This window comes from Devosia crocina (genome assembly GCF_900116545.1).
GTDB lineage: Bacteria > Pseudomonadota > Alphaproteobacteria > Rhizobiales > Devosiaceae > Devosia > Devosia crocina.
The window spans coordinates 227,377-341,273 of sequence record NZ_FPCK01000001.1 but is presented as its reverse complement, the minus strand read 5'-3'; the positions used below and the strand labels follow the sequence as shown (position 1 = coordinate 341,273).

At 61.2% G+C, this 113,897-nt stretch carries 106 protein-coding genes, 1 tRNA gene, 1 pseudogene and 1 riboswitch (2 of these 109 only partly in view); of the genes and pseudogenes, 50 read left to right on the top strand and 58 right to left on the bottom strand.

Annotated elements, in window-relative coordinates; genetic code table 11:
* Positions 1-534, top strand: the 3' portion of a protein-coding gene (locus BM364_RS01580; RefSeq protein WP_092420002.1) for a hypothetical protein. The gene continues 153 nt to the left of window position 1, outside the view; the window shows 534 of its 687 coding nt (coding positions 154-687); its start codon lies beyond the left edge, outside the window; it ends in the stop codon at positions 532-534.
* A 189-nt stretch (positions 535-723) separates the two neighbouring features.
* Complete coding sequence (locus BM364_RS01575; protein ID WP_092419999.1) at positions 724-1,146, top strand: response regulator; 423 nt, start codon at positions 724-726, stop codon at positions 1,144-1,146.
* Here the strand turns inward: BM364_RS01575 and BM364_RS01570 are convergent.
* From BM364_RS01570 to BM364_RS01540, 7 genes are all read right to left on the bottom strand, one after another.
* Positions 1,138-2,601, bottom strand: coding sequence for a PAS domain-containing protein (locus BM364_RS01570; RefSeq protein ID WP_092419996.1), 1,464 nt, complete (start codon positions 2,599-2,601; stop codon positions 1,138-1,140). The genes BM364_RS01575 and BM364_RS01570 overlap by 9 nt on opposite strands.
* A gap of 236 nt (positions 2,602-2,837) precedes the next feature.
* On the bottom strand, positions 2,838-3,713 hold the full coding sequence (locus tag BM364_RS01565; protein ID WP_280140640.1) for a VOC family protein: 876 nt from the start codon (positions 3,711-3,713) through the stop codon (positions 2,838-2,840).
* 378 nt (positions 3,714-4,091) lie between these two features.
* The gene (locus BM364_RS01560) at positions 4,092-5,318 is read right to left on the bottom strand and encodes a multidrug effflux MFS transporter (protein ID WP_092419990.1); all 1,227 of its coding nucleotides are present in this window, start codon (positions 5,316-5,318) and stop codon (positions 4,092-4,094) included.
* 69 nt (positions 5,319-5,387) lie between these two features.
* Positions 5,388-5,678 (bottom strand): DUF2218 domain-containing protein, encoded by a 291-nt coding sequence (locus BM364_RS01555; protein ID WP_092419988.1) that lies wholly within the window; start codon positions 5,676-5,678, stop codon positions 5,388-5,390.
* A 39-nt stretch (positions 5,679-5,717) separates the two neighbouring features.
* Positions 5,718-6,266: a TetR/AcrR family transcriptional regulator gene (locus BM364_RS01550; RefSeq protein ID WP_092419984.1), complete on the bottom strand. Its 549-nt coding sequence runs from the start codon at positions 6,264-6,266 to the stop codon at positions 5,718-5,720.
* Between the two features lie 21 nt (positions 6,267-6,287).
* Positions 6,288-7,730 carry an NAD(P)/FAD-dependent oxidoreductase gene (locus tag BM364_RS01545; RefSeq protein WP_092419981.1) on the bottom strand — a complete coding sequence of 481 codons (1,443 nt, stop codon included), beginning with the start codon at positions 7,728-7,730 and terminating at the stop codon, positions 6,288-6,290.
* 137 nt (positions 7,731-7,867) lie between these two features.
* Positions 7,868-8,224, bottom strand: coding sequence for a winged helix-turn-helix transcriptional regulator (locus BM364_RS01540; protein ID WP_092419978.1), 357 nt, complete (start codon positions 8,222-8,224; stop codon positions 7,868-7,870).
* Between the two features lie 136 nt (positions 8,225-8,360).
* Between BM364_RS01540 and BM364_RS01535 the strand changes: the two genes are divergently transcribed.
* Together BM364_RS01535 and BM364_RS01530 are read left to right on the top strand one after the other, a co-directional pair.
* Complete coding sequence (locus BM364_RS01535) at positions 8,361-8,972, top strand: NAD(P)-dependent oxidoreductase (RefSeq protein WP_092419975.1); 612 nt, start codon at positions 8,361-8,363, stop codon at positions 8,970-8,972.
* Between the two features lie 27 nt (positions 8,973-8,999).
* Complete coding sequence (locus BM364_RS01530; RefSeq protein ID WP_092419970.1) at positions 9,000-9,470, top strand: nuclear transport factor 2 family protein; 471 nt, start codon at positions 9,000-9,002, stop codon at positions 9,468-9,470.
* A 147-nt stretch (positions 9,471-9,617) separates the two neighbouring features.
* Here BM364_RS01530 and BM364_RS01525 read toward each other — a convergent pair whose 3' ends face one another.
* The 5 genes from BM364_RS01525 to BM364_RS01505 form a co-directional block, all read right to left on the bottom strand.
* Positions 9,618-10,415, bottom strand: a complete 798-nt coding sequence (locus BM364_RS01525) for an ABC transporter permease (RefSeq protein ID WP_092419967.1) — start codon at positions 10,413-10,415, stop codon at positions 9,618-9,620.
* A gap of 2 nt (positions 10,416-10,417) precedes the next feature.
* Positions 10,418-11,590, bottom strand: coding sequence for an ABC transporter permease (locus BM364_RS01520; protein ID WP_092419964.1), 1,173 nt, complete (start codon positions 11,588-11,590; stop codon positions 10,418-10,420).
* Between the two features lie 61 nt (positions 11,591-11,651).
* Positions 11,652-12,689 (bottom strand): ABC transporter substrate-binding protein, encoded by a 1,038-nt coding sequence (locus BM364_RS01515; RefSeq protein ID WP_425284863.1) that lies wholly within the window; start codon positions 12,687-12,689, stop codon positions 11,652-11,654.
* Between the two features lie 49 nt (positions 12,690-12,738).
* Entirely contained in the window at positions 12,739-13,827 is a 1,089-nt protein-coding gene (locus BM364_RS01510; RefSeq protein ID WP_425284862.1) for an ABC transporter ATP-binding protein, read from the bottom strand.
* A gap of 33 nt (positions 13,828-13,860) precedes the next feature.
* The gene (locus tag BM364_RS01505) at positions 13,861-14,409 is read right to left on the bottom strand and encodes a VOC family protein (RefSeq protein ID WP_092419961.1); all 549 of its coding nucleotides are present in this window, start codon (positions 14,407-14,409) and stop codon (positions 13,861-13,863) included.
* A 268-nt stretch (positions 14,410-14,677) separates the two neighbouring features.
* On the opposite strand from BM364_RS01505, the gene BM364_RS01500 reads away from it, so the two are divergent.
* From BM364_RS01500 to BM364_RS01475, 6 genes are read left to right on the top strand one after another with little or no spacing between them, the layout of a single operon-like run.
* On the top strand, positions 14,678-15,598 hold the full coding sequence (locus tag BM364_RS01500; protein WP_092419958.1) for a fumarylacetoacetate hydrolase family protein: 921 nt from the start codon (positions 14,678-14,680) through the stop codon (positions 15,596-15,598).
* On the top strand, positions 15,595-16,005 hold the full coding sequence (locus tag BM364_RS01495) for a carboxymuconolactone decarboxylase family protein (protein ID WP_092419955.1): 411 nt from the start codon (positions 15,595-15,597) through the stop codon (positions 16,003-16,005). The genes BM364_RS01500 and BM364_RS01495 overlap by 4 nt, the downstream gene beginning before the upstream one ends.
* 5 nt (positions 16,006-16,010) lie before the next feature.
* On the top strand, positions 16,011-16,811 hold the full coding sequence (locus tag BM364_RS01490; protein WP_175528416.1) for a MoaF C-terminal domain-containing protein: 801 nt from the start codon (positions 16,011-16,013) through the stop codon (positions 16,809-16,811).
* A 15-nt stretch (positions 16,812-16,826) separates the two neighbouring features.
* The gene (locus tag BM364_RS01485) at positions 16,827-18,299 is read left to right on the top strand and encodes an aldehyde dehydrogenase family protein (RefSeq protein ID WP_092419949.1); all 1,473 of its coding nucleotides are present in this window, start codon (positions 16,827-16,829) and stop codon (positions 18,297-18,299) included.
* An 18-nt stretch (positions 18,300-18,317) separates the two neighbouring features.
* Positions 18,318-19,835 (top strand): NAD-dependent succinate-semialdehyde dehydrogenase, encoded by a 1,518-nt coding sequence (locus tag BM364_RS01480; protein WP_092419946.1) that lies wholly within the window; start codon positions 18,318-18,320, stop codon positions 19,833-19,835.
* On the top strand, positions 19,828-20,538 hold the full coding sequence (locus BM364_RS01475; RefSeq protein WP_244542732.1) for an IclR family transcriptional regulator: 711 nt from the start codon (positions 19,828-19,830) through the stop codon (positions 20,536-20,538). Before BM364_RS01480 ends, BM364_RS01475 begins: the two co-directional genes overlap by 8 nt.
* A 316-nt stretch (positions 20,539-20,854) precedes the next feature.
* Here the strand turns inward: BM364_RS01475 and BM364_RS01470 are convergent, their stop codons facing one another.
* Positions 20,855-21,175, bottom strand: a complete 321-nt coding sequence (locus BM364_RS01470; RefSeq protein WP_139232451.1) for a hypothetical protein — start codon at positions 21,173-21,175, stop codon at positions 20,855-20,857.
* Between the two features lie 81 nt (positions 21,176-21,256).
* Between BM364_RS01470 and BM364_RS01465 the strand changes: the two genes are divergently transcribed.
* The 6 genes from BM364_RS01465 to BM364_RS01440 all read left to right on the top strand — a co-directional run bounded on the left by BM364_RS01465 (position 21,257) and on the right by BM364_RS01440 (position 27,167).
* The gene (locus BM364_RS01465; RefSeq protein ID WP_092419940.1) at positions 21,257-22,165 is read left to right on the top strand and encodes a helix-turn-helix domain-containing protein; all 909 of its coding nucleotides are present in this window, start codon (positions 21,257-21,259) and stop codon (positions 22,163-22,165) included.
* A 63-nt stretch (positions 22,166-22,228) separates the two neighbouring features.
* Positions 22,229-23,077: a dihydroorotate dehydrogenase electron transfer subunit gene (locus BM364_RS01460; RefSeq protein WP_092419937.1), complete on the top strand. Its 849-nt coding sequence runs from the start codon at positions 22,229-22,231 to the stop codon at positions 23,075-23,077.
* Positions 23,071-24,012, top strand: coding sequence for a dihydroorotate dehydrogenase (locus BM364_RS01455; protein WP_092419934.1), 942 nt, complete (start codon positions 23,071-23,073; stop codon positions 24,010-24,012). Before BM364_RS01460 ends, BM364_RS01455 begins: the two co-directional genes overlap by 7 nt.
* The gene (locus tag BM364_RS01450; protein ID WP_092419930.1) at positions 24,009-25,298 is read left to right on the top strand and encodes a hydantoinase/carbamoylase family amidase; all 1,290 of its coding nucleotides are present in this window, start codon (positions 24,009-24,011) and stop codon (positions 25,296-25,298) included. The genes BM364_RS01455 and BM364_RS01450 overlap by 4 nt, the downstream gene beginning before the upstream one ends.
* Before the next feature lie 17 nt (positions 25,299-25,315).
* Entirely contained in the window at positions 25,316-26,356 is a 1,041-nt protein-coding gene (gene pyrC, locus BM364_RS01445) for a dihydroorotase (protein WP_092419927.1), read from the top strand.
* Between the two features lie 103 nt (positions 26,357-26,459).
* Positions 26,460-27,167 (top strand): orotate phosphoribosyltransferase, encoded by a 708-nt coding sequence (locus BM364_RS01440; protein ID WP_092419924.1) that lies wholly within the window; start codon positions 26,460-26,462, stop codon positions 27,165-27,167.
* 165 nt (positions 27,168-27,332) lie between these two features.
* Here the strand turns inward: BM364_RS01440 and BM364_RS01435 are convergent, their stop codons facing one another.
* The 10 genes from BM364_RS01435 to BM364_RS01390 all read right to left on the bottom strand — a co-directional run bounded on the left by BM364_RS01435 (position 27,333) and on the right by BM364_RS01390 (position 36,124).
* Entirely contained in the window at positions 27,333-28,616 is a 1,284-nt protein-coding gene (locus tag BM364_RS01435) for a TRAP transporter large permease (RefSeq protein ID WP_092419921.1), read from the bottom strand.
* Positions 28,617-29,141 (bottom strand): TRAP transporter small permease, encoded by a 525-nt coding sequence (locus BM364_RS01430; RefSeq protein WP_092419919.1) that lies wholly within the window; start codon positions 29,139-29,141, stop codon positions 28,617-28,619.
* A gap of 96 nt (positions 29,142-29,237) precedes the next feature.
* Positions 29,238-30,254, bottom strand: coding sequence for a TRAP transporter substrate-binding protein (locus tag BM364_RS01425; protein WP_092419916.1), 1,017 nt, complete (start codon positions 30,252-30,254; stop codon positions 29,238-29,240).
* Positions 30,255-30,414: 160 nt separating this feature from the next.
* The gene (locus BM364_RS01420) at positions 30,415-31,137 is read right to left on the bottom strand and encodes a hypothetical protein (protein WP_139232450.1); all 723 of its coding nucleotides are present in this window, start codon (positions 31,135-31,137) and stop codon (positions 30,415-30,417) included.
* A gap of 362 nt (positions 31,138-31,499) precedes the next feature.
* Positions 31,500-31,679 (bottom strand): hypothetical protein, encoded by a 180-nt coding sequence (locus BM364_RS01415; RefSeq protein WP_092419910.1) that lies wholly within the window; start codon positions 31,677-31,679, stop codon positions 31,500-31,502.
* 183 nt (positions 31,680-31,862) lie between these two features.
* Positions 31,863-31,939: transfer RNA gene (locus tag BM364_RS01410), tRNA-Met, on the bottom strand.
* Positions 31,940-32,019: 80 nt separating this feature from the next.
* Complete coding sequence (locus BM364_RS01405) at positions 32,020-33,465, bottom strand: UdgX family uracil-DNA binding protein (RefSeq protein ID WP_092419907.1); 1,446 nt, start codon at positions 33,463-33,465, stop codon at positions 32,020-32,022.
* Complete coding sequence (locus tag BM364_RS01400) at positions 33,465-34,703, bottom strand: putative DNA modification/repair radical SAM protein (protein ID WP_092419904.1); 1,239 nt, start codon at positions 34,701-34,703, stop codon at positions 33,465-33,467. Before BM364_RS01400 ends, BM364_RS01405 begins: the two co-directional genes overlap by 1 nt.
* Before the next feature lie 336 nt (positions 34,704-35,039).
* The gene (locus BM364_RS01395; RefSeq protein ID WP_092419901.1) at positions 35,040-35,399 is read right to left on the bottom strand and encodes a DUF2200 domain-containing protein; all 360 of its coding nucleotides are present in this window, start codon (positions 35,397-35,399) and stop codon (positions 35,040-35,042) included.
* A gap of 65 nt (positions 35,400-35,464) precedes the next feature.
* The gene (locus tag BM364_RS01390) at positions 35,465-36,124 is read right to left on the bottom strand and encodes an invasion associated locus B family protein (RefSeq protein ID WP_092419898.1); all 660 of its coding nucleotides are present in this window, start codon (positions 36,122-36,124) and stop codon (positions 35,465-35,467) included.
* Between the two features lie 134 nt (positions 36,125-36,258).
* Between BM364_RS01390 and BM364_RS01385 the strand changes: the two genes are divergently transcribed.
* Together BM364_RS01385 and BM364_RS01380 are read left to right on the top strand one after the other, a co-directional pair.
* The gene (locus BM364_RS01385) at positions 36,259-38,484 is read left to right on the top strand and encodes a TonB-dependent receptor (protein ID WP_092419895.1); all 2,226 of its coding nucleotides are present in this window, start codon (positions 36,259-36,261) and stop codon (positions 38,482-38,484) included.
* A gap of 172 nt (positions 38,485-38,656) precedes the next feature.
* Positions 38,657-39,607 (top strand): ring-cleaving dioxygenase, encoded by a 951-nt coding sequence (locus BM364_RS01380; protein WP_092419892.1) that lies wholly within the window; start codon positions 38,657-38,659, stop codon positions 39,605-39,607.
* Positions 39,608-39,734: 127 nt separating this feature from the next.
* On the opposite strand, the gene BM364_RS01375 is transcribed toward BM364_RS01380, so the two are convergent.
* Both BM364_RS01375 and BM364_RS01370 read right to left on the bottom strand, forming a co-directional pair.
* Positions 39,735-41,696 carry a vWA domain-containing protein gene (locus BM364_RS01375; RefSeq protein WP_092419889.1) on the bottom strand — a complete coding sequence of 654 codons (1,962 nt, stop codon included), beginning with the start codon at positions 41,694-41,696 and terminating at the stop codon, positions 39,735-39,737.
* Positions 41,693-42,211, bottom strand: a complete 519-nt coding sequence (locus tag BM364_RS01370; protein WP_092423732.1) for an RNA polymerase sigma factor — start codon at positions 42,209-42,211, stop codon at positions 41,693-41,695. Before BM364_RS01370 ends, BM364_RS01375 begins: the two co-directional genes overlap by 4 nt.
* Positions 42,212-42,363: 152 nt before the next feature.
* Here BM364_RS01370 and BM364_RS01365 point away from each other — a divergent pair, with 152 nt between their 5' ends.
* A complete protein-coding gene (locus tag BM364_RS01365) occupies positions 42,364-42,549 on the top strand; it encodes a hypothetical protein (RefSeq protein ID WP_092419886.1) in 186 nt (61 codons plus the stop codon).
* 146 nt (positions 42,550-42,695) lie between these two features.
* Here BM364_RS01365 and mnmA read toward each other — a convergent pair whose 3' ends face one another.
* Entirely contained in the window at positions 42,696-43,847 is a 1,152-nt protein-coding gene (gene mnmA / locus BM364_RS01360) for a tRNA 2-thiouridine(34) synthase MnmA (RefSeq protein WP_092419883.1), read from the bottom strand.
* Between the two features lie 243 nt (positions 43,848-44,090).
* Here mnmA and BM364_RS01355 point away from each other — a divergent pair, with 243 nt between their 5' ends.
* Positions 44,091-45,512 (top strand): flagellar hook-length control protein FliK, encoded by a 1,422-nt coding sequence (locus tag BM364_RS01355; protein ID WP_092419880.1) that lies wholly within the window; start codon positions 44,091-44,093, stop codon positions 45,510-45,512.
* Positions 45,513-45,522: 10 nt separating this feature from the next.
* Positions 45,523-46,188, top strand: a complete 666-nt coding sequence (locus BM364_RS01350) for a flagellar hook assembly protein FlgD (protein WP_092419878.1) — start codon at positions 45,523-45,525, stop codon at positions 46,186-46,188.
* Between the two features lie 128 nt (positions 46,189-46,316).
* Here the strand turns inward: BM364_RS01350 and BM364_RS01345 are convergent, their stop codons facing one another.
* Positions 46,317-47,456: an MFS transporter gene (locus tag BM364_RS01345; protein WP_092419875.1), complete on the bottom strand. Its 1,140-nt coding sequence runs from the start codon at positions 47,454-47,456 to the stop codon at positions 46,317-46,319.
* Positions 47,457-47,661: 205 nt separating this feature from the next.
* Between BM364_RS01345 and sciP the strand changes: the two genes are divergently transcribed.
* Positions 47,662-47,940 (top strand): CtrA inhibitor SciP, encoded by a 279-nt coding sequence (gene sciP / locus BM364_RS01340; protein ID WP_035085775.1) that lies wholly within the window; start codon positions 47,662-47,664, stop codon positions 47,938-47,940.
* A gap of 188 nt (positions 47,941-48,128) precedes the next feature.
* Here sciP and BM364_RS01335 read toward each other — a convergent pair whose 3' ends face one another.
* Complete coding sequence (locus tag BM364_RS01335; protein WP_092419872.1) at positions 48,129-48,752, bottom strand: glutathione S-transferase family protein; 624 nt, start codon at positions 48,750-48,752, stop codon at positions 48,129-48,131.
* Between the two features lie 160 nt (positions 48,753-48,912).
* On the opposite strand from BM364_RS01335, the gene fliF reads away from it, so the two are divergent.
* The 6 genes from fliF (at position 48,913) to flhA (ending at position 56,316) form a co-directional block, all read left to right on the top strand.
* Positions 48,913-50,577, top strand: coding sequence for a flagellar basal-body MS-ring/collar protein FliF (fliF, locus tag BM364_RS01330; protein ID WP_342028832.1), 1,665 nt, complete (start codon positions 48,913-48,915; stop codon positions 50,575-50,577).
* Positions 50,578-50,583: 6 nt separating this feature from the next.
* Entirely contained in the window at positions 50,584-51,675 is a 1,092-nt protein-coding gene (gene fliG, locus BM364_RS01325; protein ID WP_092419867.1) for a flagellar motor switch protein FliG, read from the top strand.
* A 4-nt stretch (positions 51,676-51,679) separates the two neighbouring features.
* Positions 51,680-52,363, top strand: coding sequence for a FliH/SctL family protein (locus tag BM364_RS01320; protein WP_092419864.1), 684 nt, complete (start codon positions 51,680-51,682; stop codon positions 52,361-52,363).
* Between the two features lie 56 nt (positions 52,364-52,419).
* The gene (gene fliN, locus BM364_RS01315) at positions 52,420-52,710 is read left to right on the top strand and encodes a flagellar motor switch protein FliN (RefSeq protein WP_244542815.1); all 291 of its coding nucleotides are present in this window, start codon (positions 52,420-52,422) and stop codon (positions 52,708-52,710) included.
* 25 nt (positions 52,711-52,735) lie between these two features.
* A complete protein-coding gene (gene flbD, locus BM364_RS01310) occupies positions 52,736-54,103 on the top strand; it encodes a sigma-54-dependent transcriptional regulator FlbD (RefSeq protein WP_092423730.1) in 1,368 nt (455 codons plus the stop codon).
* A gap of 68 nt (positions 54,104-54,171) precedes the next feature.
* On the top strand, positions 54,172-56,316 hold the full coding sequence (flhA, locus tag BM364_RS01305) for a flagellar biosynthesis protein FlhA (protein WP_092419859.1): 2,145 nt from the start codon (positions 54,172-54,174) through the stop codon (positions 56,314-56,316).
* A 60-nt stretch (positions 56,317-56,376) separates the two neighbouring features.
* Here the strand turns inward: flhA and BM364_RS01300 are convergent, their stop codons facing one another.
* Positions 56,377-56,568, bottom strand: a complete 192-nt coding sequence (locus BM364_RS01300; RefSeq protein ID WP_092419856.1) for a DUF2934 domain-containing protein — start codon at positions 56,566-56,568, stop codon at positions 56,377-56,379.
* A gap of 186 nt (positions 56,569-56,754) precedes the next feature.
* Here BM364_RS01300 and BM364_RS01295 point away from each other — a divergent pair, with 186 nt between their 5' ends.
* The 3 genes from BM364_RS01295 to BM364_RS01285 all read left to right on the top strand — a co-directional run bounded on the left by BM364_RS01295 (position 56,755) and on the right by BM364_RS01285 (position 59,795).
* Entirely contained in the window at positions 56,755-57,840 is a 1,086-nt protein-coding gene (locus BM364_RS01295; RefSeq protein WP_092419853.1) for a zinc-binding metallopeptidase family protein, read from the top strand.
* Positions 57,841-57,947: 107 nt separating this feature from the next.
* The gene (locus tag BM364_RS01290; protein WP_092419850.1) at positions 57,948-58,406 is read left to right on the top strand and encodes a GNAT family N-acetyltransferase; all 459 of its coding nucleotides are present in this window, start codon (positions 57,948-57,950) and stop codon (positions 58,404-58,406) included.
* A 360-nt stretch (positions 58,407-58,766) separates the two neighbouring features.
* Complete coding sequence (locus tag BM364_RS01285; protein ID WP_092419847.1) at positions 58,767-59,795, top strand: PRC-barrel domain-containing protein; 1,029 nt, start codon at positions 58,767-58,769, stop codon at positions 59,793-59,795.
* 80 nt (positions 59,796-59,875) lie between these two features.
* Here BM364_RS01285 and fliJ read toward each other — a convergent pair whose 3' ends face one another.
* Together fliJ and fliI are read right to left on the bottom strand one after the other, a co-directional pair.
* A complete protein-coding gene (fliJ, locus tag BM364_RS01280) occupies positions 59,876-60,289 on the bottom strand; it encodes a flagellar export protein FliJ (protein ID WP_092419844.1) in 414 nt (137 codons plus the stop codon).
* Positions 60,290-60,341: 52 nt separating this feature from the next.
* Entirely contained in the window at positions 60,342-61,670 is a 1,329-nt protein-coding gene (gene fliI, locus BM364_RS01275) for a flagellar protein export ATPase FliI (RefSeq protein WP_092419841.1), read from the bottom strand.
* A gap of 429 nt (positions 61,671-62,099) precedes the next feature.
* Between fliI and ctrA the strand changes: the two genes are divergently transcribed.
* From ctrA to BM364_RS01260, 3 genes are all read left to right on the top strand, one after another.
* Positions 62,100-62,807, top strand: coding sequence for a response regulator transcription factor CtrA (gene ctrA / locus BM364_RS01270; protein WP_092419838.1), 708 nt, complete (start codon positions 62,100-62,102; stop codon positions 62,805-62,807).
* A gap of 140 nt (positions 62,808-62,947) precedes the next feature.
* Positions 62,948-64,066, top strand: a complete 1,119-nt coding sequence (locus BM364_RS01265) for a coiled-coil domain-containing protein (protein ID WP_092419835.1) — start codon at positions 62,948-62,950, stop codon at positions 64,064-64,066.
* 202 nt (positions 64,067-64,268) lie between these two features.
* Positions 64,269-65,534: an RNA polymerase sigma factor gene (locus BM364_RS01260; RefSeq protein ID WP_092419832.1), complete on the top strand. Its 1,266-nt coding sequence runs from the start codon at positions 64,269-64,271 to the stop codon at positions 65,532-65,534.
* Between the two features lie 239 nt (positions 65,535-65,773).
* Here BM364_RS01260 and BM364_RS01255 read toward each other — a convergent pair whose 3' ends face one another.
* The 3 genes from BM364_RS01255 to BM364_RS01245 all read right to left on the bottom strand — a co-directional run bounded on the left by BM364_RS01255 (position 65,774) and on the right by BM364_RS01245 (position 67,499).
* Positions 65,774-66,148 (bottom strand): response regulator, encoded by a 375-nt coding sequence (locus tag BM364_RS01255; RefSeq protein WP_092419829.1) that lies wholly within the window; start codon positions 66,146-66,148, stop codon positions 65,774-65,776.
* A gap of 77 nt (positions 66,149-66,225) precedes the next feature.
* The gene (chpT, locus tag BM364_RS01250) at positions 66,226-66,945 is read right to left on the bottom strand and encodes a histidine phosphotransferase ChpT (RefSeq protein ID WP_092419826.1); all 720 of its coding nucleotides are present in this window, start codon (positions 66,943-66,945) and stop codon (positions 66,226-66,228) included.
* Positions 66,946-67,013: 68 nt separating this feature from the next.
* A complete protein-coding gene (locus BM364_RS01245; protein WP_175528415.1) occupies positions 67,014-67,499 on the bottom strand; it encodes a YHS domain-containing (seleno)protein in 486 nt (161 codons plus the stop codon).
* Between the two features lie 97 nt (positions 67,500-67,596).
* On the opposite strand from BM364_RS01245, the gene BM364_RS01240 reads away from it, so the two are divergent.
* Together BM364_RS01240 and BM364_RS01235 are read left to right on the top strand one after the other, a co-directional pair.
* Positions 67,597-68,169: a DUF1134 domain-containing protein gene (locus tag BM364_RS01240; protein WP_092419820.1), complete on the top strand. Its 573-nt coding sequence runs from the start codon at positions 67,597-67,599 to the stop codon at positions 68,167-68,169.
* Positions 68,170-68,349: 180 nt separating this feature from the next.
* Positions 68,350-69,513, top strand: a complete 1,164-nt coding sequence (locus tag BM364_RS01235; RefSeq protein WP_139232448.1) for a coiled-coil domain-containing protein — start codon at positions 68,350-68,352, stop codon at positions 69,511-69,513.
* 54 nt (positions 69,514-69,567) lie between these two features.
* On the opposite strand, the gene BM364_RS01230 is transcribed toward BM364_RS01235, so the two are convergent.
* Positions 69,568-69,921: a DUF6476 family protein gene (locus BM364_RS01230; protein WP_092419814.1), complete on the bottom strand. Its 354-nt coding sequence runs from the start codon at positions 69,919-69,921 to the stop codon at positions 69,568-69,570.
* On the opposite strand from BM364_RS01230, the gene BM364_RS01225 reads away from it, so the two are divergent.
* Positions 69,920-70,948: an RluA family pseudouridine synthase gene (locus BM364_RS01225; protein WP_092419811.1), complete on the top strand. Its 1,029-nt coding sequence runs from the start codon at positions 69,920-69,922 to the stop codon at positions 70,946-70,948. The genes BM364_RS01230 and BM364_RS01225 overlap by 2 nt on opposite strands.
* A 233-nt stretch (positions 70,949-71,181) precedes the next feature.
* Positions 71,182-72,051: an RNA polymerase sigma factor RpoH gene (gene rpoH, locus BM364_RS01220; protein WP_092419808.1), complete on the top strand. Its 870-nt coding sequence runs from the start codon at positions 71,182-71,184 to the stop codon at positions 72,049-72,051.
* A gap of 68 nt (positions 72,052-72,119) precedes the next feature.
* Here the strand turns inward: rpoH and BM364_RS01215 are convergent, their stop codons facing one another.
* Positions 72,120-73,289 (bottom strand): M20 aminoacylase family protein, encoded by a 1,170-nt coding sequence (locus BM364_RS01215; protein ID WP_092419805.1) that lies wholly within the window; start codon positions 73,287-73,289, stop codon positions 72,120-72,122.
* Positions 73,290-73,370: 81 nt separating this feature from the next.
* The gene (locus BM364_RS01210) at positions 73,371-74,063 is read right to left on the bottom strand and encodes a thiamine diphosphokinase (protein WP_175528414.1); all 693 of its coding nucleotides are present in this window, start codon (positions 74,061-74,063) and stop codon (positions 73,371-73,373) included.
* A 21-nt stretch (positions 74,064-74,084) separates the two neighbouring features.
* Positions 74,085-74,183, top strand: a riboswitch (TPP riboswitch).
* 67 nt (positions 74,184-74,250) lie between these two features.
* Here BM364_RS01210 and thiB point away from each other — a divergent pair.
* The 3 genes from thiB to BM364_RS01195 all read left to right on the top strand — a co-directional run bounded on the left by thiB (position 74,251) and on the right by BM364_RS01195 (position 77,603).
* The gene (thiB, locus tag BM364_RS01205; protein ID WP_092423726.1) at positions 74,251-75,255 is read left to right on the top strand and encodes a thiamine ABC transporter substrate binding subunit; all 1,005 of its coding nucleotides are present in this window, start codon (positions 74,251-74,253) and stop codon (positions 75,253-75,255) included.
* A 130-nt stretch (positions 75,256-75,385) separates the two neighbouring features.
* Complete coding sequence (locus BM364_RS01200; RefSeq protein WP_092419802.1) at positions 75,386-76,975, top strand: ABC transporter permease family protein; 1,590 nt, start codon at positions 75,386-75,388, stop codon at positions 76,973-76,975.
* Positions 76,962-77,603 (top strand): ATP-binding cassette domain-containing protein, encoded by a 642-nt coding sequence (locus tag BM364_RS01195; protein ID WP_092419799.1) that lies wholly within the window; start codon positions 76,962-76,964, stop codon positions 77,601-77,603. Before BM364_RS01200 ends, BM364_RS01195 begins: the two co-directional genes overlap by 14 nt.
* A gap of 6 nt (positions 77,604-77,609) precedes the next feature.
* On the opposite strand, the gene BM364_RS01190 is transcribed toward BM364_RS01195, so the two are convergent.
* Together BM364_RS01190 and BM364_RS01185 are read right to left on the bottom strand one after the other, a co-directional pair.
* Positions 77,610-79,565 carry a hypothetical protein gene (locus tag BM364_RS01190; protein ID WP_092419796.1) on the bottom strand — a complete coding sequence of 652 codons (1,956 nt, stop codon included), beginning with the start codon at positions 79,563-79,565 and terminating at the stop codon, positions 77,610-77,612.
* A gap of 48 nt (positions 79,566-79,613) precedes the next feature.
* A complete protein-coding gene (locus BM364_RS01185; RefSeq protein ID WP_092419793.1) occupies positions 79,614-80,903 on the bottom strand; it encodes an adenylosuccinate synthase in 1,290 nt (429 codons plus the stop codon).
* A 172-nt stretch (positions 80,904-81,075) separates the two neighbouring features.
* Between BM364_RS01185 and BM364_RS01180 the strand changes: the two genes are divergently transcribed.
* Entirely contained in the window at positions 81,076-82,023 is a 948-nt protein-coding gene (locus tag BM364_RS01180) for a DMT family transporter (RefSeq protein ID WP_092419790.1), read from the top strand.
* Positions 82,024-82,075: 52 nt separating this feature from the next.
* Here BM364_RS01180 and serA read toward each other — a convergent pair whose 3' ends face one another.
* From serA to argE, 9 genes and pseudogenes are all read right to left on the bottom strand, one after another.
* Entirely contained in the window at positions 82,076-83,659 is a 1,584-nt protein-coding gene (gene serA / locus BM364_RS01175; RefSeq protein WP_092419788.1) for a phosphoglycerate dehydrogenase, read from the bottom strand.
* Between the two features lie 161 nt (positions 83,660-83,820).
* Positions 83,821-85,002: a phosphoserine transaminase gene (locus tag BM364_RS01170; RefSeq protein ID WP_092419785.1), complete on the bottom strand. Its 1,182-nt coding sequence runs from the start codon at positions 85,000-85,002 to the stop codon at positions 83,821-83,823.
* Between the two features lie 381 nt (positions 85,003-85,383).
* A pseudogene (locus tag BM364_RS01160) lies at positions 85,384-85,943 on the bottom strand (integrase core domain-containing protein); the annotation flags it as partial.
* A gap of 290 nt (positions 85,944-86,233) precedes the next feature.
* Positions 86,234-87,163, bottom strand: coding sequence for a LysR family transcriptional regulator (locus BM364_RS01155; RefSeq protein WP_092419775.1), 930 nt, complete (start codon positions 87,161-87,163; stop codon positions 86,234-86,236).
* A gap of 119 nt (positions 87,164-87,282) precedes the next feature.
* Complete coding sequence (locus BM364_RS01150) at positions 87,283-88,335, bottom strand: ABC transporter ATP-binding protein (protein ID WP_092419772.1); 1,053 nt, start codon at positions 88,333-88,335, stop codon at positions 87,283-87,285.
* A 19-nt stretch (positions 88,336-88,354) separates the two neighbouring features.
* A complete protein-coding gene (locus tag BM364_RS01145; protein ID WP_092419770.1) occupies positions 88,355-90,124 on the bottom strand; it encodes an ABC transporter permease subunit in 1,770 nt (589 codons plus the stop codon).
* 62 nt (positions 90,125-90,186) lie between these two features.
* On the bottom strand, positions 90,187-91,254 hold the full coding sequence (locus tag BM364_RS01140) for an ABC transporter substrate-binding protein (RefSeq protein ID WP_092419767.1): 1,068 nt from the start codon (positions 91,252-91,254) through the stop codon (positions 90,187-90,189).
* Between the two features lie 120 nt (positions 91,255-91,374).
* Positions 91,375-93,750 carry a glycoside hydrolase family 3 C-terminal domain-containing protein gene (locus BM364_RS01135; protein ID WP_244542731.1) on the bottom strand — a complete coding sequence of 792 codons (2,376 nt, stop codon included), beginning with the start codon at positions 93,748-93,750 and terminating at the stop codon, positions 91,375-91,377.
* 276 nt (positions 93,751-94,026) lie between these two features.
* Positions 94,027-95,184, bottom strand: a complete 1,158-nt coding sequence (gene argE / locus BM364_RS01130; RefSeq protein WP_092419764.1) for an acetylornithine deacetylase — start codon at positions 95,182-95,184, stop codon at positions 94,027-94,029.
* A gap of 204 nt (positions 95,185-95,388) precedes the next feature.
* Here argE and BM364_RS01125 point away from each other — a divergent pair, with 204 nt between their 5' ends.
* The 3 genes from BM364_RS01125 (at position 95,389) to BM364_RS01115 (ending at position 97,966) form a co-directional block, all read left to right on the top strand.
* Positions 95,389-95,802, top strand: coding sequence for a RidA family protein (locus BM364_RS01125; RefSeq protein ID WP_092423722.1), 414 nt, complete (start codon positions 95,389-95,391; stop codon positions 95,800-95,802).
* Position 95,803: 1 nt separating this feature from the next.
* Positions 95,804-96,475, top strand: a complete 672-nt coding sequence (locus BM364_RS01120) for a DUF1028 domain-containing protein (protein WP_092419761.1) — start codon at positions 95,804-95,806, stop codon at positions 96,473-96,475.
* 267 nt (positions 96,476-96,742) lie between these two features.
* Positions 96,743-97,966: a flavin-containing monooxygenase gene (locus BM364_RS01115; RefSeq protein ID WP_092419758.1), complete on the top strand. Its 1,224-nt coding sequence runs from the start codon at positions 96,743-96,745 to the stop codon at positions 97,964-97,966.
* A 73-nt stretch (positions 97,967-98,039) separates the two neighbouring features.
* On the opposite strand, the gene BM364_RS01110 is transcribed toward BM364_RS01115, so the two are convergent.
* From BM364_RS01110 to BM364_RS01070, 9 genes are all read right to left on the bottom strand, one after another.
* Positions 98,040-98,252, bottom strand: a complete 213-nt coding sequence (locus tag BM364_RS01110; protein ID WP_092419755.1) for a DUF4287 domain-containing protein — start codon at positions 98,250-98,252, stop codon at positions 98,040-98,042.
* Positions 98,253-99,824: 1,572 nt separating this feature from the next.
* Positions 99,825-100,463 carry a hypothetical protein gene (locus BM364_RS01105; protein WP_092419752.1) on the bottom strand — a complete coding sequence of 213 codons (639 nt, stop codon included), beginning with the start codon at positions 100,461-100,463 and terminating at the stop codon, positions 99,825-99,827.
* A gap of 128 nt (positions 100,464-100,591) precedes the next feature.
* Positions 100,592-101,374 carry a sulfite exporter TauE/SafE family protein gene (locus BM364_RS01100; RefSeq protein ID WP_092419749.1) on the bottom strand — a complete coding sequence of 261 codons (783 nt, stop codon included), beginning with the start codon at positions 101,372-101,374 and terminating at the stop codon, positions 100,592-100,594.
* Positions 101,375-101,379: 5 nt separating this feature from the next.
* Positions 101,380-102,282 (bottom strand): MBL fold metallo-hydrolase, encoded by a 903-nt coding sequence (locus BM364_RS01095; protein ID WP_425284861.1) that lies wholly within the window; start codon positions 102,280-102,282, stop codon positions 101,380-101,382.
* Position 102,283: 1 nt separating this feature from the next.
* Positions 102,284-103,411, bottom strand: coding sequence for a MalY/PatB family protein (locus tag BM364_RS01090; protein WP_092419746.1), 1,128 nt, complete (start codon positions 103,409-103,411; stop codon positions 102,284-102,286).
* Between the two features lie 4 nt (positions 103,412-103,415).
* Complete coding sequence (locus BM364_RS01085) at positions 103,416-104,144, bottom strand: SDR family oxidoreductase (RefSeq protein WP_092419743.1); 729 nt, start codon at positions 104,142-104,144, stop codon at positions 103,416-103,418.
* Positions 104,144-105,070: a dihydrodipicolinate synthase family protein gene (locus tag BM364_RS01080; protein WP_092419740.1), complete on the bottom strand. Its 927-nt coding sequence runs from the start codon at positions 105,068-105,070 to the stop codon at positions 104,144-104,146. Before BM364_RS01080 ends, BM364_RS01085 begins: the two co-directional genes overlap by 1 nt.
* An 11-nt stretch (positions 105,071-105,081) precedes the next feature.
* Complete coding sequence (locus BM364_RS01075) at positions 105,082-106,437, bottom strand: dihydroorotase (protein ID WP_092419737.1); 1,356 nt, start codon at positions 106,435-106,437, stop codon at positions 105,082-105,084.
* Positions 106,438-106,440: 3 nt separating this feature from the next.
* Positions 106,441-107,103: an aspartate/glutamate racemase family protein gene (locus BM364_RS01070; RefSeq protein WP_092419733.1), complete on the bottom strand. Its 663-nt coding sequence runs from the start codon at positions 107,101-107,103 to the stop codon at positions 106,441-106,443.
* Positions 107,104-107,248: 145 nt separating this feature from the next.
* Here BM364_RS01070 and BM364_RS01065 point away from each other — a divergent pair, with 145 nt between their 5' ends.
* Positions 107,249-107,929: a GntR family transcriptional regulator gene (locus BM364_RS01065; RefSeq protein WP_092423718.1), complete on the top strand. Its 681-nt coding sequence runs from the start codon at positions 107,249-107,251 to the stop codon at positions 107,927-107,929.
* Between the two features lies 1 nt (position 107,930).
* Here the strand turns inward: BM364_RS01065 and BM364_RS01060 are convergent, their stop codons facing one another.
* Positions 107,931-109,775 carry an ABC transporter ATP-binding protein gene (locus tag BM364_RS01060; RefSeq protein WP_092419730.1) on the bottom strand — a complete coding sequence of 615 codons (1,845 nt, stop codon included), beginning with the start codon at positions 109,773-109,775 and terminating at the stop codon, positions 107,931-107,933.
* A 71-nt stretch (positions 109,776-109,846) separates the two neighbouring features.
* Between BM364_RS01060 and BM364_RS01055 the strand changes: the two genes are divergently transcribed.
* The 4 genes from BM364_RS01055 to BM364_RS01040 all read left to right on the top strand — a co-directional run.
* Positions 109,847-110,704 (top strand): sulfurtransferase, encoded by an 858-nt coding sequence (locus BM364_RS01055; protein WP_092419728.1) that lies wholly within the window; start codon positions 109,847-109,849, stop codon positions 110,702-110,704.
* 239 nt (positions 110,705-110,943) lie between these two features.
* Positions 110,944-112,509: an ABC transporter substrate-binding protein gene (locus tag BM364_RS01050; RefSeq protein ID WP_092419725.1), complete on the top strand. Its 1,566-nt coding sequence runs from the start codon at positions 110,944-110,946 to the stop codon at positions 112,507-112,509.
* Between the two features lie 73 nt (positions 112,510-112,582).
* Positions 112,583-113,593, top strand: a complete 1,011-nt coding sequence (locus BM364_RS01045) for an ABC transporter permease (protein ID WP_092419723.1) — start codon at positions 112,583-112,585, stop codon at positions 113,591-113,593.
* Positions 113,590-113,897, top strand: partial view of an ABC transporter permease gene (locus BM364_RS01040; protein ID WP_092419721.1) — the 5' portion only. The gene runs 532 nt beyond the window's last position; only the first 308 of its 840 coding nucleotides appear in the window; its start codon is at positions 113,590-113,592; its stop codon lies beyond the right edge, outside the window. Before BM364_RS01045 ends, BM364_RS01040 begins: the two co-directional genes overlap by 4 nt.

Here is a 113,897-nt window from a genome sequence, read left to right as displayed (position 1 = left end):
ACCGGCACGATCTTCGGCTCCTTTGCCGAAGAACGCCCATTCTTCGAGGAATTGGCCAAACTCGGGTGCCCGCTCCTCGTCATGGCTGGCCAGGAAACTGTGCCGACTGCAGAGGAGATGGTTGCCCTTCATGAACTGGGCTTTGAAGGGTTCAACGTCTACGTCGACCACCTGCAGCCGCATCTCTTGCAGTCAAAGCTCCGACCCATGCCTGCCTTGGCCGCGACCAGTACGCCCGAAGATGTGGTGAAAATCGCTGCCATCCCAGGCTGCATCATCGAAGCTTCCATCATGCCTTTCGAGCGGTATCGGACGGCTATGGGAGAGGAGGATCTGCGTCGATATGCCGAAATCGTTTCTGCGGTTGATGTGCCTGTCATCGTGCCAAGCCAGTTGCAATTAACGCCGCGAGACGCCTTGGCTTTGCGCAAGGCCGGCATTGCTGCGCCGCTTCTTGGTGCTATCGTGACCGGCGATACGAGCTACAGCATGGCAAAGAGCGTGGGAGAATTCAGCCAGGCCATTGACGCGTAGAGTCTGTCCGGAAGCCGCAACAGTACGCCCTATTCCAGCTGTTGGTTATGGCCGTGTCGCTCGTCGAGCATTTGCAATGGTCGGCAGCCCTCACCACTATGACGAATTCGGTAGGTAAAGTTTGGACAGAAAGCATCGAAGTGGCCGCCTGACGCGTTCGGGAAGACCGCCAATTGGAGCAACCCCTCTATGTCCGACGACTTCACGCCCTTCGCCCTTGTCGCGGACGATGATGCGATCATACGCATGGACGCAGCAGATATCCTCACAGATGCGGGCTTCAGGGTGTACGAGGCCGCCGGCTACGACCAAGCTGTAGCGATCCTCAAGGAAGCTGGGGAGAGCATCCAGCTCCTGTTCACCGACGTCCAGATGCCCCCCGGCGAGTTGAACGGTTTCGACTTGGCGCAGGAGTGTTCCAGGCTTTGGCCGGATATTCGCATCCTGATAGCGTCAGGCGTCGTCATGTCGCCTGAGGACGGGGAACTTCCGCCAAACGCCGTGTTCGTCCGGAAGCCATTCAGCGCAGACGTGGTCTATGACAGGCTTCAGGAACTGCTGCCTGACGGGCAGAAGCCGGAGCCCCTCAAGAAGCGCGCGGCTTCACGCTGACACCTCGGTGCGCGCGTCCCCTAGCGGCGCGATCGCCGTGAACACCACACCGGCTGGTCGGTAATCCATCGTCGCCTTGCCGCCGAGCTCGGTGGAAAGGACGCGTTGGATCAGCTGTGTCCCGAAACTGGTCTTCTCCGGCGGCACGACGGATGGGCCGCCGCTTTCCTCCCAGACAAGCTTGAGCAAGCTACCTTCCTCGACTGTCCAATCCATGGTCACCTGCCCATTCGCATTGGACAGCGCGCCATACTTACTCGCATTGGTAGCGAGTTCATGCAGCGCGAGTGCATAGGCGACAACGACCTGGGGCGGCAGCCGCACGTCCGGACCGGCGAGGCGGAAGCGCTGGCCGTCATCGACACCGAATGGCGCCAGCGTCCGAAGGATCAGGTCCCGCATACCCGCGCTGCCGAAGTTTTCGGTGATCAGCAGATCGTTGGCTGCAGCCATCGCATATATGCGGGCCGAGATGGTCTTACCGGCTTCCTCGAGTGACGACGAACGCCGAAGCGTTTGAGCAATGACGGAATGGAGCGAGGCCAAGGTGTTCTTGACCCGGTGGCTCATCTCCCGCGCGAGCAAAGCGCGATGTCCCTGGGCGACCCGGCGACCGGTCACGTCTTGGGTGGTGCCGGTGATGGTGAGCGGCTTTCCATCGGCATCATAGTGCGCCTGGCCACGGATCTGCACCCAGCGCTCTTCGCCCGCGGGGGTCGTCAGCCGATACTCGGCATCGAGAAGCGATCTGTTGGCTATGGCTTCGTCGATCGCCTCCACCTGGAGCGACCGGTCGTCCGGATGGATCGACGCCCGCAGCTCCTCAAGCGTCAGGGAGTCGGTCGGAGCCCGGCCACAGATGGACTTGCAGATATCCGAGGCGGTGAGTTCACCGGTAGTCAGATCGATCGTCCAGACGCCGAGGCGGCCTGCCTCGAGCGCGAATCGGAGACGCTCCTCGCTGGCGCGCAAGGCGGCAGAGTTTTTTGCCACCTCGGCCTCTAGTTCGTCGCGGTCGCGCTGCAATTGCACCAAGCGCTCGCGTTCCATCGTGGCGTCGTACTGCGACGCGAAGAAGTAGGTTAGTTCGCCTTCGTGGAACACGGGCTTGATGAAGAGGCGGTTCCAGAAGTGGGTGCCGTCCTTCTTGTAGTTGAGCAGATCGATCTCGATCGGGGTCGCTGTCGCGATGGCTTCGCGGACCTTTGCCACATCATGACTGTTCGTCCCCTTGCCTTGAAGAAACCGGCAGTTCCGCCCGAGTATCTCTGAACGCTCGTACCCTGTGAGCTTGAGGAAGGCGTCGTTGACAAACACGATCGGCGCGTCGGGCAAGCGTGCGTCGGCTATGACCATGGGCATGCGCGTTGACCGCACGGCGGCGGCGAACGGATCCGGTCCGCTGATCGAACTGCGGATTTCCTCCGCGATCCGATCGTCCTCTTGTTGGTTCATCGACCCTGACGCTTTCGCTGGTTTTGTAGGTAAGTAGCAAGGCTCAACTGCACATTCTGATTTCGTTCCGCTTATGTCCAGTGAGGAAGTGTCGCAACCAGGCGAGGGAAGAGTGGGCACATTCTCGTACAATCGTGCCACCACAAAGATACGAGCAATCAAAACCGCGAGTTATGGAGCGGAGGTTGCGCTGCTCGAACATCCGAGATGGTGTCACTTGCCGACAGGCTGGTAGCTCATGCTGATCGGAGGATCACGGTAGTGCCCCAAGGATCTTCCACCTCAACCCGATCTTCATGTGAGTGGGTAGCGAAGGTGTTCAGCCTGGCAAACACGTCATTGTAAAGCGTGGGGTTGTTCGCGATCAGCTCGAAAGACGCTAGGCCGGTCGTTCCTTCGGTCCGAGTGCTAGCACCAATGCTATTCCAGACATTAGTCGCAATATGGTGGTGATAACCCCCGCTTGAGTAGAAACTTGCCCCACTAACGCGGTGAACGATGTCCATGCCAAGCAGCTCTGAGTAGAAAGCCTGTGCTGCCAGAATGTCTCCGACCTGCAGGTGAACATGGCCAATAGAGGAACCGCTCGGCAGCCCGTTCCAGATGTTCATCCGCGCGACCTCGGCAAGGCTTTGCACATCCAAGCCCAGCGTTGACATCTCGACCATGCCATCGCGCCAGGTCCAATCTTGGCTCGGACGATCCCAATAGATCTCAATCCCATTTCCTTCAGGATCGGCCAGATAGATGGCCTCACTAACCATATGGTCTGACGCCCCCTGTATCGGCACACCCAGCCTGACCGCATTCAGCAGCCAGCTTCCGAGGTCTGCGCGTGTAGGGAGAAGGAAGGCTGTATGGAATAGGCCAGCGTCTAAAGGACTTGCAAAACGCAGATCGGCGTTCCCCCGCAGTTCGAGCAGCACTGCGCCATCCACCCCAAGGAGAACGGTTTGCCCGGCGCTTTCAATCTGAATGAGCCCGACAACCTGCTGATAAAAGGCGCTCATCGTGTCGAGGTCGCGCACGTTCAAAGCGACTTTTCCGATTCTAAGCGGTGCCCCAGCCGAGGTGACGCCAGCGCTTGGGCCACCTTTGGCGTGGCCAGTCACAGCCAGTCCGGCAGCGAATGTTGCGGCTGATCCTGCAAGAAGTGAGCGGCGGGTTAGCATGATAGTCTCCTTGGGAGAGCTCTTGATCGGAAATATTGCGGGGTGGGGAGACTGCTACCAGGTAGAATGGAGCTCCTCGATAGTAGCTCTTGGTCTTGAGATGTGCCTTGCCCGAGGGCTAGTTCTAAAGATCTGCCGCGCATGAACCATCCCTTCATTGACGGATTGCCCGTTCATGAAAGAAAGACAGTAGAAATCCTACGTTGGATGTAGATCAGCTATACCTTTCCGAGAACGGCAGCACAGAGCTCGTGCTGCTCTGCCAAAAAGATGGATGCCGGGAGATGCGGAAGGTGCCGCTTTGCTTCCGCATTCACCCTAATGCCCAACCGCAACGACGACACCAGCCTGGCGGATCATGCGGGCGCTGGCCAGCGTCAGGAGAACGGTGACGAGGGCTATGCCAAATAAAAGAGCCGTCCAGAAGATGGCACCTTGCTCGACCAGAAATGCTGAGATTGGAGTGGCGGCTGCCCCCAAGATCATTGGACCAGCGCCCAGCACTGCAGCACTGGCGCCAAGGGCTGTGTTGCGGGTGGAGAGCGCAATGGACATGAGCGTCGTTTCAGCGATCCCCAAGCCACCGAGCGCGATGAACATGCCGGGCACGATGCCGTAGAGTCCGACCGGGGCGGATGCGGATACCAGTGCGATCAACGCACCAAACAGTATCGCCGATGCACCCGCCGCGGCCAGCTTTTCTACCGAGACTCGTGCGGCGAGCTTGGCGCTCGCCATGGCGCCGAAGAGCACGGCGAGGCCCGTTCCGCCGAACACCAGACCGAAACTGGTGGACGAGATGCCATAGAGCTCCTGGTAAGCGAACGACGAACCGCCAATGTAGGCAAAGAGGAAGATAAAGGCACCGGCCAGAGACATGGCAGGCAAGAGGAACCGCTTGTCTGTGACAATCTCCCCATATGTTTTGCCAATTTCTTTGAACCGCAACGGCGCACGTTTGGCGATAGGCAAGGATTCGGGTAGCAGGACTATGCTGCTGAGAAGAACCACAATGCCCAACCCGCCCAATACGAGGAAAACGGTACGCCAGCCAAACGCAGACCCGATAAGCCCTCCGGCAGCAGGCGCAAGAACCGGGCCGAGTCCCTGTATGGTCATCAGAAGCGCAAATAGCTGCGTTGCGCGCACACCTTCAGCAACGTCGCGTACGCTGCTCATGGCCGTCACGACTGCGAGTGACGCGGCTAGGCCCTGAACGAGCCGGGCCACGATAAGGATCTCAACCGACTGAGCCAGAGCCGACCACAGCGAAGCGCAGACAAAGGTGACGACGGCAAAAAGCAGCGGCCGGCGCCGTCCCAAAGCGTCGATGAGCGGCCCAAAGATCAGTTGCCCTCCGCCCAGGGCCAGAAGGAACACGGTTAAGGTAATCTGTACGGTAGAGTAGTCAGTCTGCAGTTCTCCAGCCATTGCGGGCATGGAAGGCAGATACATGTCGATGGATGCCGGGCCGAGCAGGGTAATGAGACCCAAGGCAACGGCCACGCCGGAAAAGACTGACGGGTTCCGGATTGGAGTAGTCATGAAGTTTACCTCACAGGCTGTTTCGGCCCATGTTTGAGAAGCGGTATTGAGTGTGAAGTGCTGACAGGATCAGCCCGGCTGCCAATCGAAGATTAGCTCCTCGCGAAAGCCAAAGCGGGCCAGATGCTCGGCGACAACTCGCTCCAATCCTGGCAGATCGCCGCTATCTTCGATCGAAACCTGAACGCGCAGTTGTGTCCGGCTGGCGGCAAGTTCGACCGTGCCCTCGCCATCGCCAAAATCAATGCTGCCCTCTTCAGGCGTGAAATCAACGGTGAACCGGTGGCTCCAGTGCTTGCACAATTGCTGAAGATAGCGACTGGCGTTTGCCGTTTGGACATAGGCGGTCGAGCTTTTCATGATACGCGATCCTGTGAGTGTCAGGCGTTGGAGAAGTGGTTAAGCGGGCCGCTGCAGGGTTGCCAAAGCATGTTCAACCACCGAATGCCACTCGTCGTGATCCGCAGGCACAAGGCCAAGTCCTTGCAGCAGGAACAGCCCCTCGATCGCCAGGATAGCTTGCCTGATGTCGCGGCCGCGTGCCGTCGTGTCATCGAAGTGCCTGAAGATCGCGCGGTAAAAATCACGGCCAGGCGCTGATACATCGGGGGCATAGGAAAGAGCGGTCATCAGCAGGGATGCGGTGCGCAGATGATCTGCATCCTGGGTCAGGATTTCGGTCACATAGGCGCCAAGAACCGCCTCCGGTGAGCCATCGGTCAGGTCCGCCAACGCCCCCCAGTCCTTCAAAAAGCGTTGCAGTTCTCGCTCGAGAGCCGCAGCAATCAGCATCTCTTTCGAAGCGTAGCTGTAAACCAAGCCACCCTTGCTTATACCTGCGCGCTCGGCCACTGCATCGAGCGTGAAACCGCGCCCTCCACTTTCCACCATCACAGCTTCAGCAGCATCAAGAATGCGGTTGCGATCAATCTCTCTGGGGCGTGGCATGACATTTCCTCGAGCTGAGAATTAGTGCCGGAACACGTATTCCGATCCGTCGCTAAAGCGGTTCAGCCTGTAGATGGCCGGGTCCACGATAGTGGTTTCACCCGCGATCATCTGAGCGACAAGCTCACCGGAGGCGGGTGCGGTGGTGAGGCCATTGCCCGAAAATCCAGTGATCACGAAGAGCCCCGGAACATCGGGCACTTCGCCGATGTACTGGGTCGAATCCGGAGTGGCATCGATCATCCCCGCCCAGGTTTCAAGCACGGTGGCTTGATCATACTGCGGGTAAGCGCGACGCAGATTGGCGAGCGCAAGACCGGTCTCGGCGGTGTCCACATTGGCTGACAACATCCGCACGTGTTCGAAAGGCGAGACTTCATCCGCAGACCAGTGCGACGGAATATGAAGGGACGCAAAGAAGTCGCTTGATGGTCGGACCTTGATCAGACCACCTGAGTGCTCGAGCGCTGGCATGAAGTCGAAAAGGTAACGGAAGCTATCCCGCGTGATGGGCGACACATTGCTCGAAACGCCTACCGCCGTTTCGCCATTGGCCATCATGCGCCAGGCAAAGTCGGGACCATAGCCGGCACCGGGCAGAGCGCCCGCAACCCGACTGATGCGCTGCATCGACGAGTTGATGGCCAACTGCGCAAGCTTGACCCCAGCATTGCCTGCAAAGAGCGATGACCAGGCTCCCCCTGCGATGACCACAGCCTTGGCGCGAATATACCCCGCCTCGGTATGGACGCCTGCTACTCGACCCGCTTCGCGTTCGATGGTCCGGGCGGCAACGGGGGCCACGATGCGAACGCCTTCTCGAATGGCACCCCGGGCAATGCGCGAAACGGACCATGTGGGTTCCGCGGTGCCGTCGCTGGCCTGGTAAAGGGCTGCGGTATAGCTCTCTGAAGCGCCGGGGATGAGCGCGTCGAGTTCAGAGCCGGTTACGATGCGGGCGTCCATCTGCGGCTGAACCTCAAGAGCGTTCCGGAGCCACTCGGCACTGCCTTGAACGTCATCGTCCGTTGCCAGTAGCGAGAAATTGCCGGATTGGCGAAAACCGATGTCTTCGCCAAAGCGCTCTGCAAAGCCTTGCCAGATAGTTTTGGATCGATTGGTCAGCTCCAGCTTGCCCAGATCCCAGCCATTGGAATAAATCCATCCAAAAGCCCGGCTGGACTGCTCGCCCGCCACCACGCCCTTCTCAAGAACGACGGTGCTGAGGCCACGTTCGTTGAGGAAGAGAGCCGTTGAGATACCGGCAATGCCGCCCCCGATCACGACCACGTCGGCCTGTGAAGGAAGCTCACGCACGGTTTGCACCGGCTCAGCCATTGGGACATGCGAGGGCATCCGCCATCCCGGTGTTGATCCGAAATAGGCTCCGGCCGCGCCGCCGACCAAGGCACCACCAATAGCGCTGGCACCACCGATAAGAACATTGCGTCTGGAAATAGCCATCTCAGCTTCCTCGAACAGTGCGCGGCCGATTTGCGGATCGGCTTTGCTTCAACGAGGGCTCATATGCGACTGCCCAGTCGGAAACTCAACCAGCTTTTGCTGAACGGTGGTTTCCTGAAGAATGAACAGTGCCGCCGCTATCGCGTGGAGTAGCGCTTCCGAGCCTCGACGACAGCGCGGTGATTGGTATCCGCCCAGCTGATCAGGGTTTTCAACGGCAACAGAAAAGACGATCCAAGCGGTGTGAGTGAATATTCAACCCGCGGGGGCACCTCTGGATAGAGCACCCTTGCGATAAAGCCGTCCTGCTCAAGGCGCCGGACCGTCGTAGACAGCATCTGTTTAGAGATATCGCCAACCGCTCGCATGAGCTCGTTGAAGCGCAAGGTGCGGCCATCAAGTGCTTCCAGAACGAGCAGGCTCCACTGGTCGCCTATCCTGTCGAGCACGTCGCGGATGGGACAAGGCTGTTCGAATTCGATATCGGCAACCACGAGTTCCGCCTCCTAGATGCAAGGTCAGTCCGGCCTGACCAGGTCTGCAAAATGTGACTTCTTGTGAACTTCAGGAAAGCGGTTCACGGTATGAATTCCAGACCAAGTCTAGAAATCATACCAAGGAATTTGTGTTATGTCGAAGATTGTTCTCATTGGCGCTTCAGGGAATGCCGGTTCGCGCATCCTCAAGGAGCTTTCGGATCGAGGCCACATCGTTACCGCGATTGCGCGGAACGCAGACAAGATCGAAGCATTGCCCAACGTCACTTCCGTGTCGGGCGATCTTTACGACACCGAAAAATTTGCAGAACTGCTGGCAGGACACGACGCGGTCATCAGTTCGGTCATGTTTGTGTCGAGCGACGCTCAGAGCCTGATCGATGCCGTTCGCAAGTCGGGTGTGAAACGCTACCTCGTTGTTGGTGGCGCAGGCAGCCTGGAAGTTGCTCCCGGTCAGCGCGTCGTCGATCAGCCTGGGTTCCCTGAAGAGTATAAGGGTGAAGCTCTTGGCGGTGCCAAGTTCCTCGACGCTCTCAAGTCGACCGATGATCTGGACTGGACCTTCCTCTCCCCATCGGCTGAATTCGTCCCAGGCGAGCGCACCGGCCAGTTCCGTTTAGGCAAGGATACACTCTTGTCCAACGAGAATGGCTCGAGCATCTCGTTCGAAGACTACGCGATTGCGCTGGTCGATGAGTTGGAGAACCCTAAGCACACGCGTGAACGCTTCACCGTGGGTTACTGAGCGCTAGCGCGGAAAGGGAACATGCAAATGTCGTTCATCAGATCCATGCTGGTCTTCAGCGCAATCGCGACGGCCATTTCGGTAGGCTCTGCTTTCGGCCAAGACATTCAGCGCGACCTTGGCGCTGAAGAGGTAAATCGTACCATTGTGGTCGATTTCTACGACAGCTTCTTCAACGACCACGATACGACCGGCGCAAGCGAAGTGATCGCGGAAGATTACATCCAGCACAATCCCGAGGTGCCGGATGGAAAGGAGCCATTCGTGTCGTATTTCACGGGCTTCTTCGCCGAAAACCCCGAGTCCCGTGCCCAGATCGTGCGCAGCGCCGTCGAAGGTGACCTTGTTTGGCTCCACGTTCACTCGACCAATGGTCCTGAGGATCAAGGGCAAGCCGTGATCGATATTTTCCGGCTCGAAGATGGCGTCATCGTTGAGCATTGGGACGTCATCCAGGATGTTCCCGCTCAAGCGGCAAATGCGAACACCATGTTCTAGTCAGACGTCCTGCAAGCTACGGGCAAGGATTGAGATCCTTGCCCGATCTGCGGCGCAACTCGCCTTGTCTTTCCCTGTCGTATTCGGCGGCGACCCTTTGAGAAGTGAAGGATTTGCTGCCATGATTTCCGATCGCAACTACGGGCACTAGCCAGCGACCTTTCTCTTTGCACCGACGAGATTAAGGGCAACAAGCAGGCCGGCTGAAATTGCGATTATGATGGTGGCGACAGCCAGAACGCTCGGATCCAGATTTTCGCGGGTGCCGCTAAGCAACTCCCGTGGCAGCGTCTTCTGATCCGGACCAGTGATCATCATGGCGATAACGACCTCATCGAATGATGCGGCAAAGGCGAAGATGGCGCCTGATACGATGCCCGGAAGAATGAGCGGCATGGTGATGGTCCGGAAGACGACAAAGGGAGTTGCCCCCAAGCTGCTCCCTGCCCGCTCGAGCCTACGATCGCGCTGGCTTGCTACAGCGTTCACCGAGACAAGGACATAGGGAACTGCAATGGCGCTATGTGCGAGGATCAGCCCAAGAAGAGAGTTTGCCAAGCCCATGGGAGCGAAGAAGAAATAGACCCCCACTGCCGTGATGATGACCGGAACAATCATCGGTGAGATCAGGATCGCCATGACCACCGATTTACCAGCAAAGTGCAGACGGTCGAGACCTAAGGCAGCGGCTGTGCCAAGTGGAACCGAGAGTGCGACCGTTGCGGCAGCGACAATCATCGAATTGCCGATAGAATTGAGCCAGCGAGGCGTCGAAACCACCGCCTCAAACCATCGCGTGGACAAACCGGTCATCGGATAGGACACGATCGACCCCGCATTGAACGCCAGGGGTATGATGGCGAATAGAGGCAGCAGCAGAAACAGCAGCACCAGAATTCCAGCGAGGCGGGTAAGAACCGTCCAGAACTTCATGCTGTCGAACATGGCTAGACTCTCACCCGTTCGACGCCGACGAGGCGCACATAGAGCAGATAAAGGATGACGGTAACGATCAGCAGTCCACCTGCCAGCGACGCGGCGAGACCCCAGTTCAAGGCCTGGAGCGTATTGTAGGCGATGTAGAAAGGCAGCATCTGATCGCCCTGCCCCCCGAGCAGTAGTGGAGTGATGTAGTAGCCAAGCGCCAGGATGAAGACCATCAGCCCACCGGCCGAGAGCCCGGGCAGGACTTGCGGCAGATAAACCCGGAAAAAGCCACTGAGCGGCCCGCCTCCCAAGGACCGTGACGCCTGCATTTGCGACTTCGGCAGCGACTTCATCGCCGCATAAAGCGGCAAGACGGCATAGGGCAGCAGCACATGGGTCAGCGCGATAAGCACCCCGGTGCGATTGTAGATCAGGTCCAGTGGCGCGTTGGTGATGCGCAGGGCCATCAAGATCTGATTGAGAATGCCGTTTTTCTGCAGAATGACCAGCCACGAGGTCGAGCGCACCAGCACCGAGGTCCAGAGCGGCAGCAGGAGGGTCAGCATCAGAAGTCCGGCCAAAGGACCGCTCACTGAGGAGAGCAAATAGGCTGCAGGCATCGCGAGAAGCAGGCAGATGGCCGTTGCTGAGATGGCGATGACAAAGGTGCGCACGAGCACATTGACGTAGAGGCCGCTATCTGGCCCGCCGTCCATACCAAGTGCGGTCAGCACATGGATGTCGGTGAAGGGGCCACGCGCTTCGGCAAGGGCATGCCAAATCTTCGCCTGCCCCCAGGCCGGCTCGATCGACACAAGAGTGTCCTGCCAATTGGTTATGGAGCTTGCATCATCGGGGAGGCTGCGGGCCGTCGAGGACAGTACCGTACGCCATTCGGCCGAGGCGTAGCCCAGTCGTCGCGCCGCGGTCCCTGCCGTACGATCCTCGCGGGCTGCGGCAAGATCGGCGGCAACCGCCGCAAACGCCTCTTCGTCCGGCAAGGTTTCGCCGTCCCAGGAAGCCAGCGCAATGACACTCCGGGGCATGATCGCCGCCAATTCCGTGTCACTGACCGACAGAACCAGCATGCGGCCGAGCGGCACGAGAAAGGTGAAAGCCAAAAAGATGACCAGCGGCGCGATCAGGGCTAGTCCGACAATGTTAGAGCGCATCGCGGCACTGTCGATGGTCATGGCGAAACCTCATCGCAAATTAGGCAAGGCGGCGGCCTTTCTCCGGCCACCGCCATGCAGGCTACTGGCTCGACCAGGAGGCGAAGCGCTCGTTCAACGCGTCGATATTGCGGATCCAGAAGTTGGCGTCGATCTTGATGCCTGCTTCAAGGTGTTCCGGTGATGTTGGCAGGGTTTCGGCAAGCTCGGCAGGCAACTGCGCTTGAGCCTCGACATTGCCGACGCCATAGCCAAGCTTGCTCGGCCATTCGACCTGACGATCAGCCCGTCCGAGAAAGTCGAGCAGCTTGATGGCATTGTCCTTGTTGGGCGAGCCGCGCAGGATCACCCAGCTATCGACATTGAGAGCACCGCCCTCCCACATGATCCGGAAATCGCGGCTGTTCTCGAGATTGGCGGCAGCGACGCGTCCATTATAAGTGGTGGTGAAAGCAACTTCGCCAGAACCGAGGAGCTGCATCGGCTGATTGCCCGACGTCCACCAGACGATGTCATCCTTTATGGAATCAAGCTTGGCAAAGGCGCGGTCAACACCTTCCGGCGTTGAAAGCACTGTGTAGACATCGGCAGGCGCCACACCATCGGCCATCAGCGCAAACTCGAGGTTCATCTTCGGGCCACTGCGGAACGCACGCTTGCCTGGATATTTGGCAGTATCGAAGACATCAGCCCAGCTCTGCGGCCCTTCCGGGAACACGGCCCCGTCATAGGCTGCGACGATGGCCGCGATATTTGCGGGAACGCCGCATTCGGTGACGCTACCTTCGATGTATTGATCGACGCCGCCCACGAGAGCAGGGTCGATGACTTCAAAGAGGCCCTCCTCGCACCCTAGCGCTTCTTCCTCGGCTTCGACCTCAACGACGTCCCAGTTGTTGGCGTCGCCTGCCTCGATCTTGGTGCGAAGAACACCGATGCCGCCATCCCAGCTGTCTTCGGCAAGCGGAATACCGGTTTCCTCGCGAAACGGGTCGAAATAGACCTCGCGCTGCGCGTCTTGGAAAACCCCTCCCCAGGACACGACCGTCAGATCGCGGGCTGCTGCCGGTGCGATGGCGGCCAGCAAGGCTGCTACGGCGACCACTGTGTGTTTCATCATGATAGTCTCCCTTGAAACGCTCTCCCTAAGAGCGGGACGCATGGTCCTGTTACCGATCCGCGAGGATGCGGCATTCCCTGTCTGAAAATTTCACCTGCACCATGTTCCCCGGCACCGGCGGCGTCGGAATGGTGCCCGAAAGTTTAAGTTTGAGGAGGCCAATTCCCTCGGCCTCCACATCGAGGCGATAGCAATCGCCGAGATAGGTGCATTGCTTGACCTTGGCCGGGATGGCAGAGGCATCTCCCACCTCGGCGAAAGCGATCCGCTCCGGTCGAAGCGCCAGAAAGGCCCTTTCGCCAATTAGCGGTCTATTGGGCGCATCCGCCTCGACGAGGCGTCCATTATCGAGACGGATGCTGGCGCTCACACTGCCAACCGCTTCGATCCGCCCCGGCACAAGATTGTTCTCGCCGATAAAGCCGGCAACAAAAGTCGTGCAAGGATCGCGATAAAGCCCCTCAGGTGTATCGAGCTGTTCGATGCGCCCCTTGTTGAAGACTGCAATCCGATCCGAGAGGGTTAGCGCCTCCGATTGGTCATGGGTGACGAACACCATGGTGATCCCAATCTGCCGGTGCAGCGCCCGCAACTCTTCCTGCATCTGTTCGCGCAGGTTCTTGTCGAGGGCCCCAAGCGGTTCATCGAGCACGATAAGCCGCGGCTTGAACACCATGGCCCGCGCCAAAGCTACACGTTGCTGCTGACCCCCGGAAAGCTGACCGGGCCTGCGATGCCCCTTATCCGCCAGATCAACCGTCGCCAGAACGCGCGCAACCTCCGCCTCAACCTCGGCCCGCCCCATACCGCGAACCCTTAAGGGGTAAGCAATATTTTCAGCCGCTGACATATGCGGGAAGAGCGCGTAGTTCTGAAACACCACGCCAATTTCACGCTTATGCGCCGGCAGGCTCTCGATGCGCTTGCCGTCGATCTCGATAGTGCCGCTGCTGGCCGTCTCAAAGCCGGTCAACAACATCAGCGTCGTGGTCTTGCCCGACCCCGATGGGCCGAGCAGGGTGAGAAACTCGCCTCTGGCAATGTCGAGGTCGAGGCTCTGCACTGCCGTGAAGTTATTGTATGTCTTGGTGACGCCCCGGAAACGAACGATCGGGGTCTGCTCACGTGTCATCGACATATCTCACCCTTGGTCGTTGGTGACGGGACCCCGTCAGGAGCGCGCTCGCTTGGCCGCGGCTTCACGCTCATTCTCAAACGCCTCGAAATCAAAGGTTTCAAGCTCGATTTCTTCGATGGGCGGATAGGGGCGAGCGATGCCATCCCAGCCGATCTGGTCGATGCTCCAGTAGAATTCGAGCAGATTGCCATCGGGGTCGCGACCATAGAAGCGCGGCTGGTTACCCGGACCGCCCTTGCGAGCATTAACGATTGGATGCCCTTGCTCTTCAAAGCGCTTGTAGAGGGCCAGCAGGTCGCTCGAGCTATTCATCTCGAAGGCGATGTGATGCAGGCCGAATGCGTGCTCCTTTGGCGGCTCAACCGCATTGCGCAAGGTGAAGATCGACAAACAATGGTGATTGGAGTCGCTGCGGACGAAAGATCCAGCGAGCACCGCCACGCCGTGGCCGACTTCGTCCTCGCCATATTCGAAATGCTCGGTCAGGCGCATGCCGAGGACCTCGGTATAAAACTTTACCGTGCGCTCCATATCGCGCACCGCGATACCCACATGGCCGACCCGGTTGACTCGTAAGGTCATCTCTTTCCCCTGATCCGATTATCGGACTTAGTTAATCCGTTATTCGACGCTATTTCGAGTTTTGCATTTCGTCAAGATGGCTAGACCAAAGTCGCATCGCGGCATAACGGCAGACATTTTCGCTTTCTACAACAGAGACTTACAACCTCCCCGAGCCTGCGCCCCACAAACAGCATTTTGTGTTGACGGGAAGAAATTATAGCCATATCAAATTCGCATATCGGTTTTTTTAAGTCCGATAATCGGGCTAACTTGGGAGATTGAATGCATGACCAGGCTCGTAACCTACTCGACAGGAAACGGCGCAAGGCTTGGCAGCGTCAGGGATGGCATGATCCTCGACCTCGCCCTCGCTGCCGACCATCAGAGGTTTGAAAACACTGGTTGGACCAAAGACAGCCTTGCCTTTCTCGAAGCCGGGGATGAAGCCTGCGAACAACTCAGAGCGCTTACCGCGTCAATCAAGGCCCTTGGTGATGACGCCGCCCGCAAGGCTGGCCTGCTTGTCGCCGAAGCCGATGTGCAGGTGTTGCCACCCATCCAGAAGCCGCCCAAAATCCTCTGCGTCGGCCGCAATTACGGAAAACACGCTGCCGAAGCCGGTCGGCCGATCTCGGAAATCCCGATCATCTTCTCGCGATTTGCTAAAACGCTTGTCGAGCAGGGTGGGAACGTCGTCGTTCCGACAGTGTCGGAACAGCTCGACTGGGAAGGCGAACTCGCCGTCATCATTGGCAAGGCTGGACGCCATGTCCGCCGTGCCGATGCAATGGATTACGTCGCTGGCTATTCCATCTTCAACGACGTGACGGTGCGCGACTACCAGTTCCGCATTACCCAATATACCGCTGGCAAGAATTTCTCGCGCTCAGGTCCGTTTGGTCCCTATCTCGTGCTCACCGACGAGGTCGCCGATCCGCACAACCTCGACATCAAGACCCGCCTTAACGGCGAAATCGTCCAGGACGGCAATACCGAGGAAATGCTCTTCGATATCCCGGCAATCATCGAACACCTCTCCGAGTTCATCGAGCTCGAACCCGGTGATGTCATACCCATGGGCACGCCGGCCGGTGTTGGCTTCACCCGCACCCCACCGCGCTTCCTACGCTCCGGCGATATCATCTCTGTTGAAGTCGAAGGGCTCGGCACGTTGACCAATCCCGTTATCAACGAGGCAGACGCATGAGCAAAACCGAGCAGTACGAACGTGGGCTGCAGATCCGGAAGGATGTGGTGGGCGCCGAATATGTGCAGCGCGCCTATGACAAGGCCGGCGACTTTGGCAAGGATTTTCAGGATCTCGTAACCGAGTTCTGCTGGGGCGGAAGTTGGGGACGAGACGCGCTCACCAAGCGCGACCGTAGCCTTCTTAATCTCGCCATCATCGGCACTCTGGGCCGTAGCGCCGAGTTTTCCCTCCATGTGCGAGGCGCCCTTCGCAATGGCGTTACCACAGATGAAATCCGCGATACGCTGATTCACCTGTCGATCTATTCCGGCATTCCTGCCGGCGTCGAGGCCTTTCGCATCGCACAAGAGGTGCTTGCTGAGTGGAACGCCGACAAAACCCAATCCGAACCGCAGAAGGGCTAAACGCCGTGAGCCAGATTGCTGAAAACTACAAGCGCGTCGACACTGTCACGCCCGACAAGCTGTTTCCCGGGCACGATGCCCTGCGCCCCGACGCCACGCTGACCCTTGTCGGCCAGACACTAGAGCTGCACTTCGAAGGCCGGACACCCGTGTCTTATACCTTTGACGAGAAGCGCGTGCGCTGGACTTCAAACCCCTCTGCCAATGTCGCCTATCCCATTGGCGAAGCCGCTTACGAAGCTATCGAAGTTGGCCACGGCCTCCTTGCCGCCACCATCAATCACACCGAAAGCGTCTCCAACGATCTGATGATCGTCGATCTCGCGCAAAAGCGCGTCCTCGTCGTACATTCCGTCATGATCGGGGGCACCTCAACCATCGCCGAACGCTCGATCATCCTCGAAGCCGGCATCGGCGCGCCGCTCGCCCGCCCCTTCCCCAAGACCGCCGAACTGGTTGGCAAGCGCATCCACTGGTCTTACGGTCCAACCCATTTCTTCGAGCACATCTATATCGAGCCCGAACTTTATTGCTGGCACGGGATCACCGGACCCGAGGGTGGCATGGGCGCTGTTGAACCGACCTCGGTTCGCAAGATCGAGGATAACCTCTATCTGTTCACTTGGTCCGACCGCGGCACGCCGTTCAACGGCGCCTTGGTAATTGATCTCACCGGCAAGCCACGCTCGGCCGGGCGCCTCGTTGGCTGGGACCCGGAAAAGCGCGAGATCAGCCAGATCATCGTCGGCGCCACCGGTACGCTGGTCAACACCACAGATTATTCGGCCGCCTTCCAGAACAAGTAAGCCTAGAGCAAGACCATGACCGACCTGAGTGACTCCGCCCGGCGCCTTCCTCCCGGACACCTCTTCATTGCCGGTCAATGGCGCCCTGCCGAAAAGGGGGCAAGTCTGCCCGTGATCAATCCCAGCACCGAACAGGTGTTGGGAACAATCGCCGCGGCCAGCGCGAGCGATATCGACGCCGCCGTGCGCGCCGCCAGGGAACAGTTCGAAACTGGCGAATGGTCCCGCCTCTCGGGCGAAGATCGCGGTCGCCTCCTCTGGCGCCTCGCCGACCTCATCGAAGCCAATCGCGAAAACCTCGCCTTCCTTGAAGCGACCGATATCGGCCGCCCCTATTTTGAACCCTACGAGTTCGAAGTCCCCCTCGCCGCCAGCACTTTTCGCCATTTCGCGGGCTGGGCCGACAAGCTGACCGGGCAAACATTTGCCCTTCCAGACTTCGCTGGACGCCCCCGCCATTCCTATACGCTCCGACACCCGATCGGCGTCGTCGCCGCGATCACGCCCTGGAATGCTCCCACAATGATCGCCTCGTGGAAGTTGGCAACCGCGCTGGCTGCCGGCAACACTGTCGTGATCAAGCCGGCCGAAGACGCCTCTCTCAGCACAGTCCGATTGGTGCAGCTCATCGAGGAAGCAGGTTTTCCCCCTGGCACCGTCAATCTCGTGACCGGCATTGGCGCGGTCGCCGGCGAAGCCCTCATCCGCCATTCAGGCGTTGATAAGATTTCCTTCACCGGTAGCCCCGGCGTCGGCCGTCACATCGCCTCCATCGCCGGCCAGTCCCTCACCAAGGTCGCCCTCGAACTCGGCGGAAAATCACCTCAGATCGTGCGCGCCGATGCCGATCTTGACCTCGTCGCCTCAGGCGCCCCGATCTCCTTCTTCGCCAATCAGGGCCAAACCTGCGCTTCGGGCAGCCGCCTGCTTGTTCACCGCAGCATTGCCGAAGACCTCACCGAGCGCCTCGTTGCCGCCGCCCGATCCATCAAGGTCGGAGACCCCTTCGACCCCACAACGCAGATGGGAGCCCTCGTCAGCGCCAAGCAACTGGAGCGCGTCGCGGGATACGTCCAAAAAGGTCTTTCAGAAGGCGGCAAGCTGCTCACCGGGGGCAGTCGTCTTGATGCCCCCGGCTATTTTTTCGCCCCAACCCTCTTTGGTGGTCACAATGACCTGGCCATTGCCCGTGAAGAGATTTTCGGTCCTGTCGGCACGATCATCACCTTCGATACCGACGAAGAAGCCCTGCGCCTCGCCAATGCCACTGACTATGGCCTGACTTCGGTGGTTTGGACGCAGGACCTCGCGGCAGCAAATGCCTATGTGCAAAAGCTCAAGGCCGGTTCGGTCTGGGTCAATGCCTGGGGCCCACCCCACCCGTCCCTGCCTTGGCTCGGAGTCAAAACCAGTGGCCTTGGCGAAGAGCTCGGCCGTTCAGGCCTTCTCGCCAATACGGTCGAAAAGACCGTCTCCATCGTCGCCTGACAAACCCGGATTTCGTTCATGGCCATTTCCAACGCCCTGTCGTCTCGTCTATCCGATCCCTCGCTTCTGGTTGAGGCCGGGTTTGTCGGAGGCACCTGGTGCGCTGACGCAATGTCTGGCGAACGGTTTGAAGTCACCAATCCCGCCAATGGCGATGTTCTGGCATCGTTGCCGGACCTGTCGCGCGACGAAGCGCGTGCAGCAATCGAGGCAGCTCGCCTTGCCCAACGTGACTGGTCCAGGAAAACGGGCAAGCAGCGCGCAGCAATCCTGCGACAATGGCACGACCTCACCATTGCCAATGCCGACGACCTCGCCACCATTCTCACTACAGAGATGGGAAAGCCATTGGCAGAAGCGAAGTCTGAAGTTCTCTATGGCGCGGGCTATATCGAATGGTTTGCAGAGGAAGCGAAGCGGATCTATGGCGATGTCATCCCCGGCCACCAGGAAGACAAGCGCATCGTCGTCATCAAGCAGCCGGTTGGCGTCGTCGCAGCCATCACCCCATGGAACTTCCCCAATGCCATGGTCGCCCGGAAAGTCGCACCCGCCCTCGCCGCCGGCTGCGCCATTGTCCTGAAACCCGCCGCGCAGACGCCGCTCTCGAGCATCGCCCTCGCCATTCTCGCCGAGCGCGCCGGACTCCCGGCTGGCCTCTTCAGCGTCATCACCACGCGCAGGAGCCGCGACTTTGGCGCCGAAATCACTGAAAACCCTACTGTCAGAAAACTGACCTTCACCGGCTCAACCGAAGTCGGCCGTGCCCTGATGGCGCAAGCCGCGCCCAAGATCATGAAGCTTTCGCTTGAACTTGGCGGCAATGCCCCCTTCATCGTCTTCGACGATGCCGACCTCGACGCGGCAGTCGAAGGCGCTATAGTCTCCAAGTTCCGCAATGCCGGCCAAACCTGCGTCTGCGCCAACCGGCTTTATGTGCAGGACGGTGTCCATGACGCCTTTGCCCAAAAACTCAGCCGCCGCGTCGCAGCCCTCAAAGTCGCCGACGGTTTTACGGACGGCGTTGCTATCGGCCCGCTCGTCGACGATAAGGCGCTGGCAAAAGTCGAGGAACACGTCGCCGACGCCGTCGGAAAAGGGGCTGCCATCGCCGTTGGTGGTGCTGCCCACGAGAACGGCGGCAACTTCTATAAGCCTACCGTTCTCACCGGCGTCACCGCATCGATGTTGGTGGCAAAAGAAGAAACATTCGGCCCCCTCGCCCCCCTCTTCCGCTTCAAGGATGTGGAAGACGTCATCGCCCAGGCCAATGACACCGAATTCGGACTCGCCGCATATTTCTACGCCGCGTCCATGTCACGCATCTGGCAAGTGGCCGAAGCCCTCGAATGCGGCATGGTGGGCGTCAATACCGGACTGATCTCCACCGAAGTCGCTCCATTCGGCGGTGTGAAGCAATCGGGCTTTGGCCGTGAAGGATCAAAATACGGGCTCGAAGACTATCTGGATATCAAATACATCTGCCTCGGCGGAATAGACTTAACTTATGCTGGGGAACCGCGTCACAGTGCCTGAAATCTCCCAAACTGCGGACCAGATGCTGATCGTGTTGGAAAACATCGCCGATGCCGGGCCGGCATCGGCCGCCGAAGTGGCGCGCAATTGCGACCTCAACCGGACTGTGGCGCTGCGCCTACTCAACACCTTGGCCCAGCGCAATTACATCCGCCGCACAACCGAGGGCTATGTCCTTGGCACCGCCGCTATAAGACTTGGTCATTCTGCCGAAGAGGACATTTCGGTTCTTGCCAAGCCGATGATGGACCGCCTTGCCGATCAGGTGTCCGAAACGGTGGTGCTGCACTGCATGGAAAAGGATGAGGCGGTTGTGGTGGAACAAGCCATCGGCGCCAAGCATCTTGTCCGCGTTCAGCACCAGCCCGGCTCACGACATCCGCTTTTCATCGGTGCAAGCGGCTGGTCGATCCTTGCGTTTCAGGACGAGAAGACGATCTCACGCGTTTTGAAGAAGAGCTTGGATGCGAATGAAGCACGGAGTCGCATTGCGAAAATCCGTGTCGATGGCTTCGCGATCTCGCATGACGAGTTGCAGCAGGGTGTACACGGCATCGCGGCGCCATTGAAAGAGGCCGATGGCAGTTGCTCGGCCAGCATCGCTATCCTTGTGCCCAGCCTGCGCGCTGACGGAGTCACCAAGCTCGCGCGACCACTTCTGAAACTCGCGGGTGACATTTCGGACGCTCTGCAGCGTCGATAATGCTGGCAGCTCACTACGTTTACTAGGTCCCGCAAAAAATCGTGGTGGCGGCTCGCGATAACTGAGGCCAACACGGCGCACCTAGCGGGCCGGGGTGGCGCGAAACATGTCGCAATCCATTGGTGCTTCCTGCTTGGGAGAATTAGCGCAAGCGCATGGCGGCATCAAACCGAGAGGCCTGATGGTTCGCTGCTGCAGTTAGATTGCTTACTAGAGGCACTCGCGCCGCTGGATGCAACATTGTCGAGCCACACGGTAGCATGAACACGGCGCTACCGGGTGGAACGGCACTCAGAAAAGCCTGCGCGGCACCAAATCAATGCATCTTCACTGCGAGCAAGTCGAATGTCGCTATGGAGTTGGCGAAATTCAGCCTTTCGCCCTCTGAGCCACTTATCGCCACTTTTGCCCTTTGCAGGACCTCTTTGAACTCTTGGATCGCAGAGCTTGCCTGATCGACCGAGAATGGCTCGCCCCTGAAGCGAGCAGCGAAACGCGCGGCCACTCCACCGACCAGAGCAAGGATGGCCGCTTGATCAGGGTTCTCGCGCGCCATTTCGTAGGCCATCTGATGGAACTCCGCGTAGGTCCGAATGCCGCCGTTCTGTTGTTCAAGCCACTCGTATAGATCGTTCACGCTAAGTCTCCCGGGAATGGCGCTCTGGACGCTGGAAGCGGGCGTGTATATCAAAAGTGAGACGAGAGGGAAAGGGAGAGCATGCCGATCCAGTTCGAGGAAATAGGGCGGCGACTGCGGGCGCATCGGATCGGCCGCGAACTCAGTGCTGACGATATTGCGGCGCATCTGGGAATTTCCCGCGCAGCCGTGTATCGGCTGGAGAAGGGGGAGATCGTCAAGATCCAGATTTTGGAGTCGATTGCGAAGTTTCTGGACGTTTCCCTACCCTCCCTGCTGGGAGTCGGAGTAGAGTATTACAGCAACGCTCTGTCGTTCTTCGAGCGCATGCGGCAGTTGGAGGAGAAGTCGATCCAGCTTTTGGGGAATTTCTCCCCGGTATCGACGCTACTATTGTCACCCGAATACATGACATATTTGCGTATGATGCTGGTCGAGGCGATGCCCGAGGATCAGCAAAAGGGTGGGCCTGCGCTGGTGTTGATCGACCGGATCCTGGAGCTGCTGGACGAACGGCGGCGCAGTGCCGGACGACGGCGGGTGCCAATCGTTTCAATTGTCGGAAGCCAGGATATCGAGCGATTTCTGATGCTTGGCATGGTGGGGCGCCTGGACCTGCCGACCGCAGTGCAGGCTGAACGCCGGGCTGCCGCGCGATTCGAAATCGAGCGGCTGATCGAAACCCTCGAAAAGCAGCCGATCGGCACCCAGATCGGCATCGTCGACGGACAGCCGCCCAGCCAGACCTTCCAAATATATGAAAGAGAAGACGATTCCGCGGTGACCCTGTCGCCCTACCGGTTGGGTGACCAGCCCAATGTCTCATCGGGCATCGCCATCGTGACCACGGCGCCAGAGGCGGTGCGCCATTTCACCGAAACGCTCGACGCCCAATGGACGATTGCTAAAAAGGGTTCTGATGGCGCCGCTATACTGCGCCGGATCATTGCGCGCGCCGATGCGGTTTCACGCATCGAGCCAATTCGTTAGCACAGTGCGAGCCTCTCGGCCGCCGAATTGACAATTGGCGCGATTTCCAGCAGTGTCTAAAAAATGAGACAGCCTGAAAATTCTGCGGTCACGCCGCCCGTTGATCCTTTCTCCGCTCTTGCCGCCGATACGTCGGCGCGCGTTCTGCGCAATGAGTGGGTGAACGCCGAGTATAAGCTCATCGTGCTCGATGCGCCCGGCCTGGCGGCGAGCGCCGAAGCGGGGCAGTTCTTCAACATCGAGTGTCCAGTCGTAGGCGAGGACAAGCCGTTCTTTCGACGGCCGATGAGCACTTACGCAGCCGATGCGGAAACCGGCCAGGTCGAGTTCCTCTACAAGGTGGCGGGTGCGGGCACGCGGGGCCTTGCGACGTTGCTGGACGGGCAGACGGTTCGCATTCTGGGCCCCTTGGGTGTGGGCTTTACCTTGCCCGAGCATGTGCGTTCGATTGTGATCATGGGCCGCGGCGTTGGCCTTGCGACGTTGGCACCGCTGGCCGAAATGGCACATCGTCGTGGCGTCGCCGTAACCGCTGTGATGAGTGCGCGTGGGCCCGAGCAGGTGCTGTCGGTGGACCGTTTCGAGGCGACCGGCGCGGCGGTGGAAATCGTGCTCGACAGCGACGGCACCAGCGACCTGGCTAATGTCGAGGCGATCCTGCGACGCCTTCATGCCCAAGGGCGCGCCGATGGATTTTATACCTGCGGGTCCAACCGGCTGATGCTGCTAATGAAGCGGCTGGCTGGAGAGCTCGGCATCTATGGCGAGGTCGCCATGGAGCAGCAGATGGCCTGTGGCCTGGGCATGTGCTTTTGCTGCGTGCGCAATTTCGACGTGGACGGCGAGACGGTGTCCAAGCGCGTCTGCTGGGATGGACCGGTCTTTCCACTGGCGGAGGCGACGTCATGGTAGATTTGTCGGTCGATCTCGGACGCGGTCTCATTCTGGCCAATCCGGTCATGCCGGCGTCCGGTACATTTGCCGAAGGGCTGGCGAGGGTCATCGACCTCAATGGCATCGGCGCGCTGGTGACCAAGACCATTACCGAGGAACTGCGGGGCGGCAATCTGACACCCCGTGTCGCCGAGGTCAGCAATGGCATGCTGAACTCGATCGGCATTCCCTCCAAGGGGATCACCTATTTTCTCGAGCATACGCTGCCGTTTTACCGGCAGTTTACCGCGCCCCTGATCGTCTCCATTTCGGCCCCGACGGTGGACGCGTTCGCCCGTGCTGCGGCGCGGCTCAATGTGCCTGGCATTGCCGGCATCGAAGCCAATATTTCCTGTCCCAATATCGAGGAAGACGGCAAGGCCTTTGCCATGCGACCGGGCACGACCGAGCAGGCGGTTTCGGCCATGCGAGAGGTCACGGACCTGCCGCTTTGGGCCAAGCTCACCCCGAACACGGGCGACATTGCCGCAGTGGCGCGTGCCGCGGAAAAGGCCGGAGCCGATGCGGTGGTGGTGGCTAACACTATCCTCGCAATGTCCATCGACATCGAGACCATGCGCCCGACTCTGGGCAATGTCATGGGCGGGCTGTCGGGCCCTGCCTTCAAGCCGATCGCGCTGCGCATGACCTATCAATGCGCGCGGGCGGTCAACATCCCGGTGATCGGCTGCGGCGGTATCGCCACCGCCAATGATGCGGTCGAATACCTGCTGGCCGGTGCTGCGGCGGTTCAGGTCGGCACCGCCACCTTTACCCGCCCCAACGCCATGAACGAAGTGATTGCCGGTCTTACCGAATATTGCCGCCGCAAGGGCTTTAATCGCGTGACCGACCTGCAGGCCGCGCTCAACGCCGAAATGCTGATCCCCGATGTGATGGAGGCGGCGCAATGAACGCGGCGAGCCAGCCTGTTATCGACTGGACTACTTTCGATACGGACGAGGCGCTGGCCGAAGCGATCTTTGCCGAACTGGCACGGCAGACCGGCGATGGCATCGGCATTACCCGCGAATGCTACTCGCCTCAGGAAGATGCCGCGCTGCGCATTTTTTCCGATCTGGCCGTCGCTCATGGCTTTGCGATCGACACAGATCCGGTGGGCAATCTCGTCGTGCGGATGGATGACGACGACGGTACGCGTCCAGCCCATTATATCGGCTCGCATGCGGACTCGGTGCCGCAGGGCGGCAATTACGACGGCGCCGCAGGCATTGTGGCGGGCCTTATCTGCCTGATCCGGCTGCAAAAGTCTGGTCGTGCGCTGACGACCCCGGTTCGGGTGTTGATGCTGCGGGGCGAGGAGAGCGCATTTTTCGGGCGCGCAAATATCGGTTCGCGCGCCCTTTTCGGCATGATCGATGCCAAGGACCTGGCCGCCAAGTCGCGCGGCGTCGGCCGCACCCTGGCCGAGGCGATGACCGCGACTGGCATCGACATCGCGCCGGTGCGCGAAGCCCGGACACTGTTCGACAAGGGCAAGGCCACAAGCTACCTGGAGCTCCATATCGAGCAGGGTCCGGTCATGATCGACCGGAAGCTGCCCGCTGCCGTGGTGTCGGGCATTCGCGGCAATCTGCGGCATCGCCGGGTCGTCTGTCGCGGCGAGGCTGGCCATTCGGGCGCCATTCCCCGCTGGTTGCGCAAGGACGCCGTGTTCGCCTTTGCCGATCTGATCGGGCGGCTTGACGAACACTGGCGGGTGCTTCTGGAGCGCGGGCTCGATCTTGTGGTCACGACCGGTATTGTGGGCACCGATCCGGACGAACATGCCTTGAGCCGTATTCCGGGGGAGGTAATGTTCTCGTTCGAGGTGCGCAGCCAGAGCCACGACACGCTGGAAGGCTTTTACGAACTGTTCCGCTCCGAATGCCGGGCCGTGGGGCAGCAGCGCGGCGTCGTGTTCGAATTTGACGACCGCGTTTATACCGAACCGGCGCGCATGGATGGCAAGATCATCGACATGCTGTCCAAGGCTGCCGCGGACTGTGGACTCGATCCGCAAACCCTGCCCTCGGGTGCCGGGCACGACGCGGCGGTGTTCGCCAATGCTGGCGTGCCCTCGGGCATGGTCTTCGTGCGCAATGCCAATGGCTCGCACAATCCGCACGAGGCCATGGAGGTCCCCGACCTCATCAGGGGCACAGATGTGCTGTATAAGGCCGTGACTGCCAGCAACTGATTCCGTACGAGGCCGCTATGCGATCGATCACCCTGCGTAAACCGGTGGATCTCCATGTCCATTTCCGCGACGGCGCGGTGCTGCAATCGGTCGTGCCGCATACCGCGCGCCAGTTCGAGCGGGCCATCGTCATGCCCAATCTCGTTCCCCCGGTGACCACTGCGCAAATGGCGAAGGACTATCGGGATCGCGTCCTCGCAGCTGTGCCGCACGGTGTGGATTTCACGCCGATGATGACCTGCTATCTGACCGACAGCACGGATGCGGCCGACCTGATCGCCGGCAAGCGCGACGGTATCTTTGCCGCGGCTAAGCTCTATCCAGCCCATGCCACCACCAATTCGGCGCATGGCGTGACCTCGGTCGAGCGCCTCGACCCGGTGTTCGCGGCCATGGCCGAGGCTGGCATGCCGCTGCTGACGCATGGCGAATTGGTGCATCCGGAGGTCGACATCTTCGACCGCGAAGCCCGGTTCATCGACGACATCCTGGCGCCGCTTCTCGGCCGGCACCCTACCCTCAAGGTGGTGATGGAGCACATCACCACCGAACAGGGCGCGCAGTTTGCTGCAAGCCAGGGCGACCGGCTGGCGGCGACGATCACGCCGCAGCATCTGCTCTATAATCGCAACGTGCTGTTCGAGGGCGGCATCCGTCCGCACTATTACTGTCTGCCGATCCTGAAGCGCCGGACCCACCAGCTGGCGCTGCGCAAGGCGGCAACCAGCGGCCTACCCAACTATTTCCTGGGCACCGACACGGCGCCGCATTTCAAGCACCTCAAGGAAAATGCCTGCGGCTGCGCTGGGGTCTTCTCAGCGCCTGTTGCCATTGAGGCCTATCTCCAGGTGTTTGCCGAAGAAGACGCGCTCGACCGGTTCGAGGCTTTCGCTTCCCTTAATGGCCCGGCCTTTTACGGCTTTGCGCCATCGGAAACGCGCGTCACCTACGAAGAACGGCCGTGGACCGTACCTGCCAGCGTTTCCGTTGAAGACCGCGAGATTGTCCCGCTGTTTGCGGGCGAGCGAGTTGACTGGGCGCTGAACGCAGGGTTATAGCGAACCGGTTGCACACGACATTGACCGCACCGGGCGGCGCTGGACTTCCTTCCGGCGGCCGCGATTTCGCGCGACCGCATGACAAAGAGATGAAGGAACACTCATGAGCACGATCCGCCTCAGCGACGACAAAAAAGCCATCGCCCGACAGACCGCCCGGATGATGCTCGAGATCAATGCGATCCATTTCAACGCTGATCATCCCTTTGTCTTCACCTCAGGCTGGGCGAGCCCAGTCTATGTCGATTGCCGCAAGCTGATCTCCTATCCGCGTCTGCGTTCCAAGCTGATGGACCTGGCCGCTCACACGATCGCGACCGAGATCGGCTACGAGTCGATCGACGTCATTACCGGCGGCGAAACCGCCGGCATTCCCTTTGCCGCCTGGATTTCCGACAAGCTGATGCTGCCGATGCAGTATGTCCGCAAGAAAGCCAAGGGCTTTGGCCGCAATGCGCAGATCGAAGGCGAAGTGGTGACCGGGGCCCGCACGCTGCTGGTGGAAGACCTGGCCACCGATGGCCGCTCCAAGGTCATGTTCGCCGATGCGCTGCGCAAGGCCGGCGCCAAGGTCGACCACTGCTTTGTCGTGTTCTATTACGACATCTTCCCCAAGAGCCACGAGCTGATGAAGGAACTCGGTGTCGAGCTACACTACCTGGCCACTTGGTGGGATATCCTCGATGCCGCCAAGGAAGCAGGACACTTTGACGAGCGCACGCTGAACGAAGTGGAAAGCTTCCTCAAAGACCCAGCAACCTGGTCGGCCGCTCATGGCGGCATCTCGGAATTCGCGCCGGCAACGGCCTGATCGGCTTCTGAGGAGCAGCTCTCGACAGCAATCGTGCTTGCAGACCCTCCCCTTTGCGGGAGGGTTTTGTTTTGCGGTTGGGCTCGATGCAGGCGCGCCAAAAAGGCTGCCGTCAAAAAAAGGGCCGTCCGGGGACGGCCCTTTTTGTTGCCTACTGTGCGGCTCTTAAGGGGCCAGCAAGCGCGGCAGGAACATCGAGATATCCGGCAGATAGCTGATGATCACGAGAGCGATGAGGTTCACGATGATGAATGGCGTGATGCCTCTGATGATCTTGACGACGGATTCACCCAACGTTGAGGCCGCCACGAAGATGTCGAGCCCAAAGGGCGGCGTGATCATGCCGATACAGGTGTTGAGCGTCACGATGATGCCGAAGTGCACCGGATCGATGCCGAAGCTGACGGCCACCGGATAAAGCGCCGGCACCAGGATCAGCATGGTGGAGTTGGGATCGATGAACATGCCGGCCACAAGGAACAGCAGGTTCACGATCAGGAGGAATACCACCCAGTTGGCGTCGATGGCGGCGAGGAAGTCGATCACCAGCGTTGGCAATTGCGCCAGGGTGATGAAATAGGCAACGATCGAGCCCATGGCGAGCAGCACAAAGATGGTGCCGGTGGTAATGGCAGCGCCGGTCGCGACCCGAACGACGTCGCGGACGCCCATATGGCGATAAACCACCATTTCCACCAGGAGCGCATAGACAACGCTGACGGCCGCCGCTTCGGTGGGAGTGAAAACGCCCGTATAGATGCCCCCCAGCATGACCACAGGCAAGCCCAGAGCCCAGAGGCCGCGCTGCATGACCTTGGCGCGCTCGCGCCAGGGCATGCGGGGATCGCCCTTGATGTCGTTACGGAAGGCGTAGAACAGCACGTAAAGGCAGAACACCGCCGAAAGGAAGACGCCGACCACAAGGCCCGCAGCAAACAGCGACGCCACCGACGTGCCGGTGAGCCAGGCATAGATGATCAGCGTGATCGAGGGCGGGATCAATAGCGCCACTTCAGCCGAGGATACGATGAGGCCGAGCGAGAACTTGTCCGAATAGCCCTGGCGCTTGAGCTCGGGATAAACGATGCCGCCCAGTGCCGCGACCGTGGCAGGGGCCGAGCCCGAAACAGAGCCGAAGGCGGCAGCGGTGGCCACCGTCGTCAGGCCCATGCCACCACGGCGATGGCCCAGAAACGCGCCGACCATTTGCGTCAGGTAGCGGGCGATCGAGCCCTTCGACATAATCTCGGCGGCGAAGATGAAGAATGGAATGGCGAGCAGCGTCGAGTGGTTGATGCCCCCCACGATGCGCTGGCCATAGATGATGTTGGGAATGGTGGAATAGAAGAATTCCTTGGTCAGGATGCCCGGAATGCCGAGCACGATCAGCATTTCGAAACCGAGGAACAGGAAGGCCAGGGAGCCCAGTACGATGGCTGCGATGATCATTTAGTGAGCGGCTCCGGCATTGGCGCGACGATCGATAAGGCCGAACAGGCTCAGCCCATAGCGGAGCGCGAGCAGCAGGAAACCGGCGGGAAGGGCGTAATAGATGATGGCGGCTGGGATGCGCAGCGTCGGGCTGAACTGGCCGGTGCGCGCCACGTTTTGTGCCATTTCGAAGCCGTACCAGGCGATATAGAGCGAAAGCGCCAGCCCGGAGAGATCGATGAAACGGCCGACCCAGAGCTGGACCTTCGGGCTCATCTTCTCGAGAAAGCTGGTCATGGCGATCTGGCGGCCTTCGGCGAGGGCTAGGCCGAGGGAAAGGAAGACCATCCACACCATGATGTAGCGGGCGCCTTCGTCGACCCATGAGACGTTGCGGGCATAGGCGGGGACGATCTCGCGGACGGCGACGCCCATGACGGTCAGCCCGACCATGGCCAGCATCAGGATCGCCAATGCGATCCGCTCAAACGAGGCCAGAAGCCCCAGGGCCTTGGCGAGGCCGCTATCTGGATTTGTGGCCATCGACCCAATCCCCCATTGCAGTGATACGAACAGGGCGCCGGAGCATGAAGACCCCGGCGCCCGAGTGGTGCTTACGGCGCGCTATGTGGCGAACGTTTACTGGCCAACGACGGCGTCGTAGGCGGTTTCGTAGGCGTCGACGATGCCCTGGCCGGCGTCACCGGCATTGGCGAGGTAGGCGTCGCGCGAGGGGCCATACATGGCTTCGCGGAATGCGGCGCGCTGAGCCTCGTCGAGCTCGTTAATGGTGATGTCGCTGGCCCGGATGGCTTCAAGCGCCGTGGCCTGGGCGGCTTCCTTGAGTTCCTCCACCTGCGGGCGGACTTCGTCAAATGCGTCTTCGATGACCGCCTGATATTCTGGCGGCAGCGAATCCCACCACGCCTGGTTGAACATAACGATGTCTTCATTGGCGCCGTGCTCGGAAATCAGCAGATAATCCTGCACTTCCTGGTACTTCATGGTGGCAATGGTATCGAGGGCATTTTCCTGGCCGTCGACCACGCCGGTCTGCAGAGCAGTGTAGAGTTCGCCGAACGGCAGAGCGATTGCGGACGCGCCCACCGCGTTGAACTGCTCGATCAGCACTTGGCTGTCCATGACGCGGAAGCTTTGGCCGGAGAAGTTTTCCAGCGCTGCAATCTCTTCGTTGGAGGTCATCGACTTGCGGCCATTGGGCCAGATGGTGATGGCCTTGAGGCCGAGCGGCGCAAAGCTCGCCAGCACTGCATCGCCAAAGGCACCGGAACGGATCTCGTCCGACTGAGCGCGATCGGCAGGATAGAGGAAGGGGACGTCGAGGATGGAAACCGCCGGGTTGAAACCGGCCAGGAAGGCGGCCGGGGACACGGTGCCTTCAATGAGTCCGAGTTGGGTGCCCTCGTTCATCTCACGGGCCTGCCCAAGCTGACCGGCCGGGAAGAGCTCGAACTTCACATTGCCATCAGTGCGTTCGTTAACGAGGTCAGCGACCATGACCAAGCCCTTGTGGCGCGGCTGCTGCTCGGACTCCAAATGGCCGATACGGGCCGTAAACTGCTGCGCTGCAGCGGGCAGCGCACCTGCAATCACAGCACACAGAGCTGCGGTAATAATCAAACCATGACGGTTCATGAGTTCCCCTTTCGAATTATCATGGCGAGAAAACCTCTCTCAGGGGCATAGTGTCAAGCCAAGTTTCTCAAAAAATAGACAAGATGTTCTGCTGTGCCCAAAAATTGGGCGTAGAGCTTATGTTGTTGGACGAAGATTAGGCATTGTGAAGGGATGTCGTTCAACTAAGAGCGCGCGGCATAACCAACTCCCGGTGAAAAAAGACAGCCTCGCGGGCGAGTTGGCTTGGCAAGGCGGCGGTGAGATGTTCGCTGTCCAAGCCGGAAACTTCATCTCCATCAAGCGCTATGACAACCATGCCCGCTGGCTCCGACACCGTGCGGCCCTGCCGCTCAACTGTGGAGATTGCTGTGGTGACAGTATCTGATCGTCCGTAGTGGCACCCGATCACTCCTGGTATGGCCATGATCCGTTCGCAGTGCTCTTTTAAGCCTGTCTCTACAATCTCGTTGTTGATTTGGACCGCGACGATCCGTGAGGATGATGGTTCCCCGGAACTCCACACGATCTGCCCAACACAGCGGGCGTTTCCGGTAAATCTCGCTGTAACTCTGCGCGTCCACGAAGTAGGCGCGTTTAGTCTTTCCACATACGCCGCGGACGAGGCAACGGAGGGGCTTTCGAGCAGGTATAGTGTGAAGTAGTCACTCTGCGAAAGTTCTGCGCGCCAGCGCATACCTACCTCGAAGCCAGGAATAGCCAGTCGTTCAGGCATGTGCTCTTGCTCATGCCATTCTTTAAAATCCGCCTCGTAAGCCGGCGCGATTCCATTCCAAATTGCGACAAATCCAAAGCCATTAAGTGAGTTCATAAACGCTCCAGGGGACAAAGATGGTGAGACATTTTCGCTTATATCTAGCTGCGCGATGAGATGTTTAGCCAAGATCTCAATTCTTAGACGAGCCCTGCTCTGTGCACTGAGAGAGATCGCAGAAGGCGACGATCAACGGGAACCGGCGGGCACTACCTCGTGGTCTAGAGTCCTTCAGGCACCAGCAGCATGATGGTGGGCACCACAGTTCGCTCCCGATCCAGAAACAAAAAGTGGACTTCTTCGCAGGTACGCAGAAATCGCGGTATCGAAGGAGCGCCATTTGCTCATGTTAAGCACGCGGTCACCTTCCTGCCGCGGCGGAACACCGCAGAGGCTCGGTCGATCGCCATTTTACGCCGAAACCCACATGGACCGATCGGGAGCAAATTTGACAGTTTGCGGTAAGCGGGTCGGCCCAGCCCCTTCCGATTTCACTTCCCCTCACGCTTCTCGTTCATTTGCCAGCCGCCGCCGCTACCTTTCTCAACACCGGTTTTCACTTGGATGGCGCGATGGCGGTCGCCGTTGTCGTTGGTCACCACTATATCGCAGTTAGGCACGCCGACCGGCGCCAGGGCGGCAATGAAGCCGTGGCGAAGCAGGAACGACAAAACGAAGTGCTCGCCGGCGGCGCCGAGGACGGTGCATGCGGCGAGTATCTGGCCTCCCCAAGTTTATCCACAGGAGAGGTAACCAGAGACAGATGGATACGCTAGCGGCGTCCCAAGAGCGTCCCAGTCGAAAACGCACACTGATCCCAAAAAGCAAAACCCCCGGTTCCCCGAGGGTTTGAATGGTAGCGGAGGAGGGATTTGAACCCCCGACACACGGATTATGATTCCGCTGCTCTAACCAACTGAGCTACTCCGCCCCAAAGGGCCGGCCTGTGGCCGATGGCGCCTTACTAAGGTTGTGGGGGCGGGTCTGTCAAGCGGTGGTGCCGGGGAGAACTTATTTTTCCAGCGTCTGCATCATCGACTTGATCAGCATCAGGTCCGCGTCGAATTTTTCGCGCTCGCGTGCCTTGGTTTCAGGATCTGGGATGCGGAGGAGATAGGAGGGATGATTGGTGACGATGAGCACCGCACCATCCTCTAGATCGATCGCCCTGCCCCGCGTGCTAGATATAGAAACCGCTTTCCCCACAAGAGCTTGAGCGGCGGTCGCACCCAGGGCAACGACGATTTTGGGTTTGACGAACTCCCGTTCAAGATCAAGCCAGAAGCGGCAGGCCTGGATTTCGCCGGTGTTGGGTTTCTGGTGAATGCGCCGCTTGCCGCGCGGAACAAACTTGAAGTGCTTGACGGCATTGGTGACATAAAGCCGGGAGCGATCAATTCCGGCATTCTTGATTGCATCGTCAAAGACTTGCCCAGCAGGCCCAATGAAGGGGCGGCCTTGGAGATCCTCCTGATCGCCGGGCTGTTCGCCGACAAACATGACCTGGGCCTGAGGCGGACCTTCGCCGAAGACGGCTTGCGTGGCATGCTCGTAAAGAGGGCAGCGGCGGCAGGCGTCCACCGCCTCAGAGACGTCGTGAAGCGTCTGAAATTGTTCGGTTTTTTCCGGCGCCTCGACTTCGCGCGCTTTTTGCCGAAGGTGCCGCGCAGGCGGCTGGGTCGTGGCGCGGGCGATCATGTCTTGCTCCATCTGCCGGGCATTGCGGATAAGAGGTGCAATGCGCTCGGCTTCAGGCAGGTTGCGCCAGTATTTGACCGGCATCTCCGATTTCATCATGGAAACCTTGAGACGCGCGGGATTGAAGATGGCGCCATAATAGATGCGCCAATCATCCTCTACTGCCCCTTCGGCGGGGATATCCTTTTTCGATCCGCCGGGGCCGAAACGCAGATTATCCTTGTCCCAGAAAGCACTTGCATAGGGGGTGATGATGGCCCAATGCATGCCCGAGAAGCGGCGGGTAAAAAAGGGCGCATTGGCCTCGAGGATATAGTGGTCGGGCTCGAACCAGGCGATATAGCGCTCCTCACCCTCGACAATGATGGACCGGAACCGCACGAATGCCCGCATTTTATGGGTGTCGCGGTGCACTGCAGAGGCCATCTTTGCTAGCATCTGGTGAACACTATCCGCTGCATTCTGCAGGATGTGCGGTTCGCTCTGCAGTCGCCAGAGCATGCGATAAAGAATGGCGAAGCGTTCGGGGTCGGCATGCTGAATGACGTCGCGCGCAAGGTCGATGAACTGACTGGGAACGGACCCGATCGGACCGTCCGGCTGGGGCAGCATGTCATCACCCGCTTCGAAGAGCCCGCTGTCTTCTGCGCCAACCCGCCAGACGACCTGCGAGGGGTTCATGCCAGCGGCAAGGAGCTGGCGCGCCTTGTTGCGCCATTCGCCAAAATCGTTGAACTTTTCGAGCCGCACCGAAAGCATCAGAACAGCTCAAGCTGACTGGGCTTGGGCGTGAGCCTTTGGCGCAGGCGCGCATCGTCGGTCATGGCACCTGGCGACCAATCGGCGGCGGCGATGAAGGGACGGACCTTGTCGATCGACGCAGTGAGCCGGGCAACATCGGCAAGGGTCAGGCGATGGTGCCGCCGGGTCGAGATCACGCGATCGACGGCCCGCACGCCAAGTCCCGGCACGCGCAGCAGCAATTCGCGATCGGCGCGATTGACATCGACCGGGAAACTTTGCCGGCTCTTGAGCGCCCAGGCCAGCTTGGGATCGACGGCGAGATCAAGGTGCCCAGCCTCTCCTCCCGAAACGATTTCGGGGACGTCGAAGCCATAAAAGCGGATGAGCCAATCAGCCTGGTAAAGCCGGTGTTCGCGCATCAGCGGCGGGGGCGCGAGCGGCAGGCGCGCGGATGCATCGGGAATGGGCGAAAATGCGGAATAGTAGACGCGCTTGAGCCTGTATCCGGAATAAAGGCCGGCGGCGCGCGTCAGGATGGCGGCATCATCGGCCTTGTCCGCGCCCACGATCATCTGCGTCGATTGACCGGCCGGAGCGAACTTGGGCGGCTTGGCCTTGCTCGGCTTCTTGTCTTCCACCGTTTCATCAAGCTTGCCGCGCAGGCGCGCCATGGCGGTGCGAATTTCGGAGGGTCGCTTTTCCGGCGCGAACTGCTCGAGCGCGGTATCGGTCGGCAGCTCGATATTGGTGGAGAGGCGATCGGCCCAGCGGCCGGCCTCCGCCAGCAATTCGGGCGCCGCATTGGGGATGATCTTGAGATGGATGTAACCGGCGAAAAGATGGGTTTCGCGCAAGGTCCGGGCAACCCGGACCATCTGCTCCATCGTATAATCGGGCGTGCGGATGATGCCCGAGGAAAGAAACAGGCCCTCGATATAGTTGCGCTTGTAAAAATCGAGGGTGAGCTGGACGACCTCTTCAACGCTGAAGCGCGCCCGCTCGACATTGGAGGACGAGCGATTGATGCAATAGGCGCAATCATAGATGCAGAAATTGGTCAGCAGCAGCTTGAGCAGCGAGATACAACGGCCATCGGGCGCATAGGAATGGCAGATGCCGCTGCCTTCGGTCGAGCCAATGCCGCCGGTTGTGGTGCTGTCGCGCTTTTCCGATCCGCTCGAGGCGCAGGACGCATCGTATTTTGCCGCATCGGCGAGAACGGCAAGCTTTCGCGTGAGTGAGAGGGCAACCATGCGTTCATCCTTTGTTCTGATTACATAAGGGGAATGCGCGGCTGGTGCATGTGAAAAAGACATGTCTCGATGAAACGTGATGGGAGAGGGAATACTGGTTTGGTCGCAAGCCCCCTCACCCGGCCCTTTGGGCCGACCTCTCCCCTAGAGGGAGAGGTGAGATGGTGGGCGTGTGAGGTGTGGATGATCTTTCTTGTTCCTCTCCCTCTCGGGGAGAGGTGGCCCGGCGCAGCCGGATTGGTGAGGGGGATGCTTGTGCTTGCACCAAGGCCCCTCATCCGGCGCTGCGCGCCACCTTCTCCCCGAGAGGGAGAAGAATAGAGGCGGTAGAGCGCTTCAGTGGCGGAGGATTTTTTCGAGGGCTTTGCCCTTGGCGAGTTCGTCGACGAGTTTGTCGAGGTAGCGGATCTCGCGCATGTTGGCATCCTCGATATCTTCGACGCGGACGCCGCAGATGACGCCGGTGATCCGGGTGCGCGCCGGGTTCATGGCGGGAGCGCGGCTAAAGAAATCGCGGAAGGTGGTTCCCCTGTCGAGTTCCTCCCGGAGGGATTCGGCGGTGTGGCCGGTGAGCCAGCGGAAGATCGTGTCGACCTCCTCCTTGCTGCGGCCCTTGCGTTCAGCCTTGGCGAGGTAAGCGGGATAGACGCTGGCCACGGTCATGCCGAAAATACGGTGATTGCTGTCCGTTTTCATGCCCGGGTTCCCGCTACCGATTGCCCCACTATAGTGCAGGAGTGGCGAGGAGAACAGCGTGCCCGCTATCGGCTGAGTTCCGTCACCCGGTTGGTGGCTGCCGTGAAACCGGCGAGAGAAACGGTGAACTGGGGCGCATCGGCGCTCGTCGAAATGCTGTTGGCAGTGACGGTCAACGCCGTGCCTTTCCGCAGCGCATCCAGCTCACTCGCCGGAAAGGCAACAGGCACGATGCAGCCGCCGGGCATGCATGTGGTGAATGCAGCCCCCGACCCCCAAGCCACATCATCCAGCATGAAGCTGACCGGCGCACGCACATCGAGGCCGAAGGGCAGGATCATGACGCCGCCGACACCGCCATCCTCCCGCGTTTGCAGTTCCACGGCAAAGACCTGCTGGCCGGTCTGGCTATCGCCCTGCACCTGGCTTGCCGCACAGGCTTTTTCGGTGCCACGCACAGCGCAATTGACCGTCCAGTCGCCAAAGATCTCGGTGATCGAGGACGCGCCATTGGGCAGGCTCGGCGCTGCGGCCGTGACAGCCTGGGCGATCTGGAGCGCCTGGCCGAGGGGAGCGGAGCCGGAGGCGGAATCGAGCGCCACCTGATGGCTCTGGCTGAGCATGTGGTCGAGGTCGGACCCAGCCGATTGCGCCATGACCGCTGTCGCCGCTATCGAACCGATCGCCAGGCCTGCCAGAACTGCACAAGTGTGACGAAGAGGCATCGGTTAAGCTCCCGCTCAAAATTTGCCAAGCCGGACAATGGCCTGGGGTGTCGAAACGGGTTCAACAAGACTTGACTCCTAATGTCAAGTTTGAGATGTGGCGAAAGTTAGATTGTTCATTTGGGGGTTCCAGAATGTCAATTCCACGATGGAGAGGACAGCGTTCGGTTTGGGCCGGTGTGTCGCTATTTGTCTTGCTGACGGCTGCGGCCAGCGCACAGCAGACCGACGCCTTGCCAGCGGGCGCAACGCAGCTGGATCGTCTCGTCATCCAGCGCGGCGCAACGGTCGGCGCGGGCACCGGTACGGTCGGCGAACTGCCGGTTGCCTATAGCGGCGGTCAGATCGCCACGGGCACGACGCTTGGCGCATTGGGCAATCGTCCTGTTATCGACACCCCCTTTTCGGTCACCGGCTATACGCAGGATTTGATCGAGGCGCAGCAGGCGCGGACTATCGGCGACGTTGTGCTCAACGACCCCTCCGTGCGCAACGACGCCTCCCCGTTCAGCGAGCGCGATGCCTTCTTCATTCGCGGCTTCTCGGTCACCAATCTCGACACCGGCTATGACGGGCTCTTCTATCTCGTCAATCCGCGCCGTAGCTTCCTTGAAGGCATCGAGCGGGTCGAAATCCTCAAAGGCCCATCGGCGCTGGTCAACGGCGGTGTCGGCCGCATCGGCGGCACCATCAACCTGATCCCCAAGCGCGGCACCGACGAGCCACTGACCAGGGTCACGGTCGGCTATAACAGTGATTCCCAGTTCGGCACGCATCTCGATTTCGGGCGCCGCTTTGGCGAGCAGAACGAGTGGGGCATCCGTTTCAACGGCTCCTATCGCAATGGCGACACTGCTTACGACCACAACACGGCCGAACTCGGCGTCCTGGCGCTCGGGCTTGACTATCGCGGTGAACGCCTGCGCGCTTCGCTCGATCTCAATCACTCGACCCAGAACATCGATGCACCGACCTCGCTGTTCAACGCGGCCGCTCCCGGGATCGAAATTCCCGGCGCGCCCAACGGGAAAATCAATCTTTCGAGCCCGTTCGAATATCACGACAGCCACCACAACATGATCGCGAGCCGGGTGGAATTCGACATCCTGCCCACGACCACGATTTACGCGGCCGGCGGCATGAGCCGGTATCGCGAGGACTTCCTGTCCTCCTCGCACCGCATCATCAACCCCGATGGCACCGCTGAATCGACCCTTGCCATCCAGCCCCAGCAGATCCAGGGCTTTTCGGGCGAGATCGGCGTGCGCAGCCAGTTCGACACCGGCCCGGTCCGCCATCAGCTGAGCGTCTCGCTGTCTCGTTCGCTCAACGAGAACTATCGCGGCGGCTTTGCGCCCGGTTCGGTTCGGCTGCCCGGAACGTATCTGAACAATATCTACAACCCCGTATTCCTGCCCAATGGTTCGGTCGACATCGCAAGCCTGCCGACCTCGGACGATCTGCCGCTCTTTGCGAGCCTGCTGTCCACCAGCTTTGCTGTCAGCGACACGATGAGCTTTTTCGACGATCGCTTCCACCTCACACTTGGTGGGCGCTATCAGGCGATGACCTCGGAAAGCTTCAACACCCGCCCCGATCGCGGGCCGCTCGGCGTCCAGAACTACTTCTATGAAGATGGGCGCTTCAGCCCGGCCGTCGCGGCGGCCTTCAACGTCACCGATGCCTTCACTGTCTATGGCAACTATGTCGAGGCGCTGACCGAAGGCCCGATCGCTCCGGCAGCGGCAACCAATAGCGGTGAAATCTTTGCCCCGCTCGTCAACACCCAGCGCGAAATCGGTTTCAAATATGACACCGGCGCCGTGCTGCTGACGGCAGCGCTCTTCGAGATCGAGCAGCCCAACGGCTATACCATTCCCGGCGGGGCCTTCGGGCTCAACGGCCTCCAGGTCAATCGCGGCATCGAGCTGACCGCTTCGGGTGAACCGATGGAGGGCCTCCGTCTTCTGGGTGGCTTGACCCTGATGGATGCCCGCCTTGCTTCGACCGCGAATGGCACCTTCGATGGCAATCTGGTTCCCGGCGTGCCGCAGGTCGCCCTCAGCCTTTATGGCGAATACGACCTGCCCTTCATCACCGAAGGCCTCAGCGTCAACGGCCGAATGATCTATGGCGGCTCGACCTATTACGATCAGGCCAATACCCAGAAGATCGAGGACTGGACCCGGTTCGACGTCGGCGTCGGCTACAAGACCGAAGGCCCGCATGGCAAGCCGGTCGAGTTCAAGGCGGCGATCGAAAACGTCTTCGACCAGAGCTATTGGGCTTCGTCCGCTCGCGGCTTCCTTGCTGCCGGCGCACCCCGCACTTTCAAGGTCTCGGCCTCCGTCGAGTTCTAAGGCGCGATCACCCAAATCGTCGAATGGCCGCATCGAAGGATGCGGCCATTTGTTTCTGACCGTTCAACAATCGGCACCAATGCGTCGCTGGCGTGCCGCTATCGTTGCGCCTCATGTGCCCCTACATTCTCCTCAGCATCGCGGCAGTGCCGCAGACATCGGGAGACCTGACATGACCCTGGAACTTGGCGGCATCCACCATCTGACGGCCGTGACCGCCGACGCGCCGCGCAATCTCAAATTCTATACCCAGGCGCTGGGCATGCGGCTCATCAAGAAGACGGTGAACCAGGATGACACCACCGCCTATCATCTTTTTTATGGCGATGGCGTCGCTTCGCCCGGCGCGGACCTGACCTTTTTCGATTTCCCCACCCTGCGCGAGCAGCGCGGCAACCACACGGCCAGCCGCACGGGCCTGCGCGTCGACAGCGAGGAAACGCTCCTTTGGTGGAAGGAGCACCTCGAGGCCAATCAGGTCTGGACAAGCGGCATCAAGGAACGCTTTGGCCATGTCTCGATGGATTTCGAGGATTTCGAGGGCCAGCGCTTCCGTCTCGTGGTTGATGGAGCCAACAAGGTCATTCCCTGGGCCAAGTCGCCCGTACCGAAAGACAAGCAGATCATCGGGCTCGGTCCGATCACGCTTTCGGTGCCCAAGCTCGAGCCAACCGACGCCATGCTGACGCGCGTGATGAATATGCGCCAGGTGCGCCACTATGCGGCGCGCGAGCGCAACAGCGAGGTGTTCGTTTATGAAATGGGTCCGGGCGGACCGGCGGCCGAACTGCATGTTTCGGTCGATCCGAGCCTTCCGCGCGCCCGGCCCGGCGCCGGCGGGGTGCACCACGTCGCCTTCCGCACCCCGGATCAGGACAGCTTGCGCGAATGGATCAGCCACGTGAACGGCTTTGGCATTCGCTCATCGGGGGAAGTCGAGCGGTTCTACTTCACCTCGCTCTATTTCCGGGAGCCCAATGGCGTCTTGTTCGAGATCGCGACGGACGTGCCCGGCTTTGCCGCGGACGAGCCGCTGGAGAGCCTCGGCGAACGGCTATCGCTGCCGCCGTTCCTCGAGGATCAGCGCGAAGCGATCGAGCGCGGGCTGAAGCCGCTGGTTTAACGTTTCCCCCTCATCCGGCGCTGCGCGCCACCTTCTCCCCAAGAGGGAGAAGAACAAGAGGGGGCCACCATTCCTCTCCCGCTTGGGGAGAGGGTGGATCGGGCGAAGCCCGAGACGGGTGAGGGGGTTATTCCCCATCCCGCTTGAGCATTGCCGCGTGGTCGACGAGGCGGATGAATTCGGCGCGGTAGCCGCCTTGGTCTTCACCCCTGCCCGCCTGGGCCAGGGCGCGGATCTCGTCCCAGGACATGGTCGAGCCATAAACGCTGCCCTTGAGCTTTTGGCCGAAGGCGGCGACGGCTGCGGCGAACTGGGCATCGGGACCGGCAAGGGCGATGTCGTCATGGCTGATATCGGCCGTCACCGGTTGCTCGATCAACTGGCTGACGCTTTCCCCCGGCAGCTTGTAGCGCATCTTGAGAAAGGCGATTTCGTCCCCATCGCCCGAGTTTGCCTCTGCTGTGCCATAGCGCAAGGGATCGACCTGGCCTGAGCCGACCGGAGTGATTTCGTAAAGCGCGGTGACTGTGTGCCCGGCTCCGACATCGCCGGCATCCACCGCATCATTGTTGAAATCCTCTCGGTTTAGATGGCGCGTCTCGTAGCCGATCAGACGATATTCCGAGACCACGGCCGGATTGAACTCGACCTGGATCTTGACGTCCTGGGCGATGGTGTGGAGCGTGCCGCCGACTTCCTCGACCAGCACTTTGCGCGCTTCGGAAAAATTGGCGATATAGCTGGCATTGCCATTCCCGTTCTGGGCCAGGGACTGCATGGTCGCATCGTCGAGATTGCCCTGGCCGAAGCCAAGCACGGAGAGGCTGATGCCGGACTGGCGCTTGCCGGCGATGAAGTCCTTGAGCGCCTCGGGATCGTCGATCCCGACATTGAAATCGCCATCGGTGGCAAGAAGGATGCGGTTGGTGCCGGCTGCTCGGTTTTCCTCGGCCAGGCGATAGGCGAGTTCGATCCCGTCTGCGCCCGCCGTGCTGCCGCCTGCCGAAAGCTGATCGAGCGCGGCGAGGATTTTTGCCCTTTCGCTTGCTGCAGTCGGCTCGAGCACGATGCCGGCCGAGCCGGCATAGGCGACGATCGAAATGGTGTCGTCGTCCGAGAGTTGATCGAGCAACAGGGCAAAGGAGCGTTTGAGAAGCGGCAGCTTGTCGTGCGACTCCATAGAGCCGGAGGAATCGATCAAAAACACCAGATTGCTCGGCGCAATCTCTTCGGCAGGCGGCACGTAACCGGCAATGCCGATGGAAAGGATCTGCGTCGCCTCGTTCCAGGGCGTGGGGAAGATGTTGAGCGTCGGTTCGAACGGCACGGCAGCGCTGGGGGCCGCCGGGTAATCATAGGGGAAATAGTTGATCAGCTCTTCGATGCGGACCGCGTTGCGCTCGGGCACGTAGCCATCGACCAGCATGCGCCGAACATAGGAATAGCTGGCCGTGTCGACATCGATCGAAAAGGTCGAAACCGGTTCCTCGGCGGCAATTTTGAGGCGTTGCTCCTCGAAACTGGTGAATTCGTCTCCGCTCGGCTCGGGCGCCAGGTTTGATTCCAGATCATAGCTCGTCGGGGGCGCCAGTTCCGCCATGGATTGGCGCGTCAGCATGCCGCCAGCCGGTGCGGAGGGCATGGCGACCTGGTCGGACAGCGCCGGAGCGGGCATTGGTGATGGCGGAGGCGCGGGCTGCTTGAGCGCTGCGCCGCTCTCGGCCATTGGTGCCGGCTCTACCAGCGGCGCTTGCTCGACCTGACGAGAGCGGGTTTCAGCCGTCGGGGGCACCGAGGTCATCGCGGTGGTCGAATAGAGCTGGTAGCCGAGCGGCAGAACGAGAAGGGCGATGGCGGCGGTGCCGACGGGGATGCGCATGTCCATGATCGAAAACCCTTTCAGTTTCGAGATGATGGACGTGAGACGACGACCTCCAAAACTTCCTTTGGCTGCGGTTTCGGTTTTTTTCGCGTCCGCCTCGGCAAAGGCTTCGCGCGCGGCGGCGAGCGCCTTGAGGCGCGCATCCGGGCGCGGCGGCGGCGGCGTCTGGCCAAGAGACTGGAAGGGATCTGGGCGGTGATCGGTCATAGCAGCCCCCTCAAGGTCTTGCGGGCCTCGTGAACATGAAATGAAACTGTCGGCTCCTTGATGCCCATGATCGCGGCCGCTTCGGCATGGGAGAGCCCTTCGGCATAAACCAGAAGCACCGCATCACGCTGCTTGTCGGGGAGGCTGCGGACCGCTGACCAGAGCTGGCTGCCGGTCGCGGCATCTTCCTGAGCCGGCGCTTCAGCGGTCGGCACGATCTCAGCATAGGCATCGGCGTGGGCGCTGCGGCGCTGGCCGGCGCGCTGCCAGTCGCGCACCATGTTGAGGGTGATGCGATAAACCCAGCTGGAAAAAGCGCTCCGTCCATCAAAGCCATGAATGGCCTGGCCGATACGCACGCAGACATCCTGGGCGATATCCTCGGCATCATGACCATTACCGCACCAACGCCAGGCCGTGCGATAGATGCGATCATATTGCTCTTCGATCAATTCGGCAAAAGCCTCGCCGTCGCCATTCTGGGCACGCCGCACCAGGGCCTCGGTAAAGGTCACCGGCGGATCGGGAATGGATGCGGCAGTCAGTCCCACCAGGTTTGCCTGCACAGGGAGCCTCTTTGGCTGTAGTTTAGCCTTATGACGCCGTCGCGGTCCCGCTCCTTTGGTGGCCGCGTCGATTTTTTCGAGAATGATTTTTGGGAAGCCCCATGCCCGAGACGCAAGAGAGTCCTTTCAAGCTCAACCGCACCCGCATCTTCCTGCTCGCCATGGGGGCCGTGGTGCTCGTCATCACCGTGTCGATGATGCTTGGGGGGCTCGGTTCTTACCAGGCGCTGCGTGACGCCTCGAACGCGGCAAAAGAGCCGACGGCGGAGCAGGTGCAGGGGAACTGAGGGGCACCCTAAAGGCACCCCCACCCAACCTCCCCCTTCAGAAGGGGGAGGAGCCGGTCGGTTTTTTGCCGAAAGCTCGTGAGCCACAGGCCAATCACTCCCCCTTCTCGAGGGGGAGGTTAGGTGGGGGTGTTCTCAATTAAAGTTCAGGCCACCAGCGCCTGGGGGACCGCCTCGGCGATAAACCCGCCGCCGAGGACTTCGGAGGTTTGGCTGTCGTCGGCGTAAAAGACGCAGGCTTGGCCGGGGGAGATGCCGTATTCGCCCGTTACGAGGGTGACGAAGACCTCCCCGCCCTGCATCTGGATGACGGCGGGCTGTGGGCCGCGGGTCGAGCGCACCTTGACCTCGACCGGGGCACCATTGCCGGCGCTGGTCTCGGCAAGCGGGAGGCTGCCGAGCCAGTTAACGTCGCGCAGGCGCACCGTATGGGTCTTGAGCGCCTCGCGCGGACCGACGATTACCCGGCCGCTGCGATGATCGAGTTTGACCACGTAGAGCGGTTCGCCGGCGGCAACGCCGAGGCCCTTCCGTTGGCCGATTGTATAATGGACGATGCCCTCATGGGTGCCGAGCACGCGGCCATCCATATGGACGATCTCGCCCTGGGCCAGCGCCTCGGGATGCATCTTGCGGATGATATCGGCATATTTGCCCTGAGGCACAAAGCAGATGTCCTGCGAATCGTGCTTTTCGGCGATCTCGAGGCCGAACTCGCGGGCAAGCTCGCGCACCGCCGGCTTGCTCATGCCGCCCAGCGGGAACCGCAGGAAGTCGAGCTGCTCCTGGGTGGTGGCAAACAGGAAATAGGTTTGATCACGATCGCTGTCGACCGGCCGGAAAAGCTGGCGACGGCCGTTCTCGCCGAGGCGCGACTGCACATAGTGCCCGGTGGCCAGCACATCGGCAACCAGATCCTTCGCGACAGCAAGCAGATCGACGAATTTTACCGACTGATTGCAGGCAATGCAGGGAACCGGGGTCTCGCCCTGCTGATAGGCATTGGCGAAGGGCTCCATGACGGCGTTCTTGAAGCGCTCTTCATAGTCGAGCACGTAGTGCGGAATGCCGAGCTTGGCGGCGACGCGGCGGGCATCGTGGATGTCCTGGCCGGCACAGCAGGCGCCCTTGCGATGGGTGGCCTCGCCATGATCGTAAAGCTGCAGGGTAACGCCGATGACTTCATAACCCTCACGAGCGAGAAGGCCGGCAACGACGGAAGAGTCGACGCCCCCGGACATGGCGACAACAACGCGCGTGTCCTCGGGACGCTTGGAGATATCAAGCGAATTCAACATGTCTTTCCAATCCGGATGGGGTCAAGGGCCAACGGACAAGTGTGATGCCTCATACGCCCGATAGAAGCGGCTGGCAATTCCCGGACCCGGCAGGATTTGCCCGGTGCAGCGCCGATGGTGCCGTTTCTGCCCCAAAGGGATAGTGGGACTTGCCAGCCAAACTATTGGAATGGTGCAAGTTTCCCGATTGGCAAGGCGCTTGCTTAGGAGAGGCAAATTACTCTTGTCCTGAGAAACGCGGCCATGGCTTCCAATCTCGCAAATCTCCTGTTTTCCGCAGTGGGCGGCACCAAGCCTGCCCAGCCGGCAGCCCCAAAGGCTGCTCCTGCGGACAAGGAGCGCTTCGCCGACATGCTCGATACCCCACTGGCAACCCCACGCGGCCGGGCTGACACACAGGCAAATGCCGCAACCGGCGAGCGCAGGCAATCGGGCGGCCGCACGGATGCGCCAGCCGACAAGGCCAATGCCGGGAACGGCAAGGTGGCTGCAGCGAGGGAAAAGGAGGATGGCGAGAAGAAGACGCGCACAGCTTCACCGCTTGAGGCACTGCTTGCAGCACTCGCCACTCTTGGCCTTCAGCCGCAAAGCACGGGCCTAGGCGAAGGCGCCGAACAGATCGCGCTCGATGCCAAGGCGCTCGAGGATATCGACGGGGCGCTGCAGGATCTGTCGCAACTGCTTGGCATCGATCTCAAGACGCTGATGCAACAGCTGGGCGATTTCGCCAAGGGAATGGCGGCCGAAGGCGGCCAGCCTGACCTGATGAACCGCCTTACCGCGCTGCTGGGCGGGGAAGGTAAGCTTGGCCCGGATGTCGAAGCCAGCATCAACAAGCTCATGGACGGCCTCGGTAAACTGGCGCAAGCCTTGCCGTCAGAGCCGGAACTGGCACAAGCGCAGCTCAAGCTCACCGAGCCAGTTCTGGCCGGCAAGACCGCTGCCGATGCGCTCAGGAACACGTCCTCCGACGACGAAAAGAAGACGAGCACACCTGAACTCAAGCCCACCGAAAAGCTGGGGGACAGTCAGCGGGTCTTTGCAGGCGGCGATGCTGCCGAGCCAGTTCAGGGTGCGGCCAAGAAAGCTGACAACCAGAGCCAAGCCGCCAGGCCGAATGCAGGTGTGGACGACGCACTTAACCTCACTGCCACCACTCCTGGCCAAGCCGATGCCACGGCGCCCAAGCTCGATGCAAGCGCGGCACCACGCGTCGTGCAAAGCGGCTACCAGACCAGCCAGCAACAGCTCAATCTGCCCCAGATCGCCTTTGAACTCTCGCGCCAGGTGCAGGACGGCAATTCACGCTTCCAGATCCGGCTCGATCCGCCGGAGCTGGGGCGGATCGATGTCAAGCTCGACATCGACAGCAATGGCCAGGTTCATGCCAAGCTGACAGTGGAGAAGGCGGAAACGCTGGATCTGATGCAGCGCGATCAGCGGGCGCTGGAACGCGCCCTGCAACAGGCCGGGCTTGACGGCGCCAAGACCAATCTCGAATTCTCGCTCAAGCAGAACCCCTTTGCCGGTGACCAGAACGAGCGCTCGGGCCGTGACACGCATACCGGTGCCGAGGACAGTGGCGAAGACGTCGAAGCTGCCGTTCCGGCCGTTACCCTTTACCGCGGCAATCTTTCTGCCAGCGGCCTCAATATCATCGCATAGGAGTTTCGACATGGTCGATGGCATTTCCGCATCTTCCGGCCCCGGCAACGGAGCTCTGTCGGGCTCGCGCACCACGATTGCGCAGAATTTCGATACGTTTCTGTCGATCCTGACCACCCAGCTCAAGAACCAGAACCCGCTCGATCCGCTCGACACCAACCAGTTCACCGCCCAGCTGGTGCAGTTCACCGGCGTCGAACAACAGCTTAAGACCAACGAGTTCCTCGAGAGCCTGCTCTCGACCACCCAGAATGCCGGACGCACCGATGCGGTGGGCTATATTGGCAAGCAGGTGACCGTTTCGGGACAGACCACGAAGCTTGAGGGCAGCGGCGCCCTCTGGGGCTACAATGCCGAGGCCAATGTCGCCAATGCCAATATCAACATCAAGAATGCCAATGGCGACGTGGTCTATTCGACCACTGGATCCCTGCCGGCAGGCGCCGGCACCTTTGCCTGGGATGGCATCGGCACCAATGGGATGCCGCAGCCTGATGGCATGTACTCGATTTCGATTTCGGGCACGAACCTTTCGGGCCAGACGATCAAGGTCACGACCTCGGCTGTGGGCAAGGTGACCGCGATCGACTTCTCGAGCGGCCAGCCCATGGTCACGGTGGGCAATGCACGGGTGCCGCTGAGCGACATTTCGGAAGTGCGGCTGCCTGAAGCCTGAGCCCCCTTACCTTGAGAGGGAGAGGAACAGGAGGTGATCGCCGACCTGTTCTTCTTGTCGAGGCGGAGCAAGTGGCGGGTCGATCACTGGATCCGCCTTTGCAAATCCCGTTGAGGGACGCCAGATAGCTATGCCTCTGTCCGTCCCGCCAGTCGGCTCGTTGTGAAGAAGGCTGCGATCAGCACGGGCACGACCACCGAATAGGACAGGCGAATGCCGAAGTGCTCGGCGATGAAGCCCAAAAGCGGTGGGCCGGCGAAGAAGACCACAAAGGTCATCTGGCTGAGCGCGGCGACATTGACCGAGGGTGGGCGATCGGTGCGGCGGGCGGCGGCCGAGATGGCGAGCGGATAGATCGACGAGCAGCCGATCCCGGCCAGCACGAAGCCGGCAAGCGCCATGGCGGGATGGACGGCACTCGCCACCAGCACGAGCCCGAAAACGGCAAGGACCAAGAGAACGCGGGCGACGCGGCGCGGGCTGAAGATTTCCACCACCCGATCCATGCTGAGCCGTCCGATGGCGATCGCAAGGGAAAACAGCGTCACGCTGAGGCCGCCGACAAAGGGCTCGACGGCAAAGACATCGCGCATATAGATGGCCGACCAATCGACTCCGGCCCCTTCCACAAAGAGCGGGGCCGCGCCGAGCAGGCACAGCGGCAATAAGCCGACGGTGGGGAAAGCAAAGTGCGGGGCTTCGGCGCCGTGGTCTTCCGGACGGCGCGGCGCATTCTGCATGGGTGAAAAGACGATCCAGCCGCTCGCAAGCACAACGAGGAACGTTGCCAGCATGTGCAGCTCGACCGAGATCTGCAGCTGCCGCACAATGGCGGCGATCAATGCCGTCACAAAAAAACCGAGGCTCCACATGCCATGGACCCGGCTCATAATGCGGCGGCCAAGAGCGGCCTCGTGGCGGTCCGCCTCGACATTGGCCGTGATCTCGAGCGAGCCGGCAAGAATGCCCGCGCAAAACAGAAATGGCGCGGCAAGGGGCGCCGACGGCATCCATGGCACGAGGGCATAAAGCGCCGAGGCGCCGAAGACGGCAATCATGGTGGAAAGGCGCGCCCCGAGCCGCTGGACGATGCCGCCACTGACCGTAAGCCCGCACAGCACGCCAAAGGACATGGTGATCAGCAGCAGACCCACCTGCCCCTCGGTAAGTCCGAACTTGGTTTGCAGATCCGGCAGGCGTGAGAGGAGCCCCCCCATGGTGAGGGCGAAACTGAACTGCAGGAAATAGATGCGATGGTGCGGCTTCATGGGGCCATGCTCTAGTGAGCGGCAAGGCGCGCGGCAAGTGCTGACAGCAACGCTTAACAGCGCCAGGCAACCGACAGAGTCTTGGCGCTACTCAATTGATTGAATTTCCATCGCATTCTTAACCGGTTGTAAGTTTCCCCTTAGGGGTATCTTAAGGGCACCGCTCTACTCTCAAGCTATATGGTCAGGTTGAGTAGAGAGTAAAATGACCGTACAGATGCGTCCTCGCGTAAAGTACGTTATCGGTCCGGACGGCAGCCCGCTCACCATTGCGGATCTGCCTCCCGCCAATACCCGCCGCTGGGTGATCCGCCGCAAGGCGGAAGTCGTCGCCGCAGTGCGTGGTGGCCTGCTGAGCCTCGAAGAGGCCTGCGAGCGCTACACACTCAGTGTCGATGAATTCCTGAACTGGCAGGCTGCCATAGACAAGCATGGTCTAGCCGGCCTGCGGACCACCTGGATTCAGCACTACCGCGAAGGCTGAATTGAGGCAAAGCGTTGCAGTTTTCCCCCGGGGCTTTACGGCCACGGGGGTTTTCTGTGTTTTGGCTTGATGCACCCGACCAGACCAAGAAGAGTGCTGCGCAAAGTGCCGATGGCACTCCAGCTCTTCTCTGGGAGAGAGACAGACCTCTAAGATTTGTTGAGGTGCCCTCACCTGCTCGGCGGCTTTTAAACGGTGTCGTCCGGCATCCACCGTGCGCCTGCTTCGCGCGCCCTCATGCGGTCGTAATAGGCAGCCACGCTGGGCAGATCGGCCTTATCGGCAAAGGGCGTAATGAACCAGCGGTGCACCGAAAGGGCCAGCGCGATGTCGGCAATGGAAAAGCTTTCTCCGGCAATGAAAGGCCTGCCCTGGGCCAGTTCGCCTTCGAGAATGGCCATGCGCCGGGTCCAGCCGGCGATTGATTCGGCAATTTTGGCCTGGTCGTCATAGCCCGGCGTTTTGCGCGCCAAAGCATGAACGGCATACATCCAAGGTGGGTTCAGCTCGGTTGCCTGCCAGATCAACCATTGCAGGCTCTGGCCAAGCGCATGCGGCTCGAGCGGCAGCAGCGCCTTGCGGGTCTGGGCAAGGTAGATCAGGATTGCATTGCTCTCCCAGAGCGTGGGGCCATCCTCTTCGATCACCACCGGCACCTGCGCATTGGGGTTCAGCGCCAGGAATTCGGGCTCGTGCGGGTTGCGCAGGGGCATGCCCCAGTCTTCGCGCTCGTAGCTCTCGCCGAGTTCATCAAGCGCCCACAAGACCTTACGTACATTGATCGACGTTATCCGCCCCAGCACTCGCATCATTCACGCACCCCTTGCCTTGCCGTTTATACCCGGCAATTTCTGCCTGATTTGCCTGAATTGGGCGAGTGGTTAAGACATTGTTTACCATCCGATGGGTAATTTTTGCCCAGCAGTCGACGGAGGCTCCGACGACTGCGCTTGTCGAACATCGAGTGGCAGCGTGGACAGTCTACAAACTCTCATCAACCGCATCGGCATGGCCCGGCTGGCGGCCATGGCCGTGGTTGCCGTACTGATCATGGGCTTTTTCGCCTTTCTGGTCGCGCGCGCCCAGACCCCGAACATGTCGCCGCTCTATAGCGGCCTCAGCCTCGAAGATTCCTCCGCCATCATCTCCGAGCTCGAAAGCGCCAATGTGCCGTTTCAGCTGCGTGGGGATGGCGACACCATTCTTGTGCCCCGCGACCAGATCACCACGCTGCGCATGAACCTGGCCGGCGAAGGCCTACCGACGCGCGGCCAGGTCGGCTACGAGATCTTCGACCAGCAATCGACCCTGGGCGCCACGAGCTTTGTGCAGAACATCAACAATGTTCGCGCGCTCGAAGGAGAACTGGCGCGCACCATTTCCTCGCTGGCCCGCATCAAGGGGGCGCGCGTTCACCTTGTGCTGCCCGAGCGTGAACTGTTCCGCCGCGAGCGCAAGGATCCTTCCGCCTCCATCGTGCTTTCGGTGCGTGGTGCGCTTTCGAATGGCGAGATCCGCGCCATCCAGCATCTGGTCGCATCGGCCATCGAAGGCCTTTCGCCCCAGCGCGTCTCGATCGTGGACGATGCGGGCAACCTGCTCGCTTCGGGCACGGAAGCCGAAGGCGTGGGCGCCATGGCCGGCCAGACCGAAGAACGCATTCTAAGCTATGAAAACCGCCTGCGCACCCGAGTCGAGGATATGCTCGCCAATGTGGTGGGTGCCGGACGGGCGCGCGTCGAGGTTGCCGCCGAACTCGACTTCAACCGCTCAACCGTTACCAACGAAACCTTCGACCCCGAAGGCCAGGTCGTCCGCTCGACCCAGACCCGCGAAGCCCAGAACCAGTCCGGCGCAGCCGCCGGTCAGGTGACTGTCGCCAACGAACTGCCCGGCGCCTCGGGCGATGGCGCGGCCAATGGCTCGAACGAACAGGGCAATTCGGCCGAGGAAGTCGTCAACTACGAAATCAGCAAGAAAACCGAAACGGCCGTGACCGAGGCCGGCGCCCTCAAGCGCCTGTCCGTGGCCGTGGTGGTCGACGGCACCTATACCGATGACGGCGCGGGCAACTTCACCTATGCGCCCCGCTCGGCCGACGAGATCAGCCAGATCCTGACCCTTGTCCGCTCGGCGGTGGGCTATTCGGCCGAGCGCGGCGACTCCGTGGACGTGGTCAACATGCAGTTTGCCGAGCGTCCGGAACTGACCCCGGCCGGCACGGGTGCGGATGCGGGCCTGCTGGACTTTACCCGCGACGACCTGATGAACGGCGCCGAGATGGCCGTCACCCTGCTGATCGCGCTGGCGCTCCTCTTCTTCGTCTTGCGCCCGCTCCTCAAGAAGGTGATGAGCCCCGAGGCCGAGACGCTCGCCCTGCCCGCAACGGTCGAGTTCGGTTCGAGCCAGACCCTTGATGCCGAGGGTAATGTAGTGATGATGGGCAATGACGGTCAGCCCATGACCCCGGAAGCGGCCGCCCAGGCCGCCGCCATCGCCCAGAGCAACTGGGTGGAAGATGCCAAGGCCCTCGGCGAGCAGCAGCTTCAGCAGCTCAAGTCCGTGGGCACCCTTGTCGAAGAAAATCCAAAGCAGGCCGCACTGATCGTGCGCGGCTGGCTCACCAACGCGGCGTAATAGACCATGGCCCTCGTTTCCCAAGCCGTCGAAGCCCCGATCGTCAACGACGCGCCGCCGCGCCTCGGCAGCCAGCTTAAGATCGGCGGCGCTTCCAACTATCGTGCGCTGGCCGGCGACGAAAAGGCGGCCGCTCTGATGCTGGCGCTCGGCCCGGACTATGGCAAGCCGATCTTCGAAGAGATGGACGAGCACGAGATCAAGACGCTCTCGCGTGCCATGGTCAAGCTCGGTCCGATCACCCCGGCCATGCTCGACGAACTGATGGCCGAATTCGTCACCTCGATCGCGTCCAATGGCAGCGTGGCCGGCAATACCGATTCAACCGAGCGCCTGCTTCTCTCGTTTTTGCCGCAGGACCGGGTCGACGCGATCATGGAAGAGATCCGCGGTCCGGCCGGACGCAACATGTGGGAAAAGCTCTCCAATGTGCAGGCTGACGTGCTCGCCGCTTATCTCAAGAACGAATACCCCCAGACCGTCGCGGTGATCCTTTCCAAGATCGCGCCGGACCACGCCTCCGAAGTCCTGGCCTCGCTGCCCGAGGAACTCGCCATGGAAGTGGTGCAGCGCATGCTCGGGCTCGACGTGGTGCAAAAGGACATCCTCGAAAAGATCGAGCAGACGCTGCGCACCGAATTCATCTCGACGCTCAACACCTCCAAGCGGCGCGACAGCCACGAACTGATGGCGGAAATCTTCAACACCTTCGATCGCCAGACCGAAGCGCGCTTCATCACCAATCTCGAGGAAAAGAGCCGCGAAGACGCCGAGCGCATCAAGTCGCTTATGTTCACCTTCGAAGACCTGACCAAGCTCGACATGTCGGCGATCCAGACCCTGCTCTCCAGGGTCGACAAGCGCGAACTGGCGCTCTGCCTCAAGGGTGCCAACGAGGAGGTCAAGGACTTCTTCCTCAAGAACATGTCGACCCGCGCCGCCAAGCTCATGGCCGACGACATGGCCGCCATGGGCCCGGTGCGTCTCAAGGACGTCGACGAAGCCCAGAGCCGCATGGTTTCCACTGCCAAGGACATGGCTGCGAAGGGAGAAATCCTGATCGTCAAGTCCAAGGGCGACGAGCAGATGATCGCCTGACGCCATGGCCGCCCTTGCTCGCTTCACATTCGACCTGGACCTTGCCAAAGCGGCGGAGGAACCACGGCCCGTCGTGGCGGACCTGCCGCCCGAGCCGGCCGGCATTCCCGAAGAAGTGGTCGCCCGCCTCGTGCAGGAAGCGCGCGAGGAAGGCTTTGCCGATGGGCTGATCGCGGGGGAAGGCAATGCCACTTCGCTTGCGGCCCAGACCGTTGCCGCAGCCGCCGGCACGCTTGCCGCCCATGCCGCGAGCATGACAGCCGCACTCGATGAGGCGCGGCTCGACGGACAGCGCGAAGCGATCGCCCTTGCCCTTTCGGTCGGCCGCAAGCTTGCGGGACACCTGATCGAGAGCCGGCCGACCGCCGAACTTGAAGCCCTGATCGCCGAATGCATGCCCAGCCTGTCGGGCGTGCCGCATCTGGTGATCCGCTGCCATCCGGACCTGGCCGACCAGATTCGCGACATCGCCACCGCCCAGATCGCCACCTCCGGTTTTGCTGGGCGGCTGGTCGTCATGGGTGAACCCGATCTCCGGCTCGGCGACGGCCGGCTCGAATGGGTCGACGGCGGGCTCGTGCGCGATTCCGAGGCGCTGGGCGCCGATATCGATCAAACCATTGCCGATTACCTGGCCGCCCTTGCCGGCCCGGTCGGCCAAGAGCATGCCAAGGAGAGCGGTGAATGAACCCGACCGAAGGGGAAACCGAACAGCCGACCGACGCCGAACTCGGTCTTAACGCGATGGATGCGCCGCCGCGCGAAGAACGCGAAGACCCCTATGTCGAGCGCACCGCCGCCGACCTCGAGGCGGTGTTCGACGTGCCAGTGCGCGTTTCGGTGGTTCTGGGACGCACCAAGATGCCGGTTTCCCACCTCTTGAAGCTCGACACCGGCACCGTAGTCGAACTCGACCGGCAGGTGGGCGAAGCGGTGGAAATCTATGTCAATGACCGCCTCGTTGCCCGTGGTGAAATCGTGCTGGTCGAAAACCGGCTCGGCGTCACCATGACCGAGATCATCAAGCCACAATAACCACAAGAAAGCGGGAGTGTCCCACATGCGCCTCCTCATCGTCGGAGCCCTCGAAGGTCAACTCAGCCAGGCCACCAAAATGGCCATGGATGGCGGCGCCAAGGTTGCGCACGCCCCGGGCATCGAAATCGCGCTGGCCGCCCTGCGCACCGGGCGCGGCGCCGATCTTTTGCTGGTCGACGTGATGATGGACATTGCCGGGCTGATTTCCGCGCTTGAAGCGGAGCGGATCGCCATTCCGGTGGTGGCCTGCGGGGTCGAGACCAATGCTGCCGCAGCGGTGAATGCCATTCGCGCCGGCGCCAAGGAATACATCCCCCTGCCCCCTGATGCGACGCTGATTGCCGCCGTGATCCAGGCCGTGTCGCGCGACAGCGAGGACTTCCTGTTCCGCGATCCGGCCATGCAGCGCGTGGTCAGGATGGCCGAGCAGGTTGCCGGGTCCGAAGCCTCGATCCTGATCACGGGCGAAAGCGGCACCGGCAAGGAAGTGATCGCCCGCTTCGTGCATTCCCGCTCCAAGCGCGCCGCAAAGCCCTTCATCTCCGTCAACTGCGCTGCGATTCCGGAAGCGCTGCTCGAATCCGAACTTTTCGGACACGAGAAGGGCGCCTTTACCGGCGCCATCGCGCGCCGCGTCGGCAAGTTCGAGGAAGCCTCGGGCGGAACGTTGTTGCTCGATGAAATCTCGGAAATGGACGTGCGCCTTCAGGCCAAGCTGCTTCGCGCCATCCAGGAACGCGTTATCGACCGCGTCGGCGGCACCAAGCCGGTGCCGGTCGATATCCGCATCCTGGCGACCTCGAACCGGAACCTGACCGAAGCGGTGCGCGAAGGCAGCTTCCGCGAGGACCTGCTGTTCCGCCTCAACGTCGTCAACCTTAAGCTTCCGGCCCTGCGCGAGCGTCCGGGCGACATCGTGGCCCTCGCCGACCATTTCGTCGCCAAATATGCCAAGGCTAATGGCCTCCCCAAGCGCGAACTCTCTGAAGACGCGCGCGCGGCGCTCCTCCAGGCGCCCTGGCCGGGCAATGTGCGGGAACTCGAAAACACGTTGCACCGTGCGGTCCTGCTTGCCACCGGCACCATGATCGGGGCCGAGGCGATCGTCCTGCCCGATGGCATGGGGCTGAACGAGGCGGTGCGCAATCACTCTCCGGCACAGCATCTGGCCGAAACCGCCGAAGCCATGTCGCGCGCCCTGGTTGGGCGGACGGTAGCCGATGTGGAGCGCGACCTGATCCTCGACACGCTCGACCATACCTGGGGCAACCGGACCCACGCCGCCAATATTCTGGGCATCTCCATCCGCACGCTGCGCAACAAGCTCAATCAATATGCCGACGAGGGGCTGAACGTTCCCGATCCCGGCGAGCGGCGGCATGTAGCCTGATTTCTGCGCTGGGGCGCGGTGCTCGGCACCACGCCCGTTTTTCGTTTTCACTCCGGTAGAATGACATCATGACCGACGTTCCCTCGAGCGCCCGCTTCCAGTTCCCGACACCCAAGGCGGTGATCGACATGCTGCGCTCGGGCGATATCGCGCTCGCTACGGGCGTGATGGCTCTGATCGTCATTCTGATCGTGCCGCTGCCGGCGATCATGGTCGATGCGCTGCTGGCGATCTCGATCGTGTTCTCGGTCATGATCCTGATGACCGCGCTTTTCATCCAGAAGCCGCTTGAATTCTCGTCCTTCCCGACCGTGTTGCTGATTGCTACCATGCTGCGCCTGGGCATGAACCTGGCGACCACACGTCTTATTCTGTCGGAGGGACACAACGGCACTCACGCGGCCGGCCACGTCATCGAAGCCTTCGGCAATTTCGTGACCCGCGGCAATTTCGTGATCGGGATCGTGATCTTCATCATCCTCGTGATCGTCAATTTCATCGTCATCACCAAGGGTTCGGGCCGTATCGCCGAAGTCGCCGCGCGCTTCAGCCTCGATGCCATGCCCGGCAAGCAGATGGCTATCGACGCCGACCTTTCCGCGGGCCTGATCGACGAGGACACCGCCAAGAAGCGGCGCGCTGAACTCGAAGGCGAAAGCGCCTTTTTCGGTAACATGGACGGTGCGTCCAAGTTCGTGCGCGGCGATGCCATTGCCGGGCTCATCATCACCTTCATCAACGTCTCAGCCGGTATCGCCATCGGCATGATGCAGGAGGGCCTTTCGATCCAGGAAGCGGGCAATGTCTATACCCTGCTTACCATCGGCGATGGCCTTGTTTCCCAGATCCCGGCGCTGATCGTTTCGACCGCAGCCGGTATCCTGGTATCCAAATCCGGCGTGTCCGGCGCTGCCGACAAGGCGTTGACCACCCAGTTCGGCGGCTATCCCAAGGCGCTCGGCATGGCTTCGGCTGTCATGGCCGCGCTGGCGCTGTTGCCCGGCATGCCGCTCATCCCCTTCATGGCGCTTTCCGCAGGCGTCGGCTATGCCGCATACCGCGCCTCCAAGCTCAAGGCGGCCCGCGAAGTCGCCGAGCGCGCCAAAAGCGTTGCCGATGCAGCCAGCAAGGCGGCCGGTGCTCCAGGCGCTCCGGGCGCGGCGCCGGCCGGTGAGCCCCCGATCAGCGAAAGCCTCAAGATCGACGATCTCAAGCTCGAACTCGGCTATGGGCTGCTCGGCCTCGTCAAGGAAGACGAAAGCGGCGTCGACCGGCTGACCGAACAGATCAAGGCGCTACGCCGCCAGCTCGCACTCGAACTGGGCTTTGTCATGCCGCCGGTGCGCATTCTCGACAACATGCAGCTCGAGCCCAACGACTATAAGGTGCGCATCAAGGAAGTCGAATCCGCACACGGCCAGATCTATGCCAATCTCCTGATGGTCATGGATCCCTATGGCAATCCGATCGACCTGCCGGGTCACCAAACGACCGAGCCCACCTTCGGCCTGCCCGCCACATGGATCGATCCGGCGCTGCGCGATGAAGCCGAGCTGCGTGGGCTCTCGATCATTGACCCCTCGACGGTGATCTCGACGCACCTGACCGAAGTCCTCAAAGCCAATGTCGCCGAGCTCCTGAGCTATGCCAATGTGCAGAGCCTGCTCTCGGGCCTGCCCAAGGATCAGCAGAAGCTCGTCGAAGACATCATCCCGAGCCAGATTTCGGTTTCGGGCGTGCAGCGTATCCTGCAGGCCCTCCTCACCGAACGCATCTCGATCCGCGACCTCTCGACCATCCTCGAAGGCATCGCCGAAGTCGCGGGGCCAGGCCGCTCGATCCAGTCGATCACCGAACATGTGCGCTCGCGCCTTGCCCGTCAGATCTGCGCGGCCAATCTGGGCCAGGACGGCAACCTGCCGCTCCTCACCCTTTCCGCCCAGTGGGAACGCGACTTTGCCGAGGCTATGGTGGGCGAGGGCGAAAACCGGCACCTGGCCATGGCCCCGAGCCGCCTGCAGCAATTCATCGCTGCCGTGGGCCAGAGTTTCGAACGGGCGGCCCAGCAGGGCGAACTGCCGGTGATGATCACCTCGCCCTCGATCCGCCCCCATGTCCGCGCCATCATCGAGCGCTTCCGGCCCCAGACAGTGGTGATGAGCCAGAACGAGGTGCATCCGCGCGTGCGGCTCAAAACCGTCGGCAGCATCTAGGCCGGAGGAAACAAAAAGGGCGGAGCTGCGGCTCCGCCCTTGGGTTTTTTGGCAGCAAGCTTAGGCAAGCCCGCCCGGCACGATGGGCGGCAGCCCGATGGCCTCGGCTTCCCGCGAAGTGTCCACCTCGTCTTCCTCGGCCAGTTCACGCTCGGCCTGGTACCAGAATTCCTGTTCGCGGCCATCGGGCTGGCCGGCATCGATCCAAAGCTGATAGGCACGCTCGCGGATCATTTCGTCTTCGGGATGCATGGTCTCTCTCCTCTTCCCATCTGGACAGAACGCAGATCTGGTCCGGCAGTTGCGCTTCTGACGCTATCAGGGGCGCACAACGATATGGTAAAAGGGCTGAGTTTCTCTGCTGTTCCCTCTCGTCCGCGGGGAACGCGCCGCCCGGGCCCGCATTGTGCTTTCCGTGGCCTGACCCCGGGGAACCCGATGCAGCTTTTTGTCTGCGACCATTGCGGCAATACCGTCTATTTCGAAAATTCTGTCTGTGAACATTGTGGCCACGCCCTGGGCTATCTGCCCCAGCAAAGCGCCATGGTTTCGCTCGATGAAACCGAAGGCGGCTGGAGCGCTCCGGCCTATCCCGGACTAACCTATGTCTATTGCGACAATTCAAGGCACGGCGCGTGCAACTGGCTCGTACCGGCAGCGCCGGATGGACCCGCCTTTTGCCTTGCCTGCCAGCACAACGAAACCATTCCCGATCTTGAGATCGCCGACAATCTTCATCGCTGGCAGGTGATCGAGCGGGCCAAGAAGCGCCTCTTTTATTCGCTGATCCGGCTCGGACTGCCGCTCGAAACCCGGGCCGACAATCCAGAACATGGCCTCGCCTTCCGTTTCCTGGCCGACAACGAGAATGCGCCGCGCGTCATGACCGGGCATGAGAGCGGGATCATCACCATTTCGCTGGCAGAGGCAGATGACGCCGAGCGCGAGCGCCGAAGGACGCAGATGGGTGAGCCCTACCGGACCCTTCTCGGCCACTTCCGGCATGAGATAGGGCACCACTATTGGGATCTGCTTGTCACCGGAAAGGCACCCGAGGCCCAGTTTCGCGAAGTCTTCGGCGACGAGCGCGCCGACTATGGCGAAGCGCTCAAGACCTACTATGCCAATGGCGCACCGGCCGGATGGCCGCAGACCCATATCAGCGCCTATTCCACCGCCCACCCCTGGGAGGATTTCGCCGAAACGTTTGCCCATTATCTGCACATCGTCGACACGGTGGAAATGGCGGCAGCCTTCGGCGTGCGCGCCAAGCCCCGCACTGGCGACGAAAGCCTGGCACTGCCCCCGGTTCGCTTCGATCCCTATATGGCGCCGGACATGAGCGAGATCGTGGACAATTGGGTGCCGCTCGCGCTCTTGCTCAACAATCTCAACCGCGCCATGGGCCAGACGGATGCCTATCCCTTTGTGCTGACGCCAGCGGTGATCGAGAAGCTGAGCTTCATCAACGGGCTGGTGCACCAGGCACCGGGGCTGGAGCAGCTGACAAAGCTCGATGGTTGATCGGTAAAGCCCCTCTCGCCATATGTTGTGGGGCGGCACCTCTCGCTTCGGGAGAGGTGAGAGGGCGAGGCCTTGGCCGCCGTCACCGCGCCTGTTAAACCCAGCCCATGTCCGAGATCACCGTTCTCCCCGTGCCCGTCTTTTCCACCCTGTGCAATGCCGCCTTTGCCCTGCGCCGTGAGGTCTTCGTCTGGGAGCAGAAGGTGCCCGAAGAAGAAGAGCACGACAGCTACGACATGACCGCGACCCACTATGTGGCTGTGGCGGACGGCGAGGTGGTCGGCACGCTGCGGGTGATTGCGCTTGAAGAGCACATCAAGATCGGCCGGGTTGCCGTGCGTCAGGCTTTTCGCGGACGCGGGGTTGCCCGGAGGCTAATGGATCAGGCGATGGCCGACGCCAGAGCCAAGGGCGAAGATCGGTTCTTCCTCACCGCGCAATCGGACAAGCTCGGGCTCTACGAGAAGCTGGGCTTTGTCGCCTTCGGTCCCGAATTCACCGATGGCGGAATGCCGCACAGGGCCATGCGCACCTATGACAAGGACAGCGCAACCTTACAGGATTAAGTCAAATTTAACGCATTAACCTGGGCTCGGGACTCCTGCCTTAAATTGTGCGCTATGTTTGACTTGTCGCTCAAAGAGCGCGTCCTGCCGGGCGGCAACCAGTGTGTGGTGCGCTAGGCAAGAACGCGAATTCTTGCCTTCATTCGCAGGACGCGACCAACCGCCAGGGAGGCGGAAAGGGCCGGCACCGCTTTGCGGGAGCCGGCCTTTTCAATGGTTCCGAAAAAATGGCGAAACTTTGGACGGAACGCTCCGTGATTGGGCACGTTGTCTGGACACAACGGGAAACGCGACGCTCCACCGGCAAGTTTTGCGCCGCGCAACCCTGTTCACCGACAAGATGAACAATTGGAGTCTACAATGATCCGCACACTTCTGACCAGCTCTGCTATTGCCTTGGTCCTCAGCACTGGCGCTATCGCTCAGACCGCTCCGGCTACGCCTGAAACGCCTGCCACCACCACGACTGCACCGGCTGCCGGCACTGCCACGGACGTGACTCCTGGCACCGACGCAACCACGACCACCACAGGCGCTGGCGCCATGGGCGAGCCCTGGGACATGTCGGCAGGCTACACCGCTGGTGAAGGCGATGCCATTGCCTCCGAGCTCATGGGCACCCCCGTCTATAGCAGCACCGGCGACGACGCTGAAGAAATCGGTACCGTCAACGACCTCGTGATCTCCACCGATGGTGAAATCCAGGCTGTGGTGATCGGCGTCGGCGGCTTCCTCGGCATCGGCGAAAAGAACGTTGCTGTCGACTTCGGTTCGCTCGAGCACACCATCGCTACCGACCAGACCGAACGCTGGGTCCTGCCGACCACCGCAGAAGCACTTGAAGCTGCCCCCGACTTCGTCTGGGAAAATGACACCGCTGCAATGGCAAATGACCCGGCCATGACCACCCCGGCAACTCCAGGCGTTGCAACCGATCCGGCCATGGCTCCGGCTGACGGCGCAATGGCTCCCGCCGATGGTGCTATGGCTCCAGCCGCAACTCCGGCTGCTGACGGCACTGCCATGGGCACCGGTGCAGCCATGCCGCGTGAAGGCTATAACACTGTCGAACGTGACGCCCTCACCGCGGACAACCTGACCGGCGCCACCGTGATTGGCCCGAACGGCGACGACATCGCTGAAGTCGGCGACATTCTCCTTGACCAGTCCGGTCAGCTCGAAGCCATGCTGGTTGATTTCGGCGGCTTCCTCGGCATCGGCCAGAAGCGCGTTGCCATCGGCTTTGACAATATCGAGTTTGCCTCGAACGAAGCCGGCGACATTGTCCTTTACACCGACTTCACCCGTGAGCAGCTCGAAGCCGCTCCCGAGTACAACGAAGAAGCCTATACGGCTGACCCGGCTGGCCAGCGCATCAACAACATGTAAGCTGACATTTCAGCCAAGTGCTGAAAAGAGAAAGCCGGCCCTCGGGCCGGCTTTTTCGCATGGGTGATCCACCAATTGGGTCAGAGGCGACGGGAGCGCAGCCGGGCAACCTCGTCGAAGGCTTCCTGCTCGAGTTTGTTCTGTTCCTGACGCTCGCGATCGTGCTCGCGCTGATCGAGGAGCTCGACCTTCTTGAGGTCTTCGAGTGCTTCGGCAAGTTGGTCCTGAGCGGATTCAAGCTTGCTGCGCATATCATTGGCAGAGGCAAGGAGATTGTCGCGGCGCTGCATGGCCGCCTTGGCGAATGTTGAATAGGCAAAGTGTGCGACATCGGAAATGCCGGTCTTGGTCTGCTCGATCTCGATCTGCTGATCGAGTTCGCTTGCCATGCGCTCGAAGTCCGCGACCATCATTTCGATCTGCATGACCTGCCGGCGCTTTTCGTCGACATTGAACTTCTTGAGCCGAATGAGGCTCTCACTGCGCGATTTCAAGACCTGTACTCCTTACACATCAAGTCAGTTCCAGAAGAGCAAACACCTCTCCTCAGACCTGCGCATCGGCCTCGGCAATGATTTCGGCAAGGCGCTGATAGCCCTCCGCGATCGTCGACGTTTCCTCCCGCTGCTGGTTGAGAAAGGCCTCCAGCCGCGGGTTTATGGCGATAGCGCGGTCCACATTCGGATCTGACCCTTTGCGGTATGCCCCCAGCCGGATCAGTTCCTCCATGTCCGAAAATATGGACATGAGCTCCCGCGCCCTTGCCAATACCGGACGAACCTCGCCTGGTACGCACCCTGGCATGGTGCGGGAGATGGACCGGAGTACGTTCACCGCCGGGTAGCGACCCCGCTCGGCAATACCGCGCTCCATCACGATATGCCCATCGAGAATGCCGCGCACGGCATCGGCAATGGGTTCGTTGTGATCATCACCTTCCACCAAAACGGTAAATAGTCCGGTAATGGATCCGGTCAAAGGCGTTCCAGGCCCCGCGCGTTCGAGAAGACGCGGCAATTCGGTGAAAACCGTGGGCGGATAGCCCTTGGCCGTCGGTGGCTCGCCGATCGAAAGCCCGATTTCGCGCTGGGCCATGGCAAAGCGGGTGAGCGAATCCATCATGCAAAGGACACGCCGGCCTTCGTCGCGGAAATATTCCGACAGTGCGAGGGACATATAGGCGGCCTGCCGGCGCATGAGCGCGGCTTCGTCGGATGTTGCAACGACGACCACGGCCCGCGCCAGCCCTTCCTCGCCCAGATATTCCCCGATGAACTCGTGAACCTCGCGGCCGCGCTCGCCGATCAGCCCGATGACCGAGACGTCGACATTGGTGTTGCGCGCGAGCATGGACATCAACACGGACTTGCCGACGCCCGAGCCGGCAAAGATGCCCATGCGCTGGCCTTCGCAAAGCGTGGTGAAGGTGTTGAGCGTGCGGACGCCCAGATCAAGCGGTTCGCCGACGCGCACGCGATCATGGGCGGCAAGCGGAGACTGGCGCAGAGGATAGGCCCGCGGCCCCTTGGCCAAGGGTCCCAGCCCGTCGATGGGCTCGCCCATGGCGTTGATAACGCGACCGAGCCAAGCCGAAGAGGGATTGACCGAGCCGTCATGGCGCCGGAACACGGCCTTGCAGCCCATGCGCACGCCACTCAGTTCTCCAAAGGGCAGACAAAGCGCGTGGCCATCGCGAAAACCGATGATCTCGGCTCCAAGTTCGTTGCCGTCGCTGGTTTCGATGACCACGCGTCCGCCCACGCGCAATTCCCGCACGGGGCCCACGACTTCGATCAGAAGCCCCTGGACGGATTTGACGCGACCGAACACTTCGATATCGTCGATGGCATCGATGGCCGAGATCAGCGCCTTCATGTTAACAGCGTCGGTCCTCTCGTTAACGGGAATGGTTTCCGACCCGCTTCGAATCGCGCCGGCAGCGAATCGGACGATAACCGATTGTTAACCCAATATCGCTATTCCCTATGCGATTGGACCGCGAGACCTCTAGCTGCTTCGTGTCCTGAAAACCTCGACACGATAGCCGTTTGTCCGAGTCGAAAGAGTCCCATAAAACGCTTTCTTAATGTGATACCTTAAGAAATTTTCATTAATTTTGATGAGCAATTTCAACAAGTTAAACTTAATTCGTTATGTGGCTGTTTGCGTATTGCCGAACCGAATTAAACTTTGTTAACTATTTGGGCTTAGGCTTCAGTCATATCCAGTAGGGTTGGAGCGCGGTGGGCTGGCTTGTCATCCACCACGCGGGTTCCAGCAGGAACGAATGACAAGGGGAATATAATGCGGGTACTCCTCATCGAGGACGATAGCGCCACGGCGCAAAGCATCGAACTGATGCTCAAGTCCGAGAGCTTCAACGTCTACACCACCGATCTCGGTGAGGAAGGCGTGGATCTCGGCAAGCTCTACGATTACGACATCATTCTGCTCGATCTGAACCTGCCCGACATGAGCGGCTACGAGGTTCTGCGGACGCTGCGCGTCGCCAAGGTGCAGACGCCCATCCTGATCCTGTCCGGCCTCGCCGGTATCGAGGACAAGGTGCGCGGTCTCGGCTTTGGCGCCGACGACTACATGACCAAGCCCTTCCACAAGGACGAGCTCGTGGCCCGCATCCACGCCATCGTTCGTCGCTCCAAGGGCCATGCCCAGTCGGTTATCTCGACGGGCGATCTGATGGTGAACCTCGACACCAAGACTGTTGAAGTGCAGAGCCAGCGCGTGCACCTGACGGGCAAGGAATACCAGATGCTGGAGTTGCTTTCGCTCCGCAAGGGTACAACCTTGACCAAGGAAATGTTCCTCAACCACCTCTATGGTGGCATGGACGAGCCGGAACTGAAGATCATCGACGTCTTCATCTGCAAGCTGCGCAAGAAGCTTTCGGTTGCGACCGGCGGCAAGAATTATATCGAAACCGTCTGGGGCCGCGGCTATGTGCTGCGCGAGCCGGACGAGGCCGATGTCTATAACGAAAACGTCGCCTGACGCTTTCGCCTCCCCTTCTGAAAAGCCCCGTGCCTCTGGCGCGGGGCTTTTCGTTTATGCCCCTGTCACACCAAAAAGCCACAATCGGAACGCGTGTCCGAGACGCGCGTTAGGCCAGAGTGTCCAAATGGGGGTAAGCCATGACCATGTCGCAGCGCCTGCGTGAGCCCATCTTCCTCACGATCCTTGCCGTCGCCATCGCCGGGTGGCTGGCTTTCCTCGCCATGTGGATCAATGCATCAGGCCAGGTGGGCGAAGCGCAGAACCAGGTGGCGCTGCTGACCACGGAACGCGACACGGCGCGTAACCAGCTGGCCGAGCGGGAAGCAGCAACCGCAACCCTTGCGGACACGCAGCGGCAGATCACCGCCAAGCAGGAAGAGCTCGCGGCCATCACCGAAAATCTTGAAAGCATGCAAACCGATCTCGGCGCGCGCGATCAGGAGCTGACAGCATTGGCCGCCAATATCGAAGCGCGCCGCACCGAACTGGCTGATATCGAAGAGACCCTGGCCGAAACACAGACCCAGCACAACCAGCTTAGCCAAGAGCGCGATGCGCTGGAGGCCGAGATCGCCACCTCAACCGAACAGCTCAACGATGTCGGCAGCCGTCTTGCCGATGCGCGCGGGCAGGAACAGACCACCACCGCCGCTCTCGCCAAACTTGCCGAAGAAGCCGCCACGGCAACGGCAAGTCTTGCACAAACGCAGGAGCAGCTGCAGACGGCCCGCTCGGAACTGACCACGGTGCAGCAGGATCTGGCGACCCAGAGCGCGCGCCAGGAAGAGATGGGTACCCAGACGGCAACGCTCGAAGAACAGGTCCGCACGCTCGAAGAGCGCCGCGCCCAGGTGGAAACCGAAGTGGCCGACTACGAGAACCGCCGCAACGAACTGCAGCCGCAGGTGACAGAGCTGACCCGGACGCTTGCCCAGCGCAGCGCCGAGCTCGAAACGCTTGAAACCAGCATTGCCGATGCGCGCAGCGCCCCGGCGACCGAGCGGTTTACCGCAACGAGTGGCATCAGCCTGTTGCTCAATGGCGATGGCCGTTTCGAAATGGAAAATGCTGGCCGCAGCGTAACCGGCACCTATAGCCGCAGCGAAACCGAACTTGTGTTCAACGATGGCACGGGCGCCATTCGCGGCGCGAGCTTTCCGATGACGTGTCCGATCGCTGCCAACGACAACGGTGGCTTCACCATCGAAGAGGCTGAAGGCTGTCCGCTTGGCGGAATCGAATTCAACCGCGGCTAGAGCGGACGATGATGGCGTGTTGAAGCGAAGGGTAATGGACCGTCTAGAGGGAGGAAGGATCCCCTGCTGAGATCGACCATGACCCGCCCTGCCCTGACCAACCCGTAAACAATCCCATGCCTAGTGAGGCCGGCACTGTGATGCCGGCCTTTTCTTTGGCGCGTTGGCTTGGCAACCTGCCAGGGTCGAGCCGGAGGACACGATGAGCAGACGCAGTGAAACGGAAAAAGCGATCACAACGGTTTGGCGCCTCGAACAGGCAAGGCTCATCGCCGGCCTCACCAGGCTCGTGCGCGACATCTCGCTGGCCGAGGAACTGGCGCAGGATGCGCTTGTCGCAGCGCTCAAGCATTGGCCGGAAACCGGCGTACCGCGCAATCCGGGCGCCTGGCTGATGCAAGCGGGCAAGCGCAAGGCGATCGACTATTTCCGGCACCGGAAAATGGCGACGGGCAAGCTCGAAGAGGTCGGACGGACCATGGAGGACGCCGTGCCCGATGCCGAAACGGCCCTGATCGAACACATGGACGATGATGTGGGGGACGACCTGCTGCGACTGATCTTTACCTCGTGTCATCCGATCCTGCCGGCCGAGAGCCGCGTGGCGCTGACCTTGCGGCTGATCGGGGGGCTCAGCACCGAAGAGATCGCGCGGGCGTTTCTTGCCAATGACACCACGATCGGCCAGCGCATCGTACGGGCCAAGCGCGCCATCGCCGATGCCGGGGTGCCCTTCGAAATACCGCGCGGCAAGGAGCGGACCGAGCGTCTCGTTTCCGTACTGGGCGTCCTTTACCTGATCTTCAACGAGGGTTATTCGGCAACGGCCGGCGAGGACTGGATGCGGCCGCAACTGTGCGAAGAGGCAATGCGTATGGGCCGCATCCTGGCAGGTTTGATGCCGGACGAGCCAGAGGTGCACGGGCTGTTAGCGCTGATGGAGTTGCAGCATTCGCGCGTTCATGCCCGCACCGATGTCGAGGGCGAGCCGATCCTTCTGCCGGACCAGAACCGCGCCCTTTGGGACCAGCTGATGATCCGGCGGGGACTTGCTGGGCTCGATCGAGTCAATGCGTTGGGTGGACAACAGGGGCCCTATGCTCTCCAGGCCGCAATCGCTGCCTGCCATGCGCGCGCCCGGAATGCGGAAGAGACCGACTGGGGCGAGATCACCGCGCTTTATGCGGTGCTTGCCCGGATCATGCCTTCGCCCGTCGTCGAGCTTAACCGTGCGGTCGCGGTATCGATGGCTGCGGGTCCTGAGGCAGCTCTGGTTCTTGTCGATGCCATCCGCCAGAGCGGCGCGCTCGAAAACTACCACCTGCTCCATGGCGTACGCGGTGACCTGCTGCGCAAGGTCGAACGTCACGCGGAGGCCAATATCGAGTTTAGACGGGCCGCGGAACTGACACGGAACGCGCGGGAACGAGCCTATTTGCTGGGACGGGCGGAGGAAGTGGCGGGGTGAACAAGGAAGATCTGATCCCGACTTCCCTTCGCGCCTGAGGAAGATGGTGGCCCTAAGGGCCGGACCAGAGACCGGATGAGGCTGAACCCCTCACCCTCTCCCCAAACGGGCGAGGGATTGGATCGAGTTTGGGGCCTATTCTGTTTGCAGCCACCGGCCTAGTCGCCTCGCGCCGCCGGGGAGAGTGTAACCTGAAATCGCGAAACAAAATCGGGGGGTGAGGCGCGAGCGCAAAAGGCTCAGCTCGCCTCGGCCAGCCGATCGGGGTCGAACTTGGCTTCGAGGATGAGGCGGTCGAAGGGCTTCATCATGTAGTCGTTGGCGCCGGCCTTGCGCGCAAGGGCGATCTGGCCGATGTCGTTTTCAACCGTGCAATAAACGATATAGGGCTTCTCGCCGCCGATAAAGGCGCGCAGGTGCTTGAGAAAGTCGAGTCCTCCCATGATCGGCATGTTCCAATCGAGCAGGATCGTGTCGGGCATGTTGTCCCGACACTTCTCAAAGGCTTCCTGCCCGTCCTCGGCCTCCTCGACCACATAGTCGAGGTCTTCGAGGATGCGGCGGGCCACTTTGCGCACCACGCTGGAATCGTCGACGATGAGACAGGTTGGCACGGACGAACTCCAGGCGGCGACGCTTTAGCGCCAACTATGCGCGGCAAGTGGTTTGGGAATGGTTATCGAATTGCAAACTATTCGCTGGCCGGAACAGCTTCTGCCGGCTCAGCGTCGGCCGGCTCCGATGCGAGTGCAGGCTTCGGCGTGGCGTTGAAAAAGAACATGTCGTTCTCAAGTCCTATGGAAACCTCCATATCCGTCATGCGGGCAAGAAGGCCGGTATAAAAGGGCTGAATGCCGCGCGCATCGACCGACCCTTCTTCGGGCATGCCCGAAAGAAGACCGGCAGAGCCGGAGGGAACCAGGGTCTTCTGGCGCTTTTCCGGATCACTCTTGGAGGTGAACTCGAACTTTTCCTCGCCTGCCGGACCGCTGATCTTGGCCGTGACAAGGCCCCCGCGCGGCACCGAACCGGCGGCAATCAGCAGCATGTTCATGAACAGCTTGGCCTTGTGCTTGGGCAGGAGAATGAGCGGCACCTGCCAATCAAGGTCGGCCTTTTCGATCTCGAAAAGGATGCGCGCAACGCGCTCGCATTCGCGCGTGTCGATATCGGTGCCGGAGGTGGAGGAGGCGCCATAGGCAAGCCGTGCGAATTCCAGCTTGGCCCGGCTCTGCTTGGCGGCGCTGGCGATCAGGTCGCGCGCCCCCTCGGCCATTTCCGACTGGGCCGGGTCGGCCAGCACTTCCAGACCATTGCCGATGGCGCCGATGGGATTGATCAGGTCATGGCAAACCCGCGAACAGAGCATGGCGGCGAGATCGGTTGCCTTGAGCTCGATAATGTCGGTCATCGTGGTGTCTCCATGGGCCGCAGTGGGCGGAATCAGTTGGGAAAGATAGAGGCGCAGGGCGCCGAGGACTACTGTGTGGACAGGGTTTTGGACAGGGTGGGCCAATGTTCGGCGCCCTGCCGGGCCGCTGCATCGGGCGCCAGCAGGAACGCCTCGCGATTGGCGGCCGAGTAAAAGAGAAACAGCCGATCCTTGAACACCGCATAAAAACGCGGATCGGAATCCGAGACGAAGCCGCGCGCCATGCTCATCGCACCATGGCCACCATATTGGGGCGCATAGATGTCCGGATTGCGCTTGAAGATCTCGAGATTGGCGGCGCTGGCAAAGAGCCAGGGAGCGCCCATCCAGTCATATTCATATTCCGGCCTGCCCGAGAGAGGAGCGGGTTCGGTGAAATACGAGACGGGGTCCATCCCGCCGATGGCAAAGCCGGTCAAGGGGTCGGCGGTGATGTAACTGTTGACGGACTGGGCGAATGTGGCGTGCGGCAGGAGGAAAAGCGGCAACACCAAGGCGATCATGGTTAAGATTTGTTTAGAGGTTTGCTTCATGATCTGTCTCAAAGAACGGCACAGCGTCGACGGCAAATTTGCCGCAAAGACCTTAATGTCTTCGTAACCACGCCGAACTGCCATGGGAGATGGATCGATGTTGAAACCCCTCCACACTGTCGGTGCGATGATCGTCGCACTCTTGCTGTCCTTTTCCGCCCCTGCCATGGCGCAGGGTTCGCTCAGCGACACCTATTCGGGCCAGGAGCTGGTCGAAAACGGCCAGCAGTTCTTTGGCTCCGCGGCGCAGGGTCTGGCCTCGCTTGTCGAGCGCGCGATCAGCCAGTTCGGTCTGCCCAATGGCTATGTCCTGGGCGAGGAAGCCGGTGGCGCGCTGATCGTGGGTGCCAAATACGGTGAAGGCACGCTCTATACGCGCAATGCCGGCGAGTATCAGCTGTTCTGGCAAGGCCCGAGCATCGGGTTCGATGTGGGCGGAGACGGCTCCAAGGTCATGATGCTGGTCTATAATCTCAACACCGTGCCTGAAATTCTCGGCCGCTATCCCGGCATCGACGGTTCGGCCTATGTGCTGGGCGGGCTGGGCATGACCGTGACCAAGCGCGGCAATGTGGTGGTCGTGCCGATCCGCTCCGGCGTCGGCGCGCGCCTGGGGATCAATGTGGGCTACCTCAATTTCACCAATCAGCCGACCTGGAACCCGTTCTGAACGGAGCCGCTGCGGCAGCCAGGGAAGCCGGGTCGTTTGGCCCGGCTTTTTCGTGACGCGGTGCCGCAAAGCCGTTAGGGTTAATCACTGGCAAAGATGGCCAGAGCGCACCTCGGCGGACTAAATGCGAGTCGGGTGAACCGGTCTTGCACCACGGCTGGACCGCGGCCGGAGAATATGATGCTGATCGAAAACGTGATGTACTTTGCGCTTGGCCTGATGGTGGCCGGTCTGGTTGCGCTCATCATCATGCCCGCAGTGTGGAAACGGGCCGTGCGCCTGACCAAGCGCCGCATCGAGGCGGCAACGCCGATTACCCTTGCAGAATTCCGAGCCGACAAGGACCAGTTGCGGGCCGAATTCGCCCTCTCGACGCGCCGTCTGGAAATGAATGTCGAGGCCTTGCGCAAGAAGCTGGCCGAGCAGTTGAGCGATGCCAACCAGAAGCGGGCCGACCTCGGCGCGCTCAAGGCCGAGCGCGAACAGCATGTGGCGATCGTTGCCGAACTCGAAGCGCGGCAGGTGGAGCTGCGCGCGCGCCTGCTCGAACTGGAAAAAGAAGGCACCGATCTTGCCCAGCGCCTGAGGATGCGTGAGCGCGACGTCGAGCAGCGCCAGGGCGAGATCGAAAAGCTCCGGATAAGTCTGCGCGGCAGCCTGCCCGAGGCGACTGGGAACGAACTCGATCTCTCCGGCGACTACGACGCCGATATCGACCGGCTGACCACCGCCCTTGCCATAGAGCGCAAGCGCGCCAATTTTCTCGAGCAGCAGACGCGCAGCCTGATCGAGCAGCTCGAAAAGACCGATCGCCGCTCGGCCGAAACCACGGCCGCCATTGCCCAGATGCGCGACGCTCTCTCGCGGCGCGATGCCCGCGAGCAGGCGGACGCAGAGGCGCTGGTTGCGGCAGAGGCCCGGATTGCGAGCGCGGAAAACCGGCTCAACGCCATTCTCGCCCAATCAAGCGAAGCTGTGGCCGCCTCCGAAGGGCGGGCCGAGCAATTGCTGGCCGACAAGCTCAATCTCGAAGACGAATTGGAACGGCTGCGTGGCAAGGTGAGCGATGTCGAGGCCGGGATCATGGCCGATTGGGAAAGCGAGCGGTTCGAGGAAGCGCACTTGCGCGAAAAGCTCAACGATATCGCGGCCAGCGTCAGCCGGCTGGTTTACGCCGTCGATCACGACAGGCCGCTCGCCGACACGGTCGAGGAGAGCCTTTTCGAGCGCGTGCAGCGCTTTGCCGATGACGGGGAATCGCTGGGCACGCTCGAGCCCGATGGGGAGCGCCGCGGTTCGGTGTCGGACCGGCTGCAGGCGCTGCGAGAAATTCAGGGGCGCTAAGCGAAGGCTCCTCACCCGTCTGGCGCTTAAGGCGCAGCACCGGATGAGGGGGCATTAACGAACCGCGATCTCGCTGGTCTGGCGCAATTCGCCCGTTCCCGCATCAAAGACCGAGAGCAGAATGGCGCCGCCGGCGCGATAGGTCACCTGAATGGTGCCATCAACGCTGAGCGCCGAAACAACATCGGCGCCCGGCGGAATGACGACTTCAGCCGCGATGGTCGGTGGCGGCGCGTCGCGCATGACGCGATAGACAATCGCTAATCCAACCGCCATAAAGCCGAGCAACATGATGCCCATGGCGAAGCCCGCCGAGCGGCGTGCCTTTCCAATAGCGGCAGCGGCCTCGGGCGAGAGTTCCCTCTCGTCTTGTGGAGGCATATTGCCGGACTTGTCAGGATCACTCATGGCGGACGATACCGATTTCGAATTCGAGGGCGAGCCGATCGAGCTTGCTGTCGATGAAACCACAGCCGGCGGCAGGCTCGATGCCATGCTCGCCAAAGCACATGATGTGCTCAGCCGCAACCGCATCAAGGATCTGATCCTGGGCGGCGCCGTCTCCATCGACGGCAAGACCGTCAGTGAACCCAAATACCGGCTCAAGACCGGCGAGACAATCGTCCTTCTCGCCCCACCCCCCGAAGATCCCGAGCCGGAGGCGGAAGATATCCCGCTCGACATCCTTTATGAGGACGACGACCTGATCGTGATCAACAAGCCTGTGGGCATGGTGGTGCACCCTGCCCCGGGCTCGCCCAATGGCACGCTGGTCAATGCGCTGATCTTTCATTGCGGCGACAGCCTGAAGGGGATCGGCGGGGTCAAGCGACCTGGTATCGTGCACCGGCTCGATCGCGATACATCAGGGGTGATGGTGGCCGCCAAAACCGAAAAGGCGCATCGGCACCTGTCCGAACAATTCGCCGATCATGGTCGCACCGGACCACTTCACCGTTCCTATACCGCCTTTGCCTGGGGCACGACGCAAAGCGCGGCAGGCACCGTGGACGCTCCGCTCGGCCGCGATCCCGGCAACCGCCTGAAACAGGCCGTGCGCAAAGATGGGCGCGAAGCCATCACCCATTATGCGGTGGAAGCTCGCTATGGCGAGGATGGCTGGGACATTACCCGCATCCAGTGTCAGCTCGAAACCGGGCGCACCCACCAGATTCGCGTGCACATGGCCCATATCGGCCACCCGCTCGTCGCCGATCAGGTCTATGCCTCGGGCTTTGCCACCAAGGTCAATCGATTGCCCGCCGAACTGGGCGCGGCGGTGCGCGGACTTGGACGCCAGGCCCTCCACGCCGCCGAGCTTGGCTTCGAGCATCCCTCGAGCGGCGAAGAGATGATGTTTGAGGCCGATCTGCCAGCCGATCTGCAGGCGCTCGAAGATGCGCTCGCCCCCTTTGACAAGGCTTTTGCGCGTTAGCACGGGTTGTTCACCGGTCCTTGATTGAACCGGATGATGGCGTGGCGCGTATTGCTTGTGACAGTTGAAAACTGGTCGGAACCCTTTCCAATTTGTAACGTTTGGTTGGGTTCCTGCCTCTTAAATTCGCCAAACTGCCGCCTATATATGCGGTGCGCCTCTGCCTGTGCCGTGTGGACAGGAGGAGGCAGTTCCGCCCGCGCCATGCGGGGGATAAGAAAGGGGGTGCGACTATGGCCCAGACCAATTTGCCCATTCTCTCTTCGGAGGGTGGCCTTTCCCGTTATCTGCAAGAAATCCGCCGGTTTCCCATGCTGGAACCCGATGAAGAATATATGCTGGCCAAGCGCTACAAGGAGCACGCCGACCCTGGTGCTGCCCAGAAGCTGATCACCAGCCACCTGCGGCTCGTTGCCAAGATCGCCATGGGATATCGCGGCTATGGCCTGCCGATTTCCGAAGTGATCTCGGAAGGCAATGTCGGGCTCATGCACGCGGTCAAGCGGTTCGAGCCGGAAAAGGGTTTCCGTCTTGCAACCTACGCCATGTGGTGGATCCGTGCGGCCATTCAGGAATATGTGCTGCGCTCGTGGAGCCTTGTGAAAATCGGCACCACCGCTGCGCAGAAGCGCCTGTTCTTCAACCTGCGGAAGGTGAAGGGGCAGATCGCCGCGCTCGAGGATGGGAGCCTTCATCCCGACCAGATCAAGCAAATCGCCACCACGCTCAAGGTGACCGAAGAAGACGTTGTGCAGATGAACTCGCGGCTTTCGGGCGACGCCTCGCTTAATTCGCCCATGCGGGCGGATGAGGGATCGTCAGAATGGCAGGACTGGCTGGTCGATGACACGCCGGACCAGGAAACGAGCCTGGGCGAAACCCAGGAGTTCGACGAGCGCATGGGCATGCTCAACCAGGCCATGGATGTGCTCAATGAACGCGAGCGCGCCATCTTCCAGGCTCGCCGCCTGCAGGACAATCCGGCAACGCTCGAGGAATTGGCTCAGCAATATGAGGTGAGCCGCGAACGCATTCGCCAGATCGAGGTCCGTGCCTTCGAGAAGGTGCAGGAAGCAGTTAAGGAAGCCGCACACGCGCATTAGGCGGGATCGCCTGCTCTATCAACCCCCGCATGCCAGCCGGTGTGCGGGGGTTTTGTTTTGGCGGGGAATCAACCGGCAGCGAGCTTTTTCTCGGCCAGACGGACCCAGTAGCTGGCGCCCACCGGGATTGCCTCGTCGTTGAAGTCGTAGGTATCGGTATGCAGCTCCGATGACGCCCCGTTGCCGAGAAAGATATAGGCGCCCGGCCGCGCATTGAGCATGAATGAGAAATCTTCGCCGCCCATTGAAGGGGCCGTATCCCGATCCACCCGATCGGCACCCACGATCTCGGTCGCGACATCGGCAGCAAACTGGGTTTCCGCCTCCGAATTGACCGTCACCGGATATCCGCGGGCATAACGGATGGTAGCGCTGGCGCCAAAGCTTTGGGCAAATTGCGGCACGATCTCGTTGAGCCGCTGTTCGATGAAATCCTGCACCTTTCCATCGAGTGTGCGAACCGTGCCGGTGATTTTGGCGGTCTGGGAGATGACGTTGTCGGCCTCGCCTGCCTCGATCATGGTAACGCTGAGCACCGCATTGTCCAGCGGGTCGAGATTGCGCGATACGATGGTCTGCAGCGCGGTGACCATCTGCGTTGCAACGATGATCGGATCAACGGTCTGCTGCGGGCGAGCGGCATGGCCGCCCTGACCGGTAATGGTGATGTAGAACCGGTCTGTCGCCGCCATGATGCCGCCCACGCGAATGCCGAAATGCCCCAGCGGCATGCCGGGCCAGTTGTGCATGCCGTAGAATTCGGAGATGTCGAATTTTTCCACGAGGCCATCGTCGAGCATCACTTTGCCGCCACCGCCACCCTCTTCGGCGGGCTGGAAGATCAGCGCCACGCGTCCATCGAAATTGCGCGTTTCGGCTAGATATCTGGCAGCGCCGAGCAGCATGGCGGTGTGCCCGTCATGACCACAGGCATGCATCTTCCCGAGGATGGAAGACGCATAGGCCGCGCCGGTCTTTTCGGTCACGGTGAGCGCATCCATATCGGCGCGGAGGCCAATGGTCTTGCCGCTTCTGTTGCTCTTGCCGTTGATGATGCCGACAACACCGGTGCGTCCGAGCCCGGTGACCACCTCGTCGACGCCAAAGGCGCGCAGCTTTTCGGCGACGACCCCCGCCGTCCGGTGCACATCGAACAGCACTTCCGGATGCTGATGCAGATCCCGCCTCCAGGCGGTAATCTCATCATGAAATTCGGCAATGCGGTTGAGGATAGGCATAGGACGTCCGACAAAGGAAAAAGGATGAGACAGTGTCTCTGCCTCAAGCTGGCGCGTCAACTGCTGTTCGTGCCGCGCCTCTTACGTGGCGTCAACGAGGTCCCATAGCCGCTCCCGGCCAAGGATCAGGAGCCAGGGCGTGTCGTCCTCGGGTTCGACGACAATCTCTTCGCCCGTCGCCTGGTTGGACGTGCCGATCAACCCGCCCGGCTCCAGCAGCAGGTCGTCCATAGGATAAAGGAGCCCGCTTGAGCGGCGAAAGCGGATGGGCAGAAGCGGGTGAATGGATACTCTTTCCCCCGGCATGGCCTCGAAAGCGATGCAGCCGGTCACGGCCAGCGCGACATCGACCTCGTCAACCAGCAGAATGCGGCGGCTCGGCGCATATTGCAGCACGGCGCTCAGGGCAGCGAGCGTGTGATCGAGGCGCTTGCCCGTCATGCCCAGGGCAAGGGTCACCGCGGCGCTGGTTGAATAAAGCGCCTTCTGGAAATCGGTGGTGATCTGTTCGGGGATGTGGATGACGCGTGTCCGCTCTTCCCAACCGGCGCGATCGGTGAGCGAATCGAGATCCCCCAGGATAGCCTCAGGCACCAGCCCGGCCCGGGCTACTGCGTCTGCCCCACCATCGGCTGCAACGAGGGCAAGGCCCCGCTGGGCGAGATCCTGCAGCAGTTCGGTTTCGACCACCCCTCCCCCCACTATGGCCAGAGGCCGATCAAAGACCAGCGGCAGGTCGCTGCCACCGCTTTCCGAAGACGCTTGCACTGTCACATTTCTCTCAATAAGGTCCGGGTCGTCTCGCTGGGGTGTTCCGGTCTGTGCCGGAGCTGAGAGTTACCCATTGAACCTGAACCAGGTCATGCTGGCGGAGGAAGTTCGAGATGGCAAGAGCGTCTCGATGCGTCCTCGCCATTGACTGCCCCTTCACACATGGCCGCAACCGTTGAAGGAAGACCTTGTGGTCAAGTCCCTGTCCAGTGCGCTTGCGGTCCTCGTTGGATTGTCTGCCGTCCCTGCCCTCGCGCAGGATACGCCCACCCTCACCATTTACACATATGATGGCTTCGCCGCCGAATGGGGCCCCGGCCCGCAGCTTTCGGCCGCCTTCGAGCCCATCTGCAACTGCACGCTCAACTGGGTGGCAGCGGACTCCTCGATCGGCACGCTGCGGCGGGTCCAGCTTGAAGGCGACACCACCGACGCAGACCTGATCGTAGGCCTTGATACCGCCATTGCGGGCGAGGCTCGGGCCACCGGTCTTTTTGCCGATCACGGTCTTTCGCTCGAGGGGCTGACGCTGCCCGAGGCTTGGACGGACAGCCAGTTCGTGCCGTTCGACTATTCGCACTTCGCCTTCATGTATGACACGGACAAGACCGCGACGCCGCCCAGGAGCTTCGAAGAGCTGATCGCCCTGCCCGACGACGTCAAGATCGTGGTGCAGGACCCGCGTTCGGCAACGCCCGGCTTTGGCCTCGTTCTCTGGATCAAGGCTGCCTATGGCGATCGCGCCGGGGAAATCTGGGAAGGGCTGAAGCCGCATATCCTGACGGTGACACGGGACTGGAGCGAAAGCTATGCGCTCTTTCTCGATGGGGAAGCGGATATGGTGCTTTCCTATACCACCTCGCCCGCTTATCACATCATCGACGAGGGTGACGATACGATCAAGGCGGCGCTCTTCGAGGAGGGGCACTATCCGCAGATCGAGGTAGCCGGCATTCTCAAGTCCTCCGACCAGCAGGAGCTGGCCCAGCAGTTTCTTGCCTGGTTCGCCTCGCCCGAAGGACAAAAGATCATCCCCACGACTAACTGGATGTTCCCAGTGGTCGATCTTGGAGCCGAACTTGACCCAGCCTTTGCCGGCCTGCCGCAGCCGCAAAAAACATTGACGCTGAGCGATGAGGAAATCCAAGCCAATTCATCGGCGTGGATCGACGAGATGCTGGCCGCGGTGCAGTAGTGCAAAAGCTTCGCCTACCAAGCCTGCCCCTCCTAGGGGGTGGGATGGCTCGGTCTCTCATAGGAGACCGAGCCAAACAGAGGCGCCTACTCCTTCCCCGGACAGGGGGAGGTTGGGTGGGGGGTGTCAGATGCTGACCCTGCCACGCCGCCCTCTTCGCATCGGCGTTTCCGCGACCCTTGCGCTTGCCATTGCCGGCCTCATCGCTGCCGTTCTCTGGTCCATTCTTGCCGCCGCCACCGATGCTGGCGGCAGTTCGCGGGTCGATATTCCCCATCTCCTGCGCATGACCAGCATACAGGCCGGCCTGACGACGGTGCTGTCGCTGCTGGTCGGCATGGCGCTCGCCTGGGCGCTCAATCGCCTGCGCTTTTGGGGCCGTGATCTCCTTGTCGGGCTTTTTGCCGCTGCCATTGTTACCCCCGGCATGGTGGTCGCCTTTGGGCTGCTCTCGATCTGGGGACGCAATGGCTGGATCAACCAGGCGAGCGAAGCCCTGTTTGGAATTTCGGTTAGTGGATCGATCTTCGGCTTGCCGGGCATCCTGCTGGCCCATGTCATCCTCGATGGTGCCTTCGCTGCCCGCATCTTGCTGGCCCGGCTCGATGCGATCGCTCCGGCACGGCTCAAGGTGGGTCAGTCGCTTGGGCTTTCGGCCACACAGCGCTTTGCCTTGATCGATTGGCCGGCCATGAGCTTGAGCCTGCCGGGGCTTGGAGCAATCATCTTTCTTCTCGCTTTCACCAGTTTCCCCATCGTCCTGTTGCTCGGTGGCGGACCTGCCAATCAGACGCTTGAGGTCGCCATCTACTCGGCCGTGCGGCTCGACTTCGACCTCGTGGGGGCCGTACGGCTGGCGCTCACCCAGATCGGGATCTGCGCGCTGGTGATCGTGCTTGCCTCTTCTGGGGCAACAGTGGTGGCGCCCTATGCGCGCTCGGCAGAACCTCAATGGCGCGATGGCGCCCTTGCGCGGTTTCTTCAGGCTTCGGTTCTGGCCGTCGCGACGATTGGTTTCGTGCTGCCGCTGTTGTCCGTCCTGTTCGATGGCATGGCCGGTGGGCTCGGCCGCATTTTTGGCAATCCCAGCTTCTGGGCAGCTCTATGGACCAGCATTGGTATCGGCGCCGCTTCTGCGCTTCTCACCCTGTTCCTGGCGCTGGCGCTGGGGCTGGGCCGGGCTGCCACAGGGAGCCGGGCATCGCGCACGCTGCTTGGAACGCCAGGTTATGCCTATCTGGCCGTGCCTGCCGTCGTGCTGTCGCTCGGCTTTTTTCTGCTCGTGCGTTCTCTGGGCGTCAGGACCGACACTGCTGCACCCTATGTGGTTATTCTGGCCAACAGCCTCCTGTCGCTGCCATTTGCAGTGGCAACGCTGGGGCCACCGCTCGATGCAATTGCACGAACCCGTGGCAAGCTCGTGCGCTCGCTGGGCATTTCCGGCTGGCAGCAATTCTGGCGCGTGGAATATCCCCTGCTCGGGCGCGATATCGGCCTGATGCTTGCGCTCGCCTTCTGCTTTTCGCTTGGGGACCTCGGCGTCATCGCCCTTTTCGGCACGCAGGATTTTCAGACGCTGCCGCTGATGATGTTCCGCGCCCTGGGTGCCTATCGCAGCAACGACGCGGCCGTCATCGCAGCCATCCTGCTGATCGGCACAATTATCGCCTTTGTGGGCCTGCCGCGCCTTTTCGAAAGACTATCCCATGCTTACCGCTGATCGCCTGCACTTTGCCTATCCCGGCGCGACGGGCGAATACCGTTTCAGCTTCACCGCGAATAAAGGCGCGGTCACGGCCATTTCGGGCGCCAGCGGCTCGGGGAAATCGACCCTGCTCGATCTCCTGGCTGGGTTCCTTCGGCCTCAAAGCGGCTCGCTCACGCTTGACGGAGAGGATCTGCTGGCTTTGCCGCCCGAGCGGCGACCGGTCTCGCTGCTGCTGCAATCGGATAATCTTTTTGACCACCTGAGTGCAGCCGACAATGTTGCGCTCGGCTTGCCCAAGAGGACGGCAAAGGCCGAGGGACGGAGCATGGTCGGCGCGGTGCTGGACCAGGTGGGACTTTCCGCCAATGTCGATCAGGTCGCTTCGACCCTGTCCGGCGGGCAAAAGCAGCGGGTTGCCCTTGCGCGGACGCTTTTGCGCGACCGGCCGGTGCTGCTTCTTGATGAACCGTTTTCCGCGCTCGACGACGAGACGCGACACGCGATCCGCGCACTGGTGCTGGAACTGACGCGCAGGCAGGGCTGGCACACGGTGCTGGTCAGCCACCATGCAGACGATGTCGCCGCCCTTGCGGAGCGGCGTTACCTTCTGGCGGGAGGCACGTTGGAGGAGGCGGGCTAGCCTTCTCTATTCGGCCCAGGCCGTGAAGACTTCGGAGAACAGGCCCTGCGCTTCCTGATCCTTTTCAAGGGTCAGGATGGCGTTGCGACCTGTTCCGTAAACGATGGCAAGATCGAGCCAGCGACGCGATTCAAGCAACCGGACATTGGAGGCCTGCTGATCAGGGGACGCGCTCAAGGCGAACAGGAAGCTGTTACCCAGAACCCGCGCCGAGGCGCCGGCGAGCGGTTCGCCAGGAACCAGCTCTTCGTTCTTGAGAAGAATGCCCGGTAGACTGGAGATCGAGCCGCCGACAAAGGTGTCGTTCACATCGAAGCTGACTTCCACCAGATGGCTGGCCGGAAGGCTGGGGTCGCCATTCTTGCGGATGGTGAGCTGAACATTGAGGTTGCGCGCGGGGATGCTGGCTTCACCCACAAGGGTGGGCAGGCCGAGCTCGTCCTCACCCCGGGTCCATTCCACCGTTCCCGAGAAAGGAACAGCGCCGGTGCGTCCATCGGCGGAGGCTTCCAGAAGCAGGGACTGGCTGCCGGCCAAAACATCGGGATCGACGCTATTGGCGGGATCGTTGACTGCAGCGATGCTCGTTTCGGCGCCGGAAAGACGCTCCTCGGTCTTGGGCTCGCCACCATTGAGCGACGGCAGAACCGGCCCGTTGCCCGAAGGGGTCACCGCTTCGGGTGTCGGCTCCAGACGATCGTCGAGATCGATACCTTCGATTGCGGTTGTCGGCTCGGTCGTACCAGTCGTGGCGGTGTTCCCCGGTCCGGTCGAATCAGGATCAGCGGGATTGTCGGGCTGCGGAGAAGAAACCGGCGTGTCGGCGGTCTGTGTGACGGCCGGCACATCAGCCTGGCCGAACATCTGGTCGAGATCGACATAGCCTTCTCGCCATGCCCAGAAGCCGGCGCCGCCGGCGCCGGCCAGAAGCAGCGCAAAGACGATCAGGAAGATGGTCATACCTGCGCCGGATCGGCGCTCGCCATCGGCAGTGTCGAAGGCGGCAGGATCGGAATTGTCCTCGGCCTCAGGGGGAATGACGCCGGCGGGGAAAGGCTTGCTTTCCGGCAGCGTCTCGGTGGTTTCGCCACGTGCTTCCCGGTCAAGCGTTTCGATGGCCCGTTCAATGAAGCCCTCGGCTTCCCGGGCCTCGTCATTGTCGACCTCGACCTCGCGCACGCTTGACAAAGCCGCTTCCACAGGCGGCTCCACCGGATCGAGCTGAACCTCGTTCTCGGGCTGCCGCGCCAGGGCAGTTGCGCCGATTGCCGGCTCGACCCGCGTGATGATCGGGGTGCCGGAATAGGCGGGGCTGGCGGCGCCGGAAATACCGAAATTGCTGTCGCGTCTTGGCTGGAGACTCGGGCGCTTGAGCGGCACCGGCTCGGCGGGCGGCACGAACTCGTCCGAATCCCCATCGGCCTCGTTGGGACGGCGTGGCTCGGCAGCATCCACGCGTTCGACCTTGACCCCTCTCGTGGTCGCCGCTTCGGAAATGATCTCTTCGATCGAGAGCGGATTGGCGGGGGGAGGAGGCGCAGCAATAGGCTTAGCCAAAGGCGACGGCTGCGGCTCGGGCTCGACGTCCTCTTCGGCTTCCGGCGCTTCGGCCGGGGCAGCTACAGGGGCAGCCGGCGGCGGCACCGGAGCTTCAGGTTCTGGCGCCTGAGGCTTCGGCTCCACGCTTTCTGCTGGGGTGCTCGGCGCGGAGCGTCCGGAAAACAGGCTATCGCGTCCCAGATTGATGACGGCTTCGCTTGCTTCCTGTTCGACCTGGCGGATGCAATCTTCGAGCTGCAGGCGATGTTGCGTGATCTCGCGGGCGGGCAGCGGGGGCTGGATAGCCCGAAGCTGCCCGACCAGAGCCGAACGCGCCTTTTCGTAAACCGCGCGTCGCGCAGCTCCGTTGTTCTCCGGCAGCGCCGAGATCGCTCGGCGCAACAGCTCCTTGTAATCCGCCATTGGCTACTGGGTACTCACAATTGCAGCGACGTGTTTTAACAAAATTTATCAGTCTTGAAACGGGTCAACCACAAGGATCGTGTCGGCACGCTCGGGACTGGTGGACAACAGGGCCACAGGTGCTCCGATCAGCTCTTCGATATAGCGCACATATTTGACGGCCTGCGCCGGCAATTCGGCCCAGCTGCGCGCTCCGGCAGTGGTTTCCGACCAGCCCTCGAGGGTCTCATAGATTGGCTTAACGCGCGCTTGTGCCCCCATTGAGGCGGGCAAATAATCAATGCGTGATCCATCAAGCTCATAGCCGACGCAGACCTTGATCTCCTTGAGCCCGTCGAGCACGTCGAGCTTGGTCAAGGCAATGCCGGTAATTCCCGAGGTCTTGACAGTCTGGCGCACGAGAACGGCGTCGAACCAGCCGCAGCGGCGCGGGCGGCCCGTATTGACGCCGACTTCGCGGCCGACCGTTGCGAGGTGATTGCCGATTTCGTCGTCGAGTTCGCAGGGAAATGGCCCCTCGCCGACGCGGGTCGTATAGGCCTTGGTGATACCCAGCACATAACCGATCGCGGTTGGCCCGAGGCCCGAACCGGCGGCAGCCTGGCCGGCGACGGTATTGGAGGAAGTCACAAAGGGATAGGTGCCGTGATCGTTGTCGAGAAGGGCGCCCTGGGCCCCTTCAAAGAGGATCCGCGCGCCTTCGCGGCGCTTGTCGTCCAATACGCGCCAGACCTGGTCCATGAAGGGCAGGATTTCACCCGCGATGGAGGTCAGCTCTTCATAAATCGTGTTGGCTTCAATCTCGGCAAGACCGATGCCGCGGCGCAGCGCGTTGTGATGCGCCAGCAAGCGCTCGATCTTGGGCATGAGCGTATCGGGCTCGGATAGATCGATAAGCCGGATTGCGCGGCGGCCGACCTTGTCTTCATAGGCGGGGCCAATGCCACGGCGGGTGGTGCCGATCTTGAGGCCGGAATTGGCGTCTTCGCGAATGCCATCAAGCTCGCGATGGAGCGACAGGATCAGGGGGGCATTGTCGGCGATACGCAGGATTTCGGGCGTGATCTTGACGCCCTGCCCGCGCAGCTTTTCCATTTCCTGAACGAAATGGTGCGGATCGACCACGACACCGTTGCCGATGACCGAGAGCTTGCCCTGGACGAGGCCCGACGGCAGCAGCGCGAGCTTGTAGCTCACCCCGTCGATCACCAGCGTATGGCCGGCATTGTGACCGCCATGGAAGCGCACGACAACGTCGGCGCGCTCCGAAAGCCAATCCACGATCTTGCCCTTGCCCTCGTCGCCCCACTGCGAGCCGACGACAACCACATTCGCCATAGTCCAGTCTTCCTCAAATCAAAGCGCGCCAAAAGCCGGCGCGAAGAGATCGAGCCGGCGGGTGGCAACACCTACCCCAGTCACGGACCTTAAGTCCTCCGGCCGCCCCTATGGGTTTGATTGCGACCGAATAACTGCTAAGTCCGATTGTCCTTACATCACCCTGACCAAGATGACAAAGCCGCATCCGACCGAAAAGCGCGGCATAACCGCCGGAATTCTGGATCAACCCTATCTTTTACTGGTTCTGGCGCCGCTTTTCTGGGGTGGCAATGTGGTGGCGGCCAAGCTGGTCGTGGGGGAAATCAACCCCTTCCTGCTCCTAGCCTGCCGATGCGTGCTGGCAACGGCGTTCATCCTGCCTTTTTCCTATCCGCATCTGCGCCGGGATTGGCGCGAGGTGCGCCGCACCTGGCCCGTGCTGATGGCGTTCGGCATCGTCGGCTATGCGTTCTTCAACGCCTTTCTTTATATCGGCCTGACCATGACCACAGCGGTCAATTCGGCGATCGAACAGGCTTCGCTACCCATGCTGATTCTGGGTGCGAATTTTTTGTTCTTCAAGGTGCGCGCGACCCCGATCCAGATCGTAGGCGTGCTGCTCGCGATCTTTGGCGTCATCCTGACCGCTACCCATGGCGATCCGTTGCGTCTCATGCGCATGGACGTGAACCTGGGCGACGGTTTCGTCATCCTCGCCTGTCTGGCCTACACCAGCTATACCCTGGCGCTGCGCTTCCGCCCCAAGGTGCACATGTTCTCGTTCATGGCCGTGTCGTTCTTCGGGGCCGCGACCGCCGCCATCGTTATGCTGGCGCTGTTCGGCGGTGGATTGGGGACGGTGTCGAGCCTTGCCGACATGTCTCCCACCGTCTGGATTGTGATCGCCTATGTCGCGATTTTCCCGTCCATGTTCAGCCAGGTCGCTTACGCACGCGGCGTGGAACTGGTCGGCGCCAACCGCGCCGCGCCGAGCCACAACCTCATTCCGGTATTCGGGACGTTGGGCTCGGTCATAATCCTTGGGGAAAGCCTTGAGGCTTATCATTTCATCGCGGCAGCGATCATTGTGTCCGGGATCGTGCTGGCGGAGTGGGCCGCCCGGCGAAAGGCCAAATAAATAACCCCGCCGAGGAGATCGGCGGGGTCGAACGTCTTGTTGATCTGATTGATCAGAACCGAATGGCCTTGGCCTGCTTGACGCCTTCGAGTGCTGCGATTTCCGCCAGCTGTTCGTCGGTCAGCGTACCATCGATGGAAACGAGCGCGATCGCATCGCCGCCGACATCGGCGCGGCCGAGGTTGAAGTTAGCGATATTGATGCCGAGCGTGCCAAGCAATGTGCCGAGGCGTCCGATATGGCCCGGCTTGTCCTCGTTGGTGACATAGAGCATGGACGGGCTGAGTTCGGCTTCCATGTTGATGTCCTTGACCTGGATGATGCGCGACTTGCCATTGGCAAAGATCGTGCCGGCAACGGCCCGGGTCTGGCGCTCGGTGGTGATGGTCAAGCGGATATAGCCTTCATAGGCGCCCTGCTGGTCGCGGGTCGTGGTCTCGACGGTGATCCCGCGATCCTTGGCGATCTGCGGGGCCGAAACCATGTTGATGTCACCAAGCGAAGGCTTGAGCACGCCATTGATTGCGGCTGCAACCATTGGACGGGTATTGAGACCGGCGGGGGTGCCTTCAAACTCGATCTGGATGTCCTTGATGCCGGTTTCGGTCAACTGACCGGCAAATGACCCGAGCGCTTCGGCAAGCTTCACCCACGGCGTGATGATCGGGGCTTCTTCGGCCGAAATCGAGGGGAAGTTCAGCGCATTGGTGATCTCGCCGGTCATCAGGTAAGCCGAAATCTGTTCGGCGACCTGGAGCGCGACGTTTTCCTGGGCCTCGGTGGTCGAAGCGCCAAGGTGCGGCGTGCAGATGACGTTGGGCAGGTCAAAGAGCGGATTGTTTTCCGCCGGCTCGACCAGGAACACGTCGAGGGCAGCGCCCGCGACCTGGCCGGATTTGAGTGCGTTGTAGAGGGCCTCTTCGTCGATCAGGCCACCGCGCGCGCAGTTGATGATGCGAACGCCCTTCTTGGTCTTGGCCAGGGTTTCGGCGTTGAGGATGTTGCGCGTTGCATCGATCAGCGGGGTATGAAGCGTGATGAAATCGGCGCGCGCGAGGAGGTCATCGAGCTCGACCTTTTCGACACCCATGGTCTGGGCGCGTTCCGGCGTTAGGAACGGATCGAAGGCTACGACCTTCATCTTGAGACCAAGCGCACGATCGGCAACGATCGAGCCGATATTACCAGCCCCGATCAGGCCCAGCGTCTTGTTGGTAACCTCGACACCCATGAAGCGGTTCTTTTCCCACTTGCTGGCGCGGGTCGAAGCGTCGGCCTCCGGCAGCTGACGAGCCAGCGCAAACATCATGGCGATGGCATGCTCGGCCGTCGTGATCGAATTGCCAAAGGGCGTGTTCATCACGATGATGCCCTTCTTGGTCGCGGCAGGAATATCGACATTGTCGACACCGATGCCGGCCCGGCCGATGACCTTGAGATTGGTCGCGGCAGCGATGATCTTTTCGGTCACCTTGGAAGCCGAGCGGATGGCAAGGCCATCATACTGGCCAATGGCCTCGAAGAACTTGTCCTTGTCCTTGCCGAGATCGGGCAGGTAGTCGACTTCGACGCCGTTGTCCTTGAAGATCTGAACGGCAGTAGGCGAAAGCTTATCGGAAACGAGAACTTTTGGCATTTTGGGATGGTCCCTGGAATTCGAGTGTATCGTGAGAACCCCCACCTAGCCTCCCCCTGCAAAAGGGGGAGGGATGGCTCCGAGTGCGCTTTGATATTTAAACAAACTCGATCTGCCCTTCCCCCTTCTGGAGGGGGAGGTTTGGTGGGGGTGTTTACGTCTTAAGCAGCAGCCTTGAGCGCGGCTTTTTCCTGGGCGAAGGCCCAGTCGAGCCAGGGCGTCAGCGCGGCAAGATCAGAGGCTTCGACAGTCGAGCCGGCCCAGATGCGCAGGCCCGATGGCGCGTCGCGATAATGGCCGATGTCATAGGCGACGCCTTCCTTGTCGAGGCGCGACACAATCGCCTTGGCAAAGGCCGCTTGCGCATCGGCATCGAGCGCGGCAACGGCCGGATCGGAGATGACGAGGCAGACCGATGTGTTGGACCGCTCGGCTTCGTTCTGGGCGAGGAAATCCACCCAGTCGCTCTTTGCAACCCAATCGGCCAGCACCTTATAATTGGCATCGGCGCGCGCCTGCATGGCGGTCAGCCCACCGATCTCGACACCCCATTGCATGGCATCGACCGCGTCTTCGATGCAGATCATCGAAACGGTATTGATGGTCTCGGCCTTGAAGATGCCCTCGATCAGCTTGCCGCCCTTGGTCAGACGGAAAATCTTGGGCAGCGGACGATCGGGCTTGAAGCTCTCGAGCCGTTCGACTGCACGCGGCGACAGGATCAGAACGCCGTGCGCAGCTTCCCCGCCGAGTGACTTCTGCCAGGAGAAGGTCACAACATCGAGCTTGGCGAAATCGAGGTTTTGCGCAAAGGCGGCCGAGGTCGCATCGCAAATGGTCAGGCCCTGGCGGTCTGCCGGGATCCAGTCCGCATTGGGAACGCGAACGCCCGAGGTGGTGCCATTCCAGGTGAAAACGACGTCGCGACCGAAGTCGACCTGGCTCAGGTCCGGCAATTGGCCATAGGGGGCGTCGAGAACGCGGACGTCGGGGAGCTTGAGCTGCTTTTGCACGTCGGTGACCCAGCCAGCGCCGAACGATTCCCAGGCCAGCATGTCGACCCCGCGGGCGCCGAGCGCGCTCCAGAGAAACATTTCAACCGCTCCGGTATCGGAGGCAGGCACAATGCCGATGCGGTAATCTGCAGGAACTTCGAGGAGTTCGCGGGTCAGGTCGATCGCCTGCTGGATGCGTGCCTTGGCAGGCTTGGCGCGATGCGAGCGGCCGGTGAGAGCGCCGCTGAGCGCTTCGATCGTCCAGCCAGGACGCTTGGCACAAGGGCCCGACGAAAAATTGGGGTTAGCCGGTTTTACCGCCGGTGCGGTTTGGGGCGTATCAGCCATTCTTCAGCGGCCCTCCCAGGCCTATGCGTCTCGCGTTAGGGCGAGATGTCCTGAGGCTGGAAATACTCCCAAGGCGGACGCGCGTCAATGCCGGGCTGGTAGATTGCCGTCGTTGTAGGTCCCACCATTAGCAATTCGGTATCCCACCTTCTTGCCGAAGGCATGCGGAAAGACTGGTCAGGGAGAATCCGACCCTATCTCAACGACGGATTTCGCTGCGTAGCCTCACGACCATTTTTCGGGTGATGCGACGCAAACCCACCGGCACTTGGGTGACCGCTAACTACGAATCTTAAATGATGGGTGTGAAATGGCCACATGATTGTCGACGAAAATATTGTAGTCACTGAGGGCATGATGGATGGGGGGGGCAGAGGTCATCTACACGCTTGAAGGTATGAGCAATATCGGTGGTTTGGTGCCGATGGCGCTGTGGGGCCGGACCTTGTTGTAGTCTCGACGCCATTCCTCCATTTTCTGGCCGGCGTCGGTAAGGCTCAGAAACCAGTGCTGGTTCAACACTCGGCCCGGAACTTGCCCTTGAACGACTCGATATACCCATTGTCGGTGCGCTTACCGGGCCGGGAGAAGTCCAAGATCACATCCCGCTGATAGGCCCAGAGATCGAGGTCGCGGGAGATGAACTCGGCGCCTTTGTCCATCCGGATCATCTTCGGATAGCCCACTTCCCCGCAGACCCGTTCGGGCGCCTGCATGACCTCTTCACCGCGATAGCTGAATCGCGGATCTGTCGCCCGCGCATAGCGGGAGTGGGTATCGACGATGGTTAGGATGCGCAGTTTTCGACCGGTGGCCAGTTTGTCATGCACGAAGTCCATGGCCCAGAGCTGGTTGGAGTGGGTCGCATCAGTTCGGTCCTGCCTAAGTTTGGCCTCCACCCGCCGCTTCGGCGTCTTGTTACGCAGCTGCAACTCCAACTCATTAAGCCTACCCGAACTTTTGGGCGCCTATCGGCAGCCGAAATTCTTCAGGGAAGCTGACTGCGGATGTCGGTTGACGTTCGCAGAAAGCAGAAACGCCGCCGATGAGTTGGCTGGCTCGCATCCATCACGCACCTCGGGGTTGCACAGGAACCGCGGTGTCATAGCCGTGATCACATCAAGCTCCACTCTGGTAGCCAGTGTATACCACCAAGCCGTGTAGCTCTGCGTCCCGTAACTCTCGCAAACTCACGTTAGCAAACTTGTCTGGCAGATATTGTACGGCTGGGTCAGGGCGAGATCGAACTGCGGAACACCGTCTGCTCAACCAGATATCGGCGGGCGTGCTCGATGAATTCGGTCACTGTGTGTGTGCGGTGATCAGAATGTGGCAGGGCAACCCCCATGGCGAGGGGCCGGAGGCCGTCGAGGCGCACGAAACTGAGCGGCTTGCCATCGGGGGACGCGGAGTTGAGTGGCCGCATATTGGCAATGCCGTAGCCAAAGCCGTTGGCGACCATGGACCTCATAACGGCGATATCGCCGGTGCGCTCGGCAATGCGTGGACGAAGCCCCTTCTGGCCGAAGGCCGAAAGGAAATATTCGCGACTATAGGGCAGATCGAGCAGAACCATCTGTTCGTCCACCAGTTCCTCTGGCGTCACCTTGTCGCGACCGGCAAGCACATGGCCCTCGGGCAGCATGACATAGGCCGGCAGCTGCATCAGCGGCTCGAAATCGACATCCTGAGAGAGTTCGAGATCATAGGTCAGCGCCAGGTCGATCTCACCCTGGTGCAGCATGTCGAGCAGTTGACCCTGGTTGATCTCGTGCTGGCGGATACGCACGTCGGGATAGGCATCCTCGAAGCTGCGGCGCAGCGAGGGCATGACGATCTGCGCGAAGGTCAGAAGACAGCCGATCGCCAGCGGCCCACGCACCACATTGGCGATGTCGCCGGCAATGTCGTGCAGGGCATCGGCGTCGGCGAGAAGCTTGGCCGCTTCCTTGAAGAACAATCTGCCCCCGGCCGTCAGTGACAGGCCATGGGAATGGCGGCGCACAAAAAGCTGGATGCCGAATTCGGCCTCGAGCTGGGCGATGGAGGCGGAGATGGAGGGTGGCGAGACATTGACCTGCTCGGCCGCCTTGGCAATGCTGCCGGCCTCGCCGACCGCAACAAAATACTCGAGCTGCCTCAGGGTGAATCGTAGGGGCATCGGTCCAGACCACGCATTGCCCTTTTTGGTGTCTCTCCGACGGCCGTTAGTCAAGTGCTGATCCCGATTGGTCTGGACAAGAAAATCCGCCGGGATGCGTCCCGGCGGACTGGGATGACTTATTTGGTCAGGTAGCGGGCGTGGGCCTGATCCCAGCTGACAGTCACGGCGAGACCGCGCGCCATATCCTCGGACTTGGCCGGGCGGCGCACTATCAGCGACTTGTCGCCGTCAAGCGCGATGGTCACGCGGGTCTCCGAACCGGCATAGGTGCTTTCCACGACCGTACCCTTGAGAGCCCAGCTGGCGGTGCCGTTAAGGATCACATCTTCGGGGCGGATCATGACAGCGCAGGTCTCGGCCGGCGCATCGGCGGAGAGCGGCAGCAGGCCGGCATCGGTCCTGAGCTGGCCGTTTTCTACAGTGCCCGAAAAGATGTTGGAGACGCCGATGAAGTCGGCGACAAAGACTGATTGCGGCGCTTCGTACATTTCCCGCGGCGTACCCACCTGTTCGATCTGGCCGTTGTTCATCAGGCAGATGCGATCGGAAAGCGCCAGGGCTTCTTCCTGATCATGGGTGACAAAGATGATGGTCGCGCCGGTCTCGCGGTGAATGCGCTTGATCTCGTCCTGCATGACTTCGCGCAGCTTGCGGTCGAGCGCGCCGAGCGGTTCGTCCATGAGGATGACGCTGGGACGATAGACGAGGCAACGGGCCAGGGCGACACGTTGCTGCTGACCGCCCGAGAGCGCACGCGGCGAACGGTCGCCGGCATGGGCCAGGCCGACCATGGCCAATGCGTCGTCGACGCGGGTCTTGATCTCGTCGGCCGGCACCTTCCGCATCTGCAGCGGAAAGGCGATGTTCTCGCGCACGGTCAGGTGGGGAAAGAGCGCATAGCTCTGGAACACCACGCCGATGTCGCGCTGATGCACCGGGGCGTCCGTCTGGTCGACACCATCGATGACGAGGTTGCCGGTGGTGACATCGACGAGACCGCTGATCAATTGCAGCAACGTGGTCTTGCCGGAGCCGGACGGCCCGAGCAGGGTCAGCAGTTCGCCGGTCTTGACCTCAAGATCGACAGGCTGCAGCGCCACGGTCTTGTTGTAGGTCTTGCTGAGCCCCCGGATGGAGAGCTTGGTGGTTGGGTTGGACATGTTGGACATCTGATGTTTGCTCTCTCGGTCAGGCGCGCGGGCGCGCCACTTCGGCGAGGACGAAAAGGACGGTGACGACGAGGAGGACGACCAGCGAGGCCGCAGCCAGGGTGGGGCTGACCGACAGGATGACGTCGTCCCACATCTGCTTGGGCAGGGTCTGGCGCAGGCCGCCACCAACGAACATGGCGATGGTCAGCTCGTCGAAGGAATGCAGGAACCCGAAGAGGAAGCCGGCGATGAGACCACCCTGGCACATCGGCAGGGTGATGTGGCGGAGCACCTGGAAGCGGTTGGCCCCAAGAGTGGCAGCCGCCTGATCAAGCCGCCAGTCATGCGCCTTGAAGGTCGTCAGGACGATTATGAACACCACGGGCAGCGACACGACCGTGTGGCCCAAAATGATGCCGATGTCGGTGGCGAGCAGGCCGATATTGGCGAAGAAATAGGCCAGAGACACGGCGATGACGATGTTAGGCACGATCATGGGCAGCATGAAGCCCATGAAGGCGATGCTGCCCAACTTGCCATTGCTGCGCGCCACGCCGTAGCCGCCCAGACCGGCGATGAAGGCTGTGAGCACGGCGCAGGCCAGCGCGATGTAGAAGGAGCGCAACGTGGCGTCGGTCCAGACCGGCGAGGTCAGGTAGGTTTCCATCCAGCGGAACGACAGCCCGCGTGGCGGGAATTCAAGGAAGCTCGACTCCCCGAAGGCCATAGGGATGAAGGCAACCACCGGGATGAGCAGCACCAGAACGGTGATGATGGCGACGGTGGGCAGCAGCCAGCCGAAACGATAGCCGCCGAGAACCTTGGCAAAGGCTTCCGAGATGGCAGTGGCGATCATGGCGATGAGGTTGAGCACCCGGTGGCCGAAGTCGCGTACTGGACCGGAGGAGAGTTTTGCCGAGGCGCCTCCGGTAACCGAGGAAATACCGAAGACGCGATCGTAAAGCAGCACAAAGATCAGCGTCACGGCCAACAGCATGGTGGCAATGGCCCCGGCGAGGCGCCAGTTGAGCATCTGCGTCACCTGCTGGATCAGCAATTGCCCGATCACGGTGTCACGCGGTCCACCCAGCAATTGCGGGGTGATGAAGAAGCCAATGGCGCTGACGAAGACCAGGAGCCCGGCAGCGGTGGCACCCGGCATGGAAAGCGGGAAAAACACACGCCAGAAGGACTGCATCGGCTTGGAGCCGAGCGTGCGCGAGGCCGGCACCAGCGTGCGGTCAACGGCCAGCATGGAGGGCAGCATGGTCATGATGGCCAGCGGCATCATGGTATGGGCAACGGCGAAGATGACGGTGGTGCGCTGATAGAGCAGATCGGCCGGGGCTTCCATGCCCATGGACTGGAGCACGGAATTGGCAATGCCATTGCGGGCCAGCAGCACGATCCAAGAAAAATTCTTGAGAAGAGCGCCGGTCCAGAACGGCAGCAGCACGAACCACATGGCAAAGCGGCGCGGCCGGTTTTCAAGGCGCGACAGCCAATAGGCCACCGGATATCCGAAAACGAGGCAGAGCACGGTCGCCTGGAAGGCGATGGAGAATGTGTTAACGAGGACGTCGATATAGATCTTGGCGCCGAACATCTGCTCATAGATTGAGAGCGAGAAGGCGCCGTCCATACCCTGGAAGCTCAAGCCAATCAGCGACAGGGTCGGGATGGCGAGCAGGACGATGAGGAACAGCCCGCCGGGCGCGGCAAGGGCGATGGAGTCGATGGAGAAACGCCGCTTGTCCCGGGGCGCTGTCGCCTGGCCGGCTGGCAGAGTCGAAGTCGTATTGGACATCGGAATTCCTTGAAAGCAAACCGGGCGCGAAGAGCCGCGCCCGGTCCGGGGAGAGACGCGATTTAGCTCAGCAGCCAGGCTTCGAAACGCTCGGTGACGGCGCTGAGGTTTTCACCCCAATAGGCGTTGTCGAGCGGGCGGAGCTTTTCGATGTGGCCCGGAGCGGTCGGCAGGTTGCCGCGCTTGTCTTCGGGAACGAAGTCATAGCCCTTGAGGTGGGTCGGGGACACGGCGAGAATTTCCGTGTACTTGGCCTGACGTTCCGGATCGAGGGTGAACTCGATGAACCTGCGGGCCATGTCAGCCTTGGGCGAGCCCTTGGGGATGGTCCAGCCGCCGAGGTTGTAGTGACCTTCAACCCAGGAGATCGCGGCCGGAGCACCGTCATCGATGACGGTCTGAGCACGGGTGTTCCAGATGTTGAGCATGTCGACTTCGCCGTTCTGCAGGATCTGGGTGCTCTGAGCACCGGAGGTCCACCACACGGCGATTTCGTTCTTGATCTTGTCGAGGCTGGCGAAGGCGCGGTCGATGTCGAGCGGGTAGAGATCGTCAATGGCAACGCCATCGGCAAGCAGCGCGATTTCCATGGTGGTGATCGGGCTGCGATAAAGGCTGCGACGGCCGGGGAACTGGGTAGTGTTCCAGAAATCGGCCCACGACTCGGGCGCGTTGTCGCCCAGGGTGTCGGCGCGATAGCCCATGGAGATGGCGAACATATAGACGGCGGCGAACTTATCGGTGATCGCACCCTGGACGAAGTCGTCCGAGTTGACGTTGGGCAAGTTCAGCGGCTCGAAATAGTCGCCTTCGCGGTTGAGGCGATCGATATGCTCGGGCGTCATGACGCTGACGTCCATCAGGAAATAGTTGGTGTCGACCAGCATCTGGTACTGCGGCACCGGATCAGGGCTCAGGACGATATTGTTGATGCGGATGCCGGTCTCGGCCTCGAAGGGGTCGTAGAAGGCCAGGCGGAAGGCTTCGGCATAGGGGCCACCGGTGTCGCCGATGGTCAGCGAGTCAGCGGCAAAGGCCTGGCGCGTCAGAATGGCGGGCGCAGCGAGCACCATTGCACCGGCAGCGCCGGACTTCAGCAGCGTGCGGCGGTTCATCTTGAAATTTGTCATCCGTTCCCTCCAAGGAACTTGTTGTGAAGCATTTCTAATCAGTCAGACAAGCGGCCCGCAGGAGGACCGCTTTTCCGGTCTGACGCTGCGCATCGCCAGACCGAAACTTGGGGTGAGCAGTCAGGCCTGGACGCGGGCATCCTCGGCAACGGCCTGCTCGATATCGGCCAGCACACGCTCGATGTCGTCTTCCGAAAACTGGATGCGGAAGCGGCGCTCGAAGGTGGTGAACAAGCCGATGAATGAATTGGTGCAGTGCTCCAGCATGCCCTCGGCTTCACGCTCGCTGACATTGAGCCGCGCTTCGAGGAACTGCCGGAAGACGCGGCGTGCCGGGGGATTGTTCAGCATGAAGATGGGCTGGGTATCACGCAGGATCGGACGGTAACGCCCTTCGGCTGCAACACAATTGGCTTCGGCCGAGAGCGCCAGATCACGCGAGGATGCACCGACCTTGAGCGCGATGGCGCCATTGTCGAGCACCCAGCAGCCAAGGCTGGTGTCATAGACGCGCAGATCGTCGACCGGCACGGTGATAGTAACGCGCTGGCTCTCGCCCGCGGCAAGGGCGACCTTGGCAAAACCCTTGAGCTCGCGCGGCGGCGTCGCATGGCGCTGGCCGGAGCGTTCGACATAAAGCTGCGCCACTTCCTTGCCGGCGCGGGCACCGGTGTTGGTGAGCGTGAAGCTGACCGTCACGCTGTCGCCGGAACGCAGCTCGGTCTTGTCGAGTGCGATGTCGGAATAGGTGAAGTCTGTGTAGCTCAGGCCGAAGCCGAAGGGGAACAGCGGCTCGGTTTCGCGGGCGTCGTAGCCGCGATAGCCGACGAAGATGCCTTCGCCATAGATGTGGCGGCGGTTCTCGCCGGGATAGGAGAGGAAGCCAGGCACGTCACCCAGCTTTCTGGGGAAGGTCACGGTCAGCTTGCCCGACGGATTGACGGCGCCGAACAGCACATCGGCGACACCACCGCCCATGCCCTGCCCCGAAAAGAAGGTTTCGACCACGGCGGCGACATCGTCCAGCCAGGGCATGGTGATGGCATCGGGGTTGGACAGCACGACCACAGTGCGCGGGTTGAGCCTGGCGATCTCCGCGATCAGGCCATCCTGTCCGGGCGCCAGCGAAAGGTTGCGGCGATCCGAGCCTTCACCATCATAGCCCACTTCGGTGGTGCCAAAGATCAGGACGATATCGGCGCTCTTGGCCGCCTCGACGGCCTCGTCTGCCAGGTCGGCGGCGAGAGACAGGTCCTCGCTAAATCCCTGATAGGCGCGGATGTCGAGATTGACGCCCGCGAGCTTGCGGATCTCGGCCAGCGGCGCATCGACCTGGGTGGGCAGCGTCGTGGCGCAGCCGGAACCCTGGATGACGGGTTCCTCGGCGCCACCGCCAATGACGGCAATCTTGAGGCTGGCATTGGGATCGAGCGGCAGAACGCCGTCGTTCTTGAGCAGCACGATGGACTCGCCGGCGATGCGACGCGCCAGGGCGTGGTGGGTCGCACGGTCGAATTTTTCGCCCTTGCGCGAATTGATCAGCGCCTTGCGTACGAGCTCGAGCACGCGACGAACCGAAAGATCAAGGGTTTCGGCCGATACCGTGCCTGCTTCGATGGCTGTGATGAGGTCCTGCTTGCGCTTGCCGCTCTCGGGCATATCGAGATCATTGCCGGCGTTGAGCGAGGCAGGACGATCCTTGATCCCGTGCCAGTCGGAAACAACCAGGCCATCATAGCCCCAGTCATCGCGCAGCACGTCGCCCAGCAGCCACGGGTTTTCCGCAGCCTGAACGCCGTTGAGTACATTGTAGGAGGTCATCACCGTCCAGGGATTAGACTGGCCGATGGCACGCTCGAAACCGCGCAGGTAGATTTCGCGCAGCGCGCGTTCTTCTACCAGGCTGTCCATGCTGGTGCGTTCGATCTCGGAATTGTTGCAGGCAAAATGCTTGAGCGAGGCGCCCACACCCTGCCCCTGCAGGCCATTGATCAGACCGGCAGCGAGGTCGCCGGTCAGCAGCGGATCCTCGGAGTAATATTCATAGGAGCGGCCGCCCAGAGGGGTGCGGCGGATATTGATGCCCGGCCCCAGCAGCAGACCGACGCCAAGCTCCTGGCACTCCTTACCCAGAGCGGCGCCCATTTCATGCATCAAACCGACATCCCACGAACAGGCGACGCTTGAGCCATTGGGGAAGCAGGTGGCGGAATTGATGGCGCCGAAGGCGACCTGAACACCGTTGGCCTTCTGGTTGACCACAGAGAGAAAGGCAGCGAAATCCTGACCACCTGGCTGGTCGCCATCGATCTGGTCGATGGAGTAGCGCACACCATAGGTGCCGTCGGTCATGATGATGGACGGGATGCCCAGGCGCGCGATCTCGGCGGTCTTCCACATGTGGCGGCCAGAAACGAGGGCGACCTTTTCTTCCACGGTCATGGAAGCGATCAGCGTATCAAACTCGCCGGCGATCAGATCGGGATTTGCCTGCATTAAACGTCCTCGTCACTCGGCCCAACGAAGTTCGCACGTTTGCTACGCACAGTTCGAGCCTTGCCTATTTTTCGGTATATCCACGGGCGCCACGAGATGAGAATTAGTGTTTCTCGTTTCGTGAGTTCAGAATTTCCGAACCTAAATTTGGCTCGGACTAAGGCGCGCTTGCCCGCAGCGCCGCCAGGGCCTTTCTAGCATGGCTTGCTGAGGGAGAGCGGGATTTGATGCCGCAGGGCAGCATGGCGCTAAGTCATTCTGGGGGCTGGATTTGGCTTAGAGACCGACTTCCAGCCTGTCGATCAGCCGCGCAAGCATGGCGTCGCAGGCGTTGAGCTGTTCCAGCGCGATGAACTCGTCAGGCTTGTGCCCCTGGTCCATGAAACCTGGACCGCAGATAACCGCGGGCACGCCAAGGAGCGCGTCGAAAAGCCCCGCCTCTGTGCCGAAGGCAACCTTGAAGCTGTCAGCACCAGCATCTGTAATCGAGCGCACCAGCGCCACGATCTCGGCGTGATCGGGCGTATTGAGGCCGGGATAGGCGTTGACCTCTTCGATGGCGATATTGGCTGTGGGAAATTGCCGGCGCAGGGGCGCCACGATGTTTTCCGCGCCCTTTTCAATGCGCGCCAGAATAGCCCGGGAATCATCCTCGGCGAGGTTTCTGATCTCGAAATCGATTTGGCAGCGATCAGGCACGATGTTGAGCGCCTCGCCCCCGCGCATCACGCCGGCATGAATAGTGCTGTAGGGCACGTCATAGTCATGATCCTGCGCGCCCTTTTCGGCAAGATGATCCTGCTCGTGACGCAGCACGTTGATGAAGTCGGCGCCCATATGCAGGGCGTTGAGCGCTTTTGGCGCCAGGGCTGAATGGCCAGCGTGGCCGTGGCAGCTGGCCTGCAAAGCCACCTTGCCCTTGTGGCCCGTCGCGATACGCATGCCTGTGGGCTCGCCGATGATGGCCATGGCCGGCCTGACGGCGCGCGGCGCCAGTATGTCGATCAGGCGGCGCACGCCGACGCAGCCGATTTCCTCGTCATAGGAAAAGGCCAGATGCAGAGGGGACTTGAGATCGCGTCCCGCAGCGGCGCGGGCAGCAGAAATCACGGCCGCAACGAAGCCCTTCATATCGGCTGTGCCGCGGCCGTAGCAGAGGCCATCTTCGATATGGAGCGTGAAAGGATCACGCGACCACGCTTGTCCGGTGACCGGCACGACGTCGGTGTGGCCGGACAACATGACGCCGCCGCGATCCAGGGGGCCGATGGTGGCATAGAGATTGGCCCTCGTGCCATCAACGCTTTCGGCGAGCTCCCAAGTGATGCCTGCGTCGGTGAACAGCTGGCCGACAAAAGAGATCAACTCACGATTGGAGCTGCGGCTGACCGTAGGAAAGGCGATCAGGCGATCTAGAATATCGAGCGTGCGCATGGCGATGGGGCTCCCGGCAATAGGCCCGACCTAGCAGCACGGCACGCGAAAGCGAATTCGCAACTGCCTATGCAAGGCTAAGGTTAGGCGGAGGCTAATTCGGGCTGAGGCAATCCTTGATATGCGCCCCTCTGCACCTCGGCGATAGTGCCGCCGATGTGCATTTGGCGCGGCCTTGGGGCCGGCGCCCTCAAGGACAGTTCCATGGCTCACTACCGCCACCGCAAGTTCAATACCAAAGAGACCTATCCCGAGCAGAACCTCGACAACGACCTCTGTCAGGCCGTGGTCGCCCGTGGCGCCACGATCTTCCTGCGCGGCCAGTGCCCGCAGGAACTCGATGGCGGCAAGAACATCGAGAGCCATGACCCTGTCGAGCAGACCCACAAGGTGATGCAGAACATCAAGCAGCTCGTGGAAGAATGCGGTGGCCAGATGGAGCATGTCTGCAAGGTGGTGGTCTACATCACCGATGTGCGCCACCGCGAAGCCGTTTACCGCACCATGGGCGAATATATCAAAGGCGTTTACCCGGTCTCGACCGGCCTCGTCGTCACCGCCCTGGCCCGCCCTGACTGGCTGGTCGAGATCGACGCCACTGCCGTGATCCCCGAGTAAGATGACCTTCTCCCTGATCGGCCGCTGCGCAAAGACCGGACAATTTGGCATGGTCGTGTCGTCGTCCTCGCCTGCTGTGGCCGCACGATGCGCCCATGTGCGGCCCGGCGTCGGCGCCGTGGCCAGCCAGAACGTCACTGATCCGGCGCTGGGTCCGCTATTGCTCGACGCGCTGGAAAAGGGGTTTTCGGCGACCGAGGCCCTGGCGCTGGTCACGGCCGGCCGCGACCATATCGACTATCGCCAGCTGATGGTGATCGACGTCCAGGGCCGCACCGCGCTGCATTCAGGCCGTCATGTGCTTGGCACCTGGGGAACCGCAGCCGGCAGTAACTGCGCTGCCGGCGGCAATCTCCTCGCCAACGATAGCGTGCCGCAGGCCATGGTCGATAGTTTTGAGCGCAGCGAGGGCGATCTGGCCGAGCGGCTGATGCAGGCGCTGGAGGCCGGACTGGCCGCTGGCGGCGAAGCCGGCCCCGTCTATTCGGCCGGCCTCAAGGTTGCCGACCGCCTGAGCTGGCCCCTGGTCGATCTGCGCCTCGACTGGTGCGAACGGCCGATTGAAGCGCTGCGTGCGGCCTGGGCAGTCTACGCCCCACAGGCCCAGGCCTATGTGCAACGGGCAGAGAATCCGTCCGTGGCCCCCAGTTACGGTGTGCCCGGCGACGAATAAGGCAAGCCGTTCACAGTGCGGCAGGAGCGGAGCCCTACTTCTCCTGCCGTGTCCAGCGCCGCATGACCGCCACCGGGCGGACTGAGAACTTACGACAATTCGCGTAAGTGCATGAACATGCATGGCAATTTCTACATTCCGGTTTAGGGGTAGCCTAATCAGCGCTGCGAGAAATCTTAATTTTCCCGCCCCCCACCCCTCTCCTAAAGCTTCGATGAAATCTGGCGCGCGGCGCCTCACGACCTGTTCTTGGAAAGAAGAATATCGATGTCAGTTGAAACGGTAGATACGCTCGTCGTCGGCGGGGGCCAGGCAGGTCTGGCCATGAGCGAGCATCTGGGCCAGCGCGGCATCAGCCATATCGTGCTCGAAAAGAACCGAATTGCCGAAAGCTGGCGCACGGCCCGCTGGGATAGCCTGGTTGCCAATGGCCCCGCCTGGCATGATCGCTTCCCCAACATGAAGTTCGACGACCTTGAAGACGAGGGTTTTGCGCCCAAGGAGCGCATCGCCGCATATTTCGAAGCCTATGCCAAGCAGATCAACTCCCCGATCCGCTGCGGTGTCGAGGTGAAATCAGTTGAGTCCAAGGCCGACGGCGGCTTCCGGGTCGAAACCTCCGAAGGCGTGATCGAGGCCAAAAATGTCGTGGCCGCCACGGGCCCCTTCCAGCGGCCGATCATCCCTGCAGTCGTGCCGGAAAGCGCCGGTATCCAGCAGATCCACTCCAACCACTATCGCAATCCACAGCAATTGCCTGAGGGGGCGGTGCTGGTTGTGGGTGCCGGTTCGTCCGGCGCGCAGATCGCCGACGAATTGCTGCGCTCGGGCAAGAAGGTTTATCTCGCCGTCGGCCCGCATGAGCGCCCGCCGCGCCGCTACCGCGGCAAGGACTTCTGCTGGTGGTTGGGCGTACTCGGCCACTGGGATGCGCGCACGCGCGAACCGGGCATGGAGCATGTGACCATCTCGGTCAGCGGCGCGCGCGGTGGTCACACCGTCAATTTCCGCGAATTTGCGGCGCGCGGCATGGTGCTCCTGGGCAAGACCGGCGCCTATGAAAACGGCGTGCTCAAGGTTGATGGCGACCTCGTCGACAACCTAGCCAAGGGCGATGCGAACTATCTCTCGGTACTGGACGAAGCCGACGCCTATGTCACGGCCAATGGCCTCGACCTCCCAGAAGAGCCGGAAGCCCGCATCATCGGCGCGGACCCGGACTGCGTCACCAACCCCATCCGCGAATTGGACCTGGCTGAAGCCGGTGTGACCAGCATCGTGTGGGCCACCGGCTATGCGCTCGACTTCAGCTGGCTCAAGCTCGACGCCTTCGACGAGAAGGGCCGTCCCGACCACGACAAGGGCGTCACCAAGGTACCGGGCCTCTATTTCCTGGGTCTTGCCTGGCTCAGCCGCCGCGCCTCCCCATTCATCTGGGGCGTGTGGCATGACGCAGATTATCTGGCAAGCCACATCGCCGACCGCGCATAAGGTTCGAAACATCGAAATCCCGGACCTTTCACAGGTCCGAGGATTTTGCTTTTGCGCTTACGTGGATGGACGTTCAGCGCCTGGCCGCAGCCAGAACGTGAGCAACGATCGCGTTGGCGTGACCATGACCCAAGCCATGATCGTTCTTAAGCATGGCGACCAGCTCCATGTGCTTCGCAGGCATTTTCCGGCGTACCAGCTCCTGCCACTCGGCAATTGGGCGGCCATATTTCTTTTCAATGGATGGGAAGTAAGAGGCTGGTCCCTTGACCGGTTCGTTTACCATGGTGCCGCAATCCCCCTGGACAACCTCGGCCAGTGGTCATCGCCAGCCTCCTCAATCGTGTGAGACATTATGCAGCTTGGCCGCCGCTTTTGAAAGCTTCCAACGTAATGTCTGCCGCTGGTTCGTGGGTGGCGCACTGCGGCTTCGGTGTGGGAGAACGAACCCGCTGGCGCGGGAGGGCATGCGGTGGAACACCGACGAGGAACTGGTCTTCCCGGTTCGATTGAGGATAGCGGGGTTCAGGCGTTCCATTTGGTTCCATCAACTCAGGAGCCCGACGATGACCACAATCCTTCCCAACAACTCTGTCAGCCCGCTGCGCCAGAAGCTGATCTCGGCCTGCAGGCAGTCTCCCGCTGGTCTATGCTGGGATCGGCATCATCCACTCGCTCGGCCACATCTGCCCGCGGAAAGTGCAGCCTCAAAGGACTCTTTATCGCACCACACGCGTTAGATCTGGCCTCGTCACCCAAGGTTCACGCTCGTCCCGCAACCGGCCGAATCCAGAAAAACCCGTAGCGCCCAAATCCTGATTCGCGAGTTCAGTCTTCCCGAACTTTAGCTAAGCGGACCTGAACATCTGCCGTGCGCAGCATCGACGACGACATGGCCATCCGAGACGTGTGCCTTTACTGGCTCCGCAGCCGTGCACTCTCGATTGCCAGCCAAGTCGTCAAGACCCATCATGCTAGAGCGAGCCAGCTTGCCGCCAAGCGACCGTGCCCAGAGTACGGGCTAGCGGGATTGACCGACACTACTTAATCAGCGGTGCTATGCAGGCTTAGCAGCGCTCTGGTTGATCCGGCCCCACGGAATCTGCGATGCGTCCCAAAATTCGTTGCTGGGCTACACCGAAATGTCCGCTATTGCGCACACCGACATCGAAACAACTAAGCTTGCCGCGCTCAAAAGTGCATCGAGGTGTTCCTGCCGGGACGTGAGCGAACCATTCCGCTGAAGCTGTTGCACTCTCGAGCCACCATAAGGCCGGTCGAGTGCGTCTCACACATTGGAAGCTTCATCCTGCGAAGCCTCATCATGCGGCGACTTATGTCGACCGCGAAGGCCACTGTGTTTCCGGCAAACGACAGATTGGCCTGCTAGAAAGGACTTGCATTATGCAGAGCGATTAGACGACAGCCTTGGGTCTAGAGCGGACGTTCAATCATACGACGCGTTCAGCGGCATAGTAATAAACTCGGCCTGTCCATTCGGGATGGTAGACCGCCAAAGTCGGTAGAAGGCATAGTCCGGGGTGACGCTGATCTTTCACGTACCTTGTTCCGCGTCTAAAGACAAAAAAGCCGGCTATTTCGGCGGCTTAGCCCATTTCAGATATCGGGGTCGCTGCTTTCCAGGACTGTAGGTCCAACGACACCCGTATTCTGGAGGTCTCACGGCGCGCCATTGCAAGGTTTTGGGTAGCCGCACACGTAGATTCTAGGACACGACCTCGCAATCCCGTCTTAGCCAATAAAGCCCTTATGTAATGCGGCTTGTCTACCCTCGAGAACGCGTAGCAGACGCTCTCAGAGCGGGCGCCGACACCGGAAGCGAACAAAGCCGAGCCAGTCAATCCAACCTTCTCTTGGTGATGTCACTTTCTGCCAGCCGGGTCCGGATTCCGAGCATCACCGCATCGTCGGGCGATGAGGCGAACCAGTGGAGCGGGATCATGGCCATCAAGCCATGGGCGTAGCGCGAGCGACGCGGCATAATTGGGCCCAGCACGGCCTGCATGATCCACAACCACCAATGATAGCGTGGCTCGCACTCGCTGACGTAAAGCGACATTTTGCCATCAATCAGCCTTTCCGACAGCCTGTGCCAGGGCGCCGTCAGCTGATAGCCGACGCTGCGATAGTGCAGCTTCTCTGCGTCGAAGCCGATCGCAGCGCTCCAGTATTCAAAGCAGATCAGCAAGGCGAGCAGAACTGGAGCACCGAAGATGAACAGCGGCCACCAGTGTAAGCCAGCCTCGATAAAAGCCGGGGTTGTCAGCGCGGCTATGGCCACAACGATCAAAGGAAAGAGGAAAGCGACCAGACGGCGTTGCAGAGGCAGGAAATGCATTGTCATCGATTGCTCCCGTTGATCGCGATCATCGGGCAGGTGGAAGGTGGACGGCAAGCCCTCCGGCGGCATCAGCGGTAATTTCTCACGCAGTGCGCTCAAGCGCGCAAGCGTCTGGGTATCGGCGACATCGCCCAAGTCGGCCTAGAGATCATCGATCTCTCGGGGCTAGACCTGATGGATCACTCAGTTGCGGGCGGGTGGCATGCGGGGACTACCCCTGATCATCAAGGCGTGGAGCGCAGCCCGAAAGATTATAGCGCCAATTACACTGCGCTCAAGGACTTGAGTGCCATGTATCCGGCAACCACTATGACCATGAAGCCAAACGTGACCGTCAGCGCTCGCTGGCGCATCGCAAGCGCTGCGGCGATACGAGCACCGGCTAGGCCGCCCAAGGCGCCTCCGGCGATAAAGACGGCCGCCAGCGGCCAATCCACCAATCCCGAGAACGCGTAGCTCAGCGCCGTGGTGAGCCCGAATGCCATCACGGCAAAAAGCGAGGAGCCTATGGCATTCAGGATCGGCATGCCGGTGGACGCTACAAGTCCCGGCACGATCAGAAAGCCGCCGCCGATGCCGAAAAAGCCCGACAGCACACCCGTAGCGCCACCATAGGCCAGAACCCGGGGAGCCTTTTCGCGGTTGCAACTGGCCCCGGCGGTGCCCTGGCCGGCTCCCCGGCGCAGCATGTTCACGCCAATGGCGGCCATCAGAAGCGAAAACAGCAGCAGCAGATGCTGCCCAGGAACGGCCTTTCCCAGGATCGAACCGATCAGCGCGCCGAGCACGCCGGCGCCCGCATACATAAAGGCGCAGCGCCAGAGCACATTGCCCTTGCGGGCATGGATCAGAAGGTTACCCGCAGCATTTGCAGCCACGGCAAAGGCGCTGGTGCCGATTGCGACATGCGGCAGCGGGACGCCAACCAGATAAACCATCAGCGGCACGGCAAGGATCGAGCCCCCGCCCCCAAATAGCCCCAGCGTAAAGCCGACGAGGCCGCCGGAAACGGCGCCTAGAACATACTGAAAAGGTTCAAGAAACATCCCGGTTAAAGGCCGTTGACCGGTACCCTGAGAAAGACCCTGCCGTCGTCATCGGGTTCGGGCAAGCGTCCGCCACGCATATTGACCTGCAGCGAGGGGATGATGAGGCGCGGCATGGCCAGCGTGCTGTCGCGCTGCTCGCGCATCGCAACGAATGTATCCTCGTCCACGCCGCCGCCGACATGGATATTTTCGGCAGATTGCTCGGCGACTGTGGTTTCCCAGGCGATATCGCGGCCATTAGGGCCGTAATCGTGACACATGAAGAGCCGGGTTTCTGCCGGCAGGCTCAGCACGCGCCTAATGGAGCGATAGAGCGTTCGCGCATCGCCGCCGGGAAAGTCGGCGCGGGCCGAACCGCCGTCGGGCATGAAAAGCGTATCGCCGACAAAGGCCGCGTCGCCGATAACGTGGACCATGTCCGCCGGTGTGTGCCCGGGCGTAAAGAGCGTGTGCACGGTCATGGTGCCTATGGAATAGCTGTCGCCATCGGCAAAAAGCCGGTCGAACTGCGAACCGTCGCGCTCGAACCGCGTGCGTTCGTTGAAGACCTTGCCGAAAGTATCCTGCACCGTGCGGATCTGGTCACCAATGCCCAGTCGCCCACCCAGCTGCTCCTGAATATAGGGCGCGGCCGACAGGTGATCGGCATGGACATGAGTTTCGATCACCCATTCCAGCTGCCAACCTTGGGCGCGAATATGGGCGATGATGCGATCGGCGCTTTCGTGCGAGAGGCCACCCGAAGCGTAGTCGAAATCCATCACGGAATCGATTACCGCACAGCTCTGCGATGCCGGATCGCGCACCACATAGCTGATGGTATTGGAGGCCGTATCGAAGAAGGGCACGATTTCGGGGCGGACAGTCAGATCCACCGCGAAAGGAATGGGCGCGATAGTGGTCACATCACCGGCCTCCGGCGAAGGCTGGGGTGGAGGCAAGACGGTCGACTGCTTCTACCAAGGTCTGACGTGTGCAGCCGAAATTGAGGCGGACAAACTGGTTGTATCGGGCACCGAAATCACTGCCGGCGCTGAAGGCGACACGGGCATGTTCGACGAAATAGCTCTGCGGATCGGCCAGTCCCAGCGCGCTGCAATCGAGCCAGGCGAGATAAGTGCCTTCCGGCGCCTCCATGCGGACACCCGGCAGGCGTTCGGCCACTGCCTTGGCCAAGTAATCCCGATTTTCCTGAAGATAAGCCACGGCATCGTCTCGCCAATCGGCACAATCGCGGAAGGCGGCAAGCGAGGCTTCGAGGCCCAGAATGTTGACGCTGTCGACCATGCCCAGGCGCGAGGCGTTGAAATGCTCGCGCAGGGCCGTGTCGGTCACGATGGCGAAACCGGCCTTGAGCCCGGGAATATTGTACGTCTTGGCCGCCGACATCAGTGTGATGGTCCGTTGCGCGACTGACGGATCGAGAGAGGCGATCGGGATATGGCGGCGCCCATCATAGAGCAGCTCGCAATGGATCTCGTCGGAGATGATAGGCTTGTCGCCAGTCGCTTCGGCCAAAGCCAGCAGGTCGTCGCGACGGTAGACCTTGCCTGTGGGATTGTGCGGATTGCACAGCAGGACTGCATCGGCCAGCGCCAGACTGGACCTTTGTTCAGCCACCGGCAGATCGACGCGCAAATCGACCTGCGAGAGTTCCCAATGGCGCGGTGCCATCAAGATCGGCCGATAGATGGGTGTTTGAATGGCCAGCGTTTGGCCGGGTTTCAGCAGCGCCTTGATAGCCATGTTGAAGCCCGGTTCGACACCGGGCAGGAACACGATGTCCTCGGCCGAGATGGTCCAGCCATATTTCGCCTGCATGTCGGCGACGATCTGCTCGCGCAGTTCCGGCTTGGCCGAGCAATAGCCGAAAACCGGATGCTGCAGCCGCTCGGTGATCGCTGCAACGATCGGCGGAGCGGCCGAAAAATCCATGTCCGCCACCCACATTGGCAACACGTCAGCGGGGTATTTGCTCCACTTGTTGCTGCCGGTATTGCGCCGGTCGATCTGGGTGTCGAAATCATAGGTCACGTTTTTACAGTCCCTTGATCATGCCGCCATCGATACGCAGCATGCTGCCGGTGACGTAACTGGCCTGCTGGCTGGCGAGAAAAGCGACGACGGCACCGAACTCCTCAGGGCGCCCATAGCGACCGGCGGGGATTTCATTGCGCGAAGCCTCCTGCACGGCTTCGACGCTGGTGCCTGTGCGGCCGGCCTTGCCCTCGTCGAGTTCGCGCACGCGGTCCGTATCGATGCGGCCAGGCAGAACCATGTTGACCGTGATGCCATGCTTGGCGACTTCTCCGGCGAGGGTCTTTGACCAGCCGGCAACTGCGCCACGAATGGCATTGGAGAGCGCGAGGCCCGCAATGGGCGCCTCGACGCCCGAAGAGCCGACCGTGATAATGCGGCCGAACTTGCGATCGATCATGCCGGGCAGCATGGCATCGGTAATGGCATAGAGCGAAGCTGCCATCGCATTGAACGCGGCCTGCCAGTCAGTGCTCGCCTGACCCTGGGCCGGACCGGCTTTGGGACCACCACTATTGTTGACGAGAATATCGACTCCGCCTCCGGCCTTGACGCGTTCGATGAGCGCCGTGACTGATGCGGGGTCCGCCAGATCGACCTTGTATTCACCACTCCGAGAGGCGGCGAGGACGGTGACGCCCTCCTCGCGCAGAGCCTGAGTGATGGCGGCACCGAGGCCGCGGCTCCCGCCCAGAACGAGGGCACGTTTTCCCTTAAGTCCGAAATCCATCAGGCAAGAGCCTCCAGCTTGCGGGTTTGACGCGCGATCAGGCGCTCGACTTCTGCGATGGCCTTGGGTGCCAGCATAGCGCCGGGACGACGCTGGGTCGCGCTGGCAATGGCGCCGCGCTTCGCCAGAGTATGCTTGCGTACGGCGAGGCCGAGCCCCGGCTGCTGTTCATAACGCACCAGCGGCAGATAGGCGTCGAAAATGTCCTGCGCGCGCTCCATCTCGCCATTGCCGGCGAGGCGGACGACATCGACCATCATTTCGGGAAAGGCAAATCCCGTCATCGCGCCATCGGCGCCGCGTTCCATTTCCTCTGGCAGGAATACACCACCATTGCCGCACAGCACGGACAGGCGACGGCGGCCCTTGGCCTCGGCATTGCGGATATCGGAAATCTTGGCCAGACCCGGCCAGTCTTCATGCTTGAGCATGACGATAGACGGCATGGCTTCCACAATGCGGCCGAGCAGCGAGGACGAAATATGGATTCCCGTCACCAACGGAAAATCCTGCAGTACCACCGGAACGTCGGTGCCGATTGTGTCCACAACGTTCTGATAATAGGTGAAGATCTGATCGTCTGTCTTGAGCGAGCCAGGCGGCGCGACCATGACGCCGGCGGCGCCCATGTCCATGACCGCCTTGGTCAGTTCCTCGATAGCGGCAAGACCGGGTGCCGAAACGCCGACAACGACCGGCTTGTCGCCGGAGCGCATGAGCGTCTGGCGGGTGATGTCGAGCGCTTCGCTCTGGGTCAGCTTGGGTGCTTCACCCATCATGCCCAGAATGGTCAGCCCGTCGGCGCCCTTGTCGTAGTAGAAATCCACCATGGAATCGACGCTGGCGGTGTCCACCGCCATGGTGTCGGTAAACGGTGTAACAGCAATGACGAAGACGCCCTTTGTCTCGGTCGTGATCTGCGGCATGAAGAGTCCTGCTAGTTGAACCAGTGAGAAGCAAGGCGCGGCGCATATTTGCCATCGCCCGGCTGGTTGACGATAGCCTGGCCATCCCAGGCCAGTTTGCCGCCAACATAGGTGCGTGCCACGCGGCAATCGAACGGGCGGCCGTGAAACGGGCTCCAGTTGAGTTCGTCATGGGCTTTGGTCTCGTCCCAAACCTGCGGCTCGAGCGAGAGGATGGCGATATCGGCGTCGGCGCCAGGCTGCAGCACGCCTTTTTCGGGCCAGAGGCCGAAGAATTTTGCCGGCCGCTCGGCGAGCTGTTCCACCGTGAGACGCAGCGCATCGAGCTGGCGCTGTGCTGCCCCGGTATAGAAGGCGGGCAGCAGGGTTTCGAGGCCAGGAACGCCTGCGCCTGCATCGAAGATCGACGGCGTGAACTTGTTGTCGATGGGCCAGCTCGAATGGTCGGAACTGACAAAGGCAACGCGCCCAGCCACGACATCGGCCCAGAGCGCCTCGATCTGACCTGGACGAATGGGCGGATTGACCTTCATGCGCGCGCCCAGCGCATTATCGACCGAGGGATCGAACCAAAGATAGTGAACGCAGAGTTCGCCTGTTGCGCGGAACCCATCGCGGCGATAGTTTTCAACGAGATGGAAGCCCCGGGCCGATGTCAGGTGCACGATATGGGCGTGGGCGCCGGACAGCGCGCCAAGTTCAAGGAAATGCGCAGTGGAGGCCTGTTCGGCCGCCAACGGACGGCTCGATGAATGGGCTTCGATGCCATTCTGTCCTGTCGCCTTGGCGCGGGCGATGCGGCTGCGAACGATTTCCTGGTCTTCATTGTGGATGCCCAGCGGTACGTCGGTCGGAGCAAGAGCCTCGAAGAGATCCAGCAACTGGTCCGCGGCGATGCGGGGAAAACGCGTAGGGCTCGATTCAAAGCCGGAAATCTTGAAGGCTACGACGCCAGCCTCGATCAGCGGCTGCACCGATCCCATATCCTGTCCAGGCATGACGGTGCCATAGAGCGCCACATTGGCATGGGCATGGGCGGCGACGGCCGCCTTCTTGTCCTCAAGCCGCTCAAGGGTATTGAGCGGAGCCGGATTGTCATAGGGCATGTCGACAATAGTGGTTATGCCGCCGGCAACCGCCGAACGCGTGGTCGAGCCGATGCCCGGCAGGCCACCATAGCTGCCCGCATGGGTCTGGCCATCAATGACGCCCGGGATGACGTAGGCCGCGCCGGCGTCATGCACGGAAGCGGCGTCTGGCGCCTGCCCTTCGCCGATCGCCGCAATCTTGTTGCCCTTGATTGCCAGCCAGCCGTTTTCGATGGAGCCGGTGGGCGTGACGACGGTGCCTCGGATCACCTGGTCCATGGGTCAACGAGCCTTTGTGCGATAATTGAGATCAAGATTGGTGACAGCCAGCGCGACGCCCGCCTGTACCGGATCGACGACCGGGAGACCGAGAGCATCCTCGAGCGCGGTGCGGTAGGACCCGAGCCCGGCGCATCCCAGAATGACCACGTCGGCACCATCCTCGTCGCGCAGCTTCGTGCCGGTACGCAGAACGGTTTCGACGACATCGGTGGCCATGAGCTGGGGAATGGTCATGTCGATGGAGCGATCCCCGGCGAGGCGCGCGGAAAGGCCGAGCGCATCGAGATAGCGCTTGTGACGACCGATCGAGGAGGGTCCCAGCGAAACAATGCCGAATTTGTTCCCAAGACCCAGAGCCGCCAGATAGGCAGATTCGGCGATTCCGGTGACCGGCTTGCCGGTTTTGGCCCGCACCTGGGCTATGCCGGGATCGGAAAAGCAGGCCAGCACATAGGCGTCGGCGTTGGTTTCGCCGATTTTTTCAACGATGTGGGGGATGACCATGCCGACATGCTCGTCGGTCTCGATGCCCGGCGGCGACTTTGGCAGCTCGATGCAGGAGATATCGTAGCTGGTCCGCTCACGGACGATGCCGAGGCAATTCTCCATGGAGCGCGTGACGGCAGGAGAGCTGTTTGGATTGATAACGAGAATCGATGGCACGGCACACCTGCGCTTGAATATTCCACGTAATATACTACAGCTGGACACAGGAAAAGGCTTGTGTGCGTCCTAGATAGTCAATCTTTCTGCTGGCATATGTTCCGGCATGCCAAACGCGCACGGCCAAAAAGCTCTTTTGGACACCATGGACCTTTCGACCAAAACCAAAATCTCCCTGACGGATCGGGCCTATCAGCAGTTGCGCCAGCGCATCATCACCGGACAGCTGCCGCCGGGCAGCGAGATGAGTGAGCTGGAGCTGGCCGATGATCTTGCCATGAGCAAGACCCCGGTGCGCGAGGCGCTTGGGCGCCTGGGCGTCGAAGGGCTCGTGGAAGCCTTTCCGCGCCGCGGCTATCGGGTGACTTCGGTCACGGTCAAGGACATGAATGACCTCTTCGCCGTGCGCGCCATGCTGGAAGGCACAGCGGGTGCCCTGGCTGCCGTAAACCTCACCGAAAGCGAACTCGCCCAGCTCGATGCCCTTGCCGATGCAAGTTATGTGCGGGGAGAAAATGTGAGCACGCAAAGCTTCGTGCGCGCCAATGAGGATTTTCACACCGCCATTGCCCGGGCCTCGCGCAATCCGCGGCTGCTGAGCCTCGTCGTCAGCCATCTCGAAGAGTGCGGCAGGTTCTTCTACATGGGCGCGCAGGTGCGCGACGTGAACCCAGAGACCAGTAATGACCACCACAAAATTGTTGCGGTCCTCAGACAGCGCGACCCGGAAGCCGCACGCGCTGCCATGGTTGAGCACAACGAGAATACAAGGCAGGGTCTGATCCACGCCCTGCTCGATAGGCCCCATAGCGGGATTTCGTTCTAGTTCAGGCCGCCCACTCAGCTCCGGGCACCTGTACGACATGACCCGGCGTCGGCTCGAAATATTGGCGCGTCGGCGGGATGAAGTCGGCGGGGCGAACTGGGCTGCGGATCTCGTCATTGCCGACTGCCCGGCGCAAGTGCCGGCGCTTGGGATCGGCGATCGGCACGGCGGCGAGGAGCTTTTTGGTATAGGGATGCTGGGGATTGCCGAAGATCTCGGCGCGCGGCCCGATCTCGACGATTTCGCCCAGATACATGACGGCCACACGATGGCTGACGCGCTCGACGACGGCCATGTCGTGGGAAATGAAAAGATAAGCAAGCTTGAGCCGCTCCTGAAGCTCGAGCATCAGATTGACCACCTGCGCCTTGACCGAAACGTCGAGCGCCGACACGGCCTCATCGGCGACGATCAGGTTGGGGTTGAGCGCCAGGGCGCGGGCAATGGCGACGCGCTGGCGCTGCCCACCTGAAAACTCGTGAGGAAAGCGCTGCGCCATGTCGGCACCAAGACCGACACGCTCAAGCAATTCGGTGACGCGGTGGCGCGCCATGGCTGGCGTTTCAAGTCCATGGCTCAAGAGCGGTTCGGCGATAGCCTCGCCGATGCGCATACGCGGATTGAGGCTCGAGAACGGATCCTGGAAGATCATCTGCATAGTGCGCCGCTTTGCGTCGAGCAGGCGCTTGGGCATGGCGCGCACGTCTTCGCCGGCCACCTCAATGGATCCGCTGGTCGCTTCCACGAGCCGCAGCACCGAGCGCCCTGTCGTGGATTTGCCGCAACCCGATTCGCCCACAAGAGCCAGCGTCTCGCCCGGCTGGAGCGAAAAGCTGACATTTTCTACCGCATGCACGCGGCCCATGATCTTGCCGAACAGCCCGGAGCGAATTTCGAAGCGGGTAACGAGATTGTCGACCTTGAGCACCGGCTTTCCAGGCATGACAGTATCGCTGCTTTCGCGGGCAGGCACGGTAGCGCCAGTCGCGATGTCGATGATCGGAAATGCGGTGGGGTGGGCCATGCCGGCCATCGAACCCAGCTGGGGCACGGCGGCGAGAAGGGCCCGCGTATAGTTTTGTGTCGAATTCTCGAAGATGTCTTCGGTTGGCCCGCTCTCGAGCGCCTTGGAGCGGAACATCACGACGGTGCGGTCGGCAATCTCGGCCACAACACCCATGTCATGGGTAATGAACAGCACACCCATATTCTCTTCGCGCTGCAGTTCCTTGATCAGATCGAGGATCTGCGCCTGGATAGTGACGTCGAGTGCGGTGGTCGGCTCGTCAGCAATCAGCAGGCGGGGCCGGCAGGCGAGCGCCATGGCGATCATCACGCGCTGCAGCATGCCGCCGGAAAGCTCATGGGGAAACTCATTGAACCGGCGCGCGGCGGCAGGAATGCGCACCCGATCCAGCAATTGAATAGTCTGGGTTTTGGCTTGCGCGCGGCTCAGGCCGCGGTGGCGAATCAGCGTCTCGGCAATCTGTCGACCGACAGTCAGAACAGGATTGAGGCTCGTCATCGGCTCTTGAAAGATCATGCCGATCTTTTCGCCGCGCAGCGCCTGCATCTGCTTTTCGTCAAAGCTCAGTAGGTCCGCGCCATCGAGCAGGACGCGACCGGAGACCTTGCTGGTCCTCTCGGGCAGCAACCCCATGATCGAGAGCGCTGTGACGCTCTTGCCCGAACCGGATTCGCCAACAACCGCCACTGTCTCATTGGCGCCGATAGCGAAACTCACATCGTCGACAACGGTGTTCCATTGACCCTGGCGGCGCAATTGCGTGGTGAGATGTTGGACAGAGAGGATGGACACGGCGACATTCCTAGATAGGGACGCCATACCACAACGTCCTGAGTGACAAATGTCAACGTAATATGCTACGTAATATTCCAAGAGATCCGGGGGGAGCCATGACCGACGACGTACGAAGCCGCGTGCTGCTGACGCCAAAGCAACTCAAATCCATGATGGATCGGGGCGATGATCTCATCATTTTGGCCGTGCAGTCGGTCAATCCCTATACGGGCACGGACTCGATCCGCGATCGACGCATTCCGGGCGCCATCGATACGGAAGCCTATGAGGACTTTCAGGCCCCCGCCTCCCCGGAAGGCGGAGCGCGCCCCCTGCCCGCCATCGACGTCCTCGAGGCCAAGGCGAAACGTTGGGGTCTCAGACCCGAGGCGACCGTGGTGGTTTATGACAGCGACCGCAGCATGGTGGCGGCCCGTGCCTGGTGGGTACTGCGCTGGGCCGGGCTCAACGATGTGAGAGTGCTCGACGGCGGCATGCCGGCCTGGATCAAGGATGGCATGCCGATAGAAACGGCACATCAAGCGGTCAAGGCGAGCGATATCGCCTTGTCTCCCGGACACATGCCTGAACTCGACGCAGAGGCCACTGCTGCGATGGCGCGGAATGGCGTTTTGCTTGATGCGCGTATCCGGCCCAATTACGTGGGCGGCCCAACGCCGGCAGGCGCCCCCGCGCGCGGCCACATTCCTGGGGCGATCAGCACGCCCGCGCCTGATAACCTTACCGACTACGGCACCTTTGCCGATCAGGACGCCTTGGCTGGTATCTACCAGGCTGTTGGCGCTGACGGGACCAAGCCAGTGGGCGCCTATTGCGGGGCTGGAATGTCGGCGGCTCACACCGTGCTGGCATTGGCAGCCCTGGGCGTCGATGCTGCACTTTATGTCGGGTCCTGGTCGCAATGGGCCAGCGATCCGACGCGGCCCGTCGCCAGAGGCGGATTGCCGGGCTAGAAAAATTTGAGGACTCCCATCTGCCAAATGTAGCAAAAAATGTCAGGTGTGCCTTAAATTTCGCCAATACGGCATGACTTCAGACCATCGTTGCGCATAAATTTTGTGCAACAATTGCTTCCGTACAAATTTGCAGCAGCGCAGCTTTACAGCGTCAATCCCGTAGGATATTTCGTAGTATACCAGATTAGATATGACATCGATCTGGCGCCACAGTCCTGACCGCGAAAGGGTCACAGATGAAGTTACGCAACCTCCTCGCAGGCGCGGCCATCGCCCTGCCGCTTATGTTGGGCAGCGCCCATGCCCAGAGCACAGATCCGCTGAAAACCCTGATCGTCGCCGTGCCCTCCGATGCGGTGGGCCTTGAGCCCGGAGCCAACAAGGCGGAGCCCATCGGCAGCGAAGTCATCCTGAACGTCTTCGACACCTTGGTCGCATGGACCGCACCCGATTTTACCCAGCTCGAAGGCCGCCTTGTCGACAGCTGGACCGTCTCGCCCGACGGTACGGAATTTGACTTCAAGCTGCGCGAAGGCATCAAATTCCATGACGGCACCGACTTCAACGCTGAGGCCGTGAAGTTCTCGCTCGAGCGCACCAAGGCGATCAACACCTATGTCGAGGCGACGTTCGGCCTGATCTCCGAGATCACTGCGGTTTCCCCGACCGAAGTCAAGATCAAGCTCAGCGAACCCTATCCGGCTTTCCTCTCGATCCTAGCACAACCGCAGGCGGCCATTGTCAGCCCCGCAGCTGTCGAACAATTTGGCGACGAGGGCTTTGCGACCAATCCGGTCGGCACCGGACCCTTCAAGTTCGCCAGCTATCAGGCCGATACCAACATCGTGCTCGATGCCAATCCGGACTATTTCCGCGGCGCCCCCACACTCGAACGCATTATCTATCGCGTGATACCCGATGCCTCGACGCGTCGCCTTGAACTCGAAAATGGAGGCGTCGACGTCGTTCAGCAGCAGGGCCAGCTCTCGGCCATTGCCGCCGAGGATGTTGCGGCCCTTGAAGCCAATCCAGACGTGACGATCATCGAGGCGCCCAGCCAGATCATTCGCCAGCTTGAATTCAACAACAACAACCCCGATAGCCCCGTTGCCGACATCAAGGTGCGTGAGGCCATCGTCCATGCCATCGATTATGATGGCCTGCTGCAGGGCGTGTTCGGCGGCACGGCAGAGCGTGTCTATGGTCCGCTCACCACCAATAGCTGGGCCTTCAACCCCAAGATGGAAGAACTCGCTCCAACTTACGATCCGGAAATGGCGCGCTCGCTCCTGGCCGAAGCCGGTGTGGATCCGTCGAGCCTCGATCTCACACTCTATAGCTTCCAAGGCCCGCTTTGGGGTGCCGTTGCCACCTTTGTCCAGGCGAACCTGGCCGATATCGGGATCAATGCAACCATCGCCCAGACTGAGTTCCCGGCCTATCGTGCGCTGCAGACCGCCGGTCAGTTCGACGTGGCCCTCGATGGCCGCCAGCCCTGGTACAACGACCCCGATGCCCACATCACCATCGGCTATCTGTCGAGCCTTGCCGACACGGCCATGACCTTCCGCATGCCCGAGGACGCCGAACTCGACGCCCTGATCCTCGAGGCGCAGCAGACAGTCGACCAGGAGGAACGCAAGCAGCTCTACTTCGACATCCAGGAGAAGATCGCTGCCAAGGTGCCCGGGGCCTACCTCTTCAGCCCCAAGCTGATCGTCTTCACCCGCGCCAACGTCAATGGCCTCGTGATCAACACCGCGCCCCCGCTCAATGAATATTGGGGCGTTTCTAAAGAGTAGGCCAAACCTGCTCGACTGCCACGGCGCTTGCCCTCGGCGCCGTGGCGGAGTTTCATGAAGTCGGAGAACGGACATGGCGAGTTTTCTGTTGCGCCGCCTTTTGGCGCTCATCCCGGTCCTGATCCTGGTCCTGGTTATCGTATTTTCTCTTGTTCGCCTCATCCCCGGCGATCCGGCTGTGACGCTGCTCGGGCCCGGCGCTACCGACGCCCAGATCGCGGCGCTGCGCGCGCAGATGCGTCTCGACGAGCCCTTTTACCTCCAGTTCGTCAACTACCTCCTGGGTCTCCTGCAGGGCGACATGGGCATTTCGCTCAAGAGCGGCGCACCGGTCTTGCAGGAGATTCTTCTTCGCCTGCCAGCGACACTCGAACTCGCCATCTGCGCTACGCTGGTGGCCATCCTCGTGGGCATACCGATCGGCGTCCTGTCCGGGACGCGACCCAATTCGATTTTCGATCATTTTACCCGCGTTTTTTCGCTGGTCGGCGTCTCGATGCCCGCCTTTCTGCTGGCGCTGATCCTGCAGCTGATCTTTGCGACCTATCTGGGCTGGCTGCCGGTCTCGGGACGTCTCAGCCCCTATATCATCATGCAGCCCATCACCGGCTTCGTCATACTCGACGGCATCATCACCGGGCAGTGGGATATAGTCTGGAGCGCTATCCGCTACCTGGTTCTGCCGACGGCCGTTCTCGCCGCCTTCTTGGCGGCAACGCTTGGCCGCTTCGTGCGCAACACCATGCTCGAAGTGATGTCCGAGGACTTCATTCGCACCGCCCGGGCCAAAGGCCTGACGCGCGCGCAGGTGGTGCTCGAGCATGGATTGCGCAACTCGCTCCTTCCGGCAATCACCGTGGTGGGGCTCAAATTTGCCGAAATGCTCGGCGGCGCCATTCTCACCGAGACGATCTTTGCCTGGCCCGGGATCGGCCGCTTCATGTTCGAAGCCATCAAGAACCGGGATTATCCGGTTATCCAGGGTACGACCCTCGTGTTCTCCCTGTTGTTCATGCTGACCTCCGTGCTGGTCGACCTGCTTTACGGGGTGCTTGATCCGCGCGTGCGCAAGAGGATGAAATGACCGCACTTGTCCATTTTCTGCGCAAGAACAGCCTTGCCACCGCCGGCGGCCTTGTGCTGGTCGCCGTCATTCTGGCCGTCATTTTCGGCCCCATGATCAGCCCCTACGGGCCGACCAAGCTCGATGTGCTCAACAAGCTTCAGGGCCCAAGCTGGGCCCACTGGCTGGGCACCGACAGCCTTGGTCGGGACGTGATGACACGCGTGCTGCATGGCGGGCGCTACACCCTTGCCATCGGCATGGGCGTGGTCAGCATCGCCTTTGTCGTCGGGGTCCTCTTTGGCACGCTGGCCGGTTTTGCGGG

Excerpts from the sequence above, each read along its gene's own strand:
- BM364_RS01215 (WP_092419805.1), bottom strand. The coding sequence starts at position 73,289 with ATGCCTATCCTCAACCGCATTGCCGAATTTCATGATGAGATTACCGCC.
- BM364_RS01080 (WP_092419740.1), bottom strand. The coding sequence starts at position 105,070 with ATGCCGCAGATCACGACCGAGACAAAGGGCGTCTTCGTCATTGCTGTT.
- BM364_RS01320 (WP_092419864.1), top strand. The coding sequence starts at position 51,680 with ATGGCCGCCCTTGCTCGCTTCACATTCGACCTGGACCTTGCCAAAGCG.
- mnmA (WP_092419883.1), bottom strand. The coding sequence starts at position 43,847 with ATGTTGAATTCGCTTGATATCTCCAAGCGTCCCGAGGACACGCGCGTT.
- rpoH (WP_092419808.1), top strand. The coding sequence starts at position 71,182 with ATGGCCCAGACCAATTTGCCCATTCTCTCTTCGGAGGGTGGCCTTTCC.
- BM364_RS01375 (WP_092419889.1), bottom strand. The coding sequence starts at position 41,696 with ATGACCGATCACCGCCCAGATCCCTTCCAGTCTCTTGGCCAGACGCCG.
- fliG (WP_092419867.1), top strand. The coding sequence starts at position 50,584 with ATGGCCCTCGTTTCCCAAGCCGTCGAAGCCCCGATCGTCAACGACGCG.
- BM364_RS01380 (WP_092419892.1), top strand. The coding sequence starts at position 38,657 with ATGACCCTGGAACTTGGCGGCATCCACCATCTGACGGCCGTGACCGCC.
- flbD (WP_092423730.1), top strand. The coding sequence starts at position 52,736 with ATGCGCCTCCTCATCGTCGGAGCCCTCGAAGGTCAACTCAGCCAGGCC.
- BM364_RS01185 (WP_092419793.1), bottom strand. The coding sequence starts at position 80,903 with ATGGCGAATGTGGTTGTCGTCGGCTCGCAGTGGGGCGACGAGGGCAAG.
- argE (WP_092419764.1), bottom strand. The coding sequence starts at position 95,184 with ATGCGCACGCTCGATATTCTAGATCGCCTGATCGCCTTTCCTACGGTC.
- BM364_RS01145 (WP_092419770.1), bottom strand. The coding sequence starts at position 90,124 with ATGTCCAATACGACTTCGACTCTGCCAGCCGGCCAGGCGACAGCGCCC.
- BM364_RS01365 (WP_092419886.1), top strand. The coding sequence starts at position 42,364 with ATGCCCGAGACGCAAGAGAGTCCTTTCAAGCTCAACCGCACCCGCATC.
- BM364_RS01225 (WP_092419811.1), top strand. The coding sequence starts at position 69,920 with ATGGCGGACGATACCGATTTCGAATTCGAGGGCGAGCCGATCGAGCTT.
- BM364_RS01465 (WP_092419940.1), top strand. The coding sequence starts at position 21,257 with ATGCCGATCCAGTTCGAGGAAATAGGGCGGCGACTGCGGGCGCATCGG.
- BM364_RS01485 (WP_092419949.1), top strand. The coding sequence starts at position 16,827 with ATGACCGACCTGAGTGACTCCGCCCGGCGCCTTCCTCCCGGACACCTC.
- BM364_RS01230 (WP_092419814.1), bottom strand. The coding sequence starts at position 69,921 with ATGAGTGATCCTGACAAGTCCGGCAATATGCCTCCACAAGACGAGAGG.
- BM364_RS01285 (WP_092419847.1), top strand. The coding sequence starts at position 58,767 with ATGATCCGCACACTTCTGACCAGCTCTGCTATTGCCTTGGTCCTCAGC.
- BM364_RS01435 (WP_092419921.1), bottom strand. The coding sequence starts at position 28,616 with ATGATCATCGCAGCCATCGTACTGGGCTCCCTGGCCTTCCTGTTCCTC.
- BM364_RS01085 (WP_092419743.1), bottom strand. The coding sequence starts at position 104,144 with ATGGATTTCGGACTTAAGGGAAAACGTGCCCTCGTTCTGGGCGGGAGC.
- BM364_RS01135 (WP_244542731.1), bottom strand. The coding sequence starts at position 93,750 with ATGCAGGCAAATCCCGATCTGATCGCCGGCGAGTTTGATACGCTGATC.
- BM364_RS01060 (WP_092419730.1), bottom strand. The coding sequence starts at position 109,775 with ATGGCGTCCCTATCTAGGAATGTCGCCGTGTCCATCCTCTCTGTCCAA.
- BM364_RS01480 (WP_092419946.1), top strand. The coding sequence starts at position 18,318 with ATGGCCATTTCCAACGCCCTGTCGTCTCGTCTATCCGATCCCTCGCTT.
- ctrA (WP_092419838.1), top strand. The coding sequence starts at position 62,100 with ATGCGGGTACTCCTCATCGAGGACGATAGCGCCACGGCGCAAAGCATC.
- BM364_RS01075 (WP_092419737.1), bottom strand. The coding sequence starts at position 106,437 with ATGGACCAGGTGATCCGAGGCACCGTCGTCACGCCCACCGGCTCCATC.
- BM364_RS01400 (WP_092419904.1), bottom strand. The coding sequence starts at position 34,703 with ATGGTTGCCCTCTCACTCACGCGAAAGCTTGCCGTTCTCGCCGATGCG.
- BM364_RS01300 (WP_092419856.1), bottom strand. The coding sequence starts at position 56,568 with ATGCATCCCGAAGACGAAATGATCCGCGAGCGTGCCTATCAGCTTTGG.
- BM364_RS01425 (WP_092419916.1), bottom strand. The coding sequence starts at position 30,254 with ATGAACCGTCATGGTTTGATTATTACCGCAGCTCTGTGTGCTGTGATT.
- BM364_RS01385 (WP_092419895.1), top strand. The coding sequence starts at position 36,259 with ATGTCAATTCCACGATGGAGAGGACAGCGTTCGGTTTGGGCCGGTGTG.
- BM364_RS01245 (WP_175528415.1), bottom strand. The coding sequence starts at position 67,499 with ATGAAGCAAACCTCTAAACAAATCTTAACCATGATCGCCTTGGTGTTG.
- chpT (WP_092419826.1), bottom strand. The coding sequence starts at position 66,945 with ATGACCGACATTATCGAGCTCAAGGCAACCGATCTCGCCGCCATGCTC.
- BM364_RS01120 (WP_092419761.1), top strand. The coding sequence starts at position 95,804 with ATGACCTTCTCCCTGATCGGCCGCTGCGCAAAGACCGGACAATTTGGC.
- BM364_RS01235 (WP_139232448.1), top strand. The coding sequence starts at position 68,350 with ATGCTGATCGAAAACGTGATGTACTTTGCGCTTGGCCTGATGGTGGCC.
- BM364_RS01495 (WP_092419955.1), top strand. The coding sequence starts at position 15,595 with ATGAGCAAAACCGAGCAGTACGAACGTGGGCTGCAGATCCGGAAGGAT.
- BM364_RS01190 (WP_092419796.1), bottom strand. The coding sequence starts at position 79,565 with ATGGCGGATTACAAGGAGCTGTTGCGCCGAGCGATCTCGGCGCTGCCG.
- BM364_RS01440 (WP_092419924.1), top strand. The coding sequence starts at position 26,460 with ATGAGCACGATCCGCCTCAGCGACGACAAAAAAGCCATCGCCCGACAG.
- BM364_RS01240 (WP_092419820.1), top strand. The coding sequence starts at position 67,597 with ATGTTGAAACCCCTCCACACTGTCGGTGCGATGATCGTCGCACTCTTG.
- BM364_RS01195 (WP_092419799.1), top strand. The coding sequence starts at position 76,962 with ATGCTTACCGCTGATCGCCTGCACTTTGCCTATCCCGGCGCGACGGGC.
- BM364_RS01125 (WP_092423722.1), top strand. The coding sequence starts at position 95,389 with ATGGCTCACTACCGCCACCGCAAGTTCAATACCAAAGAGACCTATCCC.
- BM364_RS01450 (WP_092419930.1), top strand. The coding sequence starts at position 24,009 with ATGAACGCGGCGAGCCAGCCTGTTATCGACTGGACTACTTTCGATACG.
- BM364_RS01295 (WP_092419853.1), top strand. The coding sequence starts at position 56,755 with ATGCAGCTTTTTGTCTGCGACCATTGCGGCAATACCGTCTATTTCGAA.
- BM364_RS01575 (WP_092419999.1), top strand. The coding sequence starts at position 724 with ATGTCCGACGACTTCACGCCCTTCGCCCTTGTCGCGGACGATGATGCG.
- BM364_RS01335 (WP_092419872.1), bottom strand. The coding sequence starts at position 48,752 with ATGATGCGAGTGCTGGGGCGGATAACGTCGATCAATGTACGTAAGGTC.
- BM364_RS01290 (WP_092419850.1), top strand. The coding sequence starts at position 57,948 with ATGTCCGAGATCACCGTTCTCCCCGTGCCCGTCTTTTCCACCCTGTGC.
- BM364_RS01055 (WP_092419728.1), top strand. The coding sequence starts at position 109,847 with ATGACCGACGACGTACGAAGCCGCGTGCTGCTGACGCCAAAGCAACTC.
- fliN (WP_244542815.1), top strand. The coding sequence starts at position 52,420 with ATGGATGCGCCGCCGCGCGAAGAACGCGAAGACCCCTATGTCGAGCGC.
- flhA (WP_092419859.1), top strand. The coding sequence starts at position 54,172 with ATGACCGACGTTCCCTCGAGCGCCCGCTTCCAGTTCCCGACACCCAAG.
- BM364_RS01500 (WP_092419958.1), top strand. The coding sequence starts at position 14,678 with ATGACCAGGCTCGTAACCTACTCGACAGGAAACGGCGCAAGGCTTGGC.
- BM364_RS01430 (WP_092419919.1), bottom strand. The coding sequence starts at position 29,141 with ATGGCCACAAATCCAGATAGCGGCCTCGCCAAGGCCCTGGGGCTTCTG.
- BM364_RS01535 (WP_092419975.1), top strand. The coding sequence starts at position 8,361 with ATGTCGAAGATTGTTCTCATTGGCGCTTCAGGGAATGCCGGTTCGCGC.
- BM364_RS01345 (WP_092419875.1), bottom strand. The coding sequence starts at position 47,456 with ATGAAGCCGCACCATCGCATCTATTTCCTGCAGTTCAGTTTCGCCCTC.
- sciP (WP_035085775.1), top strand. The coding sequence starts at position 47,662 with ATGACCGTACAGATGCGTCCTCGCGTAAAGTACGTTATCGGTCCGGAC.
- BM364_RS01545 (WP_092419981.1), bottom strand. The coding sequence starts at position 7,730 with ATGGCTATTTCCAGACGCAATGTTCTTATCGGTGGTGCCAGCGCTATT.
- BM364_RS01570 (WP_092419996.1), bottom strand. The coding sequence starts at position 2,601 with ATGAACCAACAAGAGGACGATCGGATCGCGGAGGAAATCCGCAGTTCG.
- BM364_RS01515 (WP_425284863.1), bottom strand. The coding sequence starts at position 12,689 with ATGATGAAACACACAGTGGTCGCCGTAGCAGCCTTGCTGGCCGCCATC.
- BM364_RS01555 (WP_092419988.1), bottom strand. The coding sequence starts at position 5,678 with ATGAAAAGCTCGACCGCCTATGTCCAAACGGCAAACGCCAGTCGCTAT.
- BM364_RS01180 (WP_092419790.1), top strand. The coding sequence starts at position 81,076 with ATGACAAAGCCGCATCCGACCGAAAAGCGCGGCATAACCGCCGGAATT.
- BM364_RS01560 (WP_092419990.1), bottom strand. The coding sequence starts at position 5,318 with ATGACTACTCCAATCCGGAACCCGTCAGTCTTTTCCGGCGTGGCCGTT.
- BM364_RS01530 (WP_092419970.1), top strand. The coding sequence starts at position 9,000 with ATGTCGTTCATCAGATCCATGCTGGTCTTCAGCGCAATCGCGACGGCC.
- fliI (WP_092419841.1), bottom strand. The coding sequence starts at position 61,670 with ATGAAGGCGCTGATCTCGGCCATCGATGCCATCGACGATATCGAAGTG.
- BM364_RS01350 (WP_092419878.1), top strand. The coding sequence starts at position 45,523 with ATGGTCGATGGCATTTCCGCATCTTCCGGCCCCGGCAACGGAGCTCTG.
- BM364_RS01065 (WP_092423718.1), top strand. The coding sequence starts at position 107,249 with ATGGACCTTTCGACCAAAACCAAAATCTCCCTGACGGATCGGGCCTAT.
- BM364_RS01525 (WP_092419967.1), bottom strand. The coding sequence starts at position 10,415 with ATGTTCGACAGCATGAAGTTCTGGACGGTTCTTACCCGCCTCGCTGGA.
- BM364_RS01505 (WP_092419961.1), bottom strand. The coding sequence starts at position 14,409 with ATGACCTTACGAGTCAACCGGGTCGGCCATGTGGGTATCGCGGTGCGC.
- BM364_RS01460 (WP_092419937.1), top strand. The coding sequence starts at position 22,229 with ATGAGACAGCCTGAAAATTCTGCGGTCACGCCGCCCGTTGATCCTTTC.
- BM364_RS01115 (WP_092419758.1), top strand. The coding sequence starts at position 96,743 with ATGTCAGTTGAAACGGTAGATACGCTCGTCGTCGGCGGGGGCCAGGCA.
- BM364_RS01045 (WP_092419723.1), top strand. The coding sequence starts at position 112,583 with ATGGCGAGTTTTCTGTTGCGCCGCCTTTTGGCGCTCATCCCGGTCCTG.
- pyrC (WP_092419927.1), top strand. The coding sequence starts at position 25,316 with ATGCGATCGATCACCCTGCGTAAACCGGTGGATCTCCATGTCCATTTC.
- BM364_RS01110 (WP_092419755.1), bottom strand. The coding sequence starts at position 98,252 with ATGGTAAACGAACCGGTCAAGGGACCAGCCTCTTACTTCCCATCCATT.
- BM364_RS01150 (WP_092419772.1), bottom strand. The coding sequence starts at position 88,335 with ATGTCCAACATGTCCAACCCAACCACCAAGCTCTCCATCCGGGGGCTC.
- serA (WP_092419788.1), bottom strand. The coding sequence starts at position 83,659 with ATGCCAAAAGTTCTCGTTTCCGATAAGCTTTCGCCTACTGCCGTTCAG.
- BM364_RS01455 (WP_092419934.1), top strand. The coding sequence starts at position 23,071 with ATGGTAGATTTGTCGGTCGATCTCGGACGCGGTCTCATTCTGGCCAAT.
- BM364_RS01200 (WP_092419802.1), top strand. The coding sequence starts at position 75,386 with ATGCTGACCCTGCCACGCCGCCCTCTTCGCATCGGCGTTTCCGCGACC.
- BM364_RS01265 (WP_092419835.1), top strand. The coding sequence starts at position 62,948 with ATGACCATGTCGCAGCGCCTGCGTGAGCCCATCTTCCTCACGATCCTT.
- BM364_RS01140 (WP_092419767.1), bottom strand. The coding sequence starts at position 91,254 with ATGACAAATTTCAAGATGAACCGCCGCACGCTGCTGAAGTCCGGCGCT.
- BM364_RS01405 (WP_092419907.1), bottom strand. The coding sequence starts at position 33,465 with ATGCTTTCGGTGCGGCTCGAAAAGTTCAACGATTTTGGCGAATGGCGC.
- BM364_RS01170 (WP_092419785.1), bottom strand. The coding sequence starts at position 85,002 with ATGGCTGATACGCCCCAAACCGCACCGGCGGTAAAACCGGCTAACCCC.
- BM364_RS01390 (WP_092419898.1), bottom strand. The coding sequence starts at position 36,124 with ATGCCTCTTCGTCACACTTGTGCAGTTCTGGCAGGCCTGGCGATCGGT.
- BM364_RS01395 (WP_092419901.1), bottom strand. The coding sequence starts at position 35,399 with ATGAAAACGGACAGCAATCACCGTATTTTCGGCATGACCGTGGCCAGC.
- BM364_RS01355 (WP_092419880.1), top strand. The coding sequence starts at position 44,091 with ATGGCTTCCAATCTCGCAAATCTCCTGTTTTCCGCAGTGGGCGGCACC.
- BM364_RS01550 (WP_092419984.1), bottom strand. The coding sequence starts at position 6,266 with ATGCCACGCCCCAGAGAGATTGATCGCAACCGCATTCTTGATGCTGCT.
- BM364_RS01510 (WP_425284862.1), bottom strand. The coding sequence starts at position 13,827 with ATGTCGATGACACGTGAGCAGACCCCGATCGTTCGTTTCCGGGGCGTC.
- BM364_RS01520 (WP_092419964.1), bottom strand. The coding sequence starts at position 11,590 with ATGACCATCGACAGTGCCGCGATGCGCTCTAACATTGTCGGACTAGCC.
- BM364_RS01155 (WP_092419775.1), bottom strand. The coding sequence starts at position 87,163 with ATGCCCCTACGATTCACCCTGAGGCAGCTCGAGTATTTTGTTGCGGTC.
- BM364_RS01100 (WP_092419749.1), bottom strand. The coding sequence starts at position 101,374 with ATGTTTCTTGAACCTTTTCAGTATGTTCTAGGCGCCGTTTCCGGCGGC.
- BM364_RS01050 (WP_092419725.1), top strand. The coding sequence starts at position 110,944 with ATGAAGTTACGCAACCTCCTCGCAGGCGCGGCCATCGCCCTGCCGCTT.
- BM364_RS01260 (WP_092419832.1), top strand. The coding sequence starts at position 64,269 with ATGAGCAGACGCAGTGAAACGGAAAAAGCGATCACAACGGTTTGGCGC.